This is a genomic window from Streptomyces sp. NPDC029152, assembly GCF_055564355.1.
The window spans coordinates 68,938-181,662 of the sequence record NZ_JBVHWR010000010.1 but is presented as its reverse complement, the minus strand read 5'-3'; the positions used below and the strand labels follow the sequence as shown (position 1 = coordinate 181,662).

The 112,725-nt window shown below is 73.5% G+C and carries 97 protein-coding genes, 1 tRNA gene and 4 pseudogenes (1 of these 102 only partly in view); 36 read left to right on the top strand and 66 right to left on the bottom strand.

The window, feature by feature from the left end; translation table 11 throughout:
• Window positions 1-1,083: the 5' portion of a phosphodiester glycosidase family protein gene (locus tag ACZ4V6_RS22195; protein WP_467830021.1), read on the bottom strand. 531 nt of this gene lie to the left of the window's left edge; the window shows 1,083 of its 1,614 coding nt (coding positions 1-1,083); its start codon is at window positions 1,081-1,083; its stop codon lies beyond the left edge, outside the window.
• A 347-nt stretch (window positions 1,084-1,430) separates the two neighbouring features.
• Between ACZ4V6_RS22195 and ACZ4V6_RS22190 the strand changes: the two genes are divergently transcribed.
• From ACZ4V6_RS22190 to ACZ4V6_RS22170, 5 genes are all read left to right on the top strand, one after another.
• Window positions 1,431-1,949, top strand: coding sequence for a hypothetical protein (locus ACZ4V6_RS22190; protein ID WP_467830018.1), 519 nt, complete (start codon window positions 1,431-1,433; stop codon window positions 1,947-1,949).
• Window positions 1,949-3,352, top strand: coding sequence for a hypothetical protein (locus ACZ4V6_RS22185; RefSeq protein WP_467830016.1), 1,404 nt, complete (start codon window positions 1,949-1,951; stop codon window positions 3,350-3,352). The genes ACZ4V6_RS22190 and ACZ4V6_RS22185 overlap by 1 nt, the downstream gene beginning before the upstream one ends.
• The gene (locus ACZ4V6_RS22180) at window positions 3,349-4,764 is read left to right on the top strand and encodes a vWA domain-containing protein (protein WP_467830014.1); all 1,416 of its coding nucleotides are present in this window, start codon (window positions 3,349-3,351) and stop codon (window positions 4,762-4,764) included. The genes ACZ4V6_RS22185 and ACZ4V6_RS22180 overlap by 4 nt, the downstream gene beginning before the upstream one ends.
• Before the next feature lie 65 nt (window positions 4,765-4,829).
• Window positions 4,830-5,954, top strand: coding sequence for an ATP-binding protein (locus tag ACZ4V6_RS22175; RefSeq protein ID WP_467830011.1), 1,125 nt, complete (start codon window positions 4,830-4,832; stop codon window positions 5,952-5,954).
• Window positions 5,951-8,896 (top strand): DUF5682 family protein, encoded by a 2,946-nt coding sequence (locus ACZ4V6_RS22170; protein ID WP_467830008.1) that lies wholly within the window; start codon window positions 5,951-5,953, stop codon window positions 8,894-8,896. Before ACZ4V6_RS22175 ends, ACZ4V6_RS22170 begins: the two co-directional genes overlap by 4 nt.
• Before the next feature lie 64 nt (window positions 8,897-8,960).
• On the opposite strand, the gene ACZ4V6_RS22165 is transcribed toward ACZ4V6_RS22170, so the two are convergent.
• The 21 genes and pseudogenes from ACZ4V6_RS22165 to ACZ4V6_RS22065 form a co-directional block, all read right to left on the bottom strand.
• The gene (locus ACZ4V6_RS22165; RefSeq protein ID WP_467830006.1) at window positions 8,961-9,125 is read right to left on the bottom strand and encodes a hypothetical protein; all 165 of its coding nucleotides are present in this window, start codon (window positions 9,123-9,125) and stop codon (window positions 8,961-8,963) included.
• Between the two features lie 98 nt (window positions 9,126-9,223).
• A pseudogene (gene fusA / locus ACZ4V6_RS22160) lies at window positions 9,224-9,538 on the bottom strand (elongation factor G); the annotation flags it as partial.
• 192 nt (window positions 9,539-9,730) lie between these two features.
• Window positions 9,731-9,815: transfer RNA gene (locus ACZ4V6_RS22155), tRNA-Leu, on the bottom strand.
• A gap of 158 nt (window positions 9,816-9,973) precedes the next feature.
• Window positions 9,974-10,219, bottom strand: a pseudogene (locus tag ACZ4V6_RS22150) (hypothetical protein); the annotation flags it as partial.
• 246 nt (window positions 10,220-10,465) lie between these two features.
• Window positions 10,466-11,665, bottom strand: a complete 1,200-nt coding sequence (locus ACZ4V6_RS22145; RefSeq protein ID WP_467830004.1) for a sugar phosphate isomerase/epimerase family protein — start codon at window positions 11,663-11,665, stop codon at window positions 10,466-10,468.
• A 114-nt stretch (window positions 11,666-11,779) separates the two neighbouring features.
• Window positions 11,780-13,177 (bottom strand): nucleotide pyrophosphatase/phosphodiesterase family protein, encoded by a 1,398-nt coding sequence (locus ACZ4V6_RS22140; RefSeq protein WP_467830002.1) that lies wholly within the window; start codon window positions 13,175-13,177, stop codon window positions 11,780-11,782.
• Window positions 13,174-14,349: a metabolite traffic protein EboE gene (gene eboE, locus ACZ4V6_RS22135; RefSeq protein WP_467830000.1), complete on the bottom strand. Its 1,176-nt coding sequence runs from the start codon at window positions 14,347-14,349 to the stop codon at window positions 13,174-13,176. The genes ACZ4V6_RS22140 and eboE overlap by 4 nt, the downstream gene beginning before the upstream one ends.
• A 3-nt stretch (window positions 14,350-14,352) precedes the next feature.
• Window positions 14,353-15,201: a TatD family hydrolase gene (locus ACZ4V6_RS22130; RefSeq protein ID WP_467829997.1), complete on the bottom strand. Its 849-nt coding sequence runs from the start codon at window positions 15,199-15,201 to the stop codon at window positions 14,353-14,355.
• Window positions 15,201-15,929 (bottom strand): EboA domain-containing protein, encoded by a 729-nt coding sequence (locus tag ACZ4V6_RS22125; RefSeq protein WP_467829995.1) that lies wholly within the window; start codon window positions 15,927-15,929, stop codon window positions 15,201-15,203. The genes ACZ4V6_RS22130 and ACZ4V6_RS22125 overlap by 1 nt, the downstream gene beginning before the upstream one ends.
• A gap of 12 nt (window positions 15,930-15,941) precedes the next feature.
• Window positions 15,942-16,913, bottom strand: a complete 972-nt coding sequence (locus ACZ4V6_RS22120; protein WP_467829994.1) for a sugar phosphate isomerase/epimerase family protein — start codon at window positions 16,911-16,913, stop codon at window positions 15,942-15,944.
• Window positions 16,910-17,980, bottom strand: coding sequence for an SCO3242 family prenyltransferase (locus tag ACZ4V6_RS22115; RefSeq protein WP_467829991.1), 1,071 nt, complete (start codon window positions 17,978-17,980; stop codon window positions 16,910-16,912). Before ACZ4V6_RS22115 ends, ACZ4V6_RS22120 begins: the two co-directional genes overlap by 4 nt.
• Window positions 17,977-19,188 carry an inositol-3-phosphate synthase gene (locus ACZ4V6_RS22110; protein ID WP_467829988.1) on the bottom strand — a complete coding sequence of 404 codons (1,212 nt, stop codon included), beginning with the start codon at window positions 19,186-19,188 and terminating at the stop codon, window positions 17,977-17,979. Before ACZ4V6_RS22110 ends, ACZ4V6_RS22115 begins: the two co-directional genes overlap by 4 nt.
• Window positions 19,189-19,318: 130 nt before the next feature.
• On the bottom strand, window positions 19,319-23,041 hold the full coding sequence (locus ACZ4V6_RS22105) for a ThuA domain-containing protein (RefSeq protein WP_467829986.1): 3,723 nt from the start codon (window positions 23,039-23,041) through the stop codon (window positions 19,319-19,321).
• A gap of 267 nt (window positions 23,042-23,308) precedes the next feature.
• Entirely contained in the window at window positions 23,309-24,307 is a 999-nt protein-coding gene (locus ACZ4V6_RS22100; RefSeq protein ID WP_467829984.1) for a sugar phosphate isomerase/epimerase family protein, read from the bottom strand.
• 15 nt (window positions 24,308-24,322) lie between these two features.
• Window positions 24,323-25,606, bottom strand: a complete 1,284-nt coding sequence (locus ACZ4V6_RS22095) for a Gfo/Idh/MocA family protein (protein WP_467829981.1) — start codon at window positions 25,604-25,606, stop codon at window positions 24,323-24,325.
• An 86-nt stretch (window positions 25,607-25,692) separates the two neighbouring features.
• Window positions 25,693-26,736, bottom strand: coding sequence for a substrate-binding domain-containing protein (locus ACZ4V6_RS22090; protein WP_467829979.1), 1,044 nt, complete (start codon window positions 26,734-26,736; stop codon window positions 25,693-25,695).
• 17 nt (window positions 26,737-26,753) lie between these two features.
• Window positions 26,754-27,773: an ABC transporter permease gene (locus ACZ4V6_RS22085; protein WP_467829976.1), complete on the bottom strand. Its 1,020-nt coding sequence runs from the start codon at window positions 27,771-27,773 to the stop codon at window positions 26,754-26,756.
• Window positions 27,770-29,287 (bottom strand): sugar ABC transporter ATP-binding protein, encoded by a 1,518-nt coding sequence (locus ACZ4V6_RS22080; protein ID WP_467829973.1) that lies wholly within the window; start codon window positions 29,285-29,287, stop codon window positions 27,770-27,772. The genes ACZ4V6_RS22085 and ACZ4V6_RS22080 overlap by 4 nt, the downstream gene beginning before the upstream one ends.
• Before the next feature lie 129 nt (window positions 29,288-29,416).
• Window positions 29,417-30,598 carry an ROK family transcriptional regulator gene (locus ACZ4V6_RS22075; RefSeq protein WP_467829970.1) on the bottom strand — a complete coding sequence of 394 codons (1,182 nt, stop codon included), beginning with the start codon at window positions 30,596-30,598 and terminating at the stop codon, window positions 29,417-29,419.
• Between the two features lie 239 nt (window positions 30,599-30,837).
• A pseudogene (locus ACZ4V6_RS22070) lies at window positions 30,838-31,540 on the bottom strand (GntR family transcriptional regulator).
• 134 nt (window positions 31,541-31,674) lie between these two features.
• Window positions 31,675-32,622, bottom strand: a complete 948-nt coding sequence (locus tag ACZ4V6_RS22065; protein WP_467829967.1) for a beta-ketoacyl-ACP synthase III — start codon at window positions 32,620-32,622, stop codon at window positions 31,675-31,677.
• Window positions 32,623-32,788: 166 nt separating this feature from the next.
• On the opposite strand from ACZ4V6_RS22065, the pseudogene ACZ4V6_RS22060 reads away from it, so the two are divergent.
• Window positions 32,789-33,013: pseudogene (locus ACZ4V6_RS22060) on the top strand (hypothetical protein); the annotation flags it as partial.
• On the top strand, window positions 32,983-33,831 hold the full coding sequence (gene fdhD, locus ACZ4V6_RS22055; RefSeq protein WP_467829965.1) for a formate dehydrogenase accessory sulfurtransferase FdhD: 849 nt from the start codon (window positions 32,983-32,985) through the stop codon (window positions 33,829-33,831). The pseudogene ACZ4V6_RS22060 and the gene fdhD, both read left to right, overlap by 31 nt.
• Before the next feature lie 175 nt (window positions 33,832-34,006).
• On the opposite strand, the gene ACZ4V6_RS22050 is transcribed toward fdhD, so the two are convergent.
• A complete protein-coding gene (locus tag ACZ4V6_RS22050) occupies window positions 34,007-34,450 on the bottom strand; it encodes a MarR family winged helix-turn-helix transcriptional regulator (protein ID WP_467829963.1) in 444 nt (147 codons plus the stop codon).
• A gap of 83 nt (window positions 34,451-34,533) precedes the next feature.
• Here ACZ4V6_RS22050 and ACZ4V6_RS22045 point away from each other — a divergent pair, with 83 nt between their 5' ends.
• Window positions 34,534-35,448, top strand: coding sequence for a quinone oxidoreductase family protein (locus ACZ4V6_RS22045; protein WP_467829960.1), 915 nt, complete (start codon window positions 34,534-34,536; stop codon window positions 35,446-35,448).
• 6 nt (window positions 35,449-35,454) lie between these two features.
• Here ACZ4V6_RS22045 and ACZ4V6_RS22040 read toward each other — a convergent pair whose 3' ends face one another.
• The gene (locus ACZ4V6_RS22040; RefSeq protein WP_467829958.1) at window positions 35,455-36,504 is read right to left on the bottom strand and encodes a bile acid:sodium symporter family protein; all 1,050 of its coding nucleotides are present in this window, start codon (window positions 36,502-36,504) and stop codon (window positions 35,455-35,457) included.
• A gap of 130 nt (window positions 36,505-36,634) precedes the next feature.
• On the opposite strand from ACZ4V6_RS22040, the gene ACZ4V6_RS22035 reads away from it, so the two are divergent.
• The 3 genes from ACZ4V6_RS22035 (at window position 36,635) to ACZ4V6_RS22025 (ending at window position 40,537) form a co-directional block, all read left to right on the top strand.
• Window positions 36,635-37,522: a LysR family transcriptional regulator gene (locus ACZ4V6_RS22035; protein ID WP_467829955.1), complete on the top strand. Its 888-nt coding sequence runs from the start codon at window positions 36,635-36,637 to the stop codon at window positions 37,520-37,522.
• A gap of 268 nt (window positions 37,523-37,790) precedes the next feature.
• Window positions 37,791-39,617: an AMP-dependent synthetase/ligase gene (locus tag ACZ4V6_RS22030; protein ID WP_467829953.1), complete on the top strand. Its 1,827-nt coding sequence runs from the start codon at window positions 37,791-37,793 to the stop codon at window positions 39,615-39,617.
• Between the two features lie 83 nt (window positions 39,618-39,700).
• The gene (locus ACZ4V6_RS22025) at window positions 39,701-40,537 is read left to right on the top strand and encodes an aldo/keto reductase (RefSeq protein WP_467829951.1); all 837 of its coding nucleotides are present in this window, start codon (window positions 39,701-39,703) and stop codon (window positions 40,535-40,537) included.
• A 69-nt stretch (window positions 40,538-40,606) separates the two neighbouring features.
• Here ACZ4V6_RS22025 and ACZ4V6_RS22020 read toward each other — a convergent pair whose 3' ends face one another.
• The gene (locus ACZ4V6_RS22020) at window positions 40,607-41,521 is read right to left on the bottom strand and encodes a class I SAM-dependent methyltransferase (RefSeq protein WP_467829948.1); all 915 of its coding nucleotides are present in this window, start codon (window positions 41,519-41,521) and stop codon (window positions 40,607-40,609) included.
• 148 nt (window positions 41,522-41,669) lie between these two features.
• The gene (locus ACZ4V6_RS22015) at window positions 41,670-43,406 is read right to left on the bottom strand and encodes a glycoside hydrolase family 6 protein (protein ID WP_467829945.1); all 1,737 of its coding nucleotides are present in this window, start codon (window positions 43,404-43,406) and stop codon (window positions 41,670-41,672) included.
• A gap of 528 nt (window positions 43,407-43,934) precedes the next feature.
• Between ACZ4V6_RS22015 and ACZ4V6_RS22010 the strand changes: the two genes are divergently transcribed.
• Together ACZ4V6_RS22010 and ACZ4V6_RS22005 are read left to right on the top strand one after the other, a co-directional pair.
• Window positions 43,935-46,856 (top strand): glycoside hydrolase family 48 protein, encoded by a 2,922-nt coding sequence (locus ACZ4V6_RS22010; RefSeq protein WP_467829943.1) that lies wholly within the window; start codon window positions 43,935-43,937, stop codon window positions 46,854-46,856.
• Window positions 46,857-47,156: 300 nt separating this feature from the next.
• Window positions 47,157-49,826, top strand: a complete 2,670-nt coding sequence (locus tag ACZ4V6_RS22005) for a cellulose binding domain-containing protein (protein WP_467829940.1) — start codon at window positions 47,157-47,159, stop codon at window positions 49,824-49,826.
• Here the strand turns inward: ACZ4V6_RS22005 and ACZ4V6_RS22000 are convergent.
• On the bottom strand, window positions 49,807-50,463 hold the full coding sequence (locus ACZ4V6_RS22000) for a hypothetical protein (protein WP_467829938.1): 657 nt from the start codon (window positions 50,461-50,463) through the stop codon (window positions 49,807-49,809). The two genes, ACZ4V6_RS22005 and ACZ4V6_RS22000, sit on opposite strands and share 20 nt — an antisense overlap.
• A gap of 150 nt (window positions 50,464-50,613) precedes the next feature.
• Here ACZ4V6_RS22000 and ACZ4V6_RS21995 point away from each other — a divergent pair, with 150 nt between their 5' ends.
• Window positions 50,614-51,027, top strand: a complete 414-nt coding sequence (locus ACZ4V6_RS21995; RefSeq protein ID WP_467829936.1) for a VOC family protein — start codon at window positions 50,614-50,616, stop codon at window positions 51,025-51,027.
• Between the two features lie 407 nt (window positions 51,028-51,434).
• Here the strand turns inward: ACZ4V6_RS21995 and ACZ4V6_RS21990 are convergent, their stop codons facing one another.
• The 3 genes from ACZ4V6_RS21990 to ACZ4V6_RS21980 form a co-directional block, all read right to left on the bottom strand.
• A complete protein-coding gene (locus tag ACZ4V6_RS21990) occupies window positions 51,435-53,309 on the bottom strand; it encodes a rhamnogalacturonan lyase (RefSeq protein ID WP_467829933.1) in 1,875 nt (624 codons plus the stop codon).
• 77 nt (window positions 53,310-53,386) lie between these two features.
• Window positions 53,387-54,127 carry a class I SAM-dependent methyltransferase gene (locus ACZ4V6_RS21985; protein ID WP_467829930.1) on the bottom strand — a complete coding sequence of 247 codons (741 nt, stop codon included), beginning with the start codon at window positions 54,125-54,127 and terminating at the stop codon, window positions 53,387-53,389.
• A gap of 4 nt (window positions 54,128-54,131) precedes the next feature.
• Window positions 54,132-54,437 carry a 4a-hydroxytetrahydrobiopterin dehydratase gene (locus ACZ4V6_RS21980; protein WP_467829927.1) on the bottom strand — a complete coding sequence of 102 codons (306 nt, stop codon included), beginning with the start codon at window positions 54,435-54,437 and terminating at the stop codon, window positions 54,132-54,134.
• 141 nt (window positions 54,438-54,578) lie between these two features.
• Here ACZ4V6_RS21980 and ACZ4V6_RS21975 point away from each other — a divergent pair, with 141 nt between their 5' ends.
• Window positions 54,579-55,394, top strand: coding sequence for a helix-turn-helix domain-containing protein (locus ACZ4V6_RS21975; RefSeq protein ID WP_467829924.1), 816 nt, complete (start codon window positions 54,579-54,581; stop codon window positions 55,392-55,394).
• Here the strand turns inward: ACZ4V6_RS21975 and ACZ4V6_RS21970 are convergent.
• A complete protein-coding gene (locus ACZ4V6_RS21970; RefSeq protein ID WP_467829922.1) occupies window positions 55,376-55,801 on the bottom strand; it encodes a hypothetical protein in 426 nt (141 codons plus the stop codon). The two genes, ACZ4V6_RS21975 and ACZ4V6_RS21970, sit on opposite strands and share 19 nt — an antisense overlap.
• A 221-nt stretch (window positions 55,802-56,022) precedes the next feature.
• Between ACZ4V6_RS21970 and ACZ4V6_RS21965 the strand changes: the two genes are divergently transcribed.
• From ACZ4V6_RS21965 to narI, 6 genes are all read left to right on the top strand, one after another.
• Window positions 56,023-56,886, top strand: coding sequence for a helix-turn-helix domain-containing protein (locus ACZ4V6_RS21965; protein WP_467829921.1), 864 nt, complete (start codon window positions 56,023-56,025; stop codon window positions 56,884-56,886).
• A gap of 43 nt (window positions 56,887-56,929) precedes the next feature.
• Window positions 56,930-57,745, top strand: a complete 816-nt coding sequence (locus ACZ4V6_RS21960; RefSeq protein WP_467829918.1) for an SAM-dependent methyltransferase — start codon at window positions 56,930-56,932, stop codon at window positions 57,743-57,745.
• A gap of 156 nt (window positions 57,746-57,901) precedes the next feature.
• Window positions 57,902-61,597, top strand: coding sequence for a nitrate reductase subunit alpha (locus ACZ4V6_RS21955; RefSeq protein WP_467829916.1), 3,696 nt, complete (start codon window positions 57,902-57,904; stop codon window positions 61,595-61,597).
• Window positions 61,597-63,192, top strand: a complete 1,596-nt coding sequence (narH, locus tag ACZ4V6_RS21950) for a nitrate reductase subunit beta (RefSeq protein WP_467829913.1) — start codon at window positions 61,597-61,599, stop codon at window positions 63,190-63,192. Before ACZ4V6_RS21955 ends, narH begins: the two co-directional genes overlap by 1 nt.
• Window positions 63,192-63,686, top strand: coding sequence for a nitrate reductase molybdenum cofactor assembly chaperone (narJ, locus tag ACZ4V6_RS21945; RefSeq protein ID WP_467829911.1), 495 nt, complete (start codon window positions 63,192-63,194; stop codon window positions 63,684-63,686). The genes narH and narJ overlap by 1 nt, the downstream gene beginning before the upstream one ends.
• The gene (gene narI, locus ACZ4V6_RS21940; RefSeq protein ID WP_467829907.1) at window positions 63,683-64,405 is read left to right on the top strand and encodes a respiratory nitrate reductase subunit gamma; all 723 of its coding nucleotides are present in this window, start codon (window positions 63,683-63,685) and stop codon (window positions 64,403-64,405) included. Before narJ ends, narI begins: the two co-directional genes overlap by 4 nt.
• A gap of 4 nt (window positions 64,406-64,409) precedes the next feature.
• Here the strand turns inward: narI and ACZ4V6_RS21935 are convergent, their stop codons facing one another.
• The 4 genes from ACZ4V6_RS21935 to ACZ4V6_RS21920 form a co-directional block, all read right to left on the bottom strand.
• Complete coding sequence (locus ACZ4V6_RS21935) at window positions 64,410-64,838, bottom strand: OsmC family peroxiredoxin (protein ID WP_467829905.1); 429 nt, start codon at window positions 64,836-64,838, stop codon at window positions 64,410-64,412.
• A gap of 92 nt (window positions 64,839-64,930) precedes the next feature.
• Window positions 64,931-66,343: an amino acid permease gene (locus ACZ4V6_RS21930; RefSeq protein ID WP_467829902.1), complete on the bottom strand. Its 1,413-nt coding sequence runs from the start codon at window positions 66,341-66,343 to the stop codon at window positions 64,931-64,933.
• A gap of 84 nt (window positions 66,344-66,427) precedes the next feature.
• Window positions 66,428-68,560: a phage holin family protein gene (locus ACZ4V6_RS21925; RefSeq protein WP_467829899.1), complete on the bottom strand. Its 2,133-nt coding sequence runs from the start codon at window positions 68,558-68,560 to the stop codon at window positions 66,428-66,430.
• 125 nt (window positions 68,561-68,685) lie between these two features.
• Window positions 68,686-69,087 (bottom strand): hypothetical protein, encoded by a 402-nt coding sequence (locus ACZ4V6_RS21920; protein ID WP_467829896.1) that lies wholly within the window; start codon window positions 69,085-69,087, stop codon window positions 68,686-68,688.
• 83 nt (window positions 69,088-69,170) lie between these two features.
• On the opposite strand from ACZ4V6_RS21920, the gene ACZ4V6_RS21915 reads away from it, so the two are divergent.
• Together ACZ4V6_RS21915 and ACZ4V6_RS21910 are read left to right on the top strand one after the other, a co-directional pair.
• Window positions 69,171-69,944, top strand: a complete 774-nt coding sequence (locus ACZ4V6_RS21915) for an MBL fold metallo-hydrolase (RefSeq protein WP_467829893.1) — start codon at window positions 69,171-69,173, stop codon at window positions 69,942-69,944.
• Window positions 69,941-70,567 carry a DedA family protein gene (locus ACZ4V6_RS21910; protein ID WP_467829890.1) on the top strand — a complete coding sequence of 209 codons (627 nt, stop codon included), beginning with the start codon at window positions 69,941-69,943 and terminating at the stop codon, window positions 70,565-70,567. The genes ACZ4V6_RS21915 and ACZ4V6_RS21910 overlap by 4 nt, the downstream gene beginning before the upstream one ends.
• Before the next feature lie 48 nt (window positions 70,568-70,615).
• On the opposite strand, the gene ACZ4V6_RS21905 is transcribed toward ACZ4V6_RS21910, so the two are convergent.
• From ACZ4V6_RS21905 to ACZ4V6_RS21890, 4 genes are all read right to left on the bottom strand, one after another.
• Window positions 70,616-71,680 (bottom strand): MBL fold metallo-hydrolase, encoded by a 1,065-nt coding sequence (locus ACZ4V6_RS21905; RefSeq protein ID WP_467829887.1) that lies wholly within the window; start codon window positions 71,678-71,680, stop codon window positions 70,616-70,618.
• Window positions 71,677-72,999 (bottom strand): aminotransferase class I/II-fold pyridoxal phosphate-dependent enzyme, encoded by a 1,323-nt coding sequence (locus ACZ4V6_RS21900; RefSeq protein ID WP_467829885.1) that lies wholly within the window; start codon window positions 72,997-72,999, stop codon window positions 71,677-71,679. Before ACZ4V6_RS21900 ends, ACZ4V6_RS21905 begins: the two co-directional genes overlap by 4 nt.
• Before the next feature lie 155 nt (window positions 73,000-73,154).
• Window positions 73,155-74,252 (bottom strand): hypothetical protein, encoded by a 1,098-nt coding sequence (locus ACZ4V6_RS21895; protein ID WP_467829883.1) that lies wholly within the window; start codon window positions 74,250-74,252, stop codon window positions 73,155-73,157.
• A 164-nt stretch (window positions 74,253-74,416) separates the two neighbouring features.
• Window positions 74,417-75,211, bottom strand: a complete 795-nt coding sequence (locus tag ACZ4V6_RS21890) for an RNA polymerase sigma factor SigF (protein ID WP_467829881.1) — start codon at window positions 75,209-75,211, stop codon at window positions 74,417-74,419.
• A 668-nt stretch (window positions 75,212-75,879) separates the two neighbouring features.
• On the opposite strand from ACZ4V6_RS21890, the gene ACZ4V6_RS21885 reads away from it, so the two are divergent.
• From ACZ4V6_RS21885 to ACZ4V6_RS21875, 3 genes are all read left to right on the top strand, one after another.
• Window positions 75,880-76,287: a DUF2795 domain-containing protein gene (locus tag ACZ4V6_RS21885; protein ID WP_467829879.1), complete on the top strand. Its 408-nt coding sequence runs from the start codon at window positions 75,880-75,882 to the stop codon at window positions 76,285-76,287.
• Window positions 76,288-76,308: 21 nt separating this feature from the next.
• Window positions 76,309-76,740: a CBS domain-containing protein gene (locus ACZ4V6_RS21880; protein WP_467829877.1), complete on the top strand. Its 432-nt coding sequence runs from the start codon at window positions 76,309-76,311 to the stop codon at window positions 76,738-76,740.
• 110 nt (window positions 76,741-76,850) lie between these two features.
• Window positions 76,851-77,393, top strand: a complete 543-nt coding sequence (locus ACZ4V6_RS21875; protein WP_467829874.1) for a type 1 glutamine amidotransferase domain-containing protein — start codon at window positions 76,851-76,853, stop codon at window positions 77,391-77,393.
• 115 nt (window positions 77,394-77,508) lie between these two features.
• On the opposite strand, the gene ACZ4V6_RS21870 is transcribed toward ACZ4V6_RS21875, so the two are convergent.
• Window positions 77,509-77,787 (bottom strand): DUF6158 family protein, encoded by a 279-nt coding sequence (locus ACZ4V6_RS21870; protein ID WP_467829872.1) that lies wholly within the window; start codon window positions 77,785-77,787, stop codon window positions 77,509-77,511.
• A gap of 60 nt (window positions 77,788-77,847) precedes the next feature.
• Here ACZ4V6_RS21870 and ACZ4V6_RS21865 point away from each other — a divergent pair, with 60 nt between their 5' ends.
• Window positions 77,848-78,969 (top strand): baeRF2 domain-containing protein, encoded by a 1,122-nt coding sequence (locus tag ACZ4V6_RS21865; protein ID WP_467829869.1) that lies wholly within the window; start codon window positions 77,848-77,850, stop codon window positions 78,967-78,969.
• 29 nt (window positions 78,970-78,998) lie between these two features.
• On the opposite strand, the gene ACZ4V6_RS21860 is transcribed toward ACZ4V6_RS21865, so the two are convergent.
• Entirely contained in the window at window positions 78,999-80,618 is a 1,620-nt protein-coding gene (locus ACZ4V6_RS21860) for an ABC-F family ATP-binding cassette domain-containing protein (RefSeq protein WP_467829866.1), read from the bottom strand.
• A gap of 120 nt (window positions 80,619-80,738) precedes the next feature.
• Here ACZ4V6_RS21860 and ACZ4V6_RS21855 point away from each other — a divergent pair, with 120 nt between their 5' ends.
• The 3 genes from ACZ4V6_RS21855 (at window position 80,739) to ACZ4V6_RS21845 (ending at window position 83,453) form a co-directional block, all read left to right on the top strand.
• Complete coding sequence (locus ACZ4V6_RS21855) at window positions 80,739-82,253, top strand: phosphatase PAP2 family protein (RefSeq protein WP_467829864.1); 1,515 nt, start codon at window positions 80,739-80,741, stop codon at window positions 82,251-82,253.
• 154 nt (window positions 82,254-82,407) lie between these two features.
• The gene (locus ACZ4V6_RS21850; protein WP_467829862.1) at window positions 82,408-83,229 is read left to right on the top strand and encodes a methyltransferase domain-containing protein; all 822 of its coding nucleotides are present in this window, start codon (window positions 82,408-82,410) and stop codon (window positions 83,227-83,229) included.
• Between the two features lie 53 nt (window positions 83,230-83,282).
• A complete protein-coding gene (locus ACZ4V6_RS21845; protein WP_467829859.1) occupies window positions 83,283-83,453 on the top strand; it encodes a hydrophobic protein in 171 nt (56 codons plus the stop codon).
• Window positions 83,454-83,486: 33 nt separating this feature from the next.
• Here ACZ4V6_RS21845 and ACZ4V6_RS21840 read toward each other — a convergent pair whose 3' ends face one another.
• From ACZ4V6_RS21840 to ACZ4V6_RS21780, 13 genes are all read right to left on the bottom strand, one after another.
• Entirely contained in the window at window positions 83,487-83,780 is a 294-nt protein-coding gene (locus ACZ4V6_RS21840; RefSeq protein ID WP_467829856.1) for a gas vesicle protein K, read from the bottom strand.
• A 1-nt stretch (window position 83,781) separates the two neighbouring features.
• Window positions 83,782-83,964, bottom strand: coding sequence for a gas vesicle protein (locus ACZ4V6_RS21835; protein ID WP_077799359.1), 183 nt, complete (start codon window positions 83,962-83,964; stop codon window positions 83,782-83,784).
• Window positions 83,961-84,770, bottom strand: coding sequence for a GvpL/GvpF family gas vesicle protein (locus tag ACZ4V6_RS21830; RefSeq protein WP_467829854.1), 810 nt, complete (start codon window positions 84,768-84,770; stop codon window positions 83,961-83,963). The genes ACZ4V6_RS21835 and ACZ4V6_RS21830 overlap by 4 nt, the downstream gene beginning before the upstream one ends.
• Window positions 84,767-85,096, bottom strand: a complete 330-nt coding sequence (locus ACZ4V6_RS21825) for a gas vesicle protein (protein WP_467829852.1) — start codon at window positions 85,094-85,096, stop codon at window positions 84,767-84,769. The genes ACZ4V6_RS21830 and ACZ4V6_RS21825 overlap by 4 nt, the downstream gene beginning before the upstream one ends.
• On the bottom strand, window positions 85,093-86,421 hold the full coding sequence (locus ACZ4V6_RS21820) for an SRPBCC family protein (protein ID WP_467829849.1): 1,329 nt from the start codon (window positions 86,419-86,421) through the stop codon (window positions 85,093-85,095). Before ACZ4V6_RS21820 ends, ACZ4V6_RS21825 begins: the two co-directional genes overlap by 4 nt.
• Entirely contained in the window at window positions 86,421-87,071 is a 651-nt protein-coding gene (locus ACZ4V6_RS21815; RefSeq protein WP_467829846.1) for a DNA primase, read from the bottom strand. Before ACZ4V6_RS21815 ends, ACZ4V6_RS21820 begins: the two co-directional genes overlap by 1 nt.
• The gene (locus ACZ4V6_RS21810) at window positions 87,068-87,331 is read right to left on the bottom strand and encodes a gas vesicle protein GvpG (RefSeq protein ID WP_467829844.1); all 264 of its coding nucleotides are present in this window, start codon (window positions 87,329-87,331) and stop codon (window positions 87,068-87,070) included. Before ACZ4V6_RS21810 ends, ACZ4V6_RS21815 begins: the two co-directional genes overlap by 4 nt.
• Window positions 87,332-87,336: 5 nt before the next feature.
• A complete protein-coding gene (locus ACZ4V6_RS21805; protein WP_467829841.1) occupies window positions 87,337-88,110 on the bottom strand; it encodes a GvpL/GvpF family gas vesicle protein in 774 nt (257 codons plus the stop codon).
• On the bottom strand, window positions 88,107-88,541 hold the full coding sequence (locus tag ACZ4V6_RS21800) for a gas vesicle structural protein GvpA (RefSeq protein ID WP_467829839.1): 435 nt from the start codon (window positions 88,539-88,541) through the stop codon (window positions 88,107-88,109). The genes ACZ4V6_RS21805 and ACZ4V6_RS21800 overlap by 4 nt, the downstream gene beginning before the upstream one ends.
• Before the next feature lie 49 nt (window positions 88,542-88,590).
• Entirely contained in the window at window positions 88,591-88,980 is a 390-nt protein-coding gene (locus tag ACZ4V6_RS21795) for a gas vesicle protein GvpO (protein WP_467829836.1), read from the bottom strand.
• 114 nt (window positions 88,981-89,094) lie between these two features.
• Window positions 89,095-90,039 carry a non-homologous end-joining DNA ligase gene (gene ligD / locus ACZ4V6_RS21790; RefSeq protein ID WP_467829833.1) on the bottom strand — a complete coding sequence of 315 codons (945 nt, stop codon included), beginning with the start codon at window positions 90,037-90,039 and terminating at the stop codon, window positions 89,095-89,097.
• Complete coding sequence (locus ACZ4V6_RS21785) at window positions 90,036-91,883, bottom strand: transketolase (RefSeq protein ID WP_467829829.1); 1,848 nt, start codon at window positions 91,881-91,883, stop codon at window positions 90,036-90,038. Before ACZ4V6_RS21785 ends, ligD begins: the two co-directional genes overlap by 4 nt.
• Entirely contained in the window at window positions 91,880-93,583 is a 1,704-nt protein-coding gene (locus ACZ4V6_RS21780; protein WP_467829827.1) for an NAD(P)/FAD-dependent oxidoreductase, read from the bottom strand. Before ACZ4V6_RS21780 ends, ACZ4V6_RS21785 begins: the two co-directional genes overlap by 4 nt.
• Window positions 93,584-93,735: 152 nt before the next feature.
• Here ACZ4V6_RS21780 and ACZ4V6_RS21775 point away from each other — a divergent pair, with 152 nt between their 5' ends.
• A complete protein-coding gene (locus tag ACZ4V6_RS21775; RefSeq protein WP_467829825.1) occupies window positions 93,736-94,698 on the top strand; it encodes an LLM class F420-dependent oxidoreductase in 963 nt (320 codons plus the stop codon).
• 77 nt (window positions 94,699-94,775) lie between these two features.
• Here ACZ4V6_RS21775 and ACZ4V6_RS21770 read toward each other — a convergent pair whose 3' ends face one another.
• Window positions 94,776-95,267: a phage holin family protein gene (locus ACZ4V6_RS21770; protein WP_467829823.1), complete on the bottom strand. Its 492-nt coding sequence runs from the start codon at window positions 95,265-95,267 to the stop codon at window positions 94,776-94,778.
• 71 nt (window positions 95,268-95,338) lie between these two features.
• On the opposite strand from ACZ4V6_RS21770, the gene ACZ4V6_RS21765 reads away from it, so the two are divergent.
• Window positions 95,339-95,686 (top strand): VOC family protein, encoded by a 348-nt coding sequence (locus ACZ4V6_RS21765; protein WP_467829821.1) that lies wholly within the window; start codon window positions 95,339-95,341, stop codon window positions 95,684-95,686.
• Between the two features lie 43 nt (window positions 95,687-95,729).
• Here the strand turns inward: ACZ4V6_RS21765 and ACZ4V6_RS21760 are convergent, their stop codons facing one another.
• The gene (locus ACZ4V6_RS21760; protein ID WP_467829818.1) at window positions 95,730-97,733 is read right to left on the bottom strand and encodes a DUF5107 domain-containing protein; all 2,004 of its coding nucleotides are present in this window, start codon (window positions 97,731-97,733) and stop codon (window positions 95,730-95,732) included.
• Between the two features lie 147 nt (window positions 97,734-97,880).
• Here ACZ4V6_RS21760 and ACZ4V6_RS21755 point away from each other — a divergent pair, with 147 nt between their 5' ends.
• Window positions 97,881-98,228 carry a DUF6204 family protein gene (locus tag ACZ4V6_RS21755; RefSeq protein WP_467829815.1) on the top strand — a complete coding sequence of 116 codons (348 nt, stop codon included), beginning with the start codon at window positions 97,881-97,883 and terminating at the stop codon, window positions 98,226-98,228.
• Here the strand turns inward: ACZ4V6_RS21755 and ACZ4V6_RS21750 are convergent.
• The 10 genes from ACZ4V6_RS21750 to ACZ4V6_RS21705 form a co-directional block, all read right to left on the bottom strand.
• The gene (locus ACZ4V6_RS21750; RefSeq protein ID WP_467829813.1) at window positions 98,200-98,751 is read right to left on the bottom strand and encodes a GNAT family N-acetyltransferase; all 552 of its coding nucleotides are present in this window, start codon (window positions 98,749-98,751) and stop codon (window positions 98,200-98,202) included. The genes ACZ4V6_RS21755 and ACZ4V6_RS21750 overlap by 29 nt on opposite strands.
• A gap of 37 nt (window positions 98,752-98,788) precedes the next feature.
• Entirely contained in the window at window positions 98,789-99,715 is a 927-nt protein-coding gene (locus tag ACZ4V6_RS21745) for a S66 peptidase family protein (protein ID WP_467829810.1), read from the bottom strand.
• On the bottom strand, window positions 99,712-101,697 hold the full coding sequence (locus ACZ4V6_RS21740; protein WP_467829809.1) for a dipeptidyl-peptidase 5: 1,986 nt from the start codon (window positions 101,695-101,697) through the stop codon (window positions 99,712-99,714). The genes ACZ4V6_RS21745 and ACZ4V6_RS21740 overlap by 4 nt, the downstream gene beginning before the upstream one ends.
• 2 nt (window positions 101,698-101,699) lie before the next feature.
• Window positions 101,700-103,055: a M20/M25/M40 family metallo-hydrolase gene (locus ACZ4V6_RS21735; RefSeq protein WP_467829806.1), complete on the bottom strand. Its 1,356-nt coding sequence runs from the start codon at window positions 103,053-103,055 to the stop codon at window positions 101,700-101,702.
• Window positions 103,048-103,881 carry a M55 family metallopeptidase gene (locus tag ACZ4V6_RS21730; protein WP_467829803.1) on the bottom strand — a complete coding sequence of 278 codons (834 nt, stop codon included), beginning with the start codon at window positions 103,879-103,881 and terminating at the stop codon, window positions 103,048-103,050. The genes ACZ4V6_RS21735 and ACZ4V6_RS21730 overlap by 8 nt, the downstream gene beginning before the upstream one ends.
• 212 nt (window positions 103,882-104,093) lie before the next feature.
• Window positions 104,094-104,342, bottom strand: coding sequence for a hypothetical protein (locus ACZ4V6_RS21725; RefSeq protein WP_467829801.1), 249 nt, complete (start codon window positions 104,340-104,342; stop codon window positions 104,094-104,096).
• A gap of 221 nt (window positions 104,343-104,563) precedes the next feature.
• Window positions 104,564-104,920 carry a hypothetical protein gene (locus ACZ4V6_RS21720; RefSeq protein ID WP_467829799.1) on the bottom strand — a complete coding sequence of 119 codons (357 nt, stop codon included), beginning with the start codon at window positions 104,918-104,920 and terminating at the stop codon, window positions 104,564-104,566.
• Window positions 104,921-104,940: 20 nt separating this feature from the next.
• Complete coding sequence (locus ACZ4V6_RS21715) at window positions 104,941-105,084, bottom strand: hypothetical protein (protein WP_467829797.1); 144 nt, start codon at window positions 105,082-105,084, stop codon at window positions 104,941-104,943.
• Window positions 105,085-105,132: 48 nt separating this feature from the next.
• Window positions 105,133-107,535 (bottom strand): MFS transporter, encoded by a 2,403-nt coding sequence (locus tag ACZ4V6_RS21710; protein WP_467829795.1) that lies wholly within the window; start codon window positions 107,533-107,535, stop codon window positions 105,133-105,135.
• 149 nt (window positions 107,536-107,684) lie between these two features.
• Window positions 107,685-108,128 (bottom strand): SRPBCC family protein, encoded by a 444-nt coding sequence (locus ACZ4V6_RS21705; RefSeq protein ID WP_467829792.1) that lies wholly within the window; start codon window positions 108,126-108,128, stop codon window positions 107,685-107,687.
• Window positions 108,129-108,285: 157 nt separating this feature from the next.
• On the opposite strand from ACZ4V6_RS21705, the gene ACZ4V6_RS21700 reads away from it, so the two are divergent.
• The 3 genes from ACZ4V6_RS21700 to ACZ4V6_RS21690 form a co-directional block, all read left to right on the top strand.
• Complete coding sequence (locus ACZ4V6_RS21700; RefSeq protein ID WP_467829790.1) at window positions 108,286-109,317, top strand: Rv2578c family radical SAM protein; 1,032 nt, start codon at window positions 108,286-108,288, stop codon at window positions 109,315-109,317.
• Window positions 109,318-110,857: 1,540 nt separating this feature from the next.
• Window positions 110,858-111,400 (top strand): hypothetical protein, encoded by a 543-nt coding sequence (locus ACZ4V6_RS21695; RefSeq protein WP_467829787.1) that lies wholly within the window; start codon window positions 110,858-110,860, stop codon window positions 111,398-111,400.
• Between the two features lie 212 nt (window positions 111,401-111,612).
• The coding region (locus tag ACZ4V6_RS21690) for a trypsin-like serine protease (protein ID WP_467830302.1) at window positions 111,613-112,725 on the top strand (1,113 nt) is incomplete at its 3' end.

Sequence of the window (112,725 nt, the reverse complement as noted above, 5' to 3'; positions counted from 1 at the left end):
CCCTCCGCGGGGTGAGCGCAGCTCCACGACGCGGTCGTGGGCGTCCAGTACGGCCTCCAGGCCGTCGCCGGACGGTGTCCGCCGGCCGTAGTCGGGGGTGAAGGCGACCAGTTGGTCGGGGTTGGTGCAGGTGACGTCGTGGAGGGGGAGGGACGTGGGCCGGTCGCCCTCACCGCCGCCGCAGTTGCGGATCAGGCCCGGTACGCGGTTGATGCCGTCCAGGGCGAGGGTGGTGCCGCGGGACGTGATCCGGCCCTGCCAGGTGTAGCGGGCGACGTCCGTCCGCCGGCCGTCGTCGTGGAGGACCAGGCCGGGGCGTCCGCTCACCGGCTCACTGAGCAGGCGCCCGTCGTAGACGCCGACGCCGGCGGGGTCGCCGGGTGCGCCCGCCTTCGGGTCGAGGACGAAGAAGCCGGCGTTGACCGCCGCCGTCGCGCCGGCCGCGTTCGCCAGGGCGCTGGTGGTCTCCCGGTTCTCGAGGTCGGGGCCGTGGGAAGCCCTCAGCTCCCCCCGGAACGTACGCAGGTCGATGGTGAGCACGTCGATGTGCCAGGGGCCGCGGTCGGCGGCGTCGCCGTCCCAGCCGGTGAACACGGCGGATCCGGTGTGCCCGGCCGTTCGCAGGCGGGTGCGTTCGGCCGTCGCGGCGGACTGGGAGGCGAACGATCCGACGCGGACCCGCCAGCCGAGGGCGCCGCCCGCCCAGTCGGCCGTCCTCGCCGTCGTCACCTCCTCGACGCGGGCCCGGAAGCCGTCCCGGCGCAGCCCGGCGGCCAGTTCGTCGGCGCTCGCCCTGTCCTTCAGCGCGGACGGCGGTGCGTCGGGGTCCGGTGAGGTCTCTGCGCCGGGGATGAAGACCTCGACCGTCCAGCGCAGGGACGGGTCGTCGTCGCCGCGCACGATGCGGGTGAGGGTGACGCCCGGCTGCAGGGTCGTCGTGGTGCGGGTCTCCGTCAGGCCGGGGGGACCGAGCGGGAGGGTGCGCCGGTCCGGCCGCGGGTCCGGGGACGCGTGTGCCGGCGGTGTTCCGCACGTGACGAGCACACCGAGGAGGGCGCTCGCGGCCCACAGTCTCTTCTTCATCTGCACCGCCTGGAGGCACGGGTGTCGGGTTCGGGCCGGGACCGCGGATCTTCGGCGCACGGCCCTGCGGGCGTGCTCTCGGTGGTTCGTGGACCGGATACGACCATGCGTCGCCGCTCCTGCCTTCCGCTGACGGGGAGATGGACGGTCACCCAACGCCCCCTGCACAAGTAGCGGTCGCTTCCGGCTCACCGTCAAGGTGCGGAACAGGGGCGGCACCGGGGTTCGCACGCCCCGTCGTCCACAGGCGCCGGCCGCGGCCGGAGGCGTTGTCAGTGGTCGCCGATAAGTTCGATCCCGTTCCGCCGAGGTGGCGTGAACACCCCCCTCTTTTCGCATGCACATGTATGGGAGATGGTGCGTTGTCGGTCTGGGAGAGGTCGAGCACGGCACGGGTGGTGCCGGCCGCGCGGCCGCGGAAGCTGGCGAAGGTGCCGTTCGTGGAGCTGGCCGACGGGCGGCTGCAGGGCGTGGTGTCCAGCGGGTCGGACATCGGGCGGGTGTACGTGTCGTCGGTGGACGCGGGGACGTACGCGTTCGCGTGCAGCACCAACAACAACCGACCTTGCGGCGGGGCGCGCGGCATGTTCTGCAACCACATACGCGCGCTCGTCGGGGAGGCCGTGCTGCAGTACGGCGTCGAGCGTGTCGCGCGGTATCTGAAGGTGGAGGCCGAGGGGGAGGAGCCGGACGCCCAGGCCCTCACCCTCGGGATGACGCGCACGGGTCCCGTCCAGGGGGACAGTTCCGCCGCCGCCCAGGTGTTCAGCCGGTTCCTGCGGCACCTGGCCTATCTCGAACTGGACGCCACGACCGCGCCGTTGCCCGAGATGCACTGGTTCCCGACGACGAGGGCGGTGGCCTGATGCGTGCCGATCTGCTGTCCGACGGCATCGACGGACTGGACGAGGCGCTCGCGGCCGTGGACGGTTTCGACGACGTCCTGGTGGGCGGACTGCTGCGCCCGCAGCCGGCGCGGGCCGGCGGGCTGACCGGGTTGGCCGACGCCGTCGCGGGGTCCCCACTGGCGGCGCGGGTCGCAAAGGCCGCCGACAGGACGGTCGCGGGGGCCAGCGGCGAGGACCACTTCGTCGCGCTCGCGGCGGCCCGTACCGCTCTGCTCGGCTCGGTGCACGACGCGCTGGTCGCCCGCGTCGGGGAGGTCACCGGCCGGCCGGACGCCGAGACGGCGGGTGCCGTTCCGGACGGAGACGCGCCGGGCGGGGAGCAGGCGGGGAACCTGCTCGTCGCCGCGCGCAGCTGGCTGTGCGACCTGGCGCGGGCCGGGTGGCAGGGCATCGACCACGAACTCGTCGCCGGGGCCGCACCCGTCGTCTCCGCGATGCTGCCCGACCCGGCGCTGCGCCGCCCGGCCACGCTGCTGGACGGGTTCGCGGCCGAGCTGGCCGCCTCCTGCCCCGGGGCGACCCTGGAGCGGGTGCCGGTGCGGCGCTGGGCCGACCTGTGGTCGCGCGCCCTGCTGCTGACGCTGCCCGGGGCGTCCCGTGCCGGTGCCGTGGCCGAGGCGTCGGGGCGGCTGCTGCCGCTCGGCGTGGACCTGCAGGAGCACGCCACCGCCGTGCAGGCGCAGGTGCACGCGGTGTTCGAGCCGTCGGACGGCGGTGCGGCGCGGCTGGTGCGTGCCTCAGTGTCCGCGCCGAAGCCGGACACGGTCGTCGGGGCCGGTCTGTGGCAGCTGCTGCGGCCGCGCATGTCCCTGCTCGCGGCGGTGAGCGAGGGCCGCGCGATGGTGCTGGACGCGATGCCCGTCACCGCCGAGGGCGATCTGCTGTGGGACGACGCCCGGGCCCGTGCCGGTGAGCCCGCCGAGGTGTTCACCACCGCCCGGGTCGCCCTGCCCACCGCCGTCGCGTTCCCGGCCGCGCCGCTGGACCGGCACCCGGCGCGGATGGCCGTGCCCGTGCTGGTGGAGGGGTACGCCGTGGAGGAGGACGGGGACGGCGTCGCGCTGGTCGTCGCCGGGCACCGGCTCGCCGTCGACGCCGGCCGGGCGCCGGCCGCCGGTCCGCTCACGCCCGAGGCCGTCGCCGCGTCCGGCGCGTGCGTGGGGCTGCTGCGCTGGGACGCCGGGGCGTTCCTGCTGCAGCCGCTCGCCGTGGAGCGGACGGTGCGGAAGAAGACGGTCGCCGTGCACGCCGGGGCCTGGGCCGGGGGGACGGCCGACAAGGCCGGGGTACGGGCGGAGAAGGCCGCCACCGACGCCGTCACGGTGCTGCGCGAGCGCGCCGGGAAGCTGCTGCGGAAATGACCCACGACACCCACGGGGACGTCCCCGGACCCGACCCGTACGAGAACCGGCGGCAGGTGCTGTACTGGCGGCTGCTGGCGCGTCTCTTCGACCCGGAGGAGCAGGCGTCGCTGGAGTCGGCGAGCCTCGCCGTGGTCGAGGACGCCGGTCTGCCGTCCGCGCTGCTGGACCCGGACGCCTCCGTCGACTCCGTGGTGCAGCGGCACCCGGAGCTCGCCGACGAGTTCGACGGGCTGATGGTGCCCGGACCGGAGGAGGACGGGGCGCGTGACCGGGCCGCCGAGGTGCGGCGTGCGGCGCTGGTCTCGAAGGTGCTGCTGAACGTCTTCGCGAACCCGCCGGGCACCGTCACCGCCGAGCGGCTGGCGCGCTGGCAGTCGGACGCCGGCCAGCTGGAGCGGGCGCTGGGCTGCCGGCCCGGTGACCTGCGCGGCGGCGGGAACCGGGCGGGTGGCGGCGCGGGCGCCGGCCCCACCGGCACCGGGTTCGGTGCGCCCGCCCCCGACCTCGGCCGGCTGATCCCCGAGATCGGCCCGGAGCTCGGGGCCATCGAGGGCGACCTCGTCAAGCGCATGCACCTGCGCGAGGTGCTGGCCGACCCGCGGCTGGCCTCACGGCTGACGCCGAGCATGTCCCTGATCGAGCAGCTGCTGCGCGACAAGGACAACCTCTCCGGCGTGGCCCTGGCCAACGCCAAGGCGCTGATCCGGCGTTACGTCGACGAGGTCACCGAGGTGCTGCGCACCCAGGTGGAGAAGGCCACGGTCGGCGAGCTGGACCGGTCGGTGCCGCCGAAGCGGGTGTTCCGCAACCTCGACCTGGACCGCACCGTCTGGAAGAACCTCACCAACTGGAGCCCGGAGGAGGAACGGCTCTACGTCGACCGCCTCTACTACCGGCACACCAGCCGGAAGACGACGCCGCAGCGGCTGATCGTCGTCGTGGACCAGTCGGGCTCGATGGTCGACTCGATGGTCAACTGCACCATCCTGGCGTCCATCTTCGCCGGGCTGCCGAAGGTGGACGTCCACCTGATCGCGTACGACACGCAGGCGCTGGACCTGACGCCCTGGGCGCAGGACCCGTTCGAGACGCTGCTGCGCACCAAGCTGGGCGGCGGCACCGACGGCAGGGTCGCCATGACGCTGGCCCAGCCGAAGATCGCCGAGCCGCGCAACACGGTGGTGGTGTGGATCTCCGACTTCTACGAGTGGCGGCACGCGGAGCTGTTCGAGAGCATGGCCGCCGTCCACCGGTCGGGGGCGAAGTTCATCCCGGTCGGCTCGGTGACCAGCTCCGGACGCGGCAGCGTCAACCCGTGGTTCCGGGAGCGGTTCAAGGACCTCGGCACGCCGGTGATCTCCGGCCACATCAAGAAGCTCGTGCACGAACTCAAGACGTTCCTCACCTGATCACGGGCGCACGTCCGTCACGTGCCCGACAGGCCCCGCTGATCACCGTACGAAAGGTTTCCCCCATGTCCGACCTGCTGCGCGCGCCCGCCGAGATCAAGTACGCCGAGGAGCTGGACTGGCTGGAGTCGGTCGACGACGGTCCCAAGCCGTTCTCGTGGCGGCTGTCGCCGAAGATGGTCCGCCTGTTCATCCTGGGCTCCGAGCGTGCCGACGGCCTGGACCGGGAGGTGTCGCAGAAGTGGTTCGGCGACCGCAGTTTCGTCGAGCGGTCCATCGTGACCCTCGCCTCCGACCGCGGTCTGCTGCTCATCGGCGACCCCGGCACCGGCAAGAGCTGGCTGGCCGAGCTGCTGTCGGCCGCGATCTGCCGCAACTCCACGCTGGTGGTGCAGGGCACGGCCGGCACCACCGAGGACCACATCAAGTACTCGTGGAACGTGTCCATGGTGATCGCCAAGGGGCAGTCGCGGGAGTCGATGATCCCCTCGCCGATCATGACGGCGATGGAGACGGGCGCCATCGGCCGCTTCGAGGAGCTGACCCGCTCCACCAGCGACGTCCAGGACGCGCTGATCTCGATCCTCTCCGAGAAGTACATCTCCGTGCCCGAACTGGAGAGCGGCGGCGGGGACGACAACATCGTGTTCGCCAAGCCCGGTTTCTCGGTCATCGCCACGGCCAACAGCCGCGACCGGGGCGTCAACGACCTGTCGTCCGCGCTCAAGCGCCGTTTCAACTTCGTCCGGATCCCGGTCGTGACGAACAGGAAGAGCGAGGCGGAGATCGTCCGCTTCCGCACCGAGGAGCTGCTGCGCCGGCACTCCATCGACCTGGACGTGCCGCCGACGCTGCTCGACGTGCTGCTGCGGAGCTTCGCCGACCTGCGGGCGTCGGCCGCCGCGGCCGGCAGCGACGACGAGAGGCTGGAGTCGGCGCTGTCGACGGCCGAGCAGATCGGTGTGCTGGAGGACGCCGTCCTGCACAGCAACTTCTTCGGCGAGCGCGCCCTGACCGCCCGGACCCTCGCCTCGTCGCTGGTCGGCTCGCTGACCCGGCGCGAGCCCGAGGACCTGGCCATCCTCAACAAGTACCTGCACGGCGTCGTCGAGCCGCGCAGCAAGGAGGAGGGCGGTTCCTGGCCGGAGTTCCTGGAGGGCGGCCGCGACGCGATCGCCACGCTGTCATGAGCGGCCCCCAGGAGAACACGTCGTTCGCCGCGCTGCGCGGGCAGTTGCAGGAGGCCGCCGCCGCCTTCGCCGGCGGGCCCGACGCCCTGGAGGACATCCTCCTCGGCCTGGTCGACGACGTGGACCGGGCGGTGCGCGAGCCGCTCGAGATCTTCCCCGTGTGCCACCACTCCCCCGCCTCGGCGACCGCGATGGCACGGCGGCTGCGGGAGAAGCGGCCGAAGGTCGTGTACCTGGAGCTGTGCGAGGACATGGCGCCGCTGCTGACCGAGCTGCGCAACTGCCGGCTGCCGGTGGCGGTACAGGCCTTCGCCGGTGACATCGACGGCTTCCCCGAGGAGTGGGCGCCGCTGTCGGTGGTCGCGCCGGTCACGGAGGCGTCCGCCGAGTACCAGGCCATCGCGTACGCCCTGGACACCCCGGGGGTGGAGCTGGTCCTCGTCGACCGGTCCGCGGACCACGTCTTCCAGTGGGACGCCCGCGGCGAGGAGGGCACGCGGGGCGCCGGGGCGCAGGACACCGGCGCCCCGGCCGAGGAGGGGGCCGGGCTGCACGGTGAGGCCGTCGGCGTCGGGATCGGCGACCTGCGGCCCCGCTTCGCCGAGCTGGAGGAGCACCTGCTGCGCCACGGCAGGGTGCGGCACTGGTCGGAGTGGTGGCACCAGTACGTCGAGGTGCCGCTCGGCGACGGCGCGGCCGACCACGACACCTACCGTCAGGTGATGTTCCTCGTCGGCAGCCTGTTCCGGCGGCTCGCCCCCGGCGACGGCGCCCGGCTGCGGGTGGACGAGGACCGCGAGCGGTACATGTGGACGCGCATGCGCGAGCACCTGGCGGCGACCGGGACCGACCCGGCGGACTGCCTGTACGTGTGCGGGGCGTTCCACGCGGCCAGCCGCGTCGAGGAGTTCGGCGTGCACGGCACGGACACGTTCACGATCTCGCCGCGCTCCGCCACGACCTGGCAGTACGGGCTGATCCCGTCCAGTCACGCGGCGATCGAGGCGCAGTTCGGCCTGGCCCCCGGGTCGGTGTCGATCGCCGCGACGGAGTGGGCGAAGAGCCTGAGGCGCACCCGTGTGCAGCCGTACCGGCTGGAGGGGCAGGCGGGCGCGAAGAAGTCATCGGCGAAGAAGACCGCGACGGCGGGGCCCCGCGGGGGGAGTACCGCCGGCGCGGCGCCGGAGTCCGCCTCCGCCGACCGGCTGTCCGGCTTCCTGCAAAGACCGCCCGTGCTCGACGGCCTGGACGAGGCCGAACTGCTCGGCTGGTCCGTGGACATCGTCCGCGCGGCCCGGCGCAACGGCTACCTCGCCTCCACCGCCGACGCCATCGCGGTGTTCGAGACGTCGATCCTGCTGGCCGGCATGCGGGACCGGGCCAAGCCGACGCCGTACGACTTCCAGGACGCGGCGGTCACCTGCATCGAGAAGGACGCCGTGCCGGGGCGGCGGGACGTGCGGCGCCTCGTCGAGATCATGATGGGCGGCGACCGGATCGGCCAGGTCGGCTACGACGCGCTGCCGCCGCTCGCCCGGGACGTGCACGACCGGCTGGCGCCGCTGGAACTGAAGCTCCAGCAGCGCGGCGTGCAGCGCGCCCTGCTGGACATGGTCTCGCGGCCGGAGCTGCGGGCCTGCTCCGACGTGCTGTGGATGCTGCGGCGGCTGATGCCGCACGGCGCGGCACGGCCGATCATGGGTGAGCGCAAGCTCGGCGAGCGGTCGCTCCAGGAGTCCTGGGACCTGGCGCTCGGCACCCACCAGCGGGCGCTGATCGAGCTCGGCTACGAGGGCGTCAGCATCGAGCAGGTGCTGGAGCAGCGGCTGCGGCGCGACGCGTACGGACCGCGGGCGACGACGGCGACCGTGCTGGCCGCCGTCGAGGACGCGACGCTGTATCTGCGCAGCCGCCGCCTCGCCGACGAGCTCGGCACCCACGCGCTGAAGGTGCTCGCCACGGAACGCAGCGTGGACGGCGCGCCGGAGGTGCTGCGCCGGGTGCGTGCGCTGCTGGCCCACTACCGGACCGCTGAGCCGGTGCTGCCGGGGTGGATCGAGTCGTTCGTGAAGACCGGGTACGCGCACTACTGCACGCTGCTGCCGACGGCGTTCCGGGACGAGGACGCGACCGTCGGGCAGGTCGCGGCGACGCTCGGCTTCCTGTTCGGCATGGAGTCGCTCGCGCTGTCGCTGGGCTGCGACCGGGCCCAGCTGGAGCTGGCGGTCGCCCAGTCGCATCCCGAGGACGCGTCGAAGACGGCGCTGCTGTGGGCGGCGCAGGTGCAGCTCGGCACGCTGTCGCGGGCAAAGCTGCGGGAGCGGTGCGACGCGTTGCTCGACAATCCGCTGGTGGTGTCCGCGTATCCGCGGTACCTGAGCGGCTTCGTGCACGCGCTGGGACCGGTGCCGGGGCTGGCGGACGTGGTGGTGGAGGCGGTGTCGAACGCGTTCAGACGCCTGCCGGACGCGGTGCTGCTGCCGTGGCTGCCGCTGCTGATCACCACGTTGCGGTCCGGTGCGTCGGAGCTCGCCCCGCTGCTGATCCGGGAAGCCGGGCGGATCTTCCCGGGCCGGCTGGAGGCCCTGGACGCGTGGGTGCCGCCGTGGCGGACACCGACGGCGCCGCCGGCCGGCGGCCGGGCGGAGTCCGCGGGGGACGGCCGCCGTGGTGCCGCGCTCCTGTCGGCCCGTCCGGCGGCCTGCGACGCGCTCGCCGGACTGCTGGGCTGCACCGGGGGGTGGGCGGCGCCCGGCGTCGCGGCCCCGTCGGGAGCCGCCCTGCTGTCCGCGCACCCGGCGGCGTGCGACGCGGTGGCGGAGCTGCTGGGCTGCGACGGCGTGTGGACGGGAGCGCCGTCGCCCTCGGACGCCGGCGCGGAGCTCCTGGCCCTCCACCCCTCCACGGCGGACGCCGCGGAGGCCCTGCTCTCCGCCGGGTGACGGCGGGCGGCCGGGGCCCGGACGGTCCGGGGCCCGGCCGCCGCGCCACGGGCGGCGCGGTTCCTCAGCCGTAGCAGGCCGGCAGGGGCTCGAGGCCCTCCGGCACGCCGTACTCGAGGACCGCCGTGTACGCCTCCGCGATGTCGCAGCCCTTGTCGTACCACGGGTAGGCGAACAGGCTCCAGACCAGCAGCGCGACGACGAGCGTCCAGCGCGTCCCCTTCAACATGCGTGGGGTATTCCGCCCGGCGCACCGGAATATTCCGTACCGCGCTCCCGCCCGCAGCGCGGGCCGGTTCCCCTCCCCGGGGAAAACCGGCCCGCGCCCTACGGCGCCGGCGTCACGGCCGGCGCGGGCGCGTAGCCGGTGGGCCGGGCGGTGAAGGTGCCGCGGCCCCGGGTGCGGCTGCGCGGCCGCGTCGCGTGGCCGAACAGCTCGGCCGGCGGCACGGTCGCCGTGACGACCGCCGCACCCGCCCGCCTGTCCGAGCCGGTGACCCGGCCCCGGCGGGCCGCGAGGTCCCCGGGCACCCCGCCGGCCGCGTCCTCGGGCACGCCGCCCGTCACCTCCACGACCGGCTCCAGCAGGACCAGCGCCGAGGCGCCCAGGGCGTCGCGCAGGCCCGGCCGACCGGCGGTGCGGTCACGCACGGCGCTCTCCCCTCACTGGTCGCGGGCGCCCGCGGTGGATGCCCGTCTGTTCGCGCTCGGTGAGCGTGGGCAGCGGCGGGAGGGCGGAGCCACGGGTTTTCCGTACGGCCGTGCGGCATGCTCCGGGGCGCGCGAACGAGGACCCCGGCCGTCGGCCGGGGTCCTCGTGTCGCTTCTCGCGAGTGTCCGAGGGGGGACTTGAACCCCCACGCCCGATAAAGGGCACTAGCACCTCAAGCTAGCGCGTCTGCCATTCCGCCACCCGGACTAGGTGTCTGCCGCCTCGCGGGGGTGTTCCCCGCGGCGACATGGACAACCATACCAAGGTTTCGGAGCGCCTTTCACCTGCGTTTTCCCCGCCCGGGCGGCACCGCGGGGCGTACGGGCGCGGCGCCGTCCGGGGCGGCACCGCCAGTGACCGGGCGGTCACCCGCGGCTCGTGCCGCCCGGGCGCCACGGCATCGGGTGACGGTCCGGGAGGCTCCCGGGCAGCCGCTCCCCCGCCGGTCCCTGTGTCACCGCGCGCACCAGGAGTTCGCCGCCGACGAGGGCCCCGCGCCGGGAGGCGTCGAGTCCGCCGGACAGCTCCTCGCGGTCGCCCCGCGAGCGCGGGACGTCGTGGCCGGTCCCGGAGGCGCGGATCCGGGGCGCGAGCCTGTCGTGGACCGGCCGGGCGGCGCCGATGCGGTTCTGCCCCGCCTGCACCCCCGGCGCGGACCTCTTCGGCATCGCCTTCCGGGCCGGCATCGGTGAGGAGGCGGGCTTCGCGGCCGGGATCGCGGCCGCGGGCGCATCACGCCCGGCCCCCGGCCGCTCGGTGAGGGATGACCCGGCGGGGCTTCCCGCGCACGGGCCGGGCGGCTCCTCCCTCGTGCCGCGAAAGGAGCCGCCCGGTTCCGTGTTCCGGGTCGTTCCGGGTCAGCGGCGCCGCTTGCGCAGGGCCGCGAGGTTGTCGTAGCCGGTCTTCGCGTGCCGCAGGGACTGGCCCGGGTCGGTGGAGCTCGGGGCGTTGTCCTGTTCGACCATCGGGTTGTGGTAGTTGCGGTGGCCGACCCGGGTGAAGAAGGTCCGGTAGTCGATGACGCCCGTCCCGAAGGGCACCATGTCGTAGCCCTGGCCGCTGGTGGTGTTGACGACGCCGTCCTTGGCGTGGAACAGCGGGTAGCGCTTGTCGTTGCGTTCCACCAGCCCGGCCGGGTCGAAGACCTTCTCCCGCGTCGAGCCGTCGTGCGCCGTGTAGGTGTGGAACTTGTACTGGGCGACGTGCGCCCAGAAGATGTCCATCTCCAGCCAGACGGACTTCGGGTCGGTGACCTTCAGGAAGTACTCCAGCTTCCGGATGCCGGAGCTGCGGGTCGGGCGGCCCTGGGCGTCCAGCGGGCCGCCGTCGAGCAGGAAGCCGTAGGCCGCGTCGTGGTTGTGGGTGTAGAGCTTGACGCCCTCGCGGCGGGCGATCGCGCCGAGCGCGTTCCACTTGTCGGCGGCCACGTCCCAGTCGGCCCGGTAGGAGCTGCCGGTGGGGTCGCCGCCGGTGCCCATGTGGTCCATGCCGAGGATGTTGGCGATCTCCAGGTGCTTCTTGAAGGTGTCCAGGTCCGCCGTCGTCAGCGGCCAGGAGGACGGGATGAAGCCGTGGTTGCCCTGGGCGCGCAGGCCGTACTCGTCGAGCCAGGAGCGCAGCAGCCTGGCGCCGGCGACGGACTCCAGGCCGGCGCCGCCGGGCGCGTTGGCGTGCTGGCCGTAGCCGGCGAACTCCACCTGGCGGTAGCCGTAGCGGGCGAGCTGCTTGAAGACCTCGCGGAAGCCGGAGGGCAGGTCGGTGGAGAGCGGGTCGCGGCCGATGGCGTCGCGCACGGTGTAGAGGATGATGCCGCGCTTGTCCGAGGGGACGAGGACGTCCCCGCCGTGGTCGTGGCCGTGCTCGTGGTCTCTGTCCTGGCCGCCCGCCAGAGCCGGGGAGGCGCCAAAGACGGGGGCCGCGACCGCGCCGGCCGCGACGGCGGTGCAGGTGGTGAGGAAGCGGCGGCGGCCGACGCCGAGGGTGCGGCGCAGGGCCTCGCCGGGGCCGTCGGCGGCGGAGGCCGTGTCGGTGCGGGACGGGTCGGGGAACGGGCTCACGGTTGCCTGCCTTCTGGGTCGTGGCCTGCGCCGATGTGGTCGGGGCGGGCCGTGGTCGGTGCCGTGTGTTCCACTCCGGGCAGCTGGGTCTCGGAGGTCACATCAGGTGGTGTGTCAGCCGAGTCCGGCGAGCCGGAGCAGGAGTTGCTTGACGTCGGTGGCCGCCACGCGGTCACCGACGGCGCGGGGGGTGGAGCAGATGAGGAGCGGACCGTCGTCGTCGCTCTCGGGGAGGCGGCCGTGGCTGCCGCGAATGGGTGAGGGGTCCAGGGGCACGACCGCCATGCGGTAGCGCATGCCGAGCTTCTTGCGGGCCAGGGCGGTGGCCGCCTTGACCTTGACGTAGGGGTCGAGCGGGTCCATGAACAGCTCGACCGGGTCGTAGCCGGGTTTGCGGTGGATCTCGACGAGCTGCGCGAAGTCGGGGGCGCGGTCGTCGTCGAGCCAGTAGTAGTACGTGAACCAGGCGTCCGGCTCCGCGACGGCGACCAGCTCGCCGGAGCGCGGATGGTCCAGGTGGTGGGCCTTCTTGCCCTCGTCGTCGAGGAGCTGCCCGATGCCCGGCAGGTCCGCGAGGGCGGCTTGGGCGGCGGGGAGGTCCTCGGGGCGGCGGACGTAGACGTGGGCGATCTGGTGGTCGGCGACCGCGAAGGCGCGGGAGGCCATCGGGTCGAGGTACTCCATGCCGTCCTGGGTGTGGACCTCCAGCAGGCCGGCGCGGCGCAGGGCGCGGTTGATGTCCACGGGCCGGTTCACGCGGGTGATGCCGTACTCCGACAGCGCGACGACGGTGCGGCCCTCGGCGCGGGCGTCGTCGAGGAGCGGGGCGAGCGCCGCGTCCAGGTCGGCGGCGGCCTTCAGGGAGCGCGGGTCGTCGGGGCCGAAGCGCTGCAGGTCGTAGTCGAGGTGCGGCAGGTAGCAGAGCGTGAGGTCGGGGTGGCGGGTGGCCATGATGTGCCGGGTGGCGTCGATGATCCACTGGCTGGAGACCAGGTCGGCGCCGGGGCCCCAGAAGTGGAACAGGGGGAAGGTGCCCAGTTTCTCGGTGAGTTCGTCGTGCAGGGCCGGGGGCCGGGTGTAGCAGTCGGGTTCCTTGCGGCCGTCGGCGTAGTAGACGGGGCGGGGGGTGACCGTGTAGTCGGTGTCGGCGCCCATGGCGTACCACCAGCAGATGTTGGCGACCGTGTAGCCGGGGTGGGCGCGGCGGGCGGCGTCCCACAGCTTGTCGCCGGCGACGAGGCCGTTGTGCTGGCGCCACAGCAGGACGTCGCCGAGTTCGCGGAAGTACCAGCCGTTGCCGACGATGCCGTGCTCGGACGGGTGGGCGCCCGTGAGGAAGGTGGACTGGGCGGCGCAGGTGACGGCGGGCAGGACGGTGCCGAGCGGGGCGCGGGAGCCGGACCGGCCGAGCCTCTTGAGGTGGGGCATGTGGTCGAGGAGACGGGGGGTGAGGCCGACGACGTCCAGGACGAGGAGCGGGGTCGGTCCGCCGGAGGGGGCGGGTGCGGTCATGGCAGCTCCTTCAGGCCGAGGTCGGTCAGCAGGTCGCGGGCGAGGGTGAGCTCGGCGGCGATGCCGTCGGTGAGCTGGGCGCGGCCGCGGGGGCGCAGCTCGGGCGGGAGGGCCTGCCAGGTGTAGGTCTCGACCTCCAGGTGCCGGGTGAGCGGGTGCGGGCCGCCGACGAGCCGGGACAGCGCGGTCCTCAGCACGGGGAGGGTGGAGGTGAGGGGTGCCGCGGGGTCCGCGTGCAGCGGGACGTGGAAGTGGGCGCGCCAGGGCGCGGTGCCGGGCAGCGGGCCGTCGGCGGCCAGGGCCTCGTCGAGGTCGTCGGTGCCGCGCAGGGCGCCGTCCGCGGTGGTGGTGCGGGTCTGGTGGAGGAAGCGGGGTTCGGCGAAGGCGGCGAGGGCTTCGCGCACCGCGGGGTCCCGGGGGTGTTCGGCGTGCAGGGCGGCGGAGAGCTGGGACTTGACGACGGGGACGCGGGCCGCGGTCAGGGCGTCCAGGGCGGTGTGCGGGTCCTCGAAGGAGGTGGCCAGGTGGCAGGTGTCGACGCAGACGCCGATGCGGTCGTGGCCGATCGCGGTGAGCGGGGCGATCGCGTCGTGGGTGGTCTCCACGACGCAGCCGGGCTCGGGTTCCAGGCCGATGCGGATGGAGCGGCCGGTCAGTTCCTCGAGGGCGTCGAGGCGTTCGGCCAGGGTGACCAGGGCGCCGCGGGCCTTGTCGGCGCGGGTGTCGTCGTAGGCGGTGCGCCAGGCCAGCGGCAGGGTGGAGACGGTGCCCTCGGCGACGTCGTCGGGCAGCAGGCCGGCCAGGATCCGGGCGAGGGAGGTGGTGTGGTCGAGGCGCTCGGGGTCGGCCCAGTCGGGCTTGTAGACCCGGTACTTGACCTCTTGGGCGCCGAAGCCCTCGTAGGGGAAGCCGTTGAGGGTGACGACCTCCAGGCCGCGCCGGTCGAGTTCGCCGCGCAGGCCGCGCAGGGCCGAGGGGTCGGTGACCAGGACGTGGGCGGCGTCGCGGGCGAGCCACAGGCCGATTCCCAGACGGTCGCGGCCGAGGCGCCTGCGGACGGGTTCGCAGTGGTCGCGGAGCTGGGCCAGGACGCCGTCGAGGGTCTCGGCGGGGTGCACGTTGGTGCAGTAGGCGAGGTGGACGGTGGAGCCGTCGGGGTGCCGGAAGCGCATCGCTCACTCCCCGCCGCGCAGGATGGAGTTGCCCTCGTGCGTGGCGTCGGACGACGTCACGTCGAGGCTCAGGCGCCCGCTGAGCCCGTAGAAGGCGACGGGGTTGCGCCACAGCACCCGGTCCACGTCGTCCTCGGTGAAGCCCTCGGCGAGCATCAGGTCGCCGACCTTGCGGGTCTTGAGCGGGTCGCTCCTGCCCCAGTCGGCGGCGGAGTTCACCAGGACCCGCTCCGGGCCGTACTCGCGCAGGAGGGCGACCATGCGGGTCTCGTCCATCTTGGTGTCCGGGTAGACGGAGAAGCCGAGCCAGGCGCCGCTGTCCTTGGCCACCTCGACGGTGGTCTCGTTGAGGTGGTCGACCAGGACCCGGTCCGTGGGCAGCGCCGACTCGCGGACCACGTCCAGGGTGCGGCGCAGGCCGGCGAGCTTGTCGCGGTGCGGGGTGTGCACCAGGGCGGGCAGGCCGTGGTCGGCGGCGAGCTGGAGCTGCGCGGCCAGCGCCTTGTCCTCGGCCGGGGTCATGGAGTCGTAGCCGATCTCCCCGACCGCCACGACGCGGTCCTTGACGAGGTAGCGGGGCAGTTCGTCCAGGACCGGCAGGCAGCGCGGGTCGTTGGCCTCCTTGGGGTTGAGGGCGATCGTGCAGTGGTGCGCGATGCCGTACTGGGCGGCGCGGAAGGGCTCCCAGCCGAGGAGGGCGTCGAAGTAGTCGCGGAAGGAGTCGGGAGAGGTACGGGGCTGACCGAGCCAGAAGGAGGGCTCGACGACGGCCCGGACGCCCGCGGCGTGCATGGCCTCGTAGTCGTCGGTGGTCCGGGAGGTCATGTGGATGTGGGGGTCGAAGATGCGCATCAGGACTCCTTGCCGTGGGGGTCGGCCGTGCCGCGCGAGGGACGCGGGGCCTCGGTCAGGGCCAGGACGCGGTGCAGGTCGTCGGGGACGGGACGGCCCGCGGCGGTGCGTTCGGCGGCGTAGTCGGTGAGCATGCGGGCGAGTTCGCCGTCCGCGCCGGCCCGCCGGTCCAGGTCCGCCACCTGGTCGACGGGGACACCGGTGAACAGGCACTTGAGCACCGCGTGCCGCCAGGCGTGGGCGTCCAGGTGCCGGGCGGCGTAGGGGCCGAGGGCGGCGGCGACCAGCCGGGTGTCGTTGGTGCGCAGGGCGTCCTCGACGAGCGGGAGGGCGTCGGGGCCCGGCACCAGGTGGGGCAGCGCCTGGAGGACGGCGCGGCGTTCGTCGGCGGTGCCCTGCGCGTACACCCGGGACAGGACGCCGGCGTCGGCGCGGGCCGCGTGCAGGATGAGGACGCGGGCGGCGTCGGCGTGGGCGGGGCCGCAGCGGCGGCCGGCCTCGGCGAGGCGCAGCTCCCACACGGAGACGGGTCCGTGGGAGCCGGGGTGGGCGGCGGCCTCGTCCAGGGCCTGGTCGAGCCAGGCGCGGGCGGCTCCGTCGAGCCGGGCGGCGAGCTCGGCCCGCAGGCCGGCCGGCGGGACGTGGGCGGGGGCGGTGCCCTGCCCGTCCTGCCCGGCGGGGGCGCCGGCCGTGTCCGGGGTGACGTGGGGGGCGTGGGACCTGGTCATGGGTGGCTCCCTTCAGGGGGTGGCGGACGGCTCGCCCCGGTGGTGCGCGGAGGCGGACGCCGTTGCCGCCGCCCGGCGGAGGAACGGGAGGGAGTGTTCGGCGAAGTGGGGGCCCGCGTGCGAGTGGCGGGGCAGTTCGACGACGGTCAGGCCCTGGTAGCCGGTGGCGGCGAGGGCCTCGAGGACGGGCGGGAAGTCGATCTCGCCGTCCCCGAAGGGGAGGTGTTCGTGGACGCCGCGGCGCATGTCCTCGATCTGCACGTGCCTCAGCCAGGGCGCGGCCTCGCGCACGCAGTCGGCGGGAGGGAGGGGTTCGAGGCACTGGCAGTGGCCGATGTCCAGGGTGAGGCCGAGGTGCTCGGGGTCGCCGAGGGTGCGGCGCAGGACGTGGAAGTCGGCGAGGGCGGCCAGGAGGTGGCCCGGTTCGGGCTCGACGGCCAGGGGCACCCCGGCGTCGGCGGCGGCGTCCAGGACCGGGGCGAGGGACTCGGCCAGCCGCTTCCAGGCCGTGTCCTCGTCCGTGCCGGGCGGGGTGACGCCGCTGAAGCAGTGCACGGCGTGCGCACCGAGGTCGGCGGCGACCCGCACGGCCCGCACGAGGAGGTCGGTGCGGCGGGCGCGGCCCTGCGGGTCGGGGTCGAGGAGGGAGGGGCCGTGCTTGCGGCGCGGGTCGAGCACGTAGCGGGCGCCCGTCTCCACCGTGACGCCCAGCCCGAGGGCGTCCAGGCGGTGCGCGACCCGGCGGGTGCGGGCGGCGAGGTCGGGGGCGAGCGGGTCGAGGTGCATGTGGTCGAGCGTCAGGCCGACGCCGTCGTAGCCGAGGTCGGCGAGGAGGGCGAGGGCGTCGTCGAGGCGGAGGTCGGTGAGGCCGTTGGTTCCGTAGCCGAAGCGGAGGGGGGACGGGGAGGCGCCGTCCGGGTCCGGCCGCGGGCCGGCGGTCGCGTCCGCGGTCACGGTCGGCTCCCGGCGCGGGTTCCGGCTCATGTGATGCTCACCTTCCTCATGCCGGCCCTCCTCGCGAACAGCCGGCCCGCCGGGGCCAGGGCCGCGACCAGGAGGGACGTGGTGACCGCTCCGGAGCGGGCGGCGAGGGCCGCCTGAAGCGGGATCGTGGCCCGGATGCCGCCTCCGACGGCGCGCTGGGTGAGCGGGGGCGAGGGGTTGAGGGTGGCGTGGAAGTAGGGACGGGCGGCCGCGGCCGCGTAGGCGGCGCCCAGGGCGGTGGTGAGGACGCCGTCGGCCCGGGGCGGGCGTCCGGCCGGGCCGGGGCCCGGCAGGCCGGGGGCGGCTGCTGCCCGCCGGCCTGCCGGGAGTCGGGTGCGGCGGCGGGTGACCAGCCGGGTCAGCGCGCCCGTCGTCACCAGGGCCGCCAGCGGGGCCAGGGACGACCCGCCGGTGGTCTCCCGGCGGGAGACGGCCGTGACCGCGAGGGTGTGCGTGCCGAGCAGCGCGGCGGACGGCAGCGCGGCGCGGGTGCCGCCGTCGGTGGCGGCCGCGCCCAGGAGCAGGTCCAGTCCGCGGGCCGCCGCCATGGCGACGGGACCGGCGGGCGTGTGCTTCAGGGCGAGGTCGTAGGCCCAGACCGTCGCCGCCAGCGGGGCGGCCACGGCGAGGGCGGGGCGTCCCGCGCCGGCGGCGAGCGCCAGCCCGGCACCGGTGAGGACACCGGCGGCGGTGAGGGCGGCGGCCGGGCGGACGCGGCCGGACGGGATCGGGCGGTGCGGGCGCTCCCCGGCGTCCTCCGCGCGGTCCGCCCAGTCGTTCAGGGCCATGCCGGCCTCGTACAGGCACAGGGAGGACCCGACGGCGAGCAGGGTGCGGGGTCCGGGGCGCGCGCCGGCCGCGGCGGCGCCGGCCAGGGCGTCGCCGGGGACGGTGAACAGCGCGGGCAGACGCAGCAGTTCGGCCCAGGCGCCCGCGCGGCCGGAGCGGGTGCCGGGTGCCGCGGCGCCGTCGGCGGCCGGGGCGGCGGTCTCCGTGGCGGGGCCGTCGGCCGTCGTCGTCCCCGCGGGTGTGGACACGCCCCGCGCCGTGGCGACCGCGCGGCTCATCGCCGCGCCCCCCGGTCGCCCGGGCCGTCGTCCGGGCGACCGCGGTCCCCCGGCCCCGCGTCGTCCCGCAGCCGCGCGGCGAAGCGCCTCAGCTCCGCGTACTGCTCGGCCAGTGACGACGGGCCGTCTCCCACCGGGTCCTTGAAGTAGAAGCCCAGTTCGCCCAGCGGGCCGGTCAGGCCCTTCTCCCTGGCGCGGACGGCCAGCCGGGCCAGGTCGAGGACGAGCGGGGCGGCGAGCGCGGAGTCGCAGCCCTGCCAGATGGTCTGCAGGATCATGCGGGAGCCGAGGAAGCCGTCGAAGGCGATGTGGTCCCAGGCCGTCTTCCAGTCGCCGAGCGCGGGGACGTCGTCGATGTGGACCTCGCCCTCGGGTGCCGCGCCGAGGGTGTCGGCGAGGACGCGTTCCTTGCCGGCGTTCTTGGCGGCGGCGGCAGCGGGGTCGGCGAGGGCGGCGCCGTCGCCGCCGCCCAGCAGGTTGGTGCCGGACCAGGCGCGCACGGCGAGGGCGCGCTGCGCGAACATCGGGCCGAGCACGGAGCGCAGCAGGGTCTGCCCGGTCTTGCCGTCGCGGCCCGCGTACGGCACGCCCGAGGACGCGGCCAGCGGGGCCAGCGCCGGGTGGTGCAGGCCCGTGGAGGGGGTGAAGTTGACGTACGGGCAGCCGGCGCGCAGGGCGGCCGCCGCGTAGAGGGAGCTGGGCGGCAGGGAGCCGTCGGTGGGGGCGGGCTCGGTGGAGGCGACGTTCACCACGACGGCGCCCGCGAGGCCCTGGCGGCGCACGAAGTCGCGGATGTCGTCCGCGAACACGTCGATCAACGCGTCGTCGCCCCGGCCAAAGCCGCGGTCCGTGTCGCCGGGCAGGGGGCCGCCGGTCCTGATCTCCTGGTCGGCGGCGACGAGTTCGGCGTGCACGGCGGACGGCAGGCCGTGCGGCAGGACACCGCCGTCGGCGAGGTGCTCGGCGCGTTTGGGCAGCGGGCAGTCGACGGTGTCGTGGCCGCCGAAGACGAGGGACGACAGCGCCGGCAGACCGCACGAGGCGAAGTCGGGGGTCTCGGTGACCATGCCGGCCGGGGGGTGGAGCCCGGCGGCGACGGCGGCGCAGCCCGCGATCGCGGTCGTGGCGACGGATCCGCGCGCCCCGATGAACCAGACGCCGAAGCGCGGGGCCGGGGACGTGGTGGGCGGGAACGGTTCGGCGGACATGGGCAGCCTCCTTGTCGTACGCGAACCGGACGGGGATGCCGGAAGGGGACGGACGGGGTGCCGGGCGCGCGGCCCGGCGGGACGGCGGGCGGAGGTCCGGCGTCCTCCGCCCGCCGCCGTTCGGGTCGCCCTACTCGGGCAGTTCCTTCAGCTGGATGTTGCGGAAGGAGACCTGGTCGTCGGCACCGTGGTTCTGCAGGCCGATGTAGCCGTCGGTCAGGCTCCGCTCGGGGTCCTTGTTGGTGAAGTCGTTGATCTTGACTCCGTTGAGGAACACCTGGAGGCGTTCGCCCTGGACCTTGATCTCGTAGGAGTTCCACTGGCCCGGCGGCCGCAGGACCTGGTCACGGGCCTTGATGTTCGCCGCCTTGAACGTGTAGATCGCACCCGTGGTGCGGTCCACGGCGTCCGTGGCGTCGATCTGGATCTCGTAGCCCTTGTTCACCGCGGACCAGGGGTCGTCGGAGGCCGGGAAGCCCACGAAGACACCGGAGTTGTCGTCGCCCCGCATCTTCCAGTCGAGCTTGAGGGAGTACGACTTCAGCTCCTTGGCCTGGTACCAGAGCAGGCCCATGCCGCCCTCGGACTCCAGGGTGCCGTCCTTGACGTTGAACTTGCCGGGGCCGGCCTGCTTCCAGCCGTCCAGGGTCTGGCCGTTGAAGATCTTCCGGTAGCCCTTGGCCGGCTTGCAGTCCGCCTTGACCTGGCCGGTGGCGTACCGGAGGCCGCCGAGCAGGTGGGCGCGGAACGTCTCGTCGGCGTAGGACTCCTTGGTGTGGCCGAGGCCGGTGTAGAAGGAGCGGCCGCCCTCGTAGGTCTGGCACCAGGCGATCGGGTGGTCGCCCTTCATGGTGCCGCCCTGGTAGGTGGTCTCGTCGAGGGTGGCGAGGACCTTGGCCTGCCCGCGCGGGTTGGTGCGGTAGTTGTACAGCTCGTCGGTGCGCTCCCAGGTGTCGCCCAGGTGGGCGGTGGCCGGGTGGTCGTGGTCCTCGACGCGCACGGTGGCCTTCTGGATGGCGGGGTGCGACTGGAAGTAGGCGCCGACGAGGCCGCCGTAGAACTTCCAGTCGTACTCGGTGTCGGCCGCGGCGTGGATGCCCATGTAGCCGCCGCCGTTCGCGACGTAGTTCTCGAACGCCTTCTGCTGGTCGGCGTTCAGGACGTCACCGGTGGTGGACAGGAAGGCCACCGCGTCGTACTTGGCGAGGTTGGCGGTGGTGAACTGCCTGGCCTCCTCGGTGGCGTCGACCGTGATGCCGGCCGGGGCGCCGAGCTCCTTCAGGGCGGCGATGCCGGCCGGGATGGAGTCGTGCCGGAAGCCCGCGGTCTTTGAGAAGACCAGGACCTTCTTGCCCTGCTTGAACGGCTCCTCGGAGAACTCGAAGTCGTCCACGTCGTAGAGCGCGCCGTCGCCGCCCCGGAAGACGAGGTAGATCTCCGTGGTCTTCCTGGGCAGGGCCCGCAGCGGCACGTCGACGTTCTGGAAGGTCTCCCAGCTGCCGGTCGGCGGGATGTACGCCGAGCCGTGCAGCGGTCCGTCGGGCGAGCCGGTGCGCAGTTCGACGAAGCCGCCGGAGCCGCCGGAGGAGGCCCGTACGGTCATCTTCTTCTGCCCGTCGAACCGGTAGGGGCCGAAGGAGATCCAGTCGCCGTCGTGGATGTCGCCGACGGTCTTGCCGCCGTTGGCGCCGGCCTTGTCGATCGGGGACACGCCCGACTGGGCGGTGAAGTGCTCGGCCTGGCGGTGCAGCGGCTGGACCACGGCGCGGGCGGTGCCGGTCAGGGCCTCCTGGCCGTTCGCCCCGCCGTCGGTGTAGCTGGCGCCGACGACACCGTAGATGTTGGCGTTGGGGTCGTGACCGCCGTCCCCGGCGGGCGGCTTCAGGGTGCCCTCACAGCCCGTCTCGCTGGTCAGCTCGTGGGCGTGGGAGTCGTGGCCGAGGCTGTAGGCGACCTTGACCCTGGAGCAGTCGACGGTCTCCTCGGGGTCGGTGACGGTCACCTTGAACGGGACGGGCTCGCCGAAGGCGGCCAGGCTGCCGTTGCCCGGCACCTCGATCTTCACCTTGGGCTCGGTGTTGCCGACGACGATCCGGACGCTGGCGTGGCCGGTGTTGCCCTCGGGGTCCTTCGCGGTGAAGGTCGCGGAGTAGGTACCGACCTTCTTGTACTGGTGCGTGGGCGTGAGGCCCTCGCCCTTGGTGCCGTCGCCGAAGTCCCAGCTGTAGGTGAGGTCCGGGGAGTCGGCGTCCTTGGCGGAGCCGGTGAAGGTGACCTTCAGGCCGGCGGCGCCGGACGTCTTGTTCGCGCTCACCTCCGCGATCGGGGAGAAGCCGTCCGTGGCGTTCTCGATCCGGTAGAGCGCGGAGTCCTTGTCGCCCTGGAACCAGGAGAGGCCGTAGTCGAGGACGTAGAGCGCGCCGTCGGGGCCGAACTCCATGTCCATGATCTGGGTGCCGGTCCACGGGAAGTCGTTGATCTTGGCGACCGAGCCGTCGTCGTTCTGTTCGATCCGCTTGATCCACCGGCGGCCGAACTCGCCGGCGAAGAAGTCGCCGTCGTACTCCTCGGGGAACTTCACCGAGGACTCCAGGTCCGGGTCGTAGCGGTAGACCGGGCCGCCCATCGGGGACTCGGAGCCGCTGCCGAACTCGGGCACGGAGCCGCCGTCGTACGGGATCCAGGCGGCCTGCGCGGGCGGCAGGTCGACGAGGCCGGTGTTGTGCGGCGAGGTGTTCTTCGGGGCGGCGCAGTCGAACGTCCCGCCGGACGTCTTGGTGGCGAAGTCGTAGTCGACGTAGGGGTCGTTGTCGCCGGTGCAGAAGGGCCAGCCGAAGTTGGCGGCCTTGGTGACCTTGGCGAACTCGACCTGTCCGGCCGGTCCCCGCTTCGGGTCGGCGGCGCCGGCGTCGGGGCCGTAGTCACCGACGTAGACCGTGCCGGTCTTCTTGTCGACGCTGATGCGGAACGGGTTGCGGAAGCCCATCGCGTAGATCTCGGGACGGGTCTTCTCGGTGCCGGGGGCGAAGAGGTTGCCCTCGGGGATGGTGTACGAGCCGTCCTCGGCGACCTTGATGCGCAGGATCTTGCCGCGCAGGTCGTTGGTGTTGCCCGCGCTGCGGCGGGCGTCGAAGGCCGGGTTGCGGTCCGGACGCTCGTCGATCGGCGTGTACCCGTCGGAGGCGAACGGGTTGGTGTCGTCGCCGGTGGACAGGTAGAGGTTGCCCTGGGCGTCGAAGGCGATGTCGCCGCCGACGTGGCAGCAGGTGCCGCGGGAGGCCGCGACGTCCAGGACCTTCTTCTCGCTGGCCATGTCCAGCGTGCCGTTGGGGTTGAGGACGAAGCGGGAGAGGCGGTTGACGCCGTCGAACTTCTTGAAGTCCTCGGCGGTGCCGGTCTCCGGGGCGTCGCCCGCGGGGGTGTCGAGCGGCGGGGCGTAGTAGAGGTAGATCGCCCGGTTGTTCTCGAAGTCCGGGTCGATGCCGACGCCCTGCAGGCCCTCCTCGTCGTGGTTGTAGACGGGGATCCTGCCGGCGACCTTGGTGACGCCGCCCTGGTCGGTGAGGCGGAGCGTGCCGTCGCGGGCGGTGTGCAGGACGCTGCGGTCCGGGAGGACGGCGAGCGACATCGGTTCGCCCGTCTCCGGCTCGCCCTTGGCGAGCGGTACCTGCTGGAACTGCCCCTCGGCGGCCGCGGGGGCCGCGGGTGCGTCGGGCGCGGAGCCGCCGGGCCGGGCGCCGGCGACGGTCGCCGGGGTGGTCACCGCCAGGGCGAGGCCGGTGATCAGGGCGAGGGCGGTGCGGAGTCCGGGCCGCCTCGTGGTGCCGGTGCCTCTGATTCTGCTTCTGTGCACGAAGTCCCTCCGGGAACGGAATGGGCCGTACGGAACGGGTGCGAAGGCATGCGTGCGGTGCGGGCGCCGGGGTGCGCCGTCACCCCGGAGGCGTGTGTGTCTTGAACACATCAGGGACGGTAGCCGCGTTCGTCCGGGACCAACAGTCCTTGGACCGTCGGTAGTTGAACTTCTTCCCCATGCAGGACAAAGCGGTGTCCGGGCAGGCCGGACCGGGGGCCGGGGTCCTCTCGGGCCCCGGCCCCGGCCTGCCGTCGGCAGTGCGGGTCAGCTGTTGAACGCGGCGTCGAAGGACGCGCTGGGCGGCTCGAAGTCGAACGCCTTGAGCCGGGTGAGGGCCTCGGGGGCGCCCTGGAGCCGGTCCATGCCGGCATCCTCCCACTCGACGGAGACCGGGCCCCGGTAGTCGATGGAGCGCAGCATCCGGAAGACGTCCTCCCAGGGGACGTCGCCGTGCCCGGCCGACACGAAGTCCCAGCCGCGCCGCGGGTCGCCCCACGGCAGGTGGGAGCCGAGGCGGCCGTTGCGGCCGTCGAGGCGCCTGCGGGCCTCCTTGCAGTCGACGTGGTAGATCCGGTCCCGGAAGTCCCACAGGAAGCCGACCGGGTCCAGGTCCTGCCACACGAAGTGCGACGGGTCGAAGTTGAGGCCGAACGCGGACCGGTGGTCCACCGCCTCCAGCGCGCGCCGCGTGGTCCAGTAGTCGTAGGCGATCTCGCTGGGGTGGACCTCGTGCGCGAACCGCACGCCCTCGGCGTCGAAGACGTCCAGGATGGGGTTCCAGCGGTCCGCGAAGTCCTGGTAGCCGCGCTCGATCATCGACTCGGGCGCGGGCGGGAACATGGCGACCAGGTGCCAGATGGCGGACCCGGTGAAGCCGATGACGGTGTCGACGCCGAAGCGGGCCGCGGCGCGCGCGGTGTCCTTGATCTCGGCGGCGGCACGCTGCCGGACGCCCTCCGCGTCCCCGTCGCCCCAGATGCGGGCGGGCAGGATGGCCTGGTGGCGCTCGTCGATGATGGCGTCGCAGACGGCCTGCCCGACGAGGTGGTTGGAGATCGCCCAGCACTTCAGGCCGTACTTGTCGAGCAACTGGTGGCGGGAGTCCACGTAGGACGGGTCCGCGAGGGCTTTGTCGACCTCGAAGTGGTCGCCCCAGCAGGCGAGTTCGAGGCCGTCGTAGCCGAAGTCGCGGGCGAGCCGGCAGACCTCCTCCAGGGGCAGGTCGGCCCACTGCCCGGTGAACAGCGTGAAGTTGCGCGGCATGCGCTTTCGGCCTCCTCAGACGACGGTCGACGTGATGGCGACGGGGGTGTAGACGGAGTTCTTCTCGGCGCTCTCCTCCACGGCCGCGAGCACACGCTGCACCTGCAGACCGTCGGCGAAGGAGGGTTCGGGGCCGCGGCCCTCGGCGACCGCGTGGACGAGGTCGCGCACCTGGTGGGCGAAGGTGTGCTCGTAGCCCAGTCCGTGGCCCGGCGGCCACCAGGCGTCCAGGTAGGGGTGCTCGGGCTCGGTGACGAGGATGCGGCGGAAACCGGCGTGCTCACCGGGCTCGGTGCCGTCGTGGTACGACAGTTCGTTGAGCCGCTCCAGGTCGAAGGCGAGCGAGCCGCGCTCACCGTTGAGTTCGATGCGCAGGGCGTTCTTGCGGCCGGTGGCGTAGCGGGTGGCCTCGAAGGAGGCGAGGGCACCGGAGGTGAAGCGGCCGGTGAACACGGCGGCGTCGTCCACGGTGACCTCCCCCGTGCCGGCGGCCGACGTGGCGGACAGGCCCCGCGCCGCACCGCCGGGCAGGGGACGCTCCCGCACGAAGGTCTCGGTGAGGGCGGAGACGCCGGCCAGCCGCTCCCCGGTCAGGTACTGGGCGAGGTCGACGATGTGCGCGCCCAGGTCGCCGAGCGCGCCGGAGCCGGCCTGCTCCTTGCGCAGCCGCCAGGTCAGCGGGGCCTCGGGGTCCACCAGCCAGTCCTGGAGGTACGACACCCGCACGTGCCGCAGCCGGCCGATGCGGCCCTCGGCGACCATGCGCCGGGCCAGCGCGGTGGCGGGCACCCTGCGGTAGTTGAAGCCGACCATGGCCAGCTGGCCGCGCGCGCTCGCCTCCTCGGCGGCCCTGGTCATCGCCTCCGCCTCGGCGACGGTGTTGGCGAGGGGCTTCTCGCACAGGACGTGCTTGCCTGCGGCGAGCGCGGCCAGCGCGATCTCGGCGTGGCTGTCGCCGGGGGTGCAGATGTCGACGAGGTCGATGTCCTCCCGTTCCACCAGGGCCCGCCAGTCGGTCTCGGCGCTCGCCCAGCCGTACCGGTCGGCCGCCGTGCGGACGGCGTCGGCGTCCCGGCCGCAGATGGCGGTCATGACCGGGTCCAGCGGCAGGTCGAAGACCCGGCCGGCGGTGCGCCAGCCCTGGGAGTGGGCGGCGCCCATGAAGGCGTAGCCGACCATGCCGACGCGCAGCGGCGGTCTGGTCGCGGATGCCCCCGTGGCCGTGGTGCCGGTACCGGCACCGGTACCGGTCGCTGCTGCGTCCGCCCCGGCCCCCTCGGGCTGCTGCGGCTGTCCCATGCGGATGTCCTCCTCGTCGTGGTGGCGCGGTGGGGGGTGGGCCCCGCCCCGGCCGGCTGGTCAGGCCGGGACCGGGACGGTGGTCCTCACTTGAAGCCGGTGGACATGTACTGGTCCACGTTCTCCTTGTCCACGACGGCCGAGTAGCAGGTGACCGTCGAGGGGATCTCGAACTCGGCGAGCCCGCCGATCCCCTTGCCCTGGCCGAGGGCGCGGGCCAGGTCGATGGCGGAGGCGGCCATGGTCGGCGGGTACAGCACGGTCGCCTTCAGGACGCCGCTGTCCGCCTTGATGGCCTGGAAGGCGGAGAGCGCCCCGGCTCCGCCGACCATCAGGAAGTCGTCGCGGCCCGCCTGCTCGATGGCGCGCAGCGCGCCCACGCCCTGGTCGTCGTCGTGGTTCCACAGGGCGTCGAACTTCGACTGCGCCTGGAGGAGCTGGGCCATCTTGGCCTGGCCGGACTCGACGGTGAACTCGGCGGCCTGGCGGGCCACCTTCTTGATGTTCGGGTAGTTCTTGAGGGCGTCGTCGAAGCCCTGGGTGCGCTGCTGGGTCAGCTCCAGGTTGTCCAGGCCGGCCAGTTCGATGACCTTGGCGTCGGGCTTGTCCTTGAGCTTCTCGCCGATGTAGTGGCCGGCGTTGAGGCCCATGCCGTAGTTGTCGCCGCCGATCCAGCAGCGGTACGCCTGGGGGCTGTTGAAGACGCGGTCGAGGTTGACGACGGGGATGCCGGCGCGCATCGCCTTCAGACCGACCTGGGTGAGCGCCTTGCCGTCGGCGGGCAGCACCACGAGGACGTCGACCTTCTTGTTGATGAGGGTCTCGATCTGGCCGATCTGCTGGGCGGTGTCGTTGGAGCCCTCGGTGACCTCGAGGGTGACGTCCGAGTACTTCTCGGCGCGCTTCTTGGCGTTGTCGTTGATGGCGTTGAGCCAGCCGTGGTCGGCCTGGGGGCCGGCGTAGCCGATGGTGACCTGCTTGCCGGGCTTGTCGTCGGCGGCCGGCTGGTCGTTCGCGGCGGGCTTCTCGTCGTCGGTCTCGTTGCTCGTGCAGCCGGTGAGGAAGGCACCGGCGCCCACGGCGGCGGCTCCGAAGAGCAGTCCTCTGCGACTCGCGTTGAGTTGCTGCATGGTGGTGAACCCTTTCCTCAGGTCGTGCTCGCGGTACGGCGCTGGACCAGCACGGCGGCGACGATGATCGCTCCCTTGGCGATCTGCTGGACGTCGCTCTGCAGGTTGTTCAGGGCGAAGATGTTGGTGATCGTGGTGAAGACGAGGACGCCGAGCACGGAGCCGACGATGGTGCCGCGGCCTCCGGTGAGGAGCGTGCCGCCGATGATCGCGGCGGCGATGGCGTCGAGTTCGTAGAGGTTGCCGTTGGTGTTCTGGCCGGAGCCGGCCAGGACGATCAGCAGGAAGGCGGCGATGCCGCAGCACAGCCCGGACAGCAGGTAGAGGTAGAGCCGCTGGCGGCGGACGTCGATGCCGGCGAGCCGCGCGGCCTCCGCGTTGCCGCCGACGGCGACGGTGCGGCGTCCGAAGGTGGTCCGGTTGAGCACCAGCCAGCCGACGACGGTGACGGCCGCGAACACCAGGACCAGCGGCGGGACGCCCAGGATGTAGGAGTCGCGTTCGCCGAGGTCCAGGACGCTGGGGACGGTGACGACCTGGGTGCGGCCGTCGGTGATCTGCAGCGCGAGGCCGCGCGCCGAGGCCAGCATGGCGAGGGTGGCGATGAACGGGACCATCCGGCCGTAGGCGATGAGCACGCCGTTGACCAGCCCGCAGCCCACGCCGACGACGACCGCGGTGAACAGGATGCCAGCGAAGCCGAACTCCTGGGTCGCCACCGTGGTCGCCCACACCGAGGCGAGGGCGACGATCGCGCCGACGGACAGGTCGATGCCGCCGGAGACGATCACGAAGGTCATGCCGACGGTGACGACGCCGATCACGGACGCCTGGGTGAGCACCAGCTGCAGGTTGCGGGTGTCGAGGAACGAGTCGGGCTGGGTGATGCCGCCGATGAGGACCAGTACGGCGAGCACGCCGAGCAGGCTCAGGGTGCGCAGGTCGGCGCGGGCCGTCAGGCTCCGCCAGGCCGGCGGGACATCCACGGATGCCGCCTTGCCGGTGCCGCCCCGTGGCGGGGACACGTGCTGCGTCATGACGCCGGGCTTCCTTCCATCACGAGGTCGAGTACGCGGTGTTCGTCGAGTTCGCGGGCGGGGGCCTCGTGCACGACACGGCCCTCGCGCAGCACCAGTACGCGGTCGGCGAGGCCGAGCACCTCGGGCACCTCGCTGGAGACCAGCAGCACGGCGAGGCCCTCGTCGGCGAGGCGGCGGATGACCGCGTAGAGCTCGGCGCGGGCGCCGACGTCGACGCCGCGGGTGGGTTCGTCCAGGAGCAGGACCCGGCAACCGCGCAGCAGCCAGCGGGCGAGGACCGCCTTCTGCTGGTTGCCGCCGGACAGGGTGCGCACGGGCACGGACGGGTTGTCGGGCCGCAGGGACAGTTCGCGGGTGGCCGCCCGGGCGGCGCCCAGTTCGGCGCCGCGGTCGATCCAGCCGCCGCGCGAGAAGCGGGACATGGCGGAGACCGACACGTTGCGGGTGACGGACTCCAGCATCAGCAGGGCCTGCGCCTTGCGTTCCTCGGGGGCGAGCCCGAGTCCGGCGCGCACGGCGGCGCGCACGCTGCCGGGCCGCAGCGGGCGGCCTGCCACGAGGACCTCGCCGGCACTGGCCTTGCGGGCCCCGTAGACGGTCTCCAGGATCTCGGAGCGGCCGGAGCCGACCAGCCCGGCCAGGCCGACGATCTCGCCGGGGCGGACGTCCAGGTCGAGCGGGGCGAACTCGCCCTCCCGGGCCAGCCCCCGCACGCTCAGCACGGGCTCCGCCGTCGGCGGCGAGGCGGGCCGCTCGGGGAAGACGTACTCGACGTTGCGCCCCGTCATCAGCGCCACCACCTCGCGGGTCGGTGTCGACTTGGCGGGCAGCCCGCCGGCGACGGCCCGGCCGTCCTTCAGGACGGTGACCCGGTCGCCGATGCGGCGGATCTCCTCCAGCCGGTGCGAGATGTAGACGACGGCGACCCCGTCGGCGGTGAGGTCGGCGACGATGCGGAAGAGGTTGTCGACCTCGTCCGGGTCGAGGGCCGCGGACGGCTCGTCCATCACGATCAGCCGTACGTCGTGGGAGAGCGCCCGCGCCATGGACACGATCTGCTGCTGTGCCGCCGACAGGTCGCCGACCGGCCGGCCGGGGTCGATCTCGGGGTGCCCGAGCCGTTCGAGCAGCTGGGCGGTCGACGCCTTGGCCCTCCTGCCCCGCACCACGAAGCCGGCGGTGGTCGGCTCGTGGCCCAGGTGGACGTTCTCGGCGACCGACAGGTGCTCCACCAGGTCGAGTTCCTGGTAGATGGTGGCGATGCCGAGGCGCATGGCCGCGATCGGTGAGCGCAGGGTGACGTCCTCGCCACGCCAGCGGATGGTGCCGGTGTCGGGCTGGTGGGCGCCGGCGAGCACCTTGATGAGGGTGGACTTGCCGGCCCCGTTCTGGCCGAGCAGGCAGTGCACCTCGCCGGCCTGGACGTCGAGGTCGACGCCGTCGAGGGCCCGGACTCCGGGGAACGACTTGGTGATGCCGGACATGCTGAGCAGCGGTGGTTCTGGTGCCATGTGAGGTCCCCTAGGCGGGCATGCGGGCCGGTGTCAGGGCAGAGCAGGACAGGACAGGGCAGAGCAGGACAGGGCAGAGCAGGGCAGGGCAGAGCGCTGTGCTGGTGGGACCCGGAAGGCGCGTGGCGCCTACGCGGGTGAGAACAGGTGGTCGCTGATCAGCCGGGCCGCGCCGATGACACCGGCGGTGGGTCCCAGCTCCCCGAGGACGATGGGCAGGTTCCCGGTCGCCAGCGGAAGCGACTGGCGGTAGACCTGCGTGCGGATCGCGGCGAGCAGGTTGTGCCCGAGGCCGGTCACCCCGCCGCCGATCACGACCAGGCCCGGATTGAAGAAGCTGACCAGACCGGCGATGACCTGGCCGGTGCTGCGGCCGCCCTCCCGGATCAGGTCGAGTGCGGTGGCGTCGCCCGCGGCGGCCGCGGCGGCGACGTCGGCGGCGCTGAGGACCCCGCCCGCCTCCAGCCGGCTCGCGAGCTCGGCGGACCGGCCCTGTTGGGCGGCCTCCGTGGCGTCGCGGGCCAGTGCGGCGCCGCTGAAGTGCGCCTCCAGGCAGCCCCGGTTGCCGCAGGCGCAGGGGCGTCCGTCGGGCACGGCCTGGATGTGGCCGATGTCGCCCGCGCTGCCCGTCGTGCCCCGGTAGACGTCACCGCCGACGACGATGCCGCAGCCGATGCCGGTACCGATCTTGACGACGAGGAAGTCGGCGACGGTGCGGGCGACGCCCGCGTGCTGTTCCCCCAGCGCCATCAGGTTCACGTCGTTGTCGACCATGACCGGGCAGCCGAGTTCCTGGCTGAGCGCCTCCCGCACGGGGAAGCCGTCCCAGCCCGGCATGATCGGCGGGGCCACCGGCACGCCCTCGGGGAAGCGGACCGGCCCCGGGACGCCGATGCCGGCGCCGTCGAAGCCCTCCGCGAGCCCCGAGGCCCGCAGCTTGGCGGCCATGGCCAGCACCTGCTCGAAGACCGCGACCGGTCCCTCGCGCACGTCCATGGGCTGGTTGATGTGCCCGAGGATCTCCAGTTCGGCGTTGGTGACCGCGAGGTCGATCGAGGTCGCGCCGATGTCGACGCCGAGGAAGCGAAGTTCGGGATTGAGGCGGACGTTGTGGGAACGGCGGCCGCCGCGCGAGGCGGCGAGTCCGTCGGCCACCACCAGTCCGGTCTCCAGCAGCCGGTCCACCTCGACCGCCAGCTTGGACCGGGACAGGTCGACCTGGTCGCCGAGCTGAGCGCGGGAGTTGGGGCCGCCGTCGCGCAACAGCTGCAGCAGCCGGGCCTGATGGGCGTTCGCAGGTCGTGCCGTCATGCGTCTCACGAACCCCTCCCCGCCTCGATCGGCTTGAGTGTACCGGCTCTTCCGGCCACTTCCGTGGCTTGCTTTCGGAGGGAACGTAGCAGTGAGTGCCAGGTGTGGGAAGAAGTCGCGCATGAATTGCTGCGAACTTTCTCCACTGAGAGGACAAAGGCGGGTGACGGAACCGGCGGTCCGGAACATGACGGGGCCGCCCGGCCGGTGCGCCGGGCGGCCTGGCGGGGTCTGCGGCCTCAGGAGGTGCGGTGCCGGTGACAGGAGCGCCGCGTGTGCTCCGTGTGCTTCGTGTGCTCCGTGTGCTCGCGCATCAGCCGCGTCGCCCGCTGCTCGTCGCGGCCGGCGAGGGCGGCGATCGGTTCCCGGTGCTCGGTCCAGGACTGTGGGCCGCGCTGCCGGGCGGCCGGTGTGCGGTGTGCGGTACCAGCGGACCCGGCGGCCGACCTGCGCGGCGAGTTCGGCGAGGACGGTGTTGCGGGCCGTTTCCGTGACCGTCGCATGGAAGCGGGGGGTGAGGACGACGGCGGCGTCCACGTCGTCGGCGGCGACGGCCCGTTCCCCCTGTGCGCACAGCTCCGCCGGCGCGGCCACGCCCGCATCGGAGGCGTCGGCGGCGGCGAGCCGGGCGGCCTCGGCCTCCGGCAGCGCACGGGCCGTCAGGAGCCGGCCGGTCTCCTGCTCGGTCGACTCGTGCACGGACGCGCCCTGTGCGGGGCGCAGATCGGCCCGGCCCTCGGTGCCGAGCCGCTGGAGCGCCTCCCGCACGGGCCGGCGGGACACACCGAGGTGGCCGGCGAGCTCGCTCTCGACGAGGTGCCGGCCGGGCCGCAGGGCGCGCGTGGTGATGACTTCGAGCAGCGCCTCGTGGACGCGGTCGCGCGGCGGGCCGGGCCGTTCGGGCTCGGGCATCGCGCCCCGCGGCGGTCCTGCGGACGGCATCGGTCCCCCTCGAAGGACGGCACGAGCGGTACGCCGGGCATCGATCGTCTTTCGTCTGCGGTCCACGGCGCACGGCGGCCGGGGGTGCGGGCGTCGGCCGCGTCACCGCCCGGCCGGGGCCAAGCGGCGTCGCGTCACGGGCAGCGGACGACCTGCCCGGCGTAGGAGAGGTTCCCGCCGAAGCCGAAGAGCAGCACCGGGTCCCCGGCCGCGATGTCGCCCCGTTCGACGAGCTTGGAGAAGGCGAGGGGGATGCTCGCCGCCGAGGTGTTGCCGGACTCCACGACGTCGCGGGCGACGACCGCGTTGACGGCGCCGATCTTCGCCGCGAGGGGCTCGATGATGCGCAGGTTCGCCTGGTGCAGGACGACGGCTGCGAGGTCGGCGGGTTCGAGCCCGGAGCGTTCGCAGGCCCGGCGGGCGATGGCGGGCAGTTTCGTGGTGGCCCAGCGGTAGACGCTCTGCCCCTCCTGCGCGAACCGCGGGGGTGTGCCCTCGATGCGGACCGCGTTGCCCATCTCGGGCACCGAGCCCCACAGGACGGGGCCGATCCCCGCGTCCTCGCCCGGGGCGCAGGACTCCACGACGGCGGCCCCCGCCCCGTCGCCGACGAGCACGCAGGTGGTGCGGTCGGTCCAGTCGGTCACCTCGGACATCTTGTCCGCGCCGATGACCAGGGCGCGGTTCGCCGAACCGGCCCGGACGGCGTGGTCGGCGGCGGCCAGGGCGTGGGTGAAGCCGGCGCAGACGACGTTGAGGTCCAGCACGGCGGGCCCGGGCATGCCGAGGCGGGCGGCGACCCGGGCCGCCATGTTCGGTGAGCGGTCGACGGCGGTGGAGGTGGCGACCAGCACCAGGTCCACGTCCGCGGGCGTCAGCCCGGCCGCGGCGAGCGCCTTGGCGGCGGCGTGGCCGGCCAGCTCGTCGACGGGCTCGTCGGGCCCGGCGATGCGGCGGGTGCGGATGCCCACCCGGCTCCTGATCCACTCGTCGCTGGTGTCGACCATGCCCGCCAGGTCCTCGTTGGTCAGGGTCCCGGTGGGCTGGTGGTGGCCGACGGCGGTGATGCGGGAGCCGTGCATGGGTGGAATCCTCGTTGCCTCGGGGACGGGATCCACCAGTGTGATCAGTGACCGGTGAGTACGACGGCAGGTGAAGCGACAGGAAACGGGCGCCCGCCTTGTCGGCTTCGGTCAGCATCCGCGCCGCCCTCTCCCCTCGTCCGGTGAACGGCCGGGTCGCCTTCCGCGGACGGAGACGACCACGGTGTGCGCCTGCTGCGGAGTGGGCCGCGACCCGGCCCTCCACGTGCAGGACAATGTGATCGTCGAGGTCACCTCGCCGCACGACGACCCGGTGACCTACGGCAACCTGTGCATCAAGGGCCGCTTCGGCCACCAGCGCGTACAGAACCGGGACCGACCGGTACGAGGGGCACGGACATGGGACGAGTCACGGAACGACGCAGGGTGACCCGCGTCCGGGACGGGGTGGTCTCCACCCGCCCGGACACGCTCGTCGCCGAGGAACCGCTGGAGATCCGCCTGAACGGCAGACCGCTCGCGATCACCATGCGCACGCCGGGCGACGACTTCGCGCTGGCGGCCGGTTTCCTGGTCAGCGAGGGGGTCCTGGCCGAGCGGGGCGACCTGCAGAACATCGTGTACTGCGCGGGCGCCACGGCCGACGGTTCCAACACCTACAACGTGGTCGACGTGAAGACGGCCCCCGACGTGCCGATTCCGGACATCACTCTGGAGCGCAACGTCTACACGACCTCGTCCTGCGGTCTGTGCGGCAAGGCCAGTCTGGACGCGGTGCGCACCACGGCCCGCTGGCCGATCGCCGACGCGCCCCCGCTCCGCCTCGCCCCGAAGCTGCTGGCGGACCTGCCCGACCGGCTGCGCGCCGCCCAGCGGGTCTTCGACCGCACCGGCGGCCTGCACGCGGCGGCCCTGTTCACCGAGGACGGTGAGCTGGTGGACGTGCGGGAGGACGTGGGACGGCACAACGCGGTCGACAAGCTGGTCGGCCGGGCCCTGCAGAACGGGGACCTGCCGCTGTCCCGGTCCGTGCTGCTGGTGTCGGGCCGGGCCTCCTTCGAGCTGGCGCAGAAGGCGGTGATGGCGGGCGTCCCGGTGCTCGCGGCGGTCTCGGCGCCGTCCTCGCTGGCGGTGGACCTGGCCGCCGAGACGGGGCTGACCCTCGTGGGCTTCCTGCGGGGCGCCTCCATGAACGTGTACGCGGGCGAGGACCGCGTCGCCCTGCGGGCCGCGGCCGCCCGGGACTGACCGCCTCTTCGCGGCACGGCGGCGGGGCCCCGGCCGGCGGGGAGCGCCCCTGGGCCGCAGGGGCCCCGCCCCGTCCCGGCCCGCGAGCCGCCGGCCGCCGGGCCGGGCGCCCGGCGTCGGCCGCCTCCCGCCGGGGTGCCCGCCGCCGTCCCCCGGCGGCGCACGCGGCTCGCCGTCACCGGTCGCCGTCCGTGCCGGCGACCCGTCCGACCATGTCCATGAACCGCGCCCGTTCCTGCGCCGAGAGCGGCGCGAGCAGTGCCTCGTTGGCCGCGCGGGCCGCCTCCTCGCACCGCGTGAGCACCCGGTCGCCCTCCCCGGTGAGGGACACGGCGTTCTTGCGGCGGTCCCCCGGGTCCGGCGCCCGGACGACGAGGCCCGCGGACTGGAGGTCGTTGAGGACGCCGACCAGGTCCTTCGGGTCGAGCCCGATGCCGCGGCCGAGGTCGGCCTGGGCGACGGGGGCGAGGTCGCGTACGGCGGAGAGCACCACGTGGTGCCACATCTTCAGCCCCTCCGCGGCCAGCGCCTCGGCCACCAGTGCCCGGCCGCGGGCGGCGGCGCGGCCCAGCTGCCAGCTGGGGAGGGAGCGGATCTCGGGAAGCGGTGCGTCGGCCATGGGGCCAGCCTATCCAAAGTCGTTGGACATCCCCACGACTCCTCCATATCGTTGGGGCCCCCAACGGAAAGGGAGGTGCGGCGATGCGTCGCGTCCGGTACGCGTCCACCGGAGGTCCGCTGTTCCTGGAGGAGGTCCCCGTGCCCGAGCCGGGCCCGGACGAGCTGCTGGTGCGCTGCGAGGCGGTCGGCGTCACCCTGCCGGTCGTCCGCAAGGTCACGGAGGCCCCCGGGCCGGTCCCCCTCGGGGGCGAGGTCGCCGGGGAGGTGGTGGCCACCGGCGACGACGCGACCGGCTTCCGGACGGGCGACCGGGTGACGGGGCTGTGCTTCGGCCACGCCTACGCCGACTTCGCCCTCCTGCACCGGTCGATGGCCTCCCCGGTCCCCGACGGCGCCGGGGCGGTCGACGCGGTGGCCCTGGTCCGCAGCGGCCTCGTCGCGCTGGGCGCCCTGGCGGCCGCGCGGCCCCGGCCGGGCGAGTCGGCGCTCGTCACCGCGGCGGCGAGCGGTGTGGGCCACCTGGCCGTGCGGCTCGCGCGGACACGCGGCGCGGCCCGGGTCGTGGGCGCCGTCTCCGACCCGGCCAAGGCGGACTTCGTGCGCTCCCTGGGCGTCGACGACGTGGTGGTCTACGGCAACGGCTGGGGCGAGCCCGTCGACTACGTCCTCGACGGGGTGGGCGGCGACCTGCTCGCCCCGGCCGTCGCCGCCCTCACCCCGGGCGGCCGGCTGGTGGCGTACGGCTCGGGCGGCGGGACCGTCCGGGCCTACGACCTGCTGGCGGGCTCGAAGACGGTCACCGGGTTCCAGACGGCGCGGATCGCCCGCGAGGAGCCGGAGCTGTACGAGCGGTGGCGGCGGGAGCTGTGGGCGCTGTTCGCCGAGGGGACACTGCGGCCCTGCGTGCACGGCACGTTCGCCCTGGCGGACGCGGCCGGGGCGCACGAGGCGGTCGGGTCGCGCGCCAACCTGGGGAAGGTCGTCCTCGTCCCCTGACGCGGCTCAGCGCGAGCCCGTCCCTGTGCCGACGGCCGCCCGCGACGCCCCGTCCGTCTTCCGCGCGGAGTCCGGCTCGGGGTCGTGCGCCCGGCGTTTGGCGATGACCGCGCACACCATCAGCTGCATCTGGTGGAAGAGCATCAGCGGCAGCACGGCCAGCGAGGCGTGCGCGCCGAACAGGACGCTCGCCATGGGAAGGCCGGAGGCGAGGGACTTCTTGGAGCCGGCGAACTGGATCGCGATCCGGTCGGCCCGGCCGAAGCCCAGCGCCCTCGCCCCGTACCAGGTCAGCAGCAGCATCACGGCGAGCAGCACCGCCTCCACGGCCAGCAGGCCGGCCAGCCGGGCCGGGCTCACCCGGTGCCAGATGCCCCGCACCATGCCCTCGCTGAACGCCGTGTACACGACGAGGAGGATCGAGCCGCGGTCGACGAGCCCGAGCACCTTCTTGTGCCGGGCGACGAACCCGCCGATCCAGCGGCGCAGCACCTGCCCGGCGACGAACGGCACCAGCAGTTGCAGCACGATCTTGACCACCGAGTCGGCGGAGAACCCGCCCCCGCTGTCGCCGAGCAGGGCGGCGGCCAGCAGCGGGGTGACGAGGATGCCGGCCAGCGAGGAGAAGGAGCCCGCGCAGATAGCGGCGGGCACGTTGCCGCGGGCGATGGAGGTGAAGGCGATCGACGACTGGATGGTGGACGGGACCAGGGTGAGGAAGAGCAGCCCCTGGTAGAGGGGATCGGTCAGGAGGACCGGGACGAGCCCGCGGGCCGCCAGGCCCAGCAGCGGGAAGACGACGAAGGTGCAGGCCAGCACGGTGACGTGGAGGCGCCAGTGCCGCAGTCCGTCCATCGCCTCACGGGTGGACAGCCGGGCCCCGTACAGGAAGAAGAGGAACGCGATCGCGAGGGTGGAGGCCCCGGAGGCGACGTCGGCGCCCGTCCCGCGGGCCGGCAGCAGCGCCGCGAGGCCCACCGTCCCGAGCAGCAGCAGGATGTACGGGTCGATCGGCGTCCGACGCGGCCGACGCAGGCGTTTCACGGTGCTCCACATGCTCGTTCGCTTCCCTGTTCCACGGGACACGGGTCCCCGCCCCATCGTGCTCCCTCACCCTGCGATCGGGAATCCGGTACCCCGCTCTCACTGTCATCACGATCCGCGATGACCGGGTACGGTGGGCCGTGTGTACGACCCCTCTCATCTGCGGTCCTTCCTGACCGTGGCCCAGACGCTGAGCTTCACGCAGGCGGCGCGGCGGCTCGGGCTGCGCCAGTCGACGGTGAGCCAGCACGTGCGGCGGCTGGAGGACTCCGCCGGACGCCGGCTGTTCACGCGCGACACGCACTCCGTGGAGCTGACGGAGGACGGCGAGGCGATGCTGGGCTTCGCGCGCCGGATCCTGGAGGCGCACGAGCAGGCGACGGCGTTCTTCACCGGCACCCGGCTGCGCGGCCGGCTGCGCTTCGGGGCGTCCGAGGACTTCGTGCTGACCCGGCTGCCGGAGATCCTCGAGGGCTTCCGGCAGGAACATCCCGAGGTCGACCTGGAGCTGACGGTCGAGCTGTCGGGCACGCTGCACGAGCAGCTGGCCGCCGGGAAGCTCGACCTGGTGCTGGCCAAGCGGCGTCCCGAGGACCCGCGCGGCGAACCGGTGTGGCAGGACCGGCTGGTGTGGATCGGCGGCGAGCGGCTGCGCCTGGATCCGGACCGTCCGGTGCCGCTGATCGTCTACCCGCCGCCCGGCATCACCCGGGCGCTCGCGCTGGACGCGCTGCAACGGCAGGGCCGCGAGTGGCGCATCGTCTGCACCAGCGGCAGCCTCAACGGGCTGATCGCGGCGGCCCGCGCGGGCCTCGGCGTGATGGCGCACTCGCGAGGGCTCGTCCCGCCCGGCCTGGTGCGCGTGCCGGACCGGGCCGGGCTGCCCGAGCTGGGCCGCGTCGACTTCGTGCTGGTGCACGGGCGCCGCCGCCCCTCGGCACAGGGCGCCGCGGACGCCCTGGCGGCGGCCGTCCTGGCGGGGGGCGACCGGCTGCACCGTCCCCGGCGCGCGGACCTCGCGGGGGTGTGACGGAATCCGGGGCGCCCGCGCTGGAGGAGGAGAGCGGCGGTTCCCCCACGGCGGGCGGCGGGTCGTACAGATTCGGTGGAGATTACGGCACCGAAACTTACTCGACCGTCAGGAAACTGTCCGACCCTTCCCCATGTGAGCGCATTTCCTCTCACGGACCCGCACGGCCGTGGGCCCCGGTCCGCTCCGCCGGCCCTCCCGCCCCCTTCCCGCGTGGGGTAGCTTTCACCGCGCCGTGCGGGGCGTCACCAGGAGCGGGGAGCGGGGTTTGCGCGAGTTCACCAACCCTCCGTCGGCGTCGGCACCACCGGTGGGCGGACTGGCCGACGTGGTCTTCCGCCATGCCCAGGAGGACCCGCGGCGCGTGGCACTGGGCCGCAAGGACGAGGACGGGCGGTGGCGGGACGTGACCGCCGGCGCGTTCCGCGACGAGGTGCTGGCCCTCGCCAAGGGCCTGCTCGCCCAGGGCGTCCGCTTCGGCGACCGGGTCGCCGTCATGTCCCGCACCCGCTACGAGTGGACGCTCTTCGACTTCGCGCTGTGGACGATCGGCGCCCAGGTGGTGCCCGTCTACCCGACCTCGTCGGCCGAGCAGTGCCTGTGGATGCTGCACGACGCGGAAGTCACGGCGGCGGTCGTGGAGCACGAGGACCACGCGATGACGATCGCCACCGTCATCGACCGGCTGCCGCACCTGCGCGGGCTGTGGCAGCTGGACTCCGGCGCCGTCCAGCAGCTGTACGACGCGGGCGCCCACCTCGACGACGAGGTGGTGCACCGGCACCGGCGGGCGGTCACGCCCGACTCGGTCGCCACCGTCATCTACACCTCGGGCACCACGGGCCGCCCCAAGGGCTGCGTCATCTCGCACGGCAACCTCATGTACGAGGCGGACACCGTCGTCGAGGGCTGGGAGCCGGTCTTCCACTCCAGGAAGGGCGACGAGGCGTCGACCCTGCTGTTCCTGCCGCTCGCGCACGTCTTCGGGCGGATGGTGGAGGTCGCGGCGATCCGGGGCCGGGTCCGCTTCGGCCACCAGCCGCAGCTGAACGCCGCCGCGCTCCTGCCCGACCTGGCCGCCTTCCGTCCGACGTTCGTCCTGGCCGTGCCCTACATCTTCGAGAAGGTGTTCCACGCGGCCCGGCGCAAGGCGGAGAAGGAGGGGAGGGCCGGCCCCTTCGAGAAGGCCGTCGAGGTGGCCGTGAAGTACGCGGAGGCGGTGGAGGCGAAGGCCTGGGGCACCGGGCCCGGCCCGTCGGCGGCTCTGCGCGTGCAGCACCAGCTGTTCGACAAGCTCGTCTACGCCAAGGTGCGGGCCGCGATGGGCGGACGCATCCGCAACGCCATGTCGGGCGGCTCGGCGATGGACCGGCGGCTCGGCCTGTTCTTCGCGGGCGCGGGCGTGCAGATCTACGAGGGCTACGGCCTGACCGAGTCCACGGCGGCGGCCACCGCCAACCCGCCCGAGCGCACCCGCTACGGCACGGTCGGCCGCCCCGTCCCGGGCGTCACCGTGCACATCGCGGACGACGGCGAGATCTGGCTGAACGGCGGCAACGTCTTCCAGGGGTACCTCAACAACCCGAAGGCCACCGACGAGGCCCTCCAGGACGGCTGGCTGGCCACCGGCGACCTCGGCTCGCTGGACGAGGACGGCTACCTCACCATCACCGGCCGCAAGAAGGAGATCCTGGTGACCTCCGGCGGCAAGAGCGTCTCGCCGGGTCTGCTGGAGGAGCGCGTCCGGGACCACCCACTGGTCAACCAGTGCATCGTCGTCGGCAACGACCGCCCCTACGTCGCCGCCCTCGTCACCCTCGACCAGGAGGCGGTCGAGCACTGGCTGGCGATGCGCAAGAAGCCCCGGACGGCCCCGGCCGACCTGGTGCGCGACGCCGACCTGGAGACGGAGGTGCGGCGCGCGGTCGTCGCGGCCAACACGCTCGTCTCCCAGGCCGAGTCGATCCGCACCTTCCGCATCCTGGCCCAGCCGTTCACCGAGGAGCAGGGACTGCTGACCCCGTCGCTGAAGCTCAAGCGCAAGGCCATCGAGAAGGCCTACGCCGCCGAGGTCGAAGCCCTGTACCGGGCATGAGTTCCGCGGTCAGGAATGCGCGGCGCCCCGTGATCGTTGACGATGGGAGTACCACCTGACCACAACCGAAGGATCAAGAGCTCGTGAGCAGCAAGGTCCCCCCGATCATCCTGAACAACGGCGTCGAGATGCCCCAGCTGGGCTTCGGCGTCTGGCAGGTGCCGGACGACGAGGCCGAGACGGCCGTCGCCACGGCCCTGGAGGCCGGGTACCGCAGCATCGACACAGCGGCGATCTACGGCAATGAAGAGGGCACCGGCAAGGCCATCGCCGCCTCCGGCATCGCCCGCGAGGACCTCTTCGTCACCACCAAGCTCTGGAACAGCGACCAGGGGTACGACGCCACCCTGCGCGCCTTCGACACGTCGCTGGCCAAGCTCGGCCTCGACTACGTGGACCTGTACCTGATCCACTGGCCGCTGCCGTCGAAGGACCGCTACGTCGACACGTACAAGGCGTTCGAGAAGCTGTACGCCGACGGCCGGGTCCGGGCCATCGGCGTCTCGAACTTCCTGCCGGAGCACCTGGAGCGGCTGACCGCCGAGACGTCGGTCGTCCCGGCCGTCAACCAGATCGAGCTGCACCCGCACCTCCAGCAGCACGCCGCCCGCGAGGTCCACGCGGAGCAGGGCATCGCCACCGAGGCGTGGTCCCCGCTCGGCTCGGGCAAGGGCATCCTGGAGATCCCGGCGATCGTGGCGATCGCCCAGAAGCACGGCCGCACCCCGGCCCAGGTCGTGCTGCGCTGGCACCTCCAGATCGGCAACGTCGTGATCCCGAAGTCCGTGACGCCGGCACGGATCAAGGAGAACATCGACGTGTTCGACTTCTCCCTGGACACCGAGGACCTCGCGGCGATCAGCGCGCTGAACGAGGACCGCCGGCTGGGCCCGGACCCGGCGGTGTTCGACGTCGTCTGACCCGCACGCACGAGAGGGGCCCGGTCCGTCGAGGACCGGGCCCCTCTCGCGTCGTCCGGACCCCCGCCGTCAGCCGGCGGGCCGCACCGCCGTGTGGACGGTGTGCGCCAGCAGGACGAACACGTCGGACCGCCGGTGCACGCCCGCCTCGTCCGCGGGGTCGAGGAGCCGGTCGAGGGTGGCCCGGTCCTCGGCGTCGAGACCGTCGCCGAAGCGCTCCCGCACCCGGGACAGGGACGCGGTGACGTAGGCGCGGGCCTCGTCGGAGACGGGGGCGGGCAGGTCCAGCAGGAAGCTGCGCGTGCCGGTGTGCTCCAGGCCCGCCGCGGTCAGCAGGGCCGGCCAGTCCTCGGCCTCGGCCACGGAGCCGGGCAGGCTCGCGCGCATCTCGGCGAACGCGTCCTCCTCGGCGGCGTGCAGCCTGGCCTGCAGCCCCGGGCGGCCGATGCCGATGTCCCGGGGCAGGAAGCGGGCGGGCAGGCCGCCCTCCAGGATCGCCAGCGTGCCGCCGGGGGCGAGGTGACCGGCGAACGCGGCGAGGGCGGCGCGCTGGTCGCCCAGGTGGTGCAGGCTCTGGCTCGCCCACAGCAGGCCGGCGGGGCGTTCGAGTTCGCCCAGGACGCCCGGCAGGTCGCCGGTGAGGGTGCCGAGGCGGTCGGCGACGCCGAGCCGGGCGGCCCGGTCGCGGGCCCGCTCCAGGAGGGGGCCGGCCCCGTCGACGGCGACGACCCGGGCGCCCGGGAAGGTCTCGGCGAACAGGCAGGAGACGACGCCGGGTCCGCTGCCCGCGTCGACGACCAGCCCCGGGTCGGCCGCCTCCCGCGCCAGCCAGGCCATGGCCTGCCTGTACAGGGGGGCGAGCAGCTCCGCCTGCGCCTCCAGCAGCGGGGCCATCGCGGCCCAGTCGACGTCGTGGTCGTGATCGTGGTGACGACCGGGCTCGCGGTCGCCCCGGTGATGGTGGTCGTGGTGGTCGTGCGCCATGCCGGTCAGCCTTCCGTTCGCGGGGCCGTCAGGGTGCGACGACTCTCCGCGCCGGGGCAAGTTCTGTTGCCGATGCCGCAAAAGGACCGTGCGGGGCCCGGCCGCGGCGGGCCGGACCCCGACGGTGTCTAACCGCGCCGGAGCCCGCTCACGACAGGGGCGGGTAGGCGTTCTTCATCAGCTCCTGGAACTGCGCGGAGAACCACTTCCCGGAGAGCGGGGCGTCCGGGAGGGCACCGGACATGCTGTTGCCGTTGCGGGCGTTCCCGGTGTACGTCGGGTCGCACATCCGGTCGAAGCCCTTGCCCTCGTCGTTCGGGATCTGCTTGCTCGCGCCGTCCGACTCCCCCGGCGGCTTCATCCACACGTAGGCGTCGATGCCCGGCTCGGGGTTGGCCTTCGGCCGTTCGCCGAGGCCCGCTCCGGACTGGTTGCACCAGTTGCCGAGGTGGATGCGGCGGTCGTAGCGGCCGCCGTTGACGTAGGTGTCGACGTTGGTCGTGGCGCCGGGACCGGTGGGCCGCTGGGTACCGCCCCAGCCGTTGCGGGAGGTGTCGATGAGCATGCCGATCTTGCTGTCGAACCCGATCGACACCAGCTTGTCGCGCATGGCCTGGGCGTAGGACAGCTCGTCGGTGTAGCGGTTCCAGTCGACCCACTTGGACTGGCGCACGGACGTGCCGTTCACACTGTCCGTGATCTTGAAGTTGTTCTCCTTCAGCGCGCTGTAGTTGGCGGTGTTGACGATGAAGCCGTGGACGTCGCTCAGGGTCGCGCCCTCGGTGGTGGCGGCCGTCTTGAACATGTCGGCGGAGGGGCCGAAGTTGTCGTCCCAGCCGAGCCAGCCGTGGTGGCCGGCGTCGATGTAGTTGTAGACGTTGGGGACGTCGCCGAGCTTGTTCAGGGCGTAGCCGACGCCCTTCTGGTAGTTGCCGTTGGCCTTCATCACGTCGCAGTTGGGCACGGCGGTCGGCCGGCCCGAGACGTTGGTGACGAGGTTGGGCAGCGAGTCGATCTCGACCGTGGTGACGATCCGCAGCGAGGCGTACTTCGGGTCGGCGAGGATCGCGGCGATCGGGTCGATGTACTGCGTCTTGTACTTGTCGATCTCCGTCGGGCCCAGCTCGCCGTTGGAGGCGAGCGCCGAGCAGTCGCGTCCGGGCAGGTTGTAGATGACGAGCTGGATGTACAGCTCGCCGGAGCCCTTCTGCTTCAGCGCCTCGTCGAGGTGGTCGCGCAGGCCCATGCCGCCGTTGACGCCGTTGATGGCCGCGATCCGGTCCAGCCAGACACCGGTGGGCTGGTTGGCGATCCGGCTGCCGCCGGGTTCGGCCGCCGCCTTCGCGGACCACTCCGGGTTCACGTACCCCTTGGCTCCGGCGTAGGGGTTGTCCACCCGGCCGGACGGCCCGGTGGGGTCGGTCGGGTCCGTGGGATCGGTCGGGTCGGTGGGGTCGGTGGGTCCGCCGTCGACGTTGCAGGTCACGCCGTTGAGGGTGAAGGTGGCCGGGACCGCGTTGCCGCCGCTGTAGGTGCCCTGGAATCCGAAGCTCGCCGAACCGCCCGTGGCGAGCGTCCCGTTGTAGGACTCGTTGGCCGCCGTGACGGCGGCGCCGCTCTGGCTGACCTTCGCGTTCCAGCTGTTGGTCACCCTCTGGTTGCCCGCGTACGTCCACCCCAGCGACCAACTCGAGGTGGCGGCGCCGTTGTTGGTGACGGTCACGGCGGCGGTGAAGCCGCTGCCCCAGTCGTTCTGCACCTTGTAGTCGACGGTACAGGCGGCGGCCGCCGCGCCGGCGCTCGCCGAGTGGGCGGCGAGGGCCGTGCCGGAGGCGCCGGCGACCAGCGTCAGGGCGGCGAGCATCGCGGTTCTGGTACGGGTCATGAGTGGGGGTTCCTTCTGTCGTCGGAGTGCGGGTGGGGGTGCGCGGAGCCGCGTGCCTGCCGGATGCGGGCCGCTGCCGGGCGGCACGGGGGCGCCGCCGCGGCCGGAGGCCGGGAACGGCCCGTGGGCAGGGTGAGGCAGCCCTCGGGGAGAGCCGTGCACCGGTACATCGGACGATCACGCGCCGGACCGGTCGCATCGGCGGCCGGAGGTCCTGGACGCGGAAGGTGGAGCGAGGGGTGGAGCGGGGGGTGACGCACGAGCGACTCCTTGCAGTTCGGGCGCGCCGTGACGGACGCGTCGACTGGTGGAACCGCTCCCACTGGTGCAAGCGAAGGTAGCGCCAAGTGACGGCAAAGAACAGAGGAGTCACCGACTTTCCGTCCGCATCGCCTGTCGAATCTTTTCGACTCTTCACACGTCTTGACCGTCCGGACCCCTCTCCCCACTATGGGAGCGCTCCCACTGGTTCACGGCTTGTCGCTCCTCCCCCACTCCCCCTTCGAGCCGCAAGGAGGAACCAGCACCATGCATCCCTCACGCAGACGCAGACGCCGTGGCACACGGCATCTGTGGACGGCCGCGGCGGCGGCCCTGGCCCTTCCCCTCACCATGGTCGGCACCGGCGCGACTCCCGCCCGGGCGGCGGCACTCCAGTGCAGCGTCGACTACAGGACCAACGACTGGGGCTCCGGCTTCACCGCCGATCTGACCCTCACCAACCGCGGCGCCGACGCCATCGACGGCTGGACGCTGACCTACTCCTACACGGGCGACCAGAAGCTGACGAACGGCTGGAACGGCAGCTGGTCCCAGTCCGGCCGGACGGTCACCGTGAAGAACGCCCCGTACAACGCGCGGATCGCGGCCGGCGCCGCCGTCTCCGCCGGCGGGCAGTTCACCTACAGCGGCACCAACGCCGCGCCGACGGGTTTCGCGGTCAACGGCACCCCGTGCACCGGCGCGCACCAGCCGCCGATCGCCGTGCTGACCAGCCCCGAGGCGGGCGCCGTGTACTCGCAGGGCACGGCGGTGCCCCTGGCGGCCACGGCCGCCGCCGCGGACGGCGCCACCGTCAGCAAGGTCGAGTTCTACGACGACACCACGCTGCTGGGCACGGACACCAGCGCGCCGTTCACGTACTCGGCGTCCGGCTTGACCGTGGGCAGTCATTCCCTGGTGGCGAAGGCCTACGACAGCCTGGGCGCCTCCGCGGACTCGACCCCGGTCGGCATCACGATCGCCTCGGGACCGACGGTCGTCGCGACCCCTTCCCAACTGGGCGTCCAACAGGGCGAGTCGGGAACGTACGAGGTCAAGCTGTCCAAGCAGCCGGCCGCGAACGTGACCGTGACGACGGCCCGGGTGAGCGGCAACACCGGCCTGTCCGTCACCGGCGGGGCGAGCCTCACCTTCACCCCGTCGAACTGGCAGACCGCGCAGAAGGTGACCGTGGCCGCCGACGCCTCCGGTACCGGCTCGGCGGTCTTCGAGTCGACGGCCCCGGGGCACGGCAAGGCCGCGGTGACGGTGACCCAGCTCGCGGCGGCGAAGGACTACGACGCCCGCTTCCTGGAGCTCTACGGCAAGATCACCGACCCGGCGAACGGCTACTTCTCCCCGGAGGGCATCCCGTACCACTCGGTGGAGACGCTGATCGTCGAGGCGCCGGACCACGGGCACGAGACGACGTCCGAGGCGTACAGCTACCTGCTGTGGCTCCAGGCGATGTACGGCAAGGTGACCGGTGACTGGTCGAAGTTCAACAACGCCTGGGGAATCATGGAGAAGTACATGATCCCCACGCACGCCGACCAGCCGACCAACTCCTTCTACGACGCGTCCAAGCCGGCCACGTACGCTCCCGAGCTGGACACGCCGGAGGAGTACCCGGCGAAGCTCGACGGCACCGTGCCCGTCGGCCGGGACCCGATCGCCGCCGAACTGAAGTCGGCGTACGGCACGGACGACGTGTACGGCATGCACTGGCTCCAGGACGTCGACAACGTCTACGGCTACGGCAACTCCCCCGGCAAGTGCGAGGCGGGTCCGTCCGACACGGGGCCGTCGTACATCAACACCTTCCAGCGCGGCGCGCAGGAGTCGGTGTGGGAGACGGTGCCGCAGCCTACCTGCGACGCCTTCAAGTACGGCGGGAAGAACGGGTACCTGGACCTGTTCACGGGCGACGCGTCGTACGCGAAGCAGTGGAAGTTCACCAACGCCCCGGACGCCGACGCGCGCGCCGTGCAGGCCGCGTACTGGGCGGACGTCTGGGCCAAGCAGCAGGGCAAGGGCGCCGCGGTCTCCGGGACGGTCGCCAAGGCCGCCAAGATGGGCGACTACCTGCGCTACGCGATGTACGACAAGTACTTCAAGAAGGCCGGCTCCTGCGTGGGCCCGGCGAGCTGCCCGGCCGGCACCGGCAAGGACTCCTCGCACTACCTGCTGTCCTGGTACTACGCCTGGGGCGGGGCCACCGACACCTCGGCGGGCTGGGCCTGGCGCATCGGCTCCAGCCACGCCCACGGCGGCTACCAGAACCCGCTGGCCGCGTACGCCCTGAGCAGCTACGCCGATCTGAAGCCCAAGTCGGCGACGGGCGCGGCGGACTGGGCCAAGTCCCTCGACCGGCAGCTGGAGTTCTACCGCTGGCTGCAGTCCGACGAGGGCGCCATCGCGGGCGGCGCGACCAACAGCTGGGCGGGCCGGTACGCGACGCCGCCGGCCGGTACACCGACGTTCTACGGCATGTACTACGACGAGAAGCCGGTGTACCACGACCCGCCGTCCAACCAGTGGTTCGGCTTCCAGGCGTGGTCCATGGAACGGGTCGCCGAGTACTACCAGCAGAGCGGTGACGCGGACGCCAAGACGGTCCTCGACAAGTGGGTCGACTGGGCGCTGTCGGAGACGACGGTCAACCCCGACGGCAGCTTCCGGATCCCGTCGACGCTCCAGTGGTCGGGCAAGCCCGACACCTGGAACGCCGCGTCCCCGGGCGACAACGACGGCCTGCACGTCACGGTCGCCGACTACACCGACGACGTCGGTGTGGCGGCCGCGTACGCCAAGACCCTGACGTACTACGCCGACCGCTCGGGCGACACGCAGGCGGCCGCGACGGCCAAGGCGCTGCTGGACGGCATGTGGAAGAACAACCAGGACGCGCTCGGCATCGCCGTCCCGGAGACCCGCGCCGACTACAACCGCTTCGACGACGGCGTGCACGTCCCGAACGGCTGGACCGGCACCATGCCCAACGGCGACACGATCGGCGCGTCGTCCACGTTCTCCTCGATCCGCTCCTTCTACCAGGACGACCCGGCCTGGTCGAAGATCGAGAGCTACCTCGCGGGCGGTGCCGCGCCCACGTTCACGTACCACCGGTTCTGGGCGCAGGCGGACATCGCCCTCGCCATGGGTGCGTACGCGGAGCTGCTCGAATAGTCCCCGCGAAGCGCTCCGCGGGTCGGGCGGTCCTTCGGCTGCGGACCGTGTGTGGCTGGTCGCGCGGCCACCGCGCCCCTTTCCGGGGCGCGGTGGGCACCGTTCCCCTCCCCGGCGGCGCTTGACGGCTCCGCGTGCTCGGTCCCGTCACCGGACGACGGGACCGACCCGCCGGGCGGCCCCCGTCCACGCCGGGGGCCGCCCGGTCCTCGCACGTCTCCCTCCCGGACGGCCCTCCCGCACCGCCTTCCCGCACCGCCTCCCCACCGGTCCTCCCGAACGGAAGGAAGGTCTCCCGTCGTGCGAAGAACCCGCGTCCTGACGGCCGTCCTCGCGCTGGCCGCCGGCCTGCTCTCGGGCGCCCCCGCCGCCCTGGCCGCCGACCCCCCGCAGCCCCGGACCACCGCCGACACCTACACCTGGAGGAACGCCCGGATCGACGGGGGCGGCTTCGTCCCCGGCATCGTCTTCAGCCGCGCCGAGAAGGACCTGGTCTACGCCCGCACCGACATCGGCGGCGCCTACCGCTGGCAGCAGGACACGAAGAGCTGGACGCCGCTGCTCGACCACGTCGGCTGGGACGACTGGGGCCACACGGGCGTGGCCGGCATCGCCGCCGACCCCGTCGACCCGGACCGGGTGTACGCGGCGGTCGGCACCTACACCAACGACTGGGACCCGATGAACGGCGCCGTGCTGCGTTCCGCCGACCGGGGCGCGACCTGGGAGAAGACGGACCTGCCGTTCAAGCTGGGCGGCAACATGCCCGGCCGCGGCATGGGCGAACGCCTCGCCGTCGACCCGCACGACAACGACGTGCTGTACCTGGGCGCGCCCAGCGGCAAGGGCCTGTGGCGGTCGGCCGACGCGGGCGTCACCTGGTCGCGGGTGAGCGCCTTCCCCAACCCCGGCGACTACGCGCAGGACCCGAGCGACGCAAGCGGCTACGCCTCCGACAACCAGGGCATCGTCTGGGTCACCTTCGACGAGTCGACGGGCGGTGCGGGCACGGCCACGAAGACGGTCTACGTCGGGGTCGCCGACAAGGAGAACGCGGTCTACCGCTCCACGGACGCGGGCGCGACCTGGCAGCGGATCGCCGGCCAGCCGACGGGGTACCTGGCCCACAAGGGCGTGCTGGACGCCGAGAACGGCTTCCTCTACCTGGCGTACAGCGACACGGGCGGCCCGTACGACGGCGGCAGGGGCCGGCTGTACCGGTACGCGACGGCGACCGGCGCCTGGACCGACATCAGCCCGGTCGCCGAGGCCGACACGTACTACGGGTTCAGCGGCCTGACCGTCGACCGGCAGCACCCCGGGACGGTCATGGCGACGGCCTACAGCTCCTGGTGGCCGGACACGCAGATCTTCCGCTCCACGGACAGCGGCGGGACCTGGACGCAGGCGTGGAGCCACACGTCGTACCCGGAAAGGGAGAACCGCTACACGATGGACGTCTCGTCCACGCCGTGGCTGACGTGGGGCGCGCATCCGTCTCCGCCCGAACAGACCCCGAAGCTGGGCTGGATGACGGAGTCGCTGGAGATCGACCCGTTCGACTCGGACCGGATGATGTACGGGACGGGCGCGACGGTCTACGGCACGGAGAACCTGACGAACTGGGACTCCGGCGCGAAGTTCGCCCTCGGGCCCATGGTGCGGGGCCTGGAGGAGACGGCCGTCAACGACCTCGTCTCTCCCCCGTCGGGCGCCCCTCTGCTCAGCGCGCTCGGTGACATCGGCGGTTTCCGGCACACGAGCCTGACCGAGGTCCCGTCGATGATGTACACCTCGCCGAACTTCACCTCGACGACGAGTCTGGACTTCGCCGAGACGAACCCGGACACGGTCGTGCGGACCGGGGACCTGGACTCCGGACCGCACATCGCGTTCTCCACGGACAACGGCGCCCACTGGTTCGGCGGCACGGATCCTTCGGGGGTGAGCGGCGGCGGAACGGTCGCGGCCGGGGCGGACGGCGGCCGCTTCGTGTGGAGCCCGCAGGGCGCCGGCGTCCACCACACGAACGGCTTCGGTACGTCGTGGCAGGCCTCCAGCGGTGTCCCGGCGGGCGCGGTCGTCGAGTCCGACCGGGTCGATCCGAAGACCTTCTACGCCTTCAGGTCCGGGAAGTTCTACGTCAGCACCGACGGCGGCGCCACCTTCCGCGCGTCCGCCGCGACCGGCCTGCCCGCCGGTGACAGCGTCCGCTTCAAGGCGCTCCCGGGCGCGAAGGGCGACGTCTGGCTGGCCGGCGGCGCCACCGACGGCGCGTACGGCCTGTGGCACTCCGTGGACGGCGGCGCGACCTTCACGAAGCTGCCGAACGTCGAGCAGGCCGACACGATCGGCTTCGGCAAGGCCGCGCCGGGCGCCTCGTACCAGACGCTCTACACCAGCGCGAAGATCGGCGGTGTGCGCGGCGTCTTCCGCTCGACCGACAAGGGGGCGAGCTGGACCCGCGTCAACGACGACGCCCACCAGTGGGGCTGGACGGGGGCCGCGATCACGGGCGATCCACGGGTGTTCGGGCGGGTGTACGTGGCCACCAACGGCCGCGGCGTCGTCTACGGCGACTCGTCCGGCGCCGGCGGCGGGGACGACGGCGGCGGCACCGGCCCCACGCCGACGGGCGCCTGCGCGGTGGCGTACACGATCACGAACCAGTGGACGGGCGGCTTCCAGGCGGACGTACGGCTGACCAACACCGGTCCGCTCCCGTGGAACGGCTGGTCGCTCGGCTGGTCGTTCGCCGACGGCCAGCGGGTGACCCGGATGTGGAACGCGGAGCACACCGGATCGGGCGGCGCGGTGACGGCGAGGAACGTGGGCTGGAACGCCGTTGTCGCGGCCGGCTCCTCGGTGGACTTCGGCTTCACGGCCGAGTGGTCGGGGGCGAACACGGAACCGGCGTCCTACACCCTCGACGGCCGGCCGTGCTCGGTCGTCACCCGATCGATCCGGTGAAGACGGCCGTCTCCGACTCGTAGTCCGGGGCGACCTCGATCTGGACGACCTTCTCGCCCTTCGGGAGTTCGCAGCCCCACGGCACGTTGATCGACCGTCCGGCGAGAAGCCGCGTCTCGGGGCCGCCGTTCAGCCCCGTGGCGCTGTCGAAGACGGCCTCGCTGCTGTGGCCGTCCTCGCCGTAGGCGCAGTTGACGGTGAGCGCGGTGGCGTCGAGCGTCTCGCTGCCGCCGTTGTCGACCTTGACGGTGAACCTCACGTACGGCGTGCTCTCGGGCATGGCGGTGTCCGTGGACACGGCCCGCTCGAAGCCGGAGAGGCCGACCCGGACGTCGTTGTCGTAGGTGACGGTGTCGCCGAGGGCGTGCACCCCGTCGTCGGGCGCCTGCGGGACGGGCTCGGTCTCCTCGTCGGCCGCGGTGGTGTCCCCGGCGTCCGCGGTCTCCGTCACGGTGACCGTGGGCGCCGGCTTCGCCTCGTCGTCGCCGGTGACGCCGAGGGTGACCGCGACCGCGACCGCCGCGGCGACGACGGCCGCGGCGACCGCGACGAGCGCGGTGTGGTTCCGCTTCGGGGGCTGCGGGGGCGCCGGCGGCCAGTAGGGCGGCACGGGCGGCGGCGTGGTGTGGTTGCTCAAGGTTCTTCCCCCGGGACCGATGCGGTTGCGTGGCCCATCATCTCCCGGAAACACCCGGGGTGAGGGTCCCGTGACGAAACCGTGTCGGTGGCGCGGTGCGGGTCGATGCCCCGGGGTCCGGCCCGTTCGGTCCTGTGACAAGATCGCGGGATGCTACGCCTGACCGACTTCATCATCGACTGCCCGGACACGATGGCGCTGGCAGCCTTCTACTCCGAGGTGACGGGGCTCCCGGTCAAGGAGGGCAGCGACGAGAACTGGGCCGGTATCCGGTTCGGTGAGATCGAGCTGGCCTTCATCCGGGTGGAGGACTACCGCGCCCCGCAGTGGCCCGACAACGAGCACCCCAAGCAGTTCCACCTCGACTTCGAGGTGGACGACATCGAGGCCGAACAGCGCCGCGTCCTGGCCCTCGGCGCGACCCTGCAGCGGGACTGCACCGACCCCGACGGCTACGGCTTCCGCGTCTACACCGACCCCGTCGGCCATCCCTTCTGCCTCTGCCGCAACAAGGGTGTCGTCTGGACCGATCAGGGCCTCGTCTGGCCCGAGCGCGACCGGTAGGGAGTGCTTCGGAGCAGGGGGAGCCACGCGTCGACGGCGGCGGTGCGGACGGTGGCCGGGCAGCGGACGGCCGGGCCGAGGAGCCCGGCGGCGAGCGGACCGGGTCCCTTCCCCCGCGCGACGGGTGGCGCGTCGGGCACGGGTGGCGCCCCGGCCGCGTGACCGGGCGCCCGGGGTCAGGGGGTGAACACCGCCGGCCTCGGTGCCCTCGCCATCCCGGCGCCGATGAAGAAACTCGGGTGGTGCGGGCAAAGTGGCGGGCCGGGCGGGAACACTGTCCGTCATGGTCCCCCGAAAGGTGCCGAAACGGGATGCCATCGCCGCACGTCGCCGCGGGGACCTGGCCCGTTGGAGCCCATCGGTTCGGGACCGGGAGCGCCCCGGCCGCGTGACCGGGGCGCCCGCGGTCAGGGGGTGAACACCGCCGGCCTCGGTGCCCTCGCCATCCCGGCGCCGATGAAGAAACTCGGGTGGGGCGGCTGGTTGTAGGCGGTGTTCTGCCAGGCCAGAGCCGTGCGGTACTGGGTGTCGTGGAGCAGCGTCGTGATGCGGGTGTCCGTGTCGTACGGCGTGGAGTAGATGCGCAGGGCCTTGTTGTCGCCGGTCCGCCAGACGACCTCCTCGCGCCAGTCGCCGAGGATGTCGCCGGAGAGGACCGGCGTGGCCTTGGTGCCGTTGTTCGACGCGACGCCAGAGCCGGTGAGCAGGCGGGTGTCACCGGAGGTGCCGTACTTGTCGATGCGGGTGCCGTCGAGGAGTTCGCGGACGGGGTCGCCGTCCCACCAGGACAGGAAGTTGGTGCTGGAGGGCTTGCGGCCGTTCACCACGGTGCCCTTCGGGTCACGGATGCCGCTCTCGGCGGACGACCAGGACTCGGCGCCCGCGCTGCCGGACCAGATGTCGGCCGAGACGCCCCGGCCGTTGTCGCCGCCCGCGGGAGTGGACCAGACGACCTGCCCCGTGCGCGCGTCCGCCATCCAGGACGAGGGCTTCGATCCGTCCTCGTCGACCTTGAACTCCTCCAGGCCGGGACGGGACGGATCCAGGTCACCGACGTGCATGGCGTCGCCGTGGCCGTTGCGCGTGGTCCACAGGGCGCCGCCGTCGTCGTCGACGGCCATGGCGCCGTAGACGATCTCGTCCTTGCCGTCACCGTCGACGTCCGCGACGGACAGCTGGTGGTTGCCCTGCCCGTCGTAGCCCTTGCCGCTGTTGGTCGAGGAGTTGGTGTCGAAGGTCCAGCGGCGGGTGAAGGACCCGCCGCGCCAGTCCCAGGCGGCGACGACCGTGCGCGTGTAGTAGCCGCGGGCCATGATCAGGGAGGGCCGGGAGCCGTCCAGGTACGCCGTGCCCGCCAGGAAGCGGTCGACGCGGTTGCCGTAGGAGTCGCCCCAGGAGGAGACGGTGCCCCGGGCGGGGACGTAGTCGACGGTGCCCATGGCCTTGCCGGTCCGCCCGTCGAACATCGTCAGGTACTCGGGGCCGGACAGGACGTAGCCGGAGGAGTTGCGGTGGTCCGCCGAGGAGCTGCCGATGACCGCGCCGGTGCCGTCCTTCGTTCCGTCGGCGGTCTTCATGGCGACCTCGGCCCTGCCGTCGCCGTCGTAGTCGTACACCTGGAACTGCGTGTAGTGGGCGCCGGAGCGGATGTTGCGGCCCAGGTCGACGCGCCACAGGCGGGTGCCGTCGAGCCTGACGCCGTCGACGATCGTGTTGCCGGTGTAGCCGGACTGGGAGTTGTCCTTGGCGTTGGTGGGCTGCCACTTGAGGACGATGTCGAGGGCGCCGTCGCCGTCGAGGTCGCCGACGGAGGCGTCGTTGGCCTCGTAGGTGTAGGAGACGCCGTCGGGGGTCGTGCCGCCGGCCGGCGGGCTGACGGGGACGTCCTTGTAGCCGGCCCGGAACTGGATCGCGTGGACCGAGTCGCCCTGTTCGACGCCGTTCACCACGGCGCGGACCGTGTAGTCGGCCTGGGCGGGGGCGCCGGCGTGGAAGTAGGTGGTGGAGCCGGTGACGGGCGAGGAGTTGACCTTCGTGCCGGCCCGGTAGACGTTGAAGGCGACGTCGTCCGGATCGGTGCCGAGCCAGCGCCAGCCGACCAGGTTGCCGTCGGCGGTGTGGACGCTGACCACGCCCCGGTCCAGGGCCTCGGCCTGCCGGGCGGTGGCGGCCTGCGCGGTGTCGGTGGTGAGGGTCGTCAGGCCGGTGCCGAGGAGTCCGGCGGCGGCGAGGGCCGCGGCCAGGGCGAGGGGGCGTCTGCGGTGCTTGTGGGGGTGGCTCACGGGGCGGACCTCCTGGGGGACGGACGGTTTTCCGTCCCCCAGTCGCCGCCGGGGACAGTGGGGTTGCCGCCCTCCGGCTACGGTTTCGCGAACGCGCGGAGGGTGAAGACCGGATCGGGCCGGGGCCGGTCCTGGTCCGGCAGGGCCGCGAGGCGCTCGGCGAAGCGCTCGGCGAGTTCGCCGCCCGGCGGCAGCGTGACGAACCAGCCGCGCCGCAGGTCGGCGATGGTGCGCCGAGGGCTGCGGCCCTGGCCGTGGCCGGTGAAGCGGGCCTCGCCGGCCGGTGCCAGGCCGTGGGCGCGGGCGTAGGTCCCGATCCGCTCGGCGGCGTCGCGGGCGGTGCTGGGCGGCCGCTCGGCGAGCACGGCGTCGATGTCGCTGCCCACGTTGTGCGAGGCGCCCTTGTCCACGGTCGTGACGTACACCCCGCCGGGCCGCAGCACGCGGGCGCACTCGCCGACGATGGCGCGCGCGTCCTCGGCGCTGCCGGCCAGGTGCAGCAGCCACACGCTGCTCACGGCGTCGAACTCGCCGTCCCGGAAGGGAAGGCGGCGGCTGTCGGCCAGCACGACGGCGCCGGGGAGCCGGGCGGCGGCGCGGCGGGCCATGGCGGGGGCGAGGTCGACGCCGGTCACGCGCAGCCCCTCCCGCGCGGCCGCGAGCCGGCCGGTGACGATGCCGGTGCCGCAGGCGACGTCCAGCAGGCTGCGCGCCCGAGGGGGCACGAGGCCCAGGACGGCCCGTGCGGCGGCTTCGGCACGGGGTTCGCCGCCGCGCAGGGCGTCGTAGCGTTCCGCTTCCTGGTCGTAGTCGAGCACACGGTCAGTGTGCCCCGTGACCCCCGGCCAGTTCCTCCACCCTGCGGGCGAGCTCGACGTCCTTCTCGGTGACGGCGCCGCCCGCGCTGTGGGTGCTGACCGCCAGGGTCACCGTGTGGTAGCCGAGGGTCAGGTCGGAGTGGTGGTCGAGTTCCTCCTGCACCTGAGCGATGTGGACGGCCATCGCGGCGGCCGCGAAGTGCGAGGCGAGCCGGTAGGCGCGGGTGAGGCGGCCGGCCTCGAGGGACCAGCCCGGCAGCTCGGCCAGCCGTTCCTCGATCTCCTTCTGCGACAGCGGTTCGACGGGCATGGGCTGCGCTCCTCGTCTGCCGGGGGCACGGGGGCGGCCCCGTACGGCCTCGGTTCCCCTTCCAGCCTGCCACAGCGGGGCCGTCGCGGCCCGGACCGGAGCACCGGCCGGGCGGGCCCGCGGTCGACTACCGTTCGGCGTATGACCGCACTCGTGTCCGATACCACCCCCACCGCCCGGGGCGTGGGTCCGCTGCTGCGGGCCTGGCGGGTCAGGCGGCGGGTCAGCCAGCTGGAGCTGGCGCTGCGCGCCGACTCGTCCGCCCGGCACATCAGCTTCATCGAGACGGGCCGTTCCCGCCCGAGCGAGGAGATGGTGCTGCGGCTCGCCGAGCGGCTCGACGTCCCCATGCGGGAGCGCAACGCGCTGCTGCTGGCGGCGGGCTACGCCCCGCACTATCCGGAGACCCCGCTGGACGACCCGGCGCTGGACGCGCTGCGCGCGGGCATGGAACGCCTGATCAAAGGCTACGAGCCCTATCCCGCGCTGGTGGTCGACGCGACGTACGACGTGCTGGCGGCCAACCGGGGCGTCGCGATGCTGATGGACGGCCTGCCCGGGCACCTGCTCACGCCCCGGCCGAACGCGATGCGGCTGGCCCTGCACCCGCAGGGCCTGGCGCCGCGCATCCGCAACCTGCGCGAGTGGCGCGGTCACCTGCTGGAACAGATGCGGCGGCAGATCGCCCTGGACCGTTCGCGGTCCCTGCGGGCGCTGTACGAGGAGGTCGCGGCGTACCCGGTGCCGGACGACGCCCACGACGAGGAGCCGGACGAGCCGGTGCCGTACTTCGCGCTGCCGTTGCGCATCGAGCACGGGGGCCGGACGCTGTCGTTCATCTCGTCCATCTCCACCTTCAACACACCGATGGACGTGACGGTCGCCGAGCTGGCCATCGAGACGCTGCTCCCGGCCGACCCGGCGACGGTCGAGTACCTTCACACGTCCCTCTCCTGACGCTGCCTCAGCGCGGCGTGCTGCAGCAGCGCGAAGCCCGTGACGACGAGCGCCTGGAGCACGGCCCACACCGCGCCGGCCGTGGTGGGCGTGAGCCAGAGGGCCAGGGCGGCGAAACTCAGCGCCGCCCAGGCCAGGTTGGCCTCCACGACGGCCCGCACCGCGAGCGCCGGCGGGTGCCGGCGTGCGGCCAGCAGGCCCACGGCCGCCGCGTACGCGGCCAGGAACGCACCGAGACCGGCCACCAGCCCGGGCCCGGCCCCCAGGAAGCGGCCCAGCGGCCCGGACAGGGTGAGGTAGGCGAGCGCGTTGGCGCCGGTCACGGCCGCGTCCAGGGCCAGGAAGCGGCGGAGCATCAGCTGCGGCTCGAGGGTGCGGGCGAGTACGGCGAGCTGGTTCGTGGACATGGTGAGTCGTCCTCCGTCGGGATCGGACAGGCTGCGGGGAGCCGGGGGCCGGGCCGGAGTGCGCCGGTCCGGCCCCCGGTGTCTCCACGATCCCGTCCGGGCGGGGAGGGGTCGATTACCCGGGGGGTAATCGACCCCTCCCCTCCCTCGCACCCCTTGTGGAACTGACAGGGGAACATGACAGACTGCGGGCGGACTTGGGCGCGTTGGGGAGGCGTGGCGTGAGTGAGCGGCGGGCGGCACCCACCGTGGGTCAGGTGGTGCTGGGCAGACGGCTGCAGGAGCTGCGGGAGGCGGCGGGCCTCAAGCGCGAGGAGGCCGCCAGGGTGCTCCGGGTGGCGCCGGCGACCGTACGGCGCATGGAGACGGCCGAGGTCGCCCTGAAAATACCGTACGTCCAGATCCTGTTGACGGAGTTCGGCGTCCCCCAGGACGAGATCGCGGCGTTCGTCACGCTGGCCGAGGAGGCCAACCGGCCCGGCTGGTGGCAGCGCTACACCGACGTGCTGCCGGACTGGTTCAGCCTGTACGTGAGCCTGGAGGGCGCGGCACGGATCGTCCGCTCCTACGAACCGCACTTCGTACCCGGCCTGCTCCAGACCGAGGACTACGCGCGCGCTGTCCTGGACGCCGGGACGATAGGGACATCGGGACGGGAGGCCGTCGAGCGGCACGTGTCCCTGCGCATGGAGCGGCAGCGGCTGCTGGACCGGCCGGACCCGCCGCACCTGTGGGTGGTCATGGACGAGACGGTGCTGCGGCGACCGGTGAGCGTCCACGGCCGGGTGATGCGCGAACAGATCGACCGGCTGCTGGAGTTCGCCGCCCGGGACCGGGTGACGCTGCAGGTCGCCGAGTTCGACGCCGGCCCGCACCCGGGGACGTACGCGCCGTTCACCCTGTTCCGCTTCGCCGAGCCGGAGCTGCCCGACATGGTCTTCACCGAGTACCTGACCGGTGCGCTGTACCTGGACTCGCGCGAGGAGGTCTCCACGCACCTGGAGGTCCTGGACCACATGACGGCGCGCGCCGCCTCCACCCAGCGCACCGAGAAGATCCTGCGGGAGTACCGCCAGAACCACTGACCCGGCCGCCCGAACGGCACCGCCCCGAAGGAGAAGACACCGCATGACCGGACCCGACGCCGCGTCCGCCCCCATCGACACCAGCCGGCCGCATCCGGCCCGTGTCTACGACTGGTGGCTGGGCGGCAAGGACAACTACCCCGTGGACGAGGAGCTGGCCCGCAAGATCCTCGCCGCGGACGACACGGCGGTGCGCGGGGCCCGTGCCAACCGCCGGTTCATGCAGCGGGCGGTCCGTACGGTCGCCGAGGCCGGGATCCGCCAGTTCCTCGACATCGGCACGGGCATCCCCACCGAGCCGAACCTGCACCAGGTGGCCCAGGCCGTCGCGCCCGAGGCGCGGGTGGTGTACGCCGACAACGACCCGATCGTGCTCCGGCACGCCGAGGCGCTGCTGCACGGCTCGGCGGAGGGTGCCACCGAGTACGTCCACGCGGACGTCCGGGACCCGGACACCATCCTGCGGCTGGCGGGCGAGTGCCTGGACCTCGGCCGGCCCGTCGCCCTGTCGCTGGTGGCCCTCACGCACTATCTGGGCGACGCGGTCGACGGCGACGACGCGCACGGGCTGCTGAAGCGGTACGTCGACGCCCTCGCACCCGGCAGCCACCTGATCCTCTCCCAGGTCACGCCCGACCTGAACCCGGAGGCGGTCGGCCGGGCCGCCGGTCTGTTCGCCCGCAGCGGCACGCCCTTCCACCCCCGCTCGCTCGCCGAGTTCACACGGTTCTTCGACGGCCTGGAGCTGCTGGGCCCCGGCGTCATCCCGGTGACCGGGTGGCGGTCGGACCCGGAGGACGTGGCGGCCCAGGCGGAGGGCATCGTGCCGGTGTACGCGGGGGTGGCGCGCAAGCCCTGAGCCGTCCCGGCGCCGCGCGCTCCGCCCCGTCACCGCGCCGCACGCCCCGCCCGGCCCCGCACGGGTCCCGCGCCCCCTGACCCGTACGGGTGCCGCGAAAGGGTGGGCGCCCCCGCCCGCCCCTAGGTTCGGACCCAGGCGAGCAAGGGAGCGCACGTGACCGACACGCGGACACCGCCCACCGAGCCGGGCGCGGCGCTGCTGCGCGCGGGCCGGTTCTTCCGGCCCGGCACCGCGGCGCCCGACCTGCACAGCATCGGGCTGGTCGGCGGGCGGGAGTCGGACGCGTTCTACCGGGACCGCTGGAGCCACGACAAGGTCGTGACCTCCACGCACGGCGTGAACTGCACCGGCTCCTGCCGCTGGAATGTGTTCGTCAAGGACGGGATCATCACCTGGGAGACCCAGGCGACGGACTATCCCTCCGTCGGCCCGGACCGCCCCGAGTACGAACCGCGCGGCTGCCCCCGGGGCGCCGCGTTCTCCTGGTACACGTACTCGCCGACCCGGGTGCGCCACCCGTACGTGCGCGGGGTGCTGCTGGACATGTACCGGGAGGCCCGGGCCCGGCTCGGGGACCCGGTGCTGGCCTGGGCCGACATCCAGGGCGACCCGGAGCGCCGGCGGCGCTACCAGCGGGCGCGCGGCAAGGGCGGGCTGGTCCGGGCGAGCTGGGACGACGCGGTGGAGATGGTCGCGGCGGCCCACGTCCACACCATCGGGCACCAGGGGCCGGACCGGATCGCCGGGTTCTCCCCCATCCCGGCGATGTCGATGGTGTCGCACGCGGCCGGGGCCCGCTTCCACTCCCTCATCGGCGCCCCGATGCTGTCGTTCTACGACTGGTACGCCGATCTGCCGGTGGCCTCCCCGCAGGTCTTCGGCGACCAGACGGACGTGCCGGAGTCGGGCGACTGGTGGGACGCGGCGTACCTGATCATGTGGGGCACGAACGTGCCGGTGACCCGCACGCCGGACGCGCACTGGATGGCGGAGGCCCGCTACCGGGGCCAGAAGGTGGTCGTCGTCGCGCCGGACTACGCCGACAACGCCAAGTTCGCCGACCAGTGGCTGCACCCGCACCCGGGCACGGACGCGGCGCTGGCGCTGGCGATGGGGCACGTGGTCCTCAAGGAGTTCTTCGTCGACCGGGTCACGCCCTTCTTCGACGACTACGTGCGGCGCTTCACCGACCTGCCGTTCCTGGTGACGCTGACCGAGCGGGACGGCGCGTACGTGCCGGGGAAGTTCCTGCGCGCCGCCGACCTGGGGCGGCGGGGCCCGGACGCGGACTGGAAGACGGTCGTGCTGGACGAGGCGACGGGCCGCGCCGTGGTGCCGAACGGCTCGCTGGGCTTCCGCTGGAACGAGGCCGACCGGGGGAGGTGGAACCTGGACCTCGGTGACGTACGCCCCCGGCTCAGCCTGCACGGCCACGAGGCGCGGGCGGGCGTCGAGGTGCTGCTCCCCCGCTTCGACACCGACGGCGGCGCACACGGCCGGGGCCGCGGCGGCGTGGTCCGGCGGGGCGTGCCGGCGACCCGGCTGGGCGGGGCGGGCGGGCCGCTGGTGACCACCGTGTTCGACCTGCTGCTGGCGCGGTACGGCGTGGCCCGTGACGGACTGCCGGGCGACTGGCCGGCGTCGTACGAGGACGCGGACGCGCCCGGCACCCCCGCCTGGCAGCAGACGCACACCTCGGTACCGGCGGCGGCCTGCGTGCGGATCGCCCGCGAGTTCGCGCGGACCGCCGAGCGGTCCAAGGGCCGCTGCATGATCCTGATGGGCGCGGGCACCAACCACTGGTTCCACTCGGAGACGATCTACCGGGCCTTCCTCGCGCTGCTCCAGCTCACCGGCTGCCAGGGCCGCAACGGCGGCGGCTGGGCGCACTACGTCGGCCAGGAGAAGTGCCGCCCGGTCACCGGCTGGGCGGCGCTGGCCGCCGCGTCGGACTGGTCGCGTCCGCCGCGCCAGATGATCGGCACGGCGTACTGGTACCTGAACACCGACCAGTTCCGCTACGACCGGTTCGGCGCGGACGTCCTGGCCTCACCGCTGGGTGAGGGGCGGCTCGCGGGGATGACGGCGGCGGACTGCCTGGCGCTGTCGGCGCGCACGGGGTGGATGCCGTCGTACCCGACCTTCGACCGCAATCCGCTGGAGCTGGGCGAGGCCTTCGGCGACCCGGTGGCGAACGCGGTGGCCGAACTGCGGGCGGGCACCCTGAAGTTCGCCTGCGAGGACCCGGACGCGCCGGAGAACTGGCCGCGGATCGTCACCCTGTGGCGGGCCAACCTGCTGGGCTCGTCGGCGAAGGGCGCCGAGTACTTCACCAAGCACCTGCTGGGCACCCACTCGTCGCTGCGCGCCGAGCAGGCGGCGCCGGACGAGCGGCCCCGGGACGTGGTGTGGCACGAGGAGGCGCCCGAGGGGAAGCTCGACCTGCTGCTGTCGCTGGACTTCCGGCACACCTCCTCCACGCTGCTGTCCGACGTGGTGCTGCCGGCCGCGACCTGGTACGAGAAGCACGACCTGTCCAGCACCGACATGCACCCCTACGTGCACGCCTTCTCGCCCGCCGTGGACCCGCCGTGGCAGGCGCGCACCGACTTCGACACGTTCAAGGCGCTGGCCGAGAAGCTGAGCGAACTGGCCGTCGGCCACCTCGGCGTCCGCAGGGACCTGGTGGCGGCGCCGCTCCAGCACGACACCCCGGGCGAGATCGCCCAGCCGGGCGGGGTCGTACGGGACTGGAAGCGCGGCGAGTGCGACCCGGTGCCGGGCAGGACCCTGCCGGACCTGACCGTCGTGGAGCGGGACTACACGGCGATCGGCGCCAGGTTCGCGGCGCTGGGGCCGCTGGTGGAGGCCCAGGGACTGCCGGCCAAGGGCATCACCCTGAGGCCGGACGAGGAGGTCGAGCGGCTGCGGCGGCTGAACGGCGCGGTGCGCGGCGGCCCGGCCGACGGGCGTCCGGCGCTGGACACGGCGGTGAAGGCCGCGAACACCGTCCTGGCCCTGTCCGGCACGACCAACGGACGCCTGGCGGTCCAGGGCTTCCGCACCCTGGAGGAGAGGACCGGGCAGGAGATGGCCCACCTGGCCGCCGAGCACGAGGGCAGGCGGATCACCTACGCGGACACGCAGGCGGCGCCCGTGCCGGTGATCACCTCGCCGGAGTGGTCGGGCAGCGAGGCCGGCGGGCGGCGGTACACGGCGTTCACCCTGAACACCGAGCACCTCAAGCCCTGGCACACCCTCACCGGACGCCAGCAGTTCTTCCTCGACCACGACTGGATGCACGAACTGGGCGAGGCGCTGCCGGTGTACCGGCCGCCGCTGGACATGAGCCGGCTGTTCGGCGAACCGCGGCTCGGTCCGGACGGCCACCGCGAGGTGACCGTGCGCTACCTCACCCCGCACAACAAGTGGTCCATCCACTCCGAGTACCAGGACAACCTGTTCATGCTGGCGCTGTCCCGGGGCGGGCAGACCATCTGGATGGCGCCCGAGGACGCGGACGCGATCGGGGTGTGCGACGACGACTGGATCGAGGCGGTCAACCGCAACGGCGTGGTCGTGGCCCGCGCGATCGTCTCGCACCGCATGCCGCCCGGCACGGTCTACATGCACCACGCGCAGGAACGCACCGTCAACGTGCCGCTCACCGAGACGACCGGCAGGCGCGGCGGCATCCACAACTCGCTCACCCGTCTGCTCCTCAAGCCCACCCACCTCATCGGCGGCTACGCCCAGTTGTCCTGGGCGTTCAACTACCTGGGGCCGACGGGCAACCAGCGCGACGAGGTGACGGTGATCCGCCGCCGCGCCCAGGAGGTCGAGTACTGATGCGCCCGATGGCCCAGATCGCGATGGTCATGAACCTCGACAAGTGCATCGGCTGCCACACCTGCTCGGTCACCTGCAAACAGGCGTGGACCAACCGGCGCGGCATGGAGTACGTCTGGTTCAACAACGTCGAGACCCGCCCCGGACAGGGCTACCCCCGCCGCTACGAGGACCAGGAGAAGTGGCGGGGCGGCTGGGAACTGAACCGGCGCGGCGCGCTGAGGCCGAGGGCGGGCGGCCGGCTGAGGAAGCTCGCCGGGATCTTCTCCAACCCGAGGCTCCCGGAGATCAAGGACTACTACGAGCCCTGGACGTACGACTACAAGAACCTCACCGACGCCCCGCTCGGCGACGACTACCCGGTGGCGCGGCCCGTCTCGCAGCTCGACGGCAAGCCGATGAAGATCGCCTGGTCCTCGAACTGGGACGACGACCTGGGCGGTGCCCCCGCCTACGGCGACCTGGACCCGATGGTGGAGCGCACCCGCCGGGAGGCCTCGGACAAGGTGCGGTTCGCCTACGAGCAGACCTTCATGTTCTACCTGCCGCGCATCTGCGAGCACTGCCTCAACCCGTCGTGCGTGGCGTCCTGCCCGTCCGGGGCGATGTACAAGCGGTCCGAGGACGGCGTCGTCCTGGTCGACCAGGACCGCTGCCGGGGCTGGCGGATGTGCGTGACGGGGTGCCCGTACAAGAAGGTGTACTTCAACCACCGCACCGGCAAGGCCGAGAAGTGCACGCTGTGCTACCCGCGCATCGAGGCGGGCCTGCCGACGGTCTGCTCGGAGACCTGCGTGGGCCGGCTGCGGTACCTGGGGGTCGTGCTGTACGACGCCGACAAGGTGACCGAGGCGGCGTCCACGCCGGAGGAACGGGACCTGTACGAGGCCCAGCTCGGTGTCCTCCTCGACCCGGAGGACCCCGGGGTGCGCAGGGCGGCCGAGGCCGCGGGGATCCCGTACGACTGGCTGGAGGCGGCCCGGCGCTCCCCCGTGTACGCGCTGGTCAGCAGGTACCGGGTGGCGCTGCCGCTGCATCCCGAGTACCGCACCCTGCCGATGGTCTGGTACATCCCGCCGCTGTCGCCGGTGGTGGACGCGCTCACCGGGACCGGGCACGACGGCGAGGACGCGGACAACCTGTTCGGCGCGATCGACACGCTGCGCATTCCGCTGGAGTACCTGGCGGAGCTGTTCACCGCGGGCGACGTCGCCCCGGTGCGGGCGTCCCTGGAGAAGCTGGCCGCGATGCGCTCCCACATGCGGGCGGTCAACCTCGGCGAGGAGACCGACCCGTCGGTCGCGGCCGCCGCCGGCATGACGCCGTCGGCGATCGAGGACATGTACCGGCTGCTGGCGATCGCCAAGTACGAGGAGCGGTACGTCATCCCCACGGCCGCCCTGGGGGACGCGCGGCGGCTGGAGGAGTCCGCGCTGCCGGACACGTGCAGCCTGGACACCGACGGCGGCCCCGGCATGGGCGGCGACGGCCCCTTCGGCCGGGACTCGGGGCGCAGGCGGCTGCCGCTGGTGCCGGTGGAGAACTTCCACATCCTGCGCCGGCGGCAGACCGCGGACGACGAGAGGGAGGTGTGATGCCCGGTTTCGAGGTCCTGTACCAGGCGGCGGCGCTCTGCCTGACCTACCCCGACGACGACTTCCGCGCCCGGCTGCCCCTGCTGCGCCAGGCCGCGCCGCAGCTGCGGGGGTTCACCGACCACGCGGCGGTCACCCCGCAGGGCGAACTGCAGGCGCACTACGTGGAGGTCTTCGACTTCAGGAACCGGCACAGCCTGTACCTGAGCTGGTGGACCGACGGCGACACCCGCAACCGCGGCATGTCGCTGGTCCGCTTCAAGGAGCTGTACCGCTCCCACGGCCTGGAGTTCACCGGCGAGGAGCTGCCCGACTTCCTCCCGGCGGTCCTGGAGTTCACGTCGCGCACCGGCGACACGGGCCTGCTGGTCGAGCACCGCGACGCCCTCGGCGAGCTCCGCTCCCGGCTCACCGCCGCCGGCACGCCGTACGCGTGTGTCCTGGACGCCGTGTGCGCCACCCTGCCGCCCGCACCGACCGGAGCACGCCGATGACCGTCTTCCTCTGGGCCGTCCTGCCCTACGCCGCCTTCGCCCTGCTCGTCGCCGGCCTGGTCTGGCGGCACCGCTACGACCGGTTCGGCTGGACCACCCGCTCCTCCCAGGTCTACGAGTCGAGGCTGCTCAACCTCGCCTCGCCCGTGTTCCACTACGGCATCCTGTTCGTGCTCGTCGGCCATCTGATCGGGCTGTTCGTCCCGGAGTCGTGGACGGACGCGATCGGCGTGGACGAGCGCGCGTACCACCTGTTCTCCCTGTACGGCGGCACGGCGGCCGGGGTGCTGACGGTCGCCGGGATCGTGCTGCTGGTCTACCGTCGCCGCACCAACGCACCCGTGTTCCGGGCGACGACGGCCAACGACAAGTTCATGTACGTCTTCCTGCTCGGCGCGATCGTGCTCGGCATGGTCGCCAAGCTGGCCCACGGCTCCGGGAAGGGCTACGACTACCGGCACACCATCGCGCCCTGGGCGCGCGGCCTGTTCACCCTCCGGCCCGACACCGGGCTGATGGAGGGCGTGCCGGTGCTGTACCAGGTGCACGCGGTGATCGGGATGGTGCTGATCGCCCTCGTGCCGTACACCCGCCTGGTGCACATGTTCAGCGCCCCGCTGCAGTACCTGTTCCGGCCGTACGTGGTGTACCGGTCGCGCGACCCCAGACAACTGGGGCCGCGCCCGGACCGGCGGGGGTGGGAGCGGGCGGGCTCCTAGCCCGCTACTGGGCCAGCTTGGCCGTCAGGGTGATGGTCGTGCCCGCCAGGGCCTGGCTGACCGGGCAGTTCTTCTTGGCGTCCTCGGCGGCGGCGGCGAACGCGTCGTCGTCGATGCCGGGGACGGTGCCCTCCACGGTGAGGTGGATGCCCTTGATGCCCTCGCCCGGCTGGAAGGTGACGTCGGCCGAGGTGGTCAGCTTGGTGGGCGGGGTGCCGGCGCCGGCCAGGCCGTGCGACAGCGCCATGGAGAAGCAGCTGGAGTGGGCGGCGGCGATCAGCTCCTCCGGGCTGGTCTTCCCGTTCGCCTGCTCGGCGCGCGACGGCCACGACACCGGCTGCTCGCCGATGCCGGACGAGTCGAAGGTGACGACACCGTTGCCCTCGAGCAGGTTGCCTTCCCAGACGGTGTGTGCGGAGCGCGTGGTTGCCACGACGATTCCTTTCCGGATTCCCTTGCGGTACTGGGGTGGTGGGAGCCCGTGTCCGGGTTCCTCGCCCCCATCCGATCACACTCCGGGCCGGCTCACCCGGAAGACCGGTCCCCCTCCGGGGTGCGCTGCCGCCGGGCCGCCATCACCGCGTAGACCAGCACGCCCGCGAACAGGAACAGCACGCCCTGGTAGACGGCCGCGTAGCCGGCGCCGGCGACCAGCCACAGGGAGAACGCGGCCGCCACGGAGGCGATCACGGCGTCGCGCACCAGCCGGGCGCGGTTCACGCGCTCGCGCTGCCCGGAGACCAGGTGGAAGAGCTGTGCGGCGGTGGCCAGCAGGTAGGGCACGGTCGCGGTGAAGGTCGTGACGAGGACCAGGACCTCGAAGACCTTCGCCGAGCCGGACGTGTAGTTGTAGACGGTGAGCAGGGAGGCGAGGACGACGGTGACGCCGACGCCGACCGTGGGGACACCGCGCCGCTTGCGGGCGAACACGGCCGGGAACAGACCGTCCTTCGCGGCGGCGTACGGGGTCTGGGCGCTCAGCAGCGTCCAGCCGTTGAGGCAGCCGGTCATCGACACCAGGGCGGCGGCCGCGACGGCCCAGCCGCCCCAGGCGCCGCCGAACATGGCGTTCACGGCGTCGGAGAAGGGGGCGGAGGAGCCGACCAGGCGGTCGTGGGCGACGGTGCCGAAGACGGAGAGGGTGCCGAGCAGGTAGACGAGGGCCGCGCCGCAGGTGCCGATGACCGTGGCCCGGCCGACCGTGCGGCGCGGGTCCTTGACCTCGCCCGCGCTGACCGCGGCGGACTCCACACCGAGGTAGGAGAAGAGCAGGATCGCGGCGGCGGCGGAGACCGCGCCGATGCCGCTGCCGCCGGTCGCGTTGAACGGGCCGAGGTTGTCCGGGTCGAAGAAGAACAGTCCGCCGACCGCGACGAGCAGCAGCGGGGCGAACTTCAGCACCGTGGACACCAGCTGGACGGCGCCCACGTAGCGGGTGCCGGCGAAGTTGGCGAGCGCCGGCAGCCACTGGAGGGTGAGCGCGGCCAGGCACGCGGTCCAGCGGTGGTCGTTCACCGGGATCAGGACGTCGAGATAGCCGACGGCGGCGACGGCGAGCGCCGCGTTGGACACCCAGGTGGTGATCCAGTACGCCCAGGCGGCGAGGAAGCCGGCGAAGTCGCCGAAGGCCCCGCGGGCGTAGACGTAGGGGCCGCCGGTGCGGGGGTCGCGGGCGGCGAGCCGGCCGAAGACCAGGGCGAGGGCGATCGCGCCGACGGTCAGGACGCCGAAGGCGAGCAGGCTGATCGTGCCGAAGGACGCGACCGAGGCCGGGAGCAGGAAGATGCCGCCGCCGATGATGTTGCCCATGACCAGGGCGGTGGCGACGGGCAGCCCGAAGCGGCGGGCGTGCCGGGCGGTGCCGGGGTCCGGGGTGGGGGCCGCGGGGGTCTCCCGCCGGTCCGGAGCCGGTGGGGGGACGGTCCCGGTGACGTGCATGGGGTGGAACGCCTTCCTTGGAACGGGTGCCCGGGATCGCCGGGACCTCGCCCATGGTCCGGCATGCCCGCGTACGGTGCCAAATCAGGCGGTTTTGTCCTGCGCGAGCCCCTCCGGGACCGCAAAAGGTGCGCCGTCCCGGCCCGCGGGCCGGGAATCGTCCACGGGCACCTGCGGGCCGTTGGACTCGCGCAGCCAGCGGCGCAGCACCCGGTGGACCTGCTCGGCGCCGACGATGTCCGTCCCGTCGCCGGCCGGCGCGGACAGGACGACGGGGGACAGCAGGAAGGCCCGCGACTGGGCGCCGCCGAGCCCGCCGTGGGAGCCGATCTGCTCCTCGAAAGCGAGGACCTCGCCGTCGGCCGGGTCGTGGGAGGAGTTGACCATGATGTCGGCGGTGTGCGGGAAGGAGTGCGTGCGGCGCACGGCGTCCGCGGCTCCGGGACCGAACGGCGCGAGCGGGCCGGGGTCCTCGTCGAGCCGGTCCAGGGGGATCTCCGCGCCGCGCGCGCCGAGGACCACACCGCCGTGCTCCTCGCTGCGCACCAGCAGGAAGCCGATGCCGGGGTGGTTGGCGAGGGTGGGCAGCAGCGCCGGGTGGCGGGCGTCGATCTCCTCGCGGCTCATCCGGTGCGGGACGTCCGGGAAGGAGACGAGGCCGAGGTTGCCGGAGGCCAGCACGACCGGCTCCGAGCGGCGGTCGGCGGGCCGGCGCCGCTCCTCGCCCTCCTCGACGGGCCGGTGCAGGGCGGCCCGGACGGCGGCGCGCGCCTCGGCGCCGCTGCGGGTGCGCCGCGCCCGGCGCGGCACGGGCAGTCCGCAGCCGGCCCGCACCAGGTCGGCGAGGGAGAGGCCGTAGCGGGAACGGAAGGTCTCGCCGGGGCTCTGGCCGTGGTCGGACAGGACGACGATCCGGTACCGGCGGGGTGCGTGCTCGGCGACCTTCTCGATCAGGGCGAGGGCCCGGTCGAGCCGCTGGAGGACCTTCGCGGCGTCCCGGCCGCGCGGCCCGGAGTGGTGCGCGACCTCGTCGTAGGCGACCAGGTCGGCGTAGACGGCGGTGCGTCCGGCGAGCATGTCGCCCATGACGGCGGCGACGACGACGTCGCGCTCGACGACGGTCGCGAAGGCGCGGACGAAGGGGTAGAGGCCGCCGCGGGAGACGCGCGGACGGACCTTGCGGACGCGGGCGCGGGTGGACTGGCCGATCTCCCGGCACACCTCGGCGACGAAGGACAGGGCGGTGCGGACCGCGTTGGCCGGGTCGGAGAAGTAGGCGAAGTAGCCGGACCGGGAGCGGTTCTCCGGGCTCCGGCGGCGGGTGGCTATGGACAGCACGAGGGCCTGTTCGTCGGCGCCGCCGCTGAACAGGTTGCCGCGGCTGGCGCCGTCGAAGGTGAGCAGTCCGCCGTCGCCGGTGCGCTCGATGGCCCGCCGCTGGAGGTCGGCGGCGCTGGTGGGGCGGTTGCAGACGACCACCTCGCCGCTGTCCTTCTCGTACCAGCGGAACGCCGGGACGTCGTGGTTGCTGCCGTGCAGGATGCCGAGCTGGCTGGCGCCGGTCTGGCTGGACCAGTCGGTGCGCCACGGGGCGAGCCGGTGGGTCGCGGAGGAGCCGTCGCGGCCGAGCCAGCGGGCGACGGTGGGCATCAGGCCCTCGTCGACCGCGTCCAGCAGCACGTCGTGGCCGACGCCGTCCAGTTGCAGGAAGACGGTGCCGGGACCGGTCGGACAGGGCGGGCCGGACCTGCGGCGGCGGTCGGCGAGCCGGTAGAGCCGGCGCCGGTAGGCGTCGTCGTCGCGCACGGCCAGGGCGCCGCCGGTGGCCGAGGCCACGGCGGACATCACGGCGGCCACCAGCACGGCGGTCTCGGGGGCGACGCCGCCGCGCGCGGCCGGGTTCACGTCCAGCGCGAGGAGCAGCAGGGCGCCGTTGAGGAAGAAGACCAGCAGCCCGAGGACCAGCGCCGGCACCAGCAGCAGCAGCCGGACCAGCAACGGCCACACCAGCGCCGACAGCAGGCCGAACGCCCCCGCGCCGAACGCGGCGGTGACGGCGATGTCGGTCGCGCTGTCACCGTCGGGGGACTGGAGCCGGAAGTCCGGCAGGATCCCGGCGAGCACCAGCATGGTCACCGTGGAGACGGCCCACACCGCGACGCTCCGCCCGATCTGACTGGCGCCCCGCCGCCAACGCCCTCCGCCCACGCTTCGCACACCTCACGTCCCGGCCCGTCGTCCGCGCGGGCCCTCCCCACCCTGCCACAACACTCCGGAACGCCTGTTTGTCCCCCCTGGTCCCGTTCACCCGGGACACGCCCGGTCCCCCGGTGGGCCGGCGGTCAGCGACCGTCGTAGCCCGCCGTCGGCATCGACAGTCTGCGGTGCACGCACGCCTTCATCCGGGCGTCGTACGACGGCTCCTCGCGCCCGACGGTCTCCACCCGCACCCCGCGCCGCGCGCACTCCGCGGTGAACTCCTCCACGGACGCCAGCGCGCTCTCCAGCACCCGGTGGCTGGGCGCCACGAACAGGTCCTGACCAGGACGCACGCCGTCCCACAGGGCGTCGTGGTCGGGTCGAAGCCCGCTGACCAGCAGCTCCCGGGTGACGACGTAGCCCTGCTCGGCGGCCCAGCGCGCGCACATGGCGTGCTGGCTGCGGGAGTCGACGAGGAACGGATCGTCGTCCAGCCGTTCCAGCGGCGTCAGACTCGCGATCGCCGTCACCCGTAGCGGCCCCATGGTGTCCCCCTCACCTCCCGTTTTCGCCGCCGACCCTACTCCTGGACGTAGGCTTCGGGGAGTCGCGCGAAGGAGGCAAAGGGGTGCCGGTGGAGCTCACGTGGTGGGGTCACGCCACCTGCACGGTCGAGGACTCGGACATCCGTGTGCTCACCGACCCGCTGTTCGTCCGCAGGCTCGCCCATCTGCGCCGCAGGCGGGGGCCGGTGCCGCCGCCGGACGCCCGGCGCGCGGACGTGACGCTGGTGTCCCACCTGCACGCCGATCATCTGCACGTGCCCTCGCTCGCGCGGCTCGCGCCGGGCACGCGCCTGCTCGTGCCCCGGGGCGCGCCGCGGGCGGTGCCGGGACTGCGCCGGCTCGGGCACCTGAAGCTGACCGAGGTCGCGCCGGGCGACGAGGCGTCGGTCGGTGACCTGCGCATACGCGTGGTGCCCGCGCGGCACGACGGGCGGCGGCTGCCGTTCGGCCCGCACCGCTCCCCCGCGCTCGGTTATGTGATCGAGGGCGAGGGCCGTACGTACTTCGCCGGGGACACCGGGCTGTTCGACGGGATGGAGAAGGAGGTCGGGCCCATCGACGCGGCGCTGCTGCCGGTCGGCGGCTGGGGACCGTACCTGGGGCCCGACCACCTGGACGCGGGGCGGGCGGCCGAGGCGCTGGCCCGGCTGGCGCCGTCCGCGGCGGTGCCGGTGCACTACGGCACGTACTGGCCGATCGGGATGGACGCCGTGCGCCCCCACGAGTTCCACACGCCGGGCCACGAGTTCGTGCGCCTGTCGGCACTGCGCGCGCCGGGCGTGGCGGTGCACCGGCTGGGGCACGGCGAGAGCGTGCGGGTGGGGGTCGCGAGGTGACCTGGCTGGGCGCCGCCGTGACAAGCATTCCGACCGGACCGGCCCAGCAGGCGCTGGGCTATCCGTCGCTGTTCCTGCTGGTGCTGATCGGGGCGCTGGTGCCGGTGGTGCCGACGGGCGTGCTGGTGAGTTCGGCGGCGGTGGTGGCGATGCACCAGACGCTGCCGTTCTCGCTGCTGACGGTGTTCGCGACGGCGTCGCTGGCCGCGTTCTGCGGGGACATGGCGCTGTACTGGCTGGGGCGGCGCGGGGTCGGTTCGAAGAACGGCTCGCGCTGGCTGGAGGTGATCCGGTCCCGGGCGCCCGAGGACCGGCTGGAGCAGGCGCAGGAGAAGCTCGCCGAGCACGACGTCGCGGTGCTCGTGCTGTCCCGGCTGGTGCCGGCCGGCCGGATACCGGTGATGCTGGCCTGCCTGCTGGCCGAGTGGCCCTCGCGCCGCTTCGCCCGGGGCAACCTGCCGGCCTGCGTGGCCTGGGCGGTGACGTACCAGCTGATCGGCATCCTGGGCGGCTCGCTGTTCAGCGAGCCGTGGGAGGGGGTGGCCGCGGCGGTCGCGCTCACGGTACTGGTGAGCGCGGCACCGAGCGCGTGGCGCCGGCTGCGGGGGCCGGCGAAGGCGTAGCGGCGGAACGCGGGACAAGGCCGTTCGCGCCGTCCGGCACCGCGGGAGTCACTCGTCGTCCAGCACGCGGGAGCCGCCGACGGGCAGGTCCCACAGGTCCTCCCGGGGCAGGCCCGCCCGCTGCCACGCGGCGCGTACGCGGGTGAGCGGTTCCATGACCGGTTCGGCCGACAGCACGAAGGTGCCCCAGTGCATCGGCGCCATCCGCCGGGCGCCGAGGTCCTGGGCGGCCCGGACCGCCTCCTCCGGGTCGCAGTGCACGTCGCTGAGCCACCAGCGCGGGTCGTAGGCGCCGATGGGGAGCAGCGCGAGGTCGATGCCGGGGTGGCGGCGGCCGATGCGGGAGAACCAGTGGCCGTACCCGGTGTCGCCGGCGAAGTACACGCTCCGGCCGTCGGGGCCGGTGAGGACCCAGCCGCCCCACAGGGTGCGGCAGGTGTCGGTGAGGCTGCGCTTGGACCAGTGGTGGGCCGGTACGAAGTCGAAGCGGACCCCGTCCAGCAGGGCCCCCTCCCACCAGTCCAGCTCGGTGACGCGGGTGAACCGGCGCCGGTGGAACCAGCGGCCGAGCCCGGCCGGGACGAACACCGGGGTGTCGCGCGGGAGGCGGCGCAGCGTCGGGGCGTCCAGGTGGTCGTAGTGGTTGTGGCTGATGACGACCGCGTCGACCCGCGGCAGGTCGTTCCAGGCGACGCCGACGGGGGTGACGCGGGCCGGGGTGCCGAGGATGCGGCGGGACCAGACCGGATCGGTCAGCACGGTGAGCCCGCCGATGCCCACCACCCAGCTGGCGTGTCCCGCCCAGGTGACGGCGACGGTGCGGGCGTCCACGCGGGGCAGCGGGCCGGGGGCGTAGGGCAGCCTCGGGATGTCGGCGAGGCCCTCCGGGCCGGGTCTCACCGCGCCCTCGCGGGCGAATCTGGCGAAGGCCTTGAGACCGGGCAGGGGTGCGGTCAGCCGGTCGTGGAAGGTCCGCGGCCACACCCGTCGTTCGGCCAGCGGCCGGGGCTCGGCGAGCGGCGGGTACGGGGCGGCCGCGGCCGGCGGCGCGCCGGTGTCCTGGTCCTGGACGGATGTGGTCGTGCGCGCGGTCGGCCGGGGCTGCTGCGTCATCGGGGAGTCTCCCATCGCCGAGCGTCGCGAAGACCGCCGAAGACCGACGCCAGACCGGTCAACGCGGCGTGCACGTGCGGCAGTTCCAACGGGTCGGACGAGGTGAGGCATTCCGCTCGCCGCTCGTCGGCGTCCCCCAGCAGCGGGCCGGTGGACAGCCGGACGCGCAGGGCGAGGAGGTCGTCGCCGAAGCGGTGGCCGCCGGGGGCGGGCATGCCGAGCCGGACGGTGAGGAAGTCCTCCAGTTCCTGGGCGTCGCCGACGCCGTGGGCGCCGAGCGCGTCGCGCAGCGGGCCGAGGTCGGCGTACAGGTGGCGTCCGGCCTGCGGGGGCCGGGCGGTGGCGCCCGCGGCGACGACGACGGCGTGCACGGCGGCGGCCACGCGCGCGTGCAGGCGTACGGCCGCCGTCCGGCGGGCCGTGACCGGCTCGGGTTCGCCGAGCGCGTATCCGGCCGCGGCGGCGAGGGGCGCGGCGACCCGGGCACCGAGCGCGGTGAGCACGTCGAGCACGCGCGCGTGCAGGCCGTTCCCGGCGGCGGACGCGGGGAAGCGGGCGACCGCGGCCGGCCAGCCCGCCGGCAGCAGCGCGCCGGCCAGGTCGGTGACGACGGTGACGTGGTCGGGCAGCATCTCGGCGGGGCTGAGCAGCACGGTGGCGTGCGGATCGTGCAGGGTGTCGCGCCAGGTCTCGTCGCTGACCAGGTGCAGTCCCTCGTCGACGGCGGCCTCGACGGTCTCGTGCAGCAGCTCGGGCGGCGCGACGGTGCCGGTGGGGTCGTCGGCGACGGACAGCACGAGCAGACGGGGCTCACCGCCCTCGGCGCGGACGCGGCGCACGGTCTCCAGGAGGGCGTACGGGTCGGGGACGCCGCCGGACTCCGCGGGGGTGGGGACGTGGAAGACGGGCCTGCCCAGCAGCCGCGCGTACGGTGCCCACCAGGCGGAGCAGGGGCGCGGTACGAGGACGTCGCCGCCGAGCGCGGCGGTCAGCGCGAGCAGCAGGGCGTTGGCGCCGGGGGCGGCGGCCACGTGGCCGGGGTCGGTGGGCAGGCCGCGCCGGTCCCAGTAGCCGCAGGCGGCGTCCAGCAGGGCCGGGGCACCACCGGCGGGCTCCTCGTGGGCGCGGCCCGCGGAGGCGGCGAGGACGGCGGACAGCTCGGGCAGCACGGGCAGCCCGTCACCGGGAAGACGCGGGCCCTGGCGGACGGCGCCGTGGCCTTCGGGACCGTCGCCCCCGGGCACGCGGCCGACGGGACTCCCGCCCCCGGGCGCCGCGCGGCGTTCGGGGGCGTCGTCCTCGGGGTCCGTCCGCCGCATGGGTGCCTCCGTCGTGCCGAGTCCTGTCGCCGCCGGGCCCCGTCCGCTTCCCTCCTCGTGCTCCGGTCGTGCACCGGGTACCCACCGGGTACCCACCGGGCCGCCCGGCCATGGCTCCGGTCCGCGTTACGTCGATCACCCTCTGGCCCGGCGGGTCAGTGGTCCCGGGTCTCCCCGCGCGGCCGCGGCCGCAGCCGGTACGCGGCCCCGCCGAACGCGCCCGCGATCAGGACGCCGCCGGCGGCCAGGGCGGGCACGGAGCCGGTGAAGGACCCTCCCGTACCGGCCTGCACCCCGTGCTCCGCCTTCCCGCCGCCGCAGGACGCGCCCCACGCCGTGGGCTCGGGGCACGGCGGCTTGGTCGTGCAGGGCGCACCGTGCGCGGCGGAGTGGCCGGTGGGAGCGGCCCGGCCGGGGAGGGCGGGCCGGTCGTAGGGGGTGGCGTCGTACGGGACGGGCTCCTCGTCGGGAGGGGACCCGTCGCCCGGGGCCGCCTCGTCCGGGGCCGCCTCGTCCGGGGCCGCCTCGTCGCCCGGGACGGTGGGCTCGGTGTACGGCACGGTCTCGTCACGTGCCGTCGGCTCGCCGCCGGGGACGACGGGCTCCTCCCGCGGGACGGCGGGTTCGTCGCGCGGGACGGCGGGTTCCTCGCGAGGCACGGCGGGTTCCTCGCGAGGCACGGCGGGTTCCTCGCGAGGCACGGCGGGTTCGTCGCGAGGCGCGGCGGACGGACGGCAGGAGGGCTCCGGGGCGGTGCTCCCCCCGGACCGGCCGGGTCCGGCGCTGCCGCTCGCCGGGGAGGACACCGTCATCGCCGCGCTCCACGGCCTGCCCTCACCGCCGGACGCCCCCGGGCAGGTGCCGTCGACGGTCCACGGCGAGGCGGGGCCCGCCGCGTCCGGGTCGGCCTCCAGCTTCCCGGCGGGGGCTATGCGCGCGGTACCGCGATAGGCGGTCCCGGAGGTCCCGTCGTCCTCGCCCGCCGCCTTCAGGAGCGCGACGGTGCCCCCGTCGAAGGCCGGCGAGACCGCGTCGAGGACGTCCGGCGCGGCGCCGCCGGCCGGGTCGCAGGTGACCGAGACGGTGACGGTGCCCCCCGGGCCGGCGTCGGCCGGGCTGACCTCGGCGGTGGGTCCGCCGGCCCCGGCCGGCCTCGGGGTACCGCCCGGGTCCGCCGAGCCGGACCCGGCGAAGACGCCCAGGGCGGCGCTGGTCAGTACGGCGACGGACAGGACACGGGTGGTGCGGCGCATGGGTTCGGGCTCCTTCGAGCGACGGCTGCGGAGGCGCGGCACTCGCGCCCCAGGCCATCACAGCCCGCCCGGCCCGGTGGCGCGCGCCGCCGTGCGCCGTTCGCGGGACCGGGACGCCCGTGCGGGTGAGGGGCGGGTTCCGGACCGGTCGCCCCTCCTCCGGGTCAGGCCGCCGGATCCCGCAGCACCTGCTCCCGCACGCGGTCGCAGCACCGGCTGATCAGCCGGGAGACGTGCATCTGGGAGATGCCGAGCTGTTCGGCGATGCGGCTCTGGGTCATGTCGTCGAAGAACCGCATGTAGAGGATGGCGCGCTCCCGCTCGGGCAGGGCGGCCAGCCGTTCCTTGACGGCCTCGCGGTCGACGACGGTGTCGAGGGCCGGGTCGGGGGCGCCGAGGCCGTCGACGAGCGAGCAGCCGTCGCCCCTGCCGGCGACCTCGGCGTCCAGGGACAGGGCCGTGAAGCTCTCCAGGGCCTCCATGCCCGCCCGGACGTCCTCCTCGCTCAGGTCGGCGCGTTCGGCGATCTCGGCGACGGTGGGCCTGCGGCCGGGGGTGGTCCGGGCCAGGTCCTGGCCGGCGGAGCGGACGCGGTTGCGGAGTTCCTGGACCCGGCGCGGCACGTGCAGGGTCCACATGTGGTCCCGGAAGTGGCGCTTGATCTCGCCGGTGACGGTGGGCACGGCGTAGCTCTCGAAGGCGCTTCCGCGGGCGGGGTCGTACCGGTCGACGGCCTTGACGAGACCGAGGGCCGCGACCTGGCGCAGGTCCTCGTGGCTCTCGCCGCGGCCGCGGAAGCGTCCCGCGAGCCGTTCGGCCATGGGCAGCCAGGCCTCGACGATCCGGTCCCGGACCGCGTCGCGCTCCGGGCCTTCGGGAAGGGTGGCGAGGCGGCGGAAGGCGTCCGCGGTGTCGGGGGCGTCGTCGTGCGGGTGCTTCGCGGCGGCTTGGGTCGGCATGGTGCGTCGCAACTCCCTCGGAGTGCGGGGTCCTGTCGTCCCGCCGGGCGGGGTGCCCGGCCGGCGCCGGTGCTCGCGGAGCTCTCCGGGGCGCGGGCGGACGCCGGCGGTACGGCGACACGGCCCGGGTTCGGGCGGTCACCGCGGGAGGGCGTCCGGGGGCCGGACGGACGTAACCGTGGCGGCGTCGCGCCGCTCCCACGGACGTGCCTCCTGTCCGAAGCACTGGAACTGCGCCTGCCCCCGCGCCCGCGCGTCAAACACCTCGCACGACACCGGTCCGTCGGCCGGTGTCGTGCGAGGTGCCCGCCGCCGGACGGCGGGCCGGCGCCCATCGCGCCGGGGGGCTCCGTCGCGGTGGCCGGGCCGGGGTCGCCGGACGGCGGCGGGGCGTCCGGCAGCAGCGGATCCTCGTACCCGTCCAGGGCCGACGCCACGCCGAGCACGAGGACCGGGGTGAGCACAGCGAGCAGCGCCGCCGTGACCCCTCCTTCCCGAAAGGGACGGGCGCGGGGGGTGGTGGCGCGCGCCCGCCGGTCCGGCCCACGGTGCGCGCGGCCGCACGCAGCGTGTCCGGACACATCGGACCAGACCCGTCCGGGTGAATCCGTGTCGGCCGCCGGTGGCCGGGTACGCGGTCCGCACCCCCTGAGGATGTGGAGGGAGACATGCAGCGAGGCAGCGACCGGATGAGCGTCCACCGCGACGACGAGATGAAGCACGAACTGCAGGGCCTGCTCAGGTCCGGGCACCCCACCCGCAGCGAGGAGTGGAACGACCCGGAACCGATCGCGGACGACGATCCGGAGGTCACGTACGGACCGGTGACCCCGGGCCGCGGGCCGACGTACCTGGAGTCGCTCCGGCTGGAACTGGCCCGGAACCTGACCCGGGGCACCTTCCCCGCGGGTCCCCGCGAGCTGAGCCGCGCCCTGCGCCACGGCAACGCGCCCGACGCCCTCGTCGAGGGACTGGAACGGCTGCCGCAGAAGGCGCGCTACGACAACGTGCAGGAACTGGCCGTCGCCCTGACCGAGAGCGGCGGGCCGGGGAACGCCGGGCCACAGGGCGCGTAGGCGCCGGAAGGGCGGGCCGTGATGGCCGAGTACGTGAGGGACGTCATGACCGCGGGCGTGGTCGCCGTCCGCCCGGACTCCTCCCTCGTCGAGGCGGCGCAGCTGATGCGGACGCAGAACATCGGTGATGTGGTGGTCGCGGACGGCCAGGACGTCGTGGGCGTGCTGACCGACCGGGACATCACGGTGCGGGCCGTGGCGGACGGCATCGACCCCATGGCGGTGAGCGTCCGCACGGTCTGCACCCCCGATCCGCTGACGGTCTCCCCCGGTGACCCGGTGGCGGACGCGGTCACGCTGATGCGTGAGCACGCCGTGCGCCGGCTGCCGGTCGTGGAGGACGGGCTGCCGGTGGGGGTGGTGAGCCTCGGCGACCTGGCCGAGGCCCAGGATCCCGGCTCCGCGCTCGCCGACATCAGCCGCGCGCGGCCGGACCCCGGGGGCGGTGCCTGACACGACGCCCCGAGGAGCCCACGGAGCCGTCGGAGCGGCCCCGTGGCCGAACGAGACACGCGCGCCGGGCGGTGACACCCGCGGCGCGCCAGGAAAGGAATCCGAACCCCATGCGCATCGCATTTCTGACCGCACCCGAGGGTGTGGAGCAGGTCGAGCTGACCGAGCCGTGGCAGGCGGCGAAGGACGCGGGCCACGAGCCCGTGCTCGTCTCCACGCAGTCCGGTGAGATCCAGGCCTTCGACCACCTCGACAAGGCGGACACGTTCCCGGTGGACGAGGTGGTGGGCGACACGTCCGCCGACTCGTTCGGCGGGCTGGTCCTGCCGGGAGGCGTGGCCAACCCGGACTTCCTGCGGATGGACGAGAAGGCCGTGGCGTTCGTCAGGGACTTCTTCGAGCAGGGCCGGCCGGTGGCCGCCATCTGCCACGCCCCGTGGACGCTCGTGGAGGCGGACGTCGTGCGCGGCCGGGTCGTGACCTCGTGGCCGAGCCTGCGGACCGACCTCCGCAACGCGGGCGCCACCTGGGTGGACGAACAGGTGAAGGTCTGCGACCACGGCGGCAACACCCTGGTCACCAGCCGCAAGCCGGACGACCTGAAGGCGTTCTGCGAGACCTTCCTCGCGGAGTTCGCCAAGGCCGGGGGCTGAGTCCACGGGGCGGCACCCGGCGTTCCCGGGCCCGGCCGGCCGCGCGTACCGGACGCGTGGGCCGGCCGGGCCCGTGCGCGGACGGCACACGCGGGCGGCGTGGCGGGCGCGGCGCTCAGGCGCCGGGGGCGGTGCCCTCTCCGGAGTGCCGTTCCCGGGCGCCCTCGCGGGTGCGGCCCGCGGCGACCGGACGCCGCGGGTTGCGGCGCAGCCATTCGCCCTCCAGCTGCGCCATGCGCTCGTTGTGGGCCCGCAGCGCGTCGTTCGACCCGTACAGCAGGGTGTCGTGGCGCGTGCGGTGGATGGTCTCCAGCTCCTTCATGAGCTGCTGGTCGTCCAGCCGGCCCGGGTCCACCCCGGTCGGGGTGTCGTCCCGCGTGTCGTGTTCGTTCATGCGGTCCGGGTACCCGCAGCGGAAGCACTACCACCCCCGAGCGGCATCCGGGAGGGAACCATGGATCTCTCGTTTCTGCATCCTCTCTACGAACACCAGGGGCCCTGGGCCTCCGTGTACGTCGACCTCTCCCGGCACGCGGAGGACACCCCGCACGAACGTGAGCTGACGGCCGCCGCGGTGGCCCGGGAGCTGGCGGCACAAGGCGCGGACGACGCGACCTGCCGGGCCGTGCGGGAGGCGGTGGACGGGCTGCGGCACTCCACCGACCCGCACGGGCGGGCACTGTTCGCCTGTGCCGGGCGGGTGGTCCTCGACCCGCCGCTGGCGCGCGCCCCGCAGGGCGGCACGGAGACCTGCTGGGCACCGCTGCCGCACGTGGCGCCGCTGCTGGAGCTGGCCGGTGAGGACCCGGTGTGCGTCGTGGCGTACATCGACCGCAAGGGCGCCGACTTCGAGCTGCGCAGCGCCCTGGGCAGCCGGGACGCGGGTTCGGTGACCGGCCGTCAGTGGCCCGTGCACCGCACGAGCAGCGTCGACTGGTCGGAGCGCCACTTCCAGCTGCGGGTGGAGAACACCTGGGAGCACAACGCGGCGGAGATCGCCGACGCGCTGGCCGTGTGCCAGGAGGAGACGGGCGCCGACCTGCTGATCCTGGTGGGAGACGACCGCGAGCGGCGGTCCGTGCACGAGCGGCTGCCCAAGCGGCTGCAGGGCCGGGTCGTGGAGGCCGCGCACGGCGCGGGCAGCCGGCTGCTGGACGAGGACGTGGAACGGCTGCGCGACGAGCACGTGCGTGCGCGGGCGCGGGAGGACCTGGACAGGTTCCTGGCCGCCCGCGCACCCGACGGCGAGGGCCGGGCCGCCGCGGTGGAGGGCGTACCGGCGCTGGTCGAGGCCGCCCGGGAGCACCGCATCGACGAGCTGCTGATCATCCCCGACGGGCCCGAGACGCACCGCGAGGTGTGGATCGGCGAGGACGCCGACCAGCTGGCGGTGCGCCGTACGGAGCTGAAGACGCTGGGCGAGCAGAACTCCTGGTCGGCCCGCGCGGACGACGCGCTGTTGCGTTCGGCGGTGATGACCGGTGCCCCGGCGATCTCGGTGACGCCGGCCCTGCCGCAGGAGGCGGCGGACGACGCGCCGGTGGGCGGCCTGGGCGCCCTGCTGCGCTGGCGCTGACGCGCCCGCCCGGTGGTCCGGGCGGCCGGCTACCGGGCCCGCTCCACCCGCCGTTCGTCCCAGACCGGCTCCGGTGTCTCGCGGACGCGGCCGTCGCTGCCGAAGACGAGGTAGCGGTCGAAGGAGCGGGCGAACCAGCGGTCGTGGGTGACCGCGAGGACCGTGCCCTCGAAGCCCTCCAGGCCTTCCTGGAGGGCTTCGGCGCTCTCCAGGTCGAGGTTGTCGGTCGGCTCGTCGAGCAGCAGGGCGGTGACGCCCTGGAGTTCCAGCAGGAGGATCTGGAAGCGGGCCTGCTGGCCGCCGGAGAGCCGGTCGAAGGACTGCTCGGCCTGCTGGGTCAGCTCGTAGCGGCGCAGCCGGGACATGGCGGCGCCGCGGTCCTGGGCGTGTTCCTTCCACAGGATGTCCAGGAGGGTGCGGCCCAGCAGCTCGGGGTGGGCGTGGGTCTGGGCGAAGTGTCCGGGCACCACGCGCGCGCCCAGTTTCCAGTTCCCGGTGTGCGCCACCTCCTCGCCCGCGAGGAGCCGCAGGAAGTGCGACTTGCCGGAGCCGTTGGAGCCGAGGACCGCGACGCGTTCGCCGTAGAAGACCTCCAGGTCGAAGGGCTTCATCAGGCCGGTGAGTTCCAGGCCCTCGCAGGTGACGGCCCGTACGCCGGTACGGCCGCCCTTCAGCCGCATCCGGATGTCCTGTTCGCGGGGCGGCTCGGGCGGCGGCCCGGCCTCCTCGAACTTGCGCAGCCGGGTCTGGGCGGCCGCGTACCGCGACGCCATCTCGTGGCTCACCGCAGCCGCCTGACGCAGCGTCAGAACCAGCTTCTTCAACTGCGCGTGCTTCTCGTCCCAGCGGCGGCGCAGTTCCTCGAAGCGGGCGAAGCGTTCGCGGCGGGCCTCGTGGAAGGTGGCGAACCCGCCGCCGTGCACCCAGGCGTCGGCGCCCGCGGGGCCGGGCTCGACGGAGACGATCTTCTGGGCGGCGCGGGCGAGGAGCTCCCGGTCGTGGGAGACGAAGAGGACCGTCTTGCGGGTCTCCCCCAGCCGCTCCTCCAGCCAGCGCTTGCCGGGCACGTCGAGGTAGTTGTCCGGCTCGTCGAGCAGCAGCACCTCGTCGGTGCCGCGCAGCAGCGCCTCCAGGACGAGGCGTTTCTGCTCGCCGCCGGAGAGGGTGCGCACCTGCCGCCACTGGGCCTTGTCGTAGGGGACGCCGAGCGCGGCCGTGGTGCAGATGTCCCACAGGGTCTCGGCCTCGTAACCCTGGACCTCGGCCCAGTCGGCGAGGGCCTGCGCGTAGCGCATCTGGGCCGCCTCGTCGTCGACCGTCATGATCGCGTGCTCGGCGGCGTCGACGGCGCGCGCGGCCTCGCGGATGCGGGGCGGTGCGACGGACACCAGCAGGTCGCGCACGGTCGTCTCGTCGCGCACGGAGCCCACGAACTGGCGCATCACCCCGAGCCCGCCCCCGACGGCGACGGTCCCGCCGTGCGGCTTGAGCTCCCCGGCGAGGATGCGGAGCAGGGTGGTCTTGCCGGCGCCGTTGGGTCCGACGAGGGCCACGACGGCCCCCTCCCCCACCCGGAAGGAGACATCGCCGAGCAGTGCCCTCCCGTCGGGGAGGTAGTACTCCAGGTGCGCGGCTTCGAGATGTCCCATGGGCCGGATTCTGCGGCTCCGGGCGCCGTCCGGGCAAATGCTTTCCCCGGGTGCGGGCCGGGCGGGGCGCGTGCGGCACGCCACCCGCAGGAAATCCCGCCCGCCGGGTAGGCGGGAGGAATGAGCCCCGACGTAGACCTCACCGCCCCGACACCCGGCCCGCACCCGGTGCGCGACGGCCTGCTGCGGCTGGACCAGCGTGTGTTCGAGGCGGTCGCCGCCCGGCGCTGGCCCGGCGCCGACCCCGTGCTGCCCCGGCTCAGCCGCAGCGCCAACCACGGCGTGCTGTGGTTCGCGGCGGCCGCCGCGCTGGCCGCGGCCCGCACCCCGCGGTCCCGGCGCGCCGCCGTCCGCGGCCTCGCCTCGCTGAGCCTGGCCTCCTTGACGATCAACACGCTCGGCAAGCGTTCGGTCCGCCGGCCGCGGCCCGCGCTGGACCCGGTGCCGGTGGTTCGGCGGCTGAAGCGGCAGCCGATCACCACGTCCTTCCCCTCGGGGCACGCCGCGTCGGCCGCCGCGTTCGCGACCGGCGTCGCGCTGGAGTCACCCGCGTGGGGCGCCGCGGTGGCCCCGCTGGCCGGCGCGGTGGCCCTCTCGCGGGTCTACACCGGTGTGCACTTCCCGAGCGACGTGCTCGCCGGGGCCGCCCTGGGCGCCGGTGCCGCGTTCGCCGTCCGGGGCATGGTGCCGACGCGTGCCCAGCTGATCCCGCCGGCCAGGCCGCGCGCCGACGTTCCGGCGCTGCCCGGCGGCGAGGGCCTGGTGATGGTGGCGAACACCGCGTCCGGCACGGCGGACCGGGTGCGTGCGCTGCGCGACGCGCTGCCCCGGGCCGAGGTCGTGGAGTGCGACCCGGGGGACGTCGGCGCGGAGCTGGAGAAGGCGGCGGAGCGGGCCGTGGTGCTCGGCGTCTGCGGCGGCGACGGAACCGTGAACGCCGCGGCGGAGATCGCCATGCGCCACGCCGTGCCCCTGGCGGTGCTGCCGGGCGGCACCCTCAACCACTTCGCCTACGACCTGGGCGTGGAGGACGCCAAGGACCTGTGCCGGGCACTGGAGGGCGGCGAGGGCGTGCGGGTGGACGTCGGCCGGTTCTCCTCCGGCGACAAGCGCGGGGTCTTCCTGAACACCTTCAGCCTCGGTGTGTATCCGGAGCTGGTGCGCGAGCGGGAGCGCTGGTCGCCCCGGATCGGCGGCTGGCCGGCGGGGGTGCTCGCGGCGGTGCGGGTGCTGCGCGCCGACCGGCATCCGCTGGAGGCCGAGGTGCAGGGGCGCAGGCGCCCGCTGTGGATGCTGTTCGCGGGCAACGGCACGTATCACCGGATGGGCCTGGCCCCGGGCCGCCGGCTGGACCTGGCGGACGGACAGCTGGACATCCGGGTGGTGCACGGCGGCCGCCGGCCGGCCCTGCGGCTGCTCTCGGCGGCCCTCGCCGGGCCGCTGACCCGCTCCCCCGCCCACGCCGCGGTGCAGGTGGGCCGGCTCCGGCTGACCGGTGTCGCACCGGGGACCCTCCTGGCGTTCGACGGGGAGATCACCGAGACGCAGGGCGACCTCACCCTGGAGAAGCTCCCGGAGGCACTCACCGTCTACCGTCCCCTCACCGGAAACCGCCTGGTGGATCACTCCTCCTGACGATTGGTCACTTTTTCATGACACATCGTCAGTCCATATGGCAGAACGTGGATCTCACCATGTGGTGCGTGGGCGTACGGTGATCCTGCCGCCGGGCGGGGTCGTCGCACCCCGCGCACCGGCGCGCCGAGCCGCCGCGAAGAGGGGATCAGCCATGTCCGGACAGCAGGAGACCGCCGTGTACACGCACGGGCACCACGAGTCCGTGCTGCGCTCGCACACCTGGCGCACCGCCGCCAACTCGGCCGCGTACCTGCTCGGTCACCTGAAGCCGCACATGAGGATCCTGGACGTCGGCTGCGGCCCCGGCACCATCACCGCGGACCTGGCGGAACTGGTGCCCGACGGGCACGTGACCGGCGTGGACCGGGCCCCGGAGATCGTGGAACGGGCCCGCGCCACCGCCGCCGGGCGGGGCCTGTCCAACACCGGCTTCGCGGTGGCGGACGTGCACGCCCTGGACTACCCCGACGACACGTTCTGCGTGGTCCACGCCCACCAGGTGCTCCAGCACGTGGGCGACCCGGTGCAGGCGCTGCGCGAGATGAGGCGGGTGGCGAGGCCGGGCGGGTTCGTCGCCGTCCGTGACTCCGACTACGCCGCCATGACCTGGTACCCCGCCTCCCCGGGCATGGACGACTGGCTGGACCTGTACCGCAGGGTGGCCCGCGCCAACGGGGGCGAGCCGGACGCCGGGCGCCGGCTGAAGGCGTGGGCGCTGGAGGCCGGGTTCACGGACATCACGGCGACCTCGGACACCTGGACCTTCTCGGCACCGGACGAGCGGGAGTGGTGGAGCGGCCTGTGGGCGGACCGCACCCTGGCCTCGGCCTACGCCGAGCGGGCCGTGGAGGGCGGCCACGCGACGGCGAAGGAGCTGCGGGCCGTGTCGGAGGCCTGGCGGGAGTGGGGCGAGCGGCCGGAGGGCTGGTTCAGCGTCCTGCACGGAGAGATCCTGTGCCGAAAGGGAGCCTGACCGGCGTCGGATCGGTGCATTACGGGAAAACAGTACGGTAGGAGGTACACATTATGGTTCCGCTTCTCCTCGTGCTGCTTCTCGCGCTCATTCTGTTCGGCGCCGGATTCGCACTGAAGGTGCTCTGGTGGGTCGCCCTGGTGGTCATCATCCTGTGGCTGCTGGGATTCCTGGTTCGCGGGACGACCGCAGGCGGCGGCCGAGGCCGCTGGTACAGGTGGTGAACGACAGGCGGTGAGGCCGCCGCCCCGGGAGGCTCACTCCCGGGGCAGCAGCGGTCCCAGCGGCCCGAGGTCCAGGTTCAGGTCCTCGGGCCGCAGTCCGTAGCGGTCGCGCAGCTCGGTCATGCGGTCGTCGAGCAGCATCAGCGTGAGCCCGATCCGCTCCTCCTGCTCCTCGCTCAGGTCGCCCTCGTCGACGCGGCGCAGCGCCTGGCGTTCCATGAGCTGGCGCAGCAGCTCCACGACGGTCAGCACCAGCTTGATCAGGTCGCGCTCGACGGTGTCGGGCTCCAGGTCGAGGCTCTTGCGGCGTTCGGTGGGGTCGCTCACATCAGTCCCCGAACGGCGACGGTACGTTGCGGTTGACCGAGCTGATCAACGCGTTGAGGTCGATGCGGACCAGGTCGACGTCCGCGATGCGCAGCGTGATGTCACCGGTGATGACCACTCCGCCGGCCAGCAGCCGGTCGAGCAGGTCCACGAGGGCGATCTCACGGCGTTCGACGACGGTCATGACCCCTCCCCCGCTGTCTCCGCGCCCGCCGTCTTCTCGCCGGCGGTCTCCTCTCCCGCGAAGGAATAGGCGGCCCACGGGCCGGTGAGTTCCACACGCATTCCGGGAGTGTCGTCCTTCGTCCGGTCCACCATTTCCACGAATTCCTCGGAGACGTCCCGCGGCACCAGGTAGGCGGCGTTGAGGACGTTCCGCCCGGCGGCGCCGGAGAGCGCGGGGTTCTGCGGCGCGTGCAGTCGCGCGTCGTCGGCCCGGGAGGACAGGTTCGCGTGCAGACGCGTCGCGAACTCCTCGGCCCTGGCCCACAGGTCCTCGTGCGCGCGCGTCCGCATGCGCCGCTGCCGCAGGTAGTCACGGCCCGAGACGGGCTTCGGCGCGGGTTCCGCCGAAGGCTCCGGCTGTCCGGGCTCCGTCTCGACGTACACCTTCACGCCCCATTCCACCCGGCCCTCCAGCCGGTCGAGAGTGCGCCGGAAGTCCTCCTCCCGCTCCTCCAGCATCACGCGGACGCCGCTGTCGTCCCGGAAGACGGTGGCCAGCCGGAGCGGCAGCGGCGTGGTGACGACGGTGAGCGCGTCGATGACCTGCTGGTGGGCGCGGGCGGTCCCGGCGAGCCAGTCCAGGTCCTCCAGGCGGGCCCGCAGCGCCTCCTCCGAGAAGTCGGCCTCGGGCACGTGGCTGACCACGGCGACCAGGCCGTGGTGGGTCAACAGCCTGGGCGGATCGCCCGCCACCCCGGTCAGCTGGGACTGGAGGGGGACGTCGAAGGGCCGGCAGACGGCGTAGACGTACCGCAGTCCCGTCATCGTTCCTCCTTCGGTACGCGGCCCGACTCCAGCTCTCTCAGCCGTGCGCGCAGCTCGGCGTTCTCCCGGGTCAGTTCGTCGCGCCGGGCGCGCGAGGAGAGCGCGGGGTCGCTCTCCCACCAGTCGATGCCCATCTCCTTGGCCTTGTCGACAGAGGCGACGATGAGCCGCAGTTTGATCGTGAGCAGCTCGATGTCGAGCAGGTTGATGCGGATGTCGCCCGCGATGACGACGCCCTTGTCGAGCACCCGCTCCAGGATGTCGGCGAGGTTGGCGCCGCTCTGTCCCTGGCCGTAGGGATCGGGCAGCCGGCTGGGAGTGGTCATCGACGACTCCCGCGGCCGGCGTCCTCGTACTCGTCCTCGTCCTCGTACTCACCGCGGGACGCGTACTCGTCCTCGGCGTCCGCTCCGTCCTCCTCGTCCTCGTCCTCCTCCTCGTAGTCGTCCTCGTCCTCGGGCTCGTCGGAGTCCTTGGGCTCGTCGGCCTCCTCCGCCTCGTCGGAGTCCTCGTCCTCGTCGTACGGAGCACCCTCGTCGTCCTCGTAGGCGTCCTCCGCCTCGTCGGAGTCCTCGGGCTCGTCATCCTCGTCGTGCTCGTCGGAGTCCTCGGGCTCGTCGTCCTCGTAGGCGTCCTCCGCCTCGTCGGAGTCCTCGTCCTCGTCGGAGTCCTCGTCCTCGTCGTGCTCGTCGGAGTCCTCGGGCTCGTCGTGCTCGTCGCCCTCCCGGGCCTCCGGCTCCTCGCTCTCGTGGTCCTCCTCGCCCTCCTGGTTCTCCCGCTCCTCCTCCGCGACCGCGTCCTCGTGGCTGCGGACGACCTCGCCGTCGCGGATCTCGCCGCGCCAGCCCTCGTCCACCTCGCCCTTGAGCGTGATGTGGCGGACGTAGTTCTTCAGGTCGAGGCGGGCCCGGCGGCCCTGGGCGCGCCAGATGTTGCCGGTCTTCTCGAACAGACCGCTGGGGTAGTACTCGATGACCAGGATGACGCGGGTCAGGCTGTCGGCGAGCTTGTGGAAGCTGACGACGCCCTTGGTGGTGCCCTTGGCCCCCTCCGACGTCCAGGAGATCCGGTCGTCGGGCACCTGCTCGGTGGTCTTCGCCTTCCAGCTGCGGTTGGACCAGAAGACCTTCAGCTGCCAGTCGGACGTGGTGTCGTCGGCACGGTTCGCGCTCTTGACGCCCTTGGCGAAGGTGCTGAAGTCCTGGTACTGGGTCCACTGGTCGTAGGCCGTGCGCAGGGGCACGCCGACGTCGACGTACTCGATGATGACGGTCGGCTTCTGGCCGCCGCCGCCCTTCTTCTTGCCCTTGCCGCCGCCGAGGTTCTTGAAGGCGCCGACCACGTTGTCCTTCACCTTGCCGGCGCCGACCTCGAGCGCGGCCCGCATCGGGCTCTTGCCCTCGGCGAGCTTGCGTCCGCCGTCGAGGGCGAGCTTGGCGAAGCCGGGGCTGTTGCCCTCGGCCATGTCGTTCAGCTTGCCGGTGGTCTCGCCGAGCTTGCGGCCGACGCCGGTCAGCAGCCGTGTGGCCTGGGCGGCGAGGTAGTCCTGGACCTCCGCCTTCAGACGGTCGGCCGCCTCGCTCTGGGCCACGTCGGCGAGCGGGTTCTTCTTGGCGGCCTTGCCTGCCGCGGAACCGAGGGTGTCGGCCATCACTCGTCACCGCCCTTCGACTGCCGGGACCCCGCGCCGCGCGCGGACCCCGTCTTCTTGCCGGCCGCCTTCTTGGCGGGCTGCGCCTTCTTGGCGGCCGTCTTGCGCGCGGGCGCCTTCCCGGCGGCCTTCTTGGCCGGACGCTTCGCGGGGGCCTTCTTCGCCGCCCCGCGCGCCGCGTCGGACGCCTTCCTCGCGGGCCGCTCGCGGCTCCGCCCGGACTCCTGCCGTTCGTCCGGCTCGTCCCCGCGCCCCTCGTCCTCCTCGTCGCGCGGCTCGTCGTCCTCGTACTCCGCGTCCTTGGAGTCCTCGGCGTCCTCGGCGTCACGGGAGCCGCCGGAGAGCTGGTCGCGCACCTGCGCGGTGCGCCCCTGGAGACGGTCGGCCAGCGCGTTGATCTGCCGCTCCACCATGGCCCCCGACGCGGCCTTGCCCACGCCTCGCAGGTCCGTGCGCAGCTGGTCCCCGATCTCCTTGAACTGCGGGTTGTTCTGCAGCTGCGTGGAGACCAGTTCCGCTATGCCCTTGGGGGTCAGGTTCAGTTTCTTGCCGGCCACCATGGTGCCCACGGCGACCGCCATCTTCAGTTTCTTCGTGCGTCCCAGCAGATAGCCCGCCCCTACGGCGAGACCCAGTCCCGTTCGATTCATGGTGCCGTCCCGTTGCCCAATCCCGCGCTGTGGCGCGTAGCGATCTCCAGCCGGTCCAGGAGGGCGTCCTCCTCCTGGTCGAACTCCTCGTCGGTGATCTCCCCGGCCTCCAACCGCTCCTCCAGACGGGCGAGTTCGGCCCGGATCGTGGAGGGGTCGTAGTAGATGCGCTCGGCCTCGGCGAGCACTTGCCTGATCGCCCAGCCGCCGCCGCGCGCCGGAGCGAGCGGCAGCAGGAGGATCTCCGAGAGGAGTCCCACGGTCGTCACCCCGCTCCGGCGTCCGCACCACCGGCCGCGGTGCCCGCGGGCTCGGCCGGGCCGGGCTCGACGAAGCTGTACGGCGGCAGCGGTCCGTTGACCCGCACCTCCAGGTGCGGCATCTCCGCGCGGACCCGCTCCACGGCGGCCAGGAACTCCTCGGCTTCGTCCCGCTTCACCAGGAACGACACGTTGGCGAGCCATCCGGTGGACTCGGGACCCACGCTGACGTCGTCGGCGGCCGGCTCCAGGGCGCGCTGCACCGCCGTGCCGTCCTGCGACTCCCTGTCCTTGACGGCGGCGGCGACCATCTCGCCGAGCCGGATCTTGTCTTCGTAACTTCCGCCGCCGGACTTCCGGTTGGCCTCCGCGAGGGCGCGGATCTCCGGGCTCTCGGCCATCACGTGGTGCAGTACGGCTTCCTCGACGTGGTTGGCCTTGATGTTGTACTCGACCCGGTCGTCCAGAGCCCGCAGACGCTCCCGGTAGTGCTCGGCGCGCTCCGCGAGGACGCCGGTGACCGCGCTGTCGTCCGGGGCGACGCTGCCGAACCGCATGGGCAGCACACAGCCCTCCGCGCCCGCCTCGCTGAGCACGTTCTGGTGGGCGAGCAGTTCCCTGCGCTTGGGACGCAGGTCCTCGGGGGCGTCGCTGACGACCGCCGCCAGGTCGCCCTCCTTGAGGATCCGCACCTCGCCCGGCGGGTTGCCGACACCCGTCAGCCCTTCCGGGAGCGAGGGGTGGGACGCGGCGGTGATGCCGTAGACGTACGTGCTCACTCCTGCTCCTCCTTACGACGTGACGCGGTCTTGCGGGCACGCGGGCGGGAGGCCGTCTCCCGCTCGGAGCCGCTCTCGTCGCGGCCCTGCTTGAACGCGTCCGAGATGGTTTCGGCGGCGCCGGACAGCGCCCCCTTGGACTTGCCGCGGGCGCCGGACTCGGTCATCTCTCCGACCAGGTCGGGCAGGCCCGGGTCCTTGCGCGGCCCGGCCTCCAGGTCGAGCCGGTTGCACGCCTCGGCGAAGCGCAGATAGGTGTCGACACTGGCGACGACGACGCGGACGTCGATCTTGAGGATCTCGATGCCGACCAGGGAGACGCGCACGAATGCGTCGATGACGAGCCCCCTGTCCAGTACGAGCTCGAGAACGTCGTAGAGGCCGCTGCTGCCGCCTCCGCCGCCGGTCTGCTGTGCCGGTACGACAGACATGCCGGATGTCCTCCATCCATTTCGTGGTGTGTGTCCGTACGGGCGCGGTTCAGCGTCCGCCGGAACCGCGCGCGTCGGCCCGTCCGCGCTCGTAGCGCCTGACTCGCCGGTAACCGGTGAGCTGCCCCTCCGGGTCGAGTTCCACCAGGTAGCTGCCCATCAGGCTCATCGTGTCGGGCACCCGCTCCAGCTCGAGGACCTCGACCTCCAGCGACCAGCCGTCCTCCGTCTGCTCGAAGGACGACACGGACTCCGCGGTCATCCCGGTGAGTTCCGCGAGCTGGGCACGCGCCTCGCGGAGGATCTCCATCGGCCGCGGCCGACGCGCCTTCGGTTCCTTTTGTGTCTCCTGTGAGTCCTGGGACTTCCGAGAACTCCGTGCTGTGTGTGAAGTCTCTTGTGCGGTCTGTGATTCGGACGTGTTGTTCGTGTTCGACATGGCCACCTCTCCTCCCCGTGTGGCCGCAAGTGTGTTCGCCAAACCTCCACGAGCGCATGCATGTGTCACGCGTGCGCGCAACCGCGGCGGCACGCGGTCCGGCCGTCGAGGTACTCAGCCGCGCAGGGCCTCCAGCCGGCGCCGGGCGGGCCCCAGCGCCCGCGGGCGGCCCATGATCCCGTCCCAGGGCCGGGTGCGTGCCTGATCGGCGGCGTCCGCGACGGTCCAGCGGCGGGCGTGCAGACCGGGGTCGTGCAGCTGGTCCCAGGACAGGGGTGTCGCCACCGGCGCGCCGGGCAGGGCCCGGACGGAGAAGGGGGCCACCGCGGTCTGCGCGTAGGCGTTGCGCTGGATGTCGAGGTAGAGCCGGTCGCCGCGGTCCTTCTTGCGGGCGGCGGTGGTGAGCCGGTCCGGGTGGGCCGCGGCCAGGGTGTCGGCGACGTCCCGCGCGAACGTCCTCACCTCGTCGAAGTCCTGCTCGCCCTTCAGCGGCACGATGACGTGCAGACCGCGGGAGCCGGTGGTCATCAGGGCCGAGGGGAGCTTCAGCTCGTCGAGCAGTCCGCCCAGCAGTCCGGCCGCCTCACGGACCCGGGTGAAGTCGTCGACGGCCGGATCGAGGTCGAAGACCATCAGGTCCGGCCGGTCGGCCCGCCCGGACCGCGACAGCCAGCGGTGCAGGGTGAGGGCGGCCTGGTCGGCGAGGTACAGGAGGGTGGCGGTGTCGTCGCAGACGGTGTGGCAGACGGTGCCGCCCTCCTTGGTCACCTCGGTGCGGGATATCCAGTCCGGATAGTGCTCCGGGGTGTTCTTCTGCATGAACCGCGGGCCGTCCACGCCGTCCGGGTGGCGCTCCAGCATGAGCGGGCGGCCCCGCAGGTGCGGCAGCATGAACGGCGCGACGGCCCGGTGGTAATCGACGAGGTCGCCCTTGGTGTACTCCCGGGCGCCGCCGTTCCCGTCCCGGCCGCTACCGGCGGGGAACAGCACCTTGCCGGGCCGGTGGACCTCCACGGTGCGCCGGCCGGCCCGGACGGTCCGTGCGGCGTCACGGCTCACGCGACGACCGCCTCCCCCACCAGCAGCCGGCCGGCCGCCGCGATGGAGCCGGCGTCGATGCCCGCCGCGCGCAACTGCTCGGCCGGGGAGGCCGAGCCGGGCATCGTCCGTACGGCGAGCCGGACCAGGCGCGGTACCGGACGCCCGTCGGTGAACGCGTCGAGGACCGCGTCGCCGATGCCGCCCTCCTCCCGGTGGTCCTCCACGGACAGCAGGCAGCCGGTCTCCTCGGCGGCCGTCCGCAGCGTCTCCCGGTCCACGGGCTTGACCGAGTACAGGTCGATCACCCGGACCGCGATGTCCTCCCCGGCGAGGGCGTCGGCCGCGGCCAGCGCCTCGTGCACGGTGTCGCCCGCCGCGACGACGGTCAGCCGGTCGCGGTCCGAGGAGCGCAGCACCTTGCTGCCGCCGACGGGGAACTCCTCGTCGGGTCCGTAGATCACCTTGCTCTCGCCGCGGGAGGTGCGCAGGTAGCGGATGCCCTCCAGCCCGGCCATCTCGGCGACGAGACGGGCGGTCTGGTTGGCGTCGCACGGGCAGAGCACGGTGGAGCCGTGGACGGCCCGCATCATGGCCAGGTCCTCCAGACCCATCTGGCTGGGCCCGTCCTGGCCGATGGCGACGCCCGAGTGGGAGCCGACGAGGTTGAGGCCGGAGCCGCTGATCGACGCCATGCGGACGAAGTCGTGGGCGCGGGTGAGGAAGGCCGCGAACGTCGTGGCGTACGGCACCCAGCCGCGCGCCGCCATGCCGACGGCGGTGGCGACCATCTGCTGCTCGGCGATGTAGCACTCGAAGTAGCGCTCGGGGTGCTTCTCGGCGAAGAACTCGGCGCGGGTGGAGTCGCCGACCTCGCCGTCGAGGGCGACGACGTCACCGCGGGCGGTGCCGAGCGCGGCCAGCGCCTCGCCGAAGGCGTTGCGGGTGGCCAGCTCGTCGCCGGTCTCGTACCGGGGCAGCTCGAGCTGCCCGGAGCCGGCCGAGTGCAGGGCCCGCGCGGACGGCGGCTCGTGCACCCGGACGGCGAGGTCGCGCGGGCCGCCGAGTTCGGCGATCGCCTCGTCGGCGTCCGGCACCGGCTTGCCGTGCTGGCCCTCACGGTCCTCCACGGCCCGGACGCCCTTGCCCTTGAGGGTGCGGGCGATGATCGCCGTGGGCTGGCCCCTGGTGGACAGGGCCTCGCCGTAGGCGCGGTCGACGGCGTCGACGTCGTGGCCGTCGATCTCGATCGTGTGCCAGTCGAAGGCCCGGAAGCGGCGGGCGTAGGCGTCGAGGTCGTGACCGTGCCGGGTGGGACCGCGCTGGCCGAGCCGGTTGACGTCCACGATCACGGTGAGGTTGTCGAGGCGCTCGTACCCGGCGTGCTCGGCGGCCTCCCACACCGATCCCTCGGCCATCTCGCTGTCGCCGCACAGGACCCACACCCGGTAGCCGGCGTGGTCCAGCCGCTTGCCGGACAGGGCGATGCCGACGCTGACGGGCAGGCCCTGGCCGAGCGAGCCGGTGGCCGTCTCGACCCACGGCAGCCGCTGTGGCGTGGGGTGGCCCTCCAGACGGCTGCCCAGCTTGCGGAACGTGAGCAGTTCCTCGTCGTCGATGGCGCCGGCCGCCTTGTAGGCGGAGTACAGCAGGGGCGAGGCGTGGCCCTTGGAGAGGACGAAGCGGTCGTTGCCGGGGTGGTCGGGGCGCTGGAAGTCGTAGCGGAGGTGGTTGGCGAACAGGACCGCCATCAGGTCCGCGGCGGACATCGAGGACGTGGGGTGCCCGGAGCCCGCGGCCGCGGAGGCGCGCACGCTGTCGACGCGCAACTGCTGTCCGAGTTCGACGAGTTCACCGGTGTTCATGAGTCTCCTTCGGGGGGTCCGTCGGTACGCCTGACCGGGCCGGGGGCGATGCCGGGGCCGGGCGGCGGCTGGTCGGCCGGAGGTTCGGGTCCGGGGTCGGGGGGAACGCCGGCGAAGCGGGTCGGGGCGGACGCGCCGGCGGACCGCGGCCCGGACCGGGCACCGGCGGCGCGCCGGGGTTCGCCCCGGGTGCCCGGCGGGCCGGGCTCGGGCGGGCCCGGCGCGTCGGCGGGGCGGCGCGTCGCCGGTTCGCCGACGGGCCGCTTCCTCGCCGGCCGGCTTGCCGCGGCGGCGTCGCGTGCCGCGTCCGGCGCGGGGCCGGCGTCCGGCCGGCCCGCACCTCCCCGGGGTCCGGAGCCGGTCTCCGGGCCGCCCGTCCTCGCGGGCGCCGTCCCCACCGGGACCCGTGCCGGCTCGGGGGAGGCCGATTCCAGCGGGACCGACCAGGACCGTACGAGGCCCAGCTGCACGGCCTGCCGGGGCAGCACCGCGTCCAGCAGCCAGTCCGCCGCGACCCGCACGCGGTTGGCCGGCATCGCCGCGAGGTGGTAGCCGCGGGTGACCGCGCCCGCCGCCGGCCCGGACAGCGGGACGCCGAACGGGTCGGCCGCGGCCTTGGTGCCGCCCAGGTCCACGACGAAGCCCAGGTCGCGGTGGCGGTAGGCCCGCCGCCCGCCGCCGATGCCGAGCGACGCGGCGACGTTGTGGGCGCAGACCTTGCCCTGCCGCCAGGCGTGCTGCGCGGTCATCGGCGTGTATCCGCCGGGGTTGTCGAGGTCGGGCACCGCCGCCACGTCGCCGCACGCGAACAGCTCGGGGCGTCCCGGCACCTGGAGGTGGGGGTCGACCAGCAGCCGGCCGCGCTCCACGGGCAGCCCGAGGGACTCCACGAGCGGGTCGGGCCGCACGCCCACGCACCACACCAGCGTGCGGGTGCCGACGGCCGTGCCGTCGGTCAGCACGACCCCGTCGTGGGTGGCCTCCTTCACCGAGGTGCCCGTCCGCACGTCGACGCCCCGCTGCCGCAGCACCCGCTCGGCGGTGCGGGAGAGCCGTTCGTCCATCTCCGGCAGGACGCGCGGCGCGACGTCCAGCAGCATCCAGCGGGGCCGCATCCCGGTGCGCATCGGGTGCCGGCGGACCTGCGCGTCGGTGTACATCTGGCCGTGCGCGGCGACCTCGGTGCCGGTGTACCCGGCGCCGACCACGACGAAGGTGCACCGGGCGGCGCACTCCGCGCGGTCCCGGGCCGCGGCGGCCAGCTCCATCTGCCGGGTCACGTGGTCGCGCAGGTACAGCGCCTCCGGCAGTCCGCGGAAGCCGTGGGCGTGCTCGGCGGCGCCGGGGACGGGCAGCAGCTTGTTGACGCTGCCCGTGGCGAGCACCAGCCGGTCGAAGGGGAGGGTGCCCTCGTCGCCCTCCGGGCCGGTGTAGTGCACGATGTGCCCGTCGAGGTCGACGCCGTCGGCCTCGCCGAGCACCAGCCGGACGCGCGGCAGGGTCCCCGTCAGGGACACGCTGACCCGGCGCGGTTCGAGAATGCCGGCGGCGACCTGGGGCAGCAGGGGCAGGTAGAGGAAGTAGTCGGTCGGGTTGAGCAGGGTGATGCGGGCCTGGTGCCGGGTGAGCCGGGACAGGGTGCGGGCCGTCCGGTACCCGGCGAAGCCGGCGCCGACGATCACGATGCGGGGTCGGCTCACGGTTCGCCTCCGGGCTGTCGCGTACCTCGTGGCTTCCCGCGTCCCCTTGGCCCGGGCCCCCAAACGTCCGGGCGGATCCGCGCAGCCGGTTTCCGGACCGGCGCCCGGGTACTCGGGCCGGGACCCACCCGACCACGCCCCGGAGGCAGCCCATGCCCGAGTACGGCTATTTCCTCTCGTGCGAGCAGTACGGTCCCGCGGAGCTGATCGAGCAGGCGCGGATGGCCGAGCAGGCCGGATTCCAGGCGCTGTGGATCTCGGACCACTACCACCCGTGGAACGACGAGCAGGGACAGAGTCCGTTCGTGTGGTCCGTGATCGGCGCCCTGTCGGAGGCCGTGTCCCTGCCGGTCGAGACGGCGGTGACCTGCCCGACCGTGCGCATCCACCCGGCGGTGGTGGCCCAGGCCGCGGCGACCAGCGCGGTGATGACCGGGGGCCGTTTCCGGCTGGGCGTCGGCAGCGGCGAGGCGCTCAACGAGCACATCCTCGGTGACGCGTGGCCGGCCGCGCACGTGCGCCTGGAGATGCTGGAGGAGGCCATCCTGATCATGCGCCGGCTGCTGTCCGGCGAGGAGGTCAACCACCACGGCACGCACTACACGGTGGAGAACGCCCGCCTGTACACGGTCCCCGACGAGCCCGTCCCGATCGACATCTCCGGCTTCGGTCCGGCGGCGACGGCGCTGGCGTCCCGGGTGGGCGACGGCTACATCACGATGATGCCGGACGCCTCGATGGTGGAGCAGTACCGCAAGGGCGGGGGCGGCGGCAAGCTGGTCAGCGGCGGCACGAAGGTCTGCTACGACACCGACCGGGACGCGGCGGTGCGCACCGTGCACCGGCTGTGGGCCAACGAGCTGCTGCCGGGCGAGCTGGGCCAGGTGCTGCCCTCGCCGAAGCACTTCGAGCAGGCGCAGACGCTGGTCACCGAGGACATGGTGCGCGAGAACCGGGTGTGCGGCGAGGACGTGGACGAGCACGTCGCGGAGCTGAGGAAGTTCGCCGACGCCGGGTTCGACCGCGTCTACGTCAACCAGATCGGCCCCGATCTGCGCGGCTTCTTCGACTTCTACCGCACGAAGGTGCTGCCGCAGCTCCAGGAGAGCAGCTGATCCGCGGTTCCTCGTCCGCGCGACGGCCGCGCCCCGGGACGGGTGTCCCGGGGCGCGGCCGTTCCCGTGGGCCGCCGTCAGGCGCGGCGGTGCGGACCCTCGGGGCCGTCACCGTCCCGGCGCGGCGCCGCGGTGCCGGGGGCGGCGGGCGGCGCGGGCGGCATGGGCGGGTACGGCACGCCGAGTCCGTGCGGCGGCGCGGCGGGGGCGTGTCCGCCGGCGGTGTGCGGGCGGCCGGCGCCGTGACCGGAGCCCGGCACGGCCCCCGGCCCCGACGCGTGCGGCCGCGCCGCGCCGCGCAGCAGGTAGGCCGCGACGCCCAGGAGGGCGGCCGTGATCAGCGCGGCGGCCCAGCCGGGCAGGCCGGTGGCCAGGGCCAGGCCCACGGCGAGCGCGAGGGCCGCGCCCGCGTACAGCGCGGCGGCGCCGGAGGCGGCGTAGAGCGTGGCCTTGCGGCGTTGCTTCCGCGTCTGCTCGCGCAGCTCGTCGCGCACGGTCTCGCGTGCCACCTGCGCCAGTTCGTCGACCAGTTGCCTGTCCAGGTGTTCCAAGTGATCCATGCGGTCCATGCCTTGCGGGTACCCGTGCCCCGCGGGTCCATGGGCCCCGCACCCGTCGGCCGCCAACTAGGCTCGCCCGTATGGACATTCTGGGAGCCACACTGCGTATCTGTGTCGACGATCTGGACAAGGCGATCCCCTTCTACGAGGGTCTGGCCGGCGGCCCGGCGCAGCGCTTCGGGCGCGGTGGCGTCCAGGTCGCCGCGATCGGCTGCTTCCTGCTGATGAGCGGCCCCGAGTCCGAGCTCGAGGTGCTGCGCAAGGTGGCGGCGACGATCGCCGTGACGGACGTCGAGGAGACCCGCCGGGTCCTGACCGGGCTGGGCGCGGACATCATCGCGGGTCCGGTGCCCACGCCCGTGGGCCGCAACCTGATCGCCCGTCACCCGGACGGGACGGTGTACGAGTACGCGGACCGGCGCGCCTAGGGTCCGTGCGCCTCGGCGGCCGCGGACGGGCCGGGCGGCGGGGTCATCCTCCGTCCGGCCGCATCCGGAAGTCGTGGCGGGCCGGGAGCGGCTCGTCGGTGAGCCGGGCCCACAGCCGGCCGATGCTCTCGTCGCCCTCCCGCAGGTCGGCGACCTCGAAGCCCTCGTCGTAGACGGCCCGGGCCTCGGCGCGCCGGCCCTCGGCGGACAGCAGCTGTGCCTCGGTCAGCCGGAACCGGCCGCGTGCGCGGACCGCTTCGGGCAGCCGCTCCCACACGGCACGGGCGTCCACCGCGCGTCCGGCCGCGAGCAGCGCCTCGATCGCCTCGCGTCCGAGCGCGGCCGTCGCCGCCCGCCACCGCTCACCGTCGTCCCCGCCCTCCCCCTCGCCCCCGTCGTCCCCCGCGGTCCGCCGGTCCTCCCCGGCCCGCCGCGCGCACAGGTCGTCGAAGGCCTCGGCGTACCGGTCGGCGGCCCGCTCGGGGTGGCCGTCCTCCCGGTCGGCCAGCGCGAGGCAGCGCAGCAGCGGCCAGCGGTCGGTGGCGTTCCGCAGCCCGCGCTCCCAACTGCGCACCGCCTGCGCGAGGTCACCGGCGTGCCACTGGGCGATGCCGAGGTGGTACTCGGTGTCCGAAGTGGCGGGCGCCGTCTCCAGCATGTCCCGCCAGGGCCGGGCGACCGGCGTCGGGCCGGGCGGCCGGTGCCCGTCCGGCTCGGGGAGGTACCCGGCGCGCAGCAGGTGCAGCCAGGGCTCCTGCTCGTCCGTGAGGGTGCTCTCCCCGAAGGGCGTGCCGGGCAGTTTCCAGCCCGTGCGCAGCACCTCGAGCGCGCCCCAGCCCGAACCGGTGGCGAGGCGCTCGCCGGGCTCGGCGTCGGCGTACGGCCGCCAGACCGCGTACGCGGCGTCCACGTCGGCGCGCGGCAGCGCACGCTCCAGCCGCTCCTCCGCCCCGCGCAGCACCGTGTGCCATTCGCCCCGGGGCTCCGCGTCGAGCGGCCCGTACGCCTCCAGCCAGGACACCTCGCTCTCCGCCTCCAGCCTCACGTGCTCCAGCTGGGTGCGGGCGAGGCCGGCCTGGATCTCGCAGTAGCCGCCCGTGCCGGGTTCGGTGAGCCACTCCTGCCAGCGCCGGCCGCCGGGCCCCGCGCCCCACACGAAGAGCTTGCGGCCGCGCAGGACGTCGGTCGAGGTCTGCACCAGTCCGTGCCCGTCCTCGTCGAGCGCGGCGATCCAGCGGCGCCGGCCGTCGGGCACCTCGTAGAACCAGTCGGCGGCGTAGGTGCTGTTGAGCGGGTACGTCCGGTCGGCTCCGTCGCAGGAGGGGACCGGGACGGGCCTCAGACGGCGCTCGTAGCCGAAGTGCCAGGCCTCGTCGGCGGGGGCGAGGACGCGGCGGTCCTCGGGGACCGCGGTGTTGGACCACCAGTACGCCGGCACCGGGCGCTCGTGCGGGTTGCGGACCCGGACGCCGACGCGGAGGAAGTCCGAACCCTCCGGCAGCCACAGGTCGACCTGGAAGGGCAGGTCGCGCAGCCGCTCCCACTCCCACAGGCGCAGCATCTCCCCGCCGTCCGGTGCGGGCACCCGGGCGGCGTGCACGGGCGAGCAGGACAGGGTGGTGTGGCCGGTGGCGCCGATGTTCCATTCGATGCCGCCGGAGAACCAGGCGCCGTTGAGGGCGAAGTTCGCGGGCTGGAACACCGGGTTGACGTAGAGGAGTTCGCGTCCCGCGGGCTTGTGGAGGAGGGAGGCGATCCGGCCGCCGAGGCCGGGCAGGACGGTGGCCCTGAGCCGGTCGTTCTCGATCACGAGCGCGTCCAGGGCGCGCGGGGCGCGGCTGCGGCCGTATCCGTCCCTGACCGGTACGGGCAGCAGGCTGCGCAGGGGTGCGTAGCCGACCTGCCGGGCCATGTCGCGCGGCAGGGCCGCCCGGTCCCGGTCGTCGATGCGGTGGGCCTCGTCCAGCGGGCGCAGCGGCGGCAGCGGGTTGTCCGGTCCGAGCGGCGCGGCGGGCAGCGTCAGTACCTCACGTCGGATCGTCGTCACGCTTCCCCATGGAAGCCGCTCACCGGCGCGGTGAACAGGGGCGGTGCCGACCGCGTCCGCGCGACGTGGCTCACGTTTATTCGCTGGGGGCCGTGCCGGGGTGCCGCGTACAGTCGGCGGTCGGCGTACGTGACGAAGGAGCAGCGCGTGAGCGAGCGGCACACCTACCGGGTGATCGTCCGGGGCACCTGGGAGGGACTGACCGAGGAGGCCCGTGCCCGGTTGCTCGCCGAGGCGGCCGGCCACGGGATGGCGAGCATGCGGTTCACCGAGGAGGGCTCGCTGTCGTACGAGCCGTCGCCGCTGAAGCACTTCTCGATGCGGTTCGTCGTGGTGTCGGACGCGGCGGACGGCGAGGAGATGGCGGGCGCGATCGCCGAGGACCGGGCGGAGACGGTGCTGCGCGGGCTCGGCTACGGGTTCGGCGGCCTGCGGTCGACGGTGACGGACCTGGACACCATGAAGATCAACCGGAAGGCACGTCCTCGGCGGTGATCGCCCAGCGCTGGTGGTCGCGCCAGGCCCCGTCGATGTAGAGCATCTTCGGCGAGAAGCCCTCCAGGCGGAAGCCGCAGGCGCGGGCCAGCGCGATCGAGGCGGTGTTGCCCGGCTGCGCGTTGATCTCCAGGCGGTGCAGCCGCATCGGCCCGAAGGCGTACCGCACGACGAGGTCCAGGCCCTCGCGCATCAGGCCCCGGCCCGCCGCGTGCGCGAAGGCACCGTAGCCGAGGGCGCCGCTGAGGAAGCCGCCGTGGACGATGTTGTTGATGTTGATGAACCCGGCGATGTCCCCGCCGTCCTTCTCGCACACCAGGAACCCGGCCTTGGCCGGGTCCTCGATGAGCCGGGACGCGTAGGCGGCGTACGCCGCGGCGCTGTCCGGCGGGAAGAGCCACGGATGGTGCAGGTCCTTGCTCTCCCGCACCCGGGCGGTGAACTCGGCGCCGTCGTCGTACGTGAAGTGCCGTATGCCCACGCGGGGGCCCTCGGCGAGGTGGCGGGAGGCGGTGTGCGGCATTCCGCCACTCTACGACGGGCCCGGGCGGGGCGCCCGGTCAGCGCAGGGCCGGCTCGTCCAGCGTCAAGGTGCCCGCGTCCGCGTCGAGTTCCGCGGCCACTCCGAAGGGGATCGTCAGCGCTCCCGCGCAGTGCCCGAAGCCGAAGTTCTCGACGACCGGCACGCCGAGGCCGCCGAGCCGGTCGGCCAGCATCGGGCGCAGCCGCTCGGCGGGCCCGCACTGCTCCCACGATCCGAGCAGCACACCGCCGGCCCCGCCCAGCCAGCCCGCGCGCAGGAGTTGGGTGAGGTAGCGGTCCAGACGGTAGGGCTCCTCCCCCACGTCCTCCAGGCACAGCAGTCCACCACGCGCCGAGGGCCGGGCGTGCGGGGTGCCCAGCTCGGCGGCGAGCAGGGCGAGGCAGCCACCGAGGGTGACCCCCCTCGCCCGGCCGGGGACCAGGGGCGTGCTGTCCCCGGCGGTGATCACGCGGACGGTCTCCGGGGCGAACAGGGTCGCCTTCAGATGGTCCTGCGCCTCGGCGTTCTTGAGGAAGTCGACGCCCGCGGCCATCGGTCCGTGCAGGGTGACCAGGTCCAGGCGGCGGGCGAACGCCTCGTGCAGTGCGGTGATGTCGCTGAAGCCGACGAACACCTTCGGTCCGGCCGCGCGCATCGCCTCCCAGTCGAGCAGGTCGGTCATGCGCTGGGCGCCGTATCCGCCGCGGGCGCACAGCACCGCGTCCACGGCGGGGTCGCACCAGGCGGACTGGAGGTCGGCGGCCCGGTCGGCATCGGTGCCCGCGAGGTAGTCGAAGGTGCCGTGGCGGTCCAGGACGTGCGGCGCCACGACCGGGTCGAGGTCCCAGCCGCGCAGCACGTCGAGGCCGGCCTGCAGCCGCTCCTCGGGCACGGGGCCGCTGGGCGCGACGACGGCCACGCGTGCGCCGGGGGCGAGCCGGGCGGGTCTGGTCAGCTCCCTCATCCGGTCAGCTCCAGGGTCGGTACGCCCTGCGGCCGCAGGCCGAAGACCTGGGCGTAGAGGGAGAGCTCGGCCTCCAGCGCGCGCACCATGGTCTCCGCGCGACGGAATCCGTGCCCCTCGCCCTCGAAGGTGAGGTACGCGTGCGGCACGCCCCGGCCCTCCATGCGGGCCACGAACCGCTCGCACTGCACGGGCGGGCAGATCACGTCGTCCAGGCCCTGGAGCAGCAGGAACGGCGCGGTGACCCGGTCGGCGTGCTCGGCGGGCGACCGCTCGGCGTACCGTTCGGGCACCTCGGACAGCGGGCCGATGAGGCTCTCCAGGTACCGCGACTCGAAGTCGTGGGTCTCTCCCGTGCCCCAGCCGGTCAGGTCGAGGATCGGGTAGATGACCGTGCCGCAGGCGTAGACGTCGGTCGTGGCCAGCGAGGCGGCCGCGGTCCAGCCGCCGGCGCTGCCGCCCCGCACCGCGAGCCGCCGCCGGTCGGCGGTGCCCTCCTCGGCGAGGGCCAGGGCGACGGCGGCGCAGTCCTCGACGTCGACGACGCCCCACTGCTCGCGCAGCCGGTTGCGGTACTCGCGGCCGTACCCGGTGGAGCCGCCGTAGTTCACCTCCGCGACGCCGATGCCGCGCGAGGTGAAGTAGGCGATCTCCAGGTCCAGGACCAGGGGCGACCTGCTGGTGGGGCCGCCGTGCGCCCAGATCACGTAGGGAGGCAGCTCGCCGTCGGGGGCGGTGCAGCCGGGGTTGCGCGGCGGGTGGAGGTACGCGTGGATGTCGCGTCCCCGGGGACCGGTGAAGGTGCGGACCCGCGGCTCGGGGTAGTACGCCGGGTCCACCGGGTCGTGGTGCGGGGCGCCGATCACCCGGGACCTGCCGGTACGGGCGTCCAGCTCGACCACCTCGTAGGCGCTGCGGGGGCTGGCGCCGACGGCCGCGACGCGCTCGCCGTGGACGGCGAGGGCGGCCGCGAACTCGGTCCAGGGGCCCGCTGCGTCGACGACCTCGCCGGTCTCCGGGTCGAGTATGCCGAGGGCGGTGGCACCGCGGCCGTGCACGACGGCGATCAGACCGCTGTCCAGCGGCGCGAACCAGCGCTGTCCGAGCTTCCACAGCGGCCCGCCGAACTCCTCCTCGCGGGCGCACAGCGGCTGCCCGTCGCGGTAGAGATTCCACCAGCCGGTGCGGTCGGACGCGTACAGCAGGGTGCCGTCGGGCGCCCAGTCCGCCTGGGCGACCGACTCCTCGGGTCCGCCCGCGACGGTCCGCGGGGCGTGGAAGACGCCCTCGGTCCCGATGTCGGCGACGATCAGCTCGGTGCCGTCCCAGGGCATCCGCGGGTGGTCCCAGGCGAGCCAGGCGGCGCGCCGCCCGTCGGGCGAGACACGCGGCCCGGTGACGAACCGGTGGTGTACGCCGGTCAGTTCGCGCACCGCGTCCCGGTCGCCGGCCGCGGATCCGTCCAGCGGCACCGCCGCCGGCACCCGGCGCACGTCGGTGGGCCCGTCGCCGGTGAACTCCTCCAGGACGCACCACACCTCGCCGCGCTCCGGGCGCAGGTCGGGCTCGGCCCAGCGCAGACCGCCGCCCACCGGGGAGACAGGTGTCAGCGGACGCGGCCCGGCGTCGCCCGGCTCCCAGGCGTACAGCCGCTGGTCGGCGAAGTTCACGAAGACCAGCAGCGGTCCGGCCTCGGTCATGAGCGCGGCCCAGGGCCGGCCGCCGTACTCGATGACGCGGCTGCGGACGTTCCACGGTGCGGGCAGCACCGTCTCCTCGGTGCCGTCCGCGCGCCGCCGCACCAGCGTGCGCCGGCCGCCCTCGGCGGGCCGGGGCGCGGTCCACCACACCTCGTCGCCGACGAAGCCGACGTCCTCGGGCCGACCGTCGTGCGCGGCGGCGAGGGCCGCGTCGACGGGTGACGGCCACGATCCGTACGCCAGGGTCCGCACCGGTTCCCCCACTTTCTCCTCCAGTTCCATCGCTAGGCCGTGCGCAGGAATCGGTCGAGGACGCGGACACCGAAGTGCAGCGCCTCGACGGGGACGCGTTCGTCGACGCCGTGGAAGAGGGCCTGGTAGTCGAAGCCCTCCGGCAGCTTCAGCGGCGCGAACCCGTATCCGGTGATGCCCAGCCGCGAGAACTGCTTGGCGTCCGTGCCGCCGGACATGCAGTACGGCACGACGTGCCCCTCGGGGGCGAACTCCTCGACGGCCGCGCGCATCCCCGCGAACGTCGGCGAGTCCACCGGGGCCTGGAGGGCGACCTCGCGGTGGGCGAACTCCCAGTCCACGTCCGGCCCGGTGAGCCGGTCGAGGGTGGCGCGGAACTCGTCCTCCCAGCCGTGCAGGAACCGTCCGTCGACGTAGGCCACGGCCTGGCCGGGGATGACGTTGACCTTGTAACCGGCGTCCAGCATGGTCGGATTGCTGCTGTTGCGGACGGTCGCCTCGACCAGGGCGGCGGCCGGTCCGAGCTTGTCCAGCAGCGCGTCGACGTCGCCGAGGTCGGTGTCGACGCCGTACAGGGCGGCGAGTTCGGTGAGGGCGGCGCCGACGGTCGGGGTCAGGCGCAGCGGCCACTCGTGCTCGCCGATCCGGGTGACCGCCGCCGCGAGCCGGGTCACGGCGTTGTCCCGGTTCACCTTGGAGCCGTGTCCGGCGCGTCCGCGTGCGGTGAGCTTCAGCCAGCCGGTGCCGCGCTCGCCCGCCGCGATCGGGTAGATCTCCCGGCCGGAGCCGTCGTGGAAGGTGAACGCCCCGGACTCGCTGACGCCCTCGGTGCAGCCCTCGAACAGCGCGGCGTGCCGGTCGGCGAGGAAGCCGGAGCCGTCCTCGGCGCTGGCCTCCTCGTCGGCGGTGAACGCGATCACGATGTCCCGCCGCGGCCGTACGCCCTGCCGGGCCCAGTCGCGCGCGACGGCGAGGATCATCGCGTCCATGTTCTTCATGTCGACCGCGCCGCGCCCCCAGACGACGCCGTCGCGGATCTCCCCGGAGAACGGGTCGACGCTCCAGTCGGCGGCCTCGGCGGGCACCACGTCCAGGTGGCCGTGGACGAGCAGCGCGCCGGCGGACGGGTCGGTGCCCTCGATCCGGGCGACGACGTTGGTCCGGTCCTTGGTGCGCTCCAGGAGCGTGGGTTCGATCCCGGCGTCGGCGAGCCGCTCGGCGGCGTACTCGGCGGCGGGGCGTTCCCGGCAGTCGCCGCCGCCCCGGTTGGTGGTGTCGATGCGGATGAGGTCGGAGGTGAACCGGACGACCTCGTCCAGCGCTCGCGCGTCCACACCGCCGGACGTGCCCGATCCGCTCTCCGGCGTGCTCCCGGGCTGCTCAGCCATACTGCTCCTCCACCGCGGACGAGACGATCGTGGTGACCGCCTTGAACGTGCGAATCGTCTCGAACATGGTGTCGTGGGTGTACGCCGCCTTCCGCTCCCCGACGCGGGCCACACCCGGCACGACGGTCGCGGCGTCCGCCAGGTGCTCGGCGTCGAACTCCACCGCGACGGTGAACGGACCGCCGCTCACCGGCTCGTGCCGCACCGCGAGCGTCGCCGCCTCCTCGGCCGCGGCCCGGATGTCGGCGGCGGTCCTGGCCGGGGTACGGCACACGGCCGCGTACCGCGAGACGTGGTCCTTGACCGCGACCTTCAGCGCCCCGGGCGCATAGCCGAGCGCGTCCTCGCAGGCCACGTCGTCCCCGGTGACCAGCACGACCGGCACTCCGTACTCGGCGACGACGTGGGCGTTGAGCAGGCCCTCGCTGGCCCGTACATCGTTCAGCCACACGCCGGTGATCTGGTTGGCGAGGTAGGTGTGCGCGAGGACGCCCTCCATGCCGGCGCCGGCGTGGTAGCCGACGAAGGCGATGCCGTCGACGTCCCCGTGCTGCACGCCCTCGACCATGGACAGGGCCTTGTGCCGTCCGGTGAGCATCTGCGTGCGCTCGTCGAGCCGCTCCAGCAGCAGGTTGCGCATGGTCCAGTGGGCCTCGTTCACCAGCACCTCGTCGGCGCCGCCGTCGAAGAAGCCCTGCACGGCGGCGTTCACGTCCGAGGTGAACATCGACCGGCACCGCTCCCACTGCAAAGTGCCCGGCAGCACGTCGGCCGGCCAGGTGACACCGGTGGCGCCCTCCATGTCGGCGCTGATGAGGATTTTCACGAACCGTGGTCCATTCGCAGGTCAGAGGCTTGCAGCGTGGCGTCGGGGATCTTCATGCCTCGAAACCGTACGCGTTGCCCGGCCGCCTCGGCCAGAGCTGTGGACAACTGTCGGTGGTCCGGACCGCCGAAGGCACCCCGAACGGTCCACGACCAGCCCTTTCCGGCGACCGGGGTCCCGGCCGGCCGCACCCGCTCGTTCCGGACGCCTGCTCACGGCGCTCCGCCGGGGAAGGGACCGGGACGGACGGACTCCTGCGCAAAGGCGTCGCGCCGGCTCCGTCCGGTGGGCCGGGCCGGCGCGACGACCACCGGGACCGCCTCGTGCCCGAGCTCGCCGCGGACGTCCGTCTCGGCCTCGCCGGAGGGGGCTTGTCGTCCGAGGTCGTCACCGAGCTCCGCGCCGCCCTGGACGCCGCCGGTCTCGGACGCACCTGCGAGGTCTGCCCCGGCACCGACCACGGCTTCACCATGGCCGACACCGACGCCTTCGGCGCCTCCGGGCTGAAACGCCACCGGGACCGCCGCTGTCCCTCTGGACCGGGCCCTGGCCGACAGCCGAGCCCCCGGGGACCGAGGGCGTGTTTCCCGGCCGGTGCGGGGGTGCACCGGCACCGGCAGGACCATCGTCTCCGCCGAGCCGGACACCGTCGCACCGCCGGGCGGGCCGCCGTGGCCGGAGGTCAGTCCGCGTACACGAGGACCAGGCACAGGAGCGCGAACTGCGCGACGGACGCGCCGAGCAGCGTCGGCACCGCCGGGACCGCCGCCGTCAGCCGCTCCCCGCCCTTGCGGCGGCCGGAGCGGAACACCACGCGGGCCGGGACGAACAGCAGCGCCATGAAGACGACGAGGACCACCGGTGCCGAGAGCCGGCTGAAGACGGTGACGCCGGTGTCGGTGGCCAGGCGCCAGGCGGTCGTGCCGAAGACGACCGCCGGTCCGGCCGGCAGCCCGAACGAGAGCACCGACGCCACGGCGACGGTCAGCCCCTCGGTCAGCCGCTCGGCACGGGTACGATTCCGGCGCGCTTCTGGCACCCCGCTGCTTCCCACGGCGCTCACCACTCGGGCCGCCGCAGCCCGGCCACGGCCGCCACCGGGTCCCCGACGGCGCCCGGACCGCAGTGCCGCGCCGCGCCCTCGCGTGCGGACCCGGCCCGGTCGCCCCGGCGGGCCACCCCTCGGCCGGTCTCGTGCGTCATGGCCGGGCGGGCTACGTCACGGCCCGCGCCCGGCGGCGGGCGGGGGTGTCAGTCCTCGTGTCCGAGCTGGAGGTCGCGTTCGGTGCGGCCGCCGCCCGCCACCTGGAGCACGGTGGCGACGGGCGGATAGCCCGCGGCGATGACGGTGTACTCGCCGGACGACAGGTCGACGAAGCGGAAGGTGCCGTCGGGGCCGGTGGTCAGCGTGTCCACGACGTTCCCGGCCGCGTCGAGGAGCGTCACGCGCGCGTCCTCCACGACCCGTCCGCCACTGGCGCGCACCGTGCCGCGCAGCACCGCGCCGCCGGCCAGTTCGACGTCCTGCCGGGTCTCGCGGGCGGCCTGGACGCTGACCGGCAGGGCGGCCGGGCGGAAGGCGGGCGCGCTGGCGGCGAGGGTGTACTCGCCGGCCACCAGCTCGGTGATGACGTAACCGCCCTCGCGGGCGCTGCGGGTGGTGGCCACGACCTCGCCGTGGACGTTGGTGAGGGTGACGATCGCGTCCCGGACGGGGCTGCCGTCGGCGGTGACGACACTGCCGGCCAGGCGGCCGGCGCCGCCGAGGACCACGTCCAGCTCGACCGGCCGCTCCCCCACGGTCACGGAGACCGCCTGCGGCTGGTGGCCGCCGGCGGCGGCGATCAGGACGTACGCCCCGGAGCCGGGCGTGGCCAGCGCGTACCGCCCGTCCTCGCCGCTGGCGCCGCGGCCGATCTGCTGACCGCCGACGTCGATGAGGGTGAGCGCGGCGCGGGGCACCACGGTGCCGTCGGGGTGCTGCACCGTGCCGCAGACGGGGATCCCGGCGGCGTAGGGCGAACGGGCCTGGGGGACATGGGCGGTGGACTGCGCGGTCTCGGGCTCGGTGACGGGGGCGTTGTGGGACACCAGTGGTTTCTCCTTGAGGAAGAAGGCGATGAGCAGGCCGAGGGCGAGTACCGGCACCAGGTACAGGAAGATGCGCGGCATGGCGTCGGCGTACGCCCCGATGTAGGCGTCGCGCAGCGCCGGGGGGAGGGTGTGGACGAACTGCGGGGTGATGGACTCGGCGTCGGGCAGCCCGGCGCCCGCGCCGGCGGGCACGCGGTCGGCCAGGGCGTCGGTGAGCCGGCCCGCGAAGAGGGTGCCGAAGACGGCGGCGCCGACGCTGCCGCCGATCTGCCGGAAGTAGTTGTTGGCGCTGGTGGCGGTGCCGAGGTCGGCGGGGCGCACGCTGTTCTGCACGGCGAGGACGAGGACCGGCATCACCATGCCGATGCCGGCGCCGAGGACGGCCATCCAGACGCTGTAGTGCAACCGGGGCGTGTCGGCGTCGAGGCGGGAGAGCAGCCACATGCCGAGGACGGACAGGACGCCGCCGAGGACGGGATGGACGCGGTAGCGCCCGGTGCGGCTGATGAGCTGCCCGGAGATGATCGACGCGCCGACGATGCCGCCCATCATGGGGAGCATCAGCAGGCCGGACTCGGTGGCGGTGGCGCCGTCGACCATCTGGAGGAAGGTCGGCAGGTAGCTGGCGGCGCCGAACAGGGCGACGCCGACGACGAGGCCGACCAGTGCCGTGACGTTGAAGACGGAGTCCCGGAACAGCCGCAGCGGGATCAGCGGTTCGGGCGCGAAGTGCTCGGCGGCCAGGAACAGGACCGCCGCCGCGACCGCGCCGGCGGCCAGGCCGAGGATGACCTTCGAGTCCCACGCGTACTCGGTGCCGCCCCAGCTGGTGAGCAGCACCAGGCAGGTGGAGGCGGCGGCGAGGAGCAGGGCGCCGAGGAAGTCCAGGCGGGGCTTGACGCGGGGCCTGGGCAGCTTCAGGACGACGGCGACCACGGCCATGGTGACCAGGCCGAAGGGCACGTTGACGTAGAAGCACCAGCGCCAGGAGAGGTGGTCGGTGAAGTAACCGCCCAGCAGCGGCCCGGCGACCGAGGCGAGTCCGAAGGCGGCGCCGATCAGTCCCATGAACCGGCCGCGCTCCCTGGGCGGCACGATGTCGGCGATGATCGCCTGCACGCCGATCATCAGGCCGCCGGCGCCGACGCCCTGCACGGCGCGGAAGACGATCAGCTGGTCCATGGTCTGCGCGCGCCCGGCGAGGGCCGAGCCGATGACGAAGACCAGGATGGCGAACTGGAAGACGCCCTTGCGGCCGAAGAGGTCGCCGAGCTTGCCGTAGATCGGCAGTCCGATGGTGGAGGTGAGCAGGTAGGCGGTGATCGCCCAGGACATCTTGTCCAGGCCGTGCAGCTCTCCGACGATCTTCGGCAGTGCCGTGGCGACGATCATCTGCTCCAGCGCGGCGAGCAGCAGCGCCAGCATCAGCCCGACGAACACCAGCCGCACCCGGCGCGGGCTGAGCCCGTCCTCCCGCTCCGGCTCGGGAGCGGGGGCCTCGGGGGCCTCCGGGGGTGGTGCGGCGACCGGTTCGTCCTGCACCAGAGTGATCCCGCCCACGTACCGCTCCCCTCGTCGCACCTGCTCACTTTTGCCGCCAGAGGCGACAACTACGAGCAAGTGCGACAAGTTACGGCGTACGGCGCGATCGGCCGAGGATCACTCGAACCGGTGAGACCGCCAACACCCTTATTCGAAGGGCCTGTTGGCTACTTCTCCACCTCGGCGGCGAGCTTGGCGAGCACCGCGTCGTAGATCCGGGCGAGCCCCTTGGGCGCGAAGGTCTTCTCGAAGAAGCCGCCGATGCCGCCGGCGCCCTTCCAGGTGCTGGTGACGACGACCCGGGACCTGCCCTCACCGGCCGGGGTGACCCGCCAGGTGGTGACCATCGAGGAGTTGCGGTCCTTCTCGACGAGTTCGCCGTCGCTCGGCTCACCGACCTCCAGCAGGCAGTCGCGGACGCGCTTGCTGGTGGCCTGGAGCTTCCAGTGGACGAGGGTGCCCTCGCCGTCGCCGCCCTCGCGGACCTCGTACTCGCTGAAGTGCTCGGGGAGCAGCTTCTCGCGCGTGCCGCTGTAGTCGGCGAGGGTGTCGAACACCGTCTCCGCGTCCGCGGCGACGATCCGCTCCGTCGTGGCCTCGACCTGCGCCATCGGGTTCCTCCAGGGCTGGTTCTCGGGATCGGGGCAAGCCAACCACCCCGCCGCCCGGCCACCAAATCGGGGGGCGCGAACCGGGCTCGCGCGAATCGCCCGCACGATCAAGGGAACAAGTGTTCTATTCTGTGCGGAGTGCTACCGAGGAGGCGCCATGCGCTGGGAGAACCTCACGGACTCCGACCACGCCCGGGTCGCGGACCCCGCGCTGTTCGGCGCGGACGCGGTGGTCACCCGTACCTTCGACACGCCCGGGTTCCGCGGCATCACCTTCCACGAGGTGCGGGCCCGTTCGATCCTCGACCGGGTGCCGGGCGCCTCTCGGATGCCGTTCGAATGGACGGTGAACCCGTACCGGGGCTGCTCGCACGCGTGCGTCTACTGCTTCGCCCGCAAGTCGCACAGCTACCTGGACCTCGACACGGGCCTCGGCTTCGACTCGCAGATCGTCGTCAAGGTGAACGCCCCCGGCCTGCTGCGCCGCCAGCTGGCCTCCCGCCGCTGGCAGGGCGAGCACGTGGCGATGGGCACCAACGTCGACTGCTACCAGCGCGCCGAGGGCCGCTACCGTCTCATGCCGGGCATCATCACGGCCCTGACCGAGCACGCGAACCCCTTCTCGATCCTCACCAAGGGCACCCTGATCCTGCGCGACCTGGACCTGCTGATCCGGGCCGCGCGGGTGACGGACGTCGGCATCTCCGTCTCGGTCGGCTTCACCGACCCCGACCTGTGGCGCACGGTGGAGCCGGGCACGCCCGCGCCGGAACGCCGGCTGGACGTCGTACGGACCCTGACCGAGCACGGCATCGGCTGCGGGGTGCTGATGGCGCCGGTCATCCCCTTCCTCGGCGACGAACCGGCCCAGCTGCGGGCGACCGTACGGGCCGTCGCCGCGGCCGGCGCCACCTCGGTGACCCCCCTGGTCCTGCATCTGCGCCCAGGCGCCCGGGAATGGTTCATGACCTGGCTCGGCCGGCACCACCCGCACCTGGTACGCCGCTACGAACGCCTCTACGCGGAGGGCGCCTACGCCCCGACGTGGTACCAGCGCCGGATCACCGGCCAGGTGCACGCCCTCGCCCAGGAGTACGGCATCGGGCCGACGCGTCCGGGGACGCCGCGGCGGACCGAGCGCGCGGACACGCCCCCTGCGGCGGAGCCTGTTCAGCTGCCTTTCATGTGAGGGGAGCAGGCGGGCCGGGCGCGGGGCCGTGTGGGCTGCCTGCGGCCGAGGCATGCCTCGCCATGCGGTCGGACGGAGCCCGCGCACCCGGTCCTGTCGACGTGATCGACGGCACCGGTGGTGCTCCTGATCCACCCGTCACCGGCGCGGAGCGCTCCGGTCGGCACAGACCGCGGGCAGGCTCCCGACGGCTCGGCGGTCGAGCCGGTGATCTCCACCATGAACTGTTCGGCCTCCGGCGCTCGCCGGTTCACGAAGCCTTCGGAGACCCGGGCCTCGGCGGACCGTCGTCCGCGAGCGGAACGTGGGCGCGCACGCACGGTCCGCCGGGGTCCGCGTCCCCCAACTGCTGCACGGTCCACCCTCCGCCGGTGTCCTCGAGGACGATCCCGGCGCACAGGGCCCCGTCGCCTCCTCCTTCACGGGTGGGGGGCGAAGGGGAACATGCCGCAGCCTTCGGTCGCGACGACGTCCGGCATGGCCCGGAAGGGCTTCGGCCCCCGCAGGGGTGGCTGATGCGGTCCGCCACGCCGCCCTTCGCCCGGGTCAGTGGTCCGTCGAGCCCCCAGCCGTCGGTGAGGTCCTTCTGGGCCCACAGGCATCCGGCCGCCGCGGCGCCCGTCGTGGCATCCGGCCGGACGACCGGCATGACACGGGGCACCACGCAGCCGGGCTGGGCGTGTCGGTGGAACCGGTGTCCCGGACGTCGTCGTCGCAGCGGATCACCCTGGGACGCCCCCAGGAGGCGCTCGGGTCCGTGATCCGGGCGCCGTGGAAAGCCACATGCAGTTCGTACGCCGTCGTGAACTCGACCTTCGTGCCGACGCGGCCGGAGAGGAGGAGCACTGTCGTGACGAACAGCGAACGCGGGTTCGGGGTGGATCATTTCACCGCGAGGAGATCGGTAAACCGATTGGCCGTCAAGGGAATTGAGGGCCAATCGGCTGATGAGTCGCGAATGACACCGTTTACCCCGCACCGGGTCTTCACACATAGGCACGCAACCCCTGCAACGAGTGACTGACCTCACGTCAGATCTTCAAATCATGCCCGGTTTACTCCACTTCGGACAGTAGACAAGATCGTCCGGCAACGATGACATGTACGGGATCGGTGGAGCCGGGATTTCGGAGGACGGAATTTCCGGACGACTTCGATGACGTCAGGACGGGGGGGAAACGACTGGTGGCCGCCAGGGGTCGGGAACTGCCGGAGTACGGGCGAATTCGCCGGCATTCAATTCCGGCGACCCATCGGACGGACGTTTCCGGGACGTTTCCGCTTGTCGCTCACGGAAGGGGTGCGGACCACGCGCCGCGTCCCGGGCACCGGGTCGGCGCCGGCGCGGACGCGCTCGTCATCGACGTTCCGTTCCCGGTCGGCCGCGCGCTCCCGGGCCACGTCGCGGGCGGCCGTGCGCGGACATCCCGCCCACCCGGCTGACCCCTGCCGAGCGTCCTGTACGAGCAGGGTCGCCCAGCCGGCCCGTACCGGACGCGCACATCCGGCGCAGCCCCTCGTAAATCGACGAAGGAACGAGATGAAGGCACACATCGTGACCGCGGCCAAGTCGCACCGCAAGAAGTTCGTCGCGCGCACCCTGCTCGCGGCCGCTGCCGCCGGCGCCGTGGCGTGGGGCGTGTTCCCGGCCGGGACACCGGGCGGAGGCGGAAGCGGCCCGGCGGCGGCTGTGGCCGACGAGGCGCCCGGCTACGCGGTGGAGGACTTCGGCTACCCGGAGGCCGACCGGATCCTCCAGGAGCGGGGCATCGTCCTCAAGCGCGGTGACGGTCACATCACCCTCGCCGACTGTGCCTCCGGCACCGGACTCCTCCAGGTCGTGGCGAGGCGTCAGGCCGACCCCGTCTGCTTCCGGACGGTCGGCACGTCCGGCTGGCTCACCCTGGAGATCCCCGCCGTCTACGTGGTCAAGGGCAACGACTACGCCACGCAGGTGGAGATGACGGTCGGGGACGAGGAGAAGTCGTTCGACATCCAGAAGAACACCTGGACCGCTGTGGGCCAGAGCGCGGACGAGGAGGGGCGCGAGTTCATGCTCATGGAGATCAGGACTTCCCAGTAGCCCCTCGTCGGCGCTCCGCGGCGAGCCGCCGCGCCCGCGAGCGCCGTCCACGGTCCGGCATACGGACCGCGCACTTGCCCGATCCCGGGAGTCCCGACGTGATCGGGGAAGTTCGCACGAACGGTTCACCAGCGGCAGTCAGTACAGGAATCTCACAAAGGAATTCCATGTTGCGCCCTCTCTCCCGCTCTCTCCTGCTGGCCGGCTCCCTCATGGCCTGCTGTGTGACAGGTCTGTCCGCTCCACCGGCTGTCGCCCTCAACGGCGCCGTCACCTCCGACGCTTCGCTCTCTTTTGTCGCGAAGATCAACGTCGGTGACCAACGGGCCTGCACCGGGTCCCTGGTGGACTCCCAGTGGGTGCTCACGGCCGCCAGCTGCTTCGCACCGGACGCCAAGCCCGCCGCCGGCAAGCCCGCCGTGCCCACCACCGTCACGGTCGGCCGCACCGACCTGACGCAGACGGGTGGCAGCGTCCAGCCCGCACTCGCCCTCGTTCCGCACGCCGACCGCGACCTCGTCCTGGTCAGGCTCAGCAAGAGGATCACCGACCCGGCGATCAAGCCTGTACAGATGGCCTCCGCCCCCGCCGCGGACGGTGAGGAACTGACGAAGGCCGGATTCGGGCGGACCAGGACCGAGTGGGTGCCCGACAAGCTGCACACCGGCACCTTCACCGTCGGCTCCACCACGGACACGGCGGTGAACCTCGACGGGTCCGACACGGCGACGGTGTGCCAGGGCGACGCGGGAGGGCCCGCCCTGCGCTCCGTCAACGGCAGTCCCCAGCTCGTGAGCGTCAGCTCCCGTTCCTGGCAGGGCGGCTGCCTCGGGATCGACCCCGCCGAGACCCGCACCGGCGCCGTCGACACCCGAGTCGACGATCTGGCCGGCTGGGTGAAGGAAGTCGTGTCCCGCGAGAAGGTCACCCCCGCCGACATCGACGGCGACGGCAAGGACGACCTCGTCCTGCAGCGCATCGACGGCTCCGTGGTCGTCCATCGCAATCTCGGCACCAGCTTCGGTCCGGGAACCGTCATGTCGGCCGGCTGGGGCCGCTTCCTCACGGGCACCGACATGGGCCGCCTCTACTTCGCCGACATCACCGGCGACGGCAAGGACGACCTCATCGTCCACACCAACGACGGCAACATCGCCGTCCGCAAGAACATGGGCACCTACTTCGACGGCGGCACCCACTGGAGCGCCGGCTGGGGCCGCTTCGTCACAGGCACCGACATGGGCCGCCTCTACTTCGCCGACATCACCGGCGACGGCAAGGACGACCTCATCGTCCACACCAACGACGGCAACATCGCCGTCCGC

Bases quoted from the DNA above. Each gene is read 5' to 3' on its own strand.
- ACZ4V6_RS21825 (WP_467829852.1), bottom strand. From the start codon at position 85,096: ATGACCACTCCCAGCCGGCTGCCCGATCCCTACGGCCAGGGACAGAGC.
- ACZ4V6_RS21770 (WP_467829823.1), bottom strand. From the start codon at position 95,267: ATGGACCGCATGGATCACTTGGAACACCTGGACAGGCAACTGGTCGAC.
- ACZ4V6_RS21740 (WP_467829809.1), bottom strand. From the start codon at position 101,697: ATGGAACTGGAGGAGAAAGTGGGGGAACCGGTGCGGACCCTGGCGTAC.
- ACZ4V6_RS21850 (WP_467829862.1), top strand. From the start codon at position 82,408: ATGTCCGGACAGCAGGAGACCGCCGTGTACACGCACGGGCACCACGAG.
- ACZ4V6_RS21970 (WP_467829922.1), bottom strand. From the start codon at position 55,801: ATGTCCACGAACCAGCTCGCCGTACTCGCCCGCACCCTCGAGCCGCAG.
- ACZ4V6_RS21815 (WP_467829846.1), bottom strand. From the start codon at position 87,071: ATGAATCGAACGGGACTGGGTCTCGCCGTAGGGGCGGGCTATCTGCTG.
- ACZ4V6_RS22165 (WP_467830006.1), bottom strand. From the start codon at position 9,125: ATGTTGAAGGGGACGCGCTGGACGCTCGTCGTCGCGCTGCTGGTCTGG.
- eboE (WP_467830000.1), bottom strand. From the start codon at position 14,349: ATGCGCTTCCGGCACCCCGACGGCTCCACCGTCCACCTCGCCTACTGC.
- ACZ4V6_RS21705 (WP_467829792.1), bottom strand. From the start codon at position 108,128: ATGGCGCAGGTCGAGGCCACGACGGAGCGGATCGTCGCCGCGGACGCG.
- ACZ4V6_RS21860 (WP_467829866.1), bottom strand. From the start codon at position 80,618: ATGGGACATCTCGAAGCCGCGCACCTGGAGTACTACCTCCCCGACGGG.
- ACZ4V6_RS22120 (WP_467829994.1), bottom strand. From the start codon at position 16,913: ATGAGCCGGAACCCGCGCCGGGAGCCGACCGTGACCGCGGACGCGACC.
- ACZ4V6_RS22050 (WP_467829963.1), bottom strand. From the start codon at position 34,450: ATGGCCGACGCACCGCTTCCCGAGATCCGCTCCCTCCCCAGCTGGCAG.
- narJ (WP_467829911.1), top strand. From the start codon at position 63,192: ATGCCCGGTTTCGAGGTCCTGTACCAGGCGGCGGCGCTCTGCCTGACC.
- ACZ4V6_RS22175 (WP_467830011.1), top strand. From the start codon at position 4,830: ATGTCCGACCTGCTGCGCGCGCCCGCCGAGATCAAGTACGCCGAGGAG.
- ACZ4V6_RS22045 (WP_467829960.1), top strand. From the start codon at position 34,534: ATGCGTCGCGTCCGGTACGCGTCCACCGGAGGTCCGCTGTTCCTGGAG.
- ACZ4V6_RS21785 (WP_467829829.1), bottom strand. From the start codon at position 91,883: ATGAACACCGGTGAACTCGTCGAACTCGGACAGCAGTTGCGCGTCGAC.
- ACZ4V6_RS21835 (WP_077799359.1), bottom strand. From the start codon at position 83,964: ATGACCGTCGTCGAACGCCGTGAGATCGCCCTCGTGGACCTGCTCGAC.
- ACZ4V6_RS21795 (WP_467829836.1), bottom strand. From the start codon at position 88,980: ATGTCGAACACGAACAACACGTCCGAATCACAGACCGCACAAGAGACT.
- ACZ4V6_RS22040 (WP_467829958.1), bottom strand. From the start codon at position 36,504: ATGTGGAGCACCGTGAAACGCCTGCGTCGGCCGCGTCGGACGCCGATC.
- ACZ4V6_RS21845 (WP_467829859.1), top strand. From the start codon at position 83,283: ATGGTTCCGCTTCTCCTCGTGCTGCTTCTCGCGCTCATTCTGTTCGGC.
- ACZ4V6_RS21735 (WP_467829806.1), bottom strand. From the start codon at position 103,055: ATGGCTGAGCAGCCCGGGAGCACGCCGGAGAGCGGATCGGGCACGTCC.
- ACZ4V6_RS22065 (WP_467829967.1), bottom strand. From the start codon at position 32,622: ATGCACGGCTCCCGCATCACCGCCGTCGGCCACCACCAGCCCACCGGG.
- ACZ4V6_RS22185 (WP_467830016.1), top strand. From the start codon at position 1,949: ATGCGTGCCGATCTGCTGTCCGACGGCATCGACGGACTGGACGAGGCG.
- ACZ4V6_RS22080 (WP_467829973.1), bottom strand. From the start codon at position 29,287: ATGGCACCAGAACCACCGCTGCTCAGCATGTCCGGCATCACCAAGTCG.
- ACZ4V6_RS22090 (WP_467829979.1), bottom strand. From the start codon at position 26,736: ATGCAGCAACTCAACGCGAGTCGCAGAGGACTGCTCTTCGGAGCCGCC.
- ACZ4V6_RS21975 (WP_467829924.1), top strand. From the start codon at position 54,579: ATGACCGCACTCGTGTCCGATACCACCCCCACCGCCCGGGGCGTGGGT.
- narH (WP_467829913.1), top strand. From the start codon at position 61,597: ATGCGCCCGATGGCCCAGATCGCGATGGTCATGAACCTCGACAAGTGC.
- fdhD (WP_467829965.1), top strand. From the start codon at position 32,983: ATGGGACGAGTCACGGAACGACGCAGGGTGACCCGCGTCCGGGACGGG.
- ACZ4V6_RS22140 (WP_467830002.1), bottom strand. From the start codon at position 13,177: ATGACCGCACCCGCCCCCTCCGGCGGACCGACCCCGCTCCTCGTCCTG.
- ACZ4V6_RS22115 (WP_467829991.1), bottom strand. From the start codon at position 17,980: ATGAGCCGCGCGGTCGCCACGGCGCGGGGCGTGTCCACACCCGCGGGG.
- ACZ4V6_RS21700 (WP_467829790.1), top strand. From the start codon at position 108,286: ATGCGCTGGGAGAACCTCACGGACTCCGACCACGCCCGGGTCGCGGAC.
- ACZ4V6_RS22170 (WP_467830008.1), top strand. From the start codon at position 5,951: ATGAGCGGCCCCCAGGAGAACACGTCGTTCGCCGCGCTGCGCGGGCAG.
- ACZ4V6_RS21870 (WP_467829872.1), bottom strand. From the start codon at position 77,787: ATGAACGAACACGACACGCGGGACGACACCCCGACCGGGGTGGACCCG.
- ACZ4V6_RS21775 (WP_467829825.1), top strand. From the start codon at position 93,736: ATGCCCGAGTACGGCTATTTCCTCTCGTGCGAGCAGTACGGTCCCGCG.
- ACZ4V6_RS21695 (WP_467829787.1), top strand. From the start codon at position 110,858: ATGAAGGCACACATCGTGACCGCGGCCAAGTCGCACCGCAAGAAGTTC.
- ACZ4V6_RS21820 (WP_467829849.1), bottom strand. From the start codon at position 86,421: ATGGCCGACACCCTCGGTTCCGCGGCAGGCAAGGCCGCCAAGAAGAAC.
- ACZ4V6_RS21855 (WP_467829864.1), top strand. From the start codon at position 80,739: ATGAGCCCCGACGTAGACCTCACCGCCCCGACACCCGGCCCGCACCCG.
- ACZ4V6_RS21880 (WP_467829877.1), top strand. From the start codon at position 76,309: ATGGCCGAGTACGTGAGGGACGTCATGACCGCGGGCGTGGTCGCCGTC.
- ACZ4V6_RS22010 (WP_467829943.1), top strand. From the start codon at position 43,935: ATGCATCCCTCACGCAGACGCAGACGCCGTGGCACACGGCATCTGTGG.
- ACZ4V6_RS21765 (WP_467829821.1), top strand. From the start codon at position 95,339: ATGGACATTCTGGGAGCCACACTGCGTATCTGTGTCGACGATCTGGAC.
- ACZ4V6_RS21980 (WP_467829927.1), bottom strand. From the start codon at position 54,437: ATGCCCGTCGAACCGCTGTCGCAGAAGGAGATCGAGGAACGGCTGGCC.
- ACZ4V6_RS22100 (WP_467829984.1), bottom strand. From the start codon at position 24,307: ATGCCGCGCAACTTCACGCTGTTCACCGGGCAGTGGGCCGACCTGCCC.
- ACZ4V6_RS22125 (WP_467829995.1), bottom strand. From the start codon at position 15,929: ATGACCAGGTCCCACGCCCCCCACGTCACCCCGGACACGGCCGGCGCC.
- ACZ4V6_RS21715 (WP_467829797.1), bottom strand. From the start codon at position 105,084: ATGACGCACGAGACCGGCCGAGGGGTGGCCCGCCGGGGCGACCGGGCC.
- ACZ4V6_RS21875 (WP_467829874.1), top strand. From the start codon at position 76,851: ATGCGCATCGCATTTCTGACCGCACCCGAGGGTGTGGAGCAGGTCGAG.
- ACZ4V6_RS21745 (WP_467829810.1), bottom strand. From the start codon at position 99,715: ATGAGGGAGCTGACCAGACCCGCCCGGCTCGCCCCCGGCGCACGCGTG.
- ACZ4V6_RS22015 (WP_467829945.1), bottom strand. From the start codon at position 43,406: ATGACCCGTACCAGAACCGCGATGCTCGCCGCCCTGACGCTGGTCGCC.
- ACZ4V6_RS21830 (WP_467829854.1), bottom strand. From the start codon at position 84,770: ATGACGGGACTGCGGTACGTCTACGCCGTCTGCCGGCCCTTCGACGTC.
- ACZ4V6_RS22110 (WP_467829988.1), bottom strand. From the start codon at position 19,188: ATGTCCGCCGAACCGTTCCCGCCCACCACGTCCCCGGCCCCGCGCTTC.
- ACZ4V6_RS21920 (WP_467829896.1), bottom strand. From the start codon at position 69,087: ATGGGGCCGCTACGGGTGACGGCGATCGCGAGTCTGACGCCGCTGGAA.
- ACZ4V6_RS21905 (WP_467829887.1), bottom strand. From the start codon at position 71,680: ATGACGCAGCAGCCCCGGCCGACCGCGCGCACGACCACATCCGTCCAG.
- ACZ4V6_RS21895 (WP_467829883.1), bottom strand. From the start codon at position 74,252: ATGCGCCGCACCACCCGTGTCCTGTCCGTCGCCGTACTGACCAGCGCC.
- ACZ4V6_RS21960 (WP_467829918.1), top strand. From the start codon at position 56,930: ATGACCGGACCCGACGCCGCGTCCGCCCCCATCGACACCAGCCGGCCG.
- ACZ4V6_RS21890 (WP_467829881.1), bottom strand. From the start codon at position 75,211: ATGCCGACCCAAGCCGCCGCGAAGCACCCGCACGACGACGCCCCCGAC.
- ACZ4V6_RS21800 (WP_467829839.1), bottom strand. From the start codon at position 88,541: ATGTCTGTCGTACCGGCACAGCAGACCGGCGGCGGAGGCGGCAGCAGC.
- ACZ4V6_RS22130 (WP_467829997.1), bottom strand. From the start codon at position 15,201: ATGCGCATCTTCGACCCCCACATCCACATGACCTCCCGGACCACCGAC.
- ACZ4V6_RS22085 (WP_467829976.1), bottom strand. From the start codon at position 27,773: ATGACGCAGCACGTGTCCCCGCCACGGGGCGGCACCGGCAAGGCGGCA.
- ACZ4V6_RS21750 (WP_467829813.1), bottom strand. From the start codon at position 98,751: ATGCCGCACACCGCCTCCCGCCACCTCGCCGAGGGCCCCCGCGTGGGC.
- ACZ4V6_RS21885 (WP_467829879.1), top strand. From the start codon at position 75,880: ATGCAGCGAGGCAGCGACCGGATGAGCGTCCACCGCGACGACGAGATG.
- ACZ4V6_RS21865 (WP_467829869.1), top strand. From the start codon at position 77,848: ATGGATCTCTCGTTTCTGCATCCTCTCTACGAACACCAGGGGCCCTGG.
- ACZ4V6_RS21995 (WP_467829936.1), top strand. From the start codon at position 50,614: ATGCTACGCCTGACCGACTTCATCATCGACTGCCCGGACACGATGGCG.
- ACZ4V6_RS22180 (WP_467830014.1), top strand. From the start codon at position 3,349: ATGACCCACGACACCCACGGGGACGTCCCCGGACCCGACCCGTACGAG.
- narI (WP_467829907.1), top strand. From the start codon at position 63,683: ATGACCGTCTTCCTCTGGGCCGTCCTGCCCTACGCCGCCTTCGCCCTG.
- ACZ4V6_RS22095 (WP_467829981.1), bottom strand. From the start codon at position 25,606: ATGGGACAGCCGCAGCAGCCCGAGGGGGCCGGGGCGGACGCAGCAGCG.
- ACZ4V6_RS22075 (WP_467829970.1), bottom strand. From the start codon at position 30,598: ATGACGGCACGACCTGCGAACGCCCATCAGGCCCGGCTGCTGCAGCTG.
- ACZ4V6_RS22020 (WP_467829948.1), bottom strand. From the start codon at position 41,521: ATGGCGCACGACCACCACGACCACCATCACCGGGGCGACCGCGAGCCC.
- ACZ4V6_RS21900 (WP_467829885.1), bottom strand. From the start codon at position 72,999: ATGCGGCGGACGGACCCCGAGGACGACGCCCCCGAACGCCGCGCGGCG.
- ACZ4V6_RS22190 (WP_467830018.1), top strand. From the start codon at position 1,431: ATGGGAGATGGTGCGTTGTCGGTCTGGGAGAGGTCGAGCACGGCACGG.
- ACZ4V6_RS21930 (WP_467829902.1), bottom strand. From the start codon at position 66,343: ATGCACGTCACCGGGACCGTCCCCCCACCGGCTCCGGACCGGCGGGAG.